The sequence below is a fragment of the Pedobacter polaris genome, assembly GCF_005116505.1.
In the GTDB taxonomy this organism is placed as follows: domain Bacteria; phylum Bacteroidota; class Bacteroidia; order Sphingobacteriales; family Sphingobacteriaceae; genus Pedobacter; species Pedobacter polaris.
This window is the reverse complement of record NZ_SWBR01000003.1, coordinates 230,685-346,027: the sequence shown is the minus strand read 5'-3', so window position 1 is coordinate 346,027 and position 115,343 is coordinate 230,685. Positions and strand designations below refer to the sequence as shown.

General features: G+C 34.6%; 97 protein-coding genes, 1 tRNA gene and 1 pseudogene (2 of these 99 cut by a window edge). 43 read left to right on the top strand and 56 right to left on the bottom strand.

Annotated features, from left to right (window positions below):
* The 7 genes and pseudogenes from FA048_RS13525 to FA048_RS13490 form a co-directional block, all read left to right on the top strand.
* Positions 1-533: the 3' portion of a class I SAM-dependent methyltransferase gene (locus FA048_RS13525; protein ID WP_136841880.1), read on the top strand. Its footprint begins 94 nt before the window's first position; the window shows 533 of its 627 coding nt (coding positions 95-627); its start codon lies off the left edge, out of view; it ends in the stop codon at positions 531-533.
* Positions 534-642: 109 nt separating this feature from the next.
* The gene (locus FA048_RS13520; RefSeq protein ID WP_136841878.1) at positions 643-1,794 is read left to right on the top strand and encodes a glycosyltransferase family 4 protein; all 1,152 of its coding nucleotides are present in this window, start codon (positions 643-645) and stop codon (positions 1,792-1,794) included.
* Positions 1,781-3,238: an exosortase Y-associated Wzy-like protein gene (locus FA048_RS13515; RefSeq protein ID WP_394347493.1), complete on the top strand. Its 1,458-nt coding sequence runs from the start codon at positions 1,781-1,783 to the stop codon at positions 3,236-3,238. Before FA048_RS13520 ends, FA048_RS13515 begins: the two co-directional genes overlap by 14 nt.
* Positions 3,201-4,364, top strand: a complete 1,164-nt coding sequence (locus FA048_RS13510) for an XrtY-associated glycosyltransferase XYAG1 (protein WP_136841874.1) — start codon at positions 3,201-3,203, stop codon at positions 4,362-4,364. Before FA048_RS13515 ends, FA048_RS13510 begins: the two co-directional genes overlap by 38 nt.
* Complete coding sequence (locus tag FA048_RS13505; RefSeq protein ID WP_136841872.1) at positions 4,364-4,987, top strand: class I SAM-dependent methyltransferase; 624 nt, start codon at positions 4,364-4,366, stop codon at positions 4,985-4,987. The genes FA048_RS13510 and FA048_RS13505 overlap by 1 nt, the downstream gene beginning before the upstream one ends.
* Positions 4,987-6,490 (top strand): annotated as a pseudogene (xrtY, locus tag FA048_RS20190) (exosortase Y). The gene FA048_RS13505 and the pseudogene xrtY overlap by 1 nt, the downstream one beginning before the upstream one ends.
* Positions 6,468-7,022 (top strand): WcaF family extracellular polysaccharide biosynthesis acetyltransferase, encoded by a 555-nt coding sequence (locus tag FA048_RS13490; RefSeq protein WP_136841866.1) that lies wholly within the window; start codon positions 6,468-6,470, stop codon positions 7,020-7,022. Before xrtY ends, FA048_RS13490 begins: the two are co-directional and overlap by 23 nt.
* Positions 7,023-7,069: 47 nt before the next feature.
* Here FA048_RS13490 and obgE read toward each other — a convergent pair whose 3' ends face one another.
* The 5 genes from obgE to FA048_RS13465 form a co-directional block, all read right to left on the bottom strand.
* Entirely contained in the window at positions 7,070-8,074 is a 1,005-nt protein-coding gene (obgE, locus tag FA048_RS13485) for a GTPase ObgE (RefSeq protein WP_136841864.1), read from the bottom strand.
* Between the two features lie 70 nt (positions 8,075-8,144).
* Positions 8,145-8,714: an adenylate kinase gene (locus FA048_RS13480; protein WP_136841862.1), complete on the bottom strand. Its 570-nt coding sequence runs from the start codon at positions 8,712-8,714 to the stop codon at positions 8,145-8,147.
* 60 nt (positions 8,715-8,774) lie between these two features.
* Positions 8,775-8,851 (bottom strand) — tRNA-Arg (locus FA048_RS13475).
* 112 nt (positions 8,852-8,963) lie between these two features.
* On the bottom strand, positions 8,964-9,428 hold the full coding sequence (locus FA048_RS13470) for a redoxin domain-containing protein (protein WP_136841860.1): 465 nt from the start codon (positions 9,426-9,428) through the stop codon (positions 8,964-8,966).
* A gap of 77 nt (positions 9,429-9,505) precedes the next feature.
* Positions 9,506-10,426: an SDR family oxidoreductase gene (locus tag FA048_RS13465; protein WP_136841858.1), complete on the bottom strand. Its 921-nt coding sequence runs from the start codon at positions 10,424-10,426 to the stop codon at positions 9,506-9,508.
* A 96-nt stretch (positions 10,427-10,522) separates the two neighbouring features.
* Between FA048_RS13465 and FA048_RS13460 the strand changes: the two genes are divergently transcribed.
* From FA048_RS13460 to FA048_RS13380, 17 genes are all read left to right on the top strand, one after another.
* Complete coding sequence (locus FA048_RS13460) at positions 10,523-11,110, top strand: hypothetical protein (RefSeq protein WP_136841856.1); 588 nt, start codon at positions 10,523-10,525, stop codon at positions 11,108-11,110.
* Positions 11,111-11,316: 206 nt separating this feature from the next.
* The gene (gene atpD / locus FA048_RS13455) at positions 11,317-12,819 is read left to right on the top strand and encodes a F0F1 ATP synthase subunit beta (RefSeq protein ID WP_136841854.1); all 1,503 of its coding nucleotides are present in this window, start codon (positions 11,317-11,319) and stop codon (positions 12,817-12,819) included.
* Positions 12,820-12,901: 82 nt separating this feature from the next.
* A complete protein-coding gene (atpC, locus tag FA048_RS13450) occupies positions 12,902-13,150 on the top strand; it encodes an ATP synthase F1 subunit epsilon (RefSeq protein WP_136841852.1) in 249 nt (82 codons plus the stop codon).
* A gap of 898 nt (positions 13,151-14,048) precedes the next feature.
* Entirely contained in the window at positions 14,049-14,939 is an 891-nt protein-coding gene (locus FA048_RS13445) for a branched-chain amino acid transaminase (RefSeq protein ID WP_136841850.1), read from the top strand.
* A gap of 311 nt (positions 14,940-15,250) precedes the next feature.
* Positions 15,251-16,933: a dihydroxy-acid dehydratase gene (gene ilvD / locus FA048_RS13440; RefSeq protein WP_205943486.1), complete on the top strand. Its 1,683-nt coding sequence runs from the start codon at positions 15,251-15,253 to the stop codon at positions 16,931-16,933.
* Positions 16,934-16,937: 4 nt separating this feature from the next.
* Positions 16,938-18,677, top strand: a complete 1,740-nt coding sequence (gene ilvB / locus FA048_RS13435) for a biosynthetic-type acetolactate synthase large subunit (RefSeq protein ID WP_136841848.1) — start codon at positions 16,938-16,940, stop codon at positions 18,675-18,677.
* Positions 18,678-18,725: 48 nt separating this feature from the next.
* Complete coding sequence (ilvN, locus tag FA048_RS13430; protein WP_136841846.1) at positions 18,726-19,328, top strand: acetolactate synthase small subunit; 603 nt, start codon at positions 18,726-18,728, stop codon at positions 19,326-19,328.
* 336 nt (positions 19,329-19,664) lie between these two features.
* Positions 19,665-21,146 (top strand): ketol-acid reductoisomerase, encoded by a 1,482-nt coding sequence (gene ilvC, locus FA048_RS13425; RefSeq protein ID WP_136841844.1) that lies wholly within the window; start codon positions 19,665-19,667, stop codon positions 21,144-21,146.
* A gap of 85 nt (positions 21,147-21,231) precedes the next feature.
* Positions 21,232-21,993: a class I SAM-dependent methyltransferase gene (locus FA048_RS13420; RefSeq protein ID WP_136841842.1), complete on the top strand. Its 762-nt coding sequence runs from the start codon at positions 21,232-21,234 to the stop codon at positions 21,991-21,993.
* 11 nt (positions 21,994-22,004) lie between these two features.
* Positions 22,005-23,480, top strand: a complete 1,476-nt coding sequence (locus FA048_RS13415; RefSeq protein WP_205943485.1) for an ATP-binding cassette domain-containing protein — start codon at positions 22,005-22,007, stop codon at positions 23,478-23,480.
* A 28-nt stretch (positions 23,481-23,508) separates the two neighbouring features.
* Positions 23,509-24,678: a 2-isopropylmalate synthase gene (locus FA048_RS13410; protein ID WP_136841839.1), complete on the top strand. Its 1,170-nt coding sequence runs from the start codon at positions 23,509-23,511 to the stop codon at positions 24,676-24,678.
* A gap of 23 nt (positions 24,679-24,701) precedes the next feature.
* Positions 24,702-26,099, top strand: coding sequence for a 3-isopropylmalate dehydratase large subunit (leuC, locus tag FA048_RS13405; RefSeq protein ID WP_136841837.1), 1,398 nt, complete (start codon positions 24,702-24,704; stop codon positions 26,097-26,099).
* A gap of 109 nt (positions 26,100-26,208) precedes the next feature.
* The gene (leuD, locus tag FA048_RS13400; RefSeq protein WP_136841835.1) at positions 26,209-26,805 is read left to right on the top strand and encodes a 3-isopropylmalate dehydratase small subunit; all 597 of its coding nucleotides are present in this window, start codon (positions 26,209-26,211) and stop codon (positions 26,803-26,805) included.
* Between the two features lie 56 nt (positions 26,806-26,861).
* Positions 26,862-28,379, top strand: a complete 1,518-nt coding sequence (locus tag FA048_RS13395) for an alpha-isopropylmalate synthase regulatory domain-containing protein (RefSeq protein ID WP_136841832.1) — start codon at positions 26,862-26,864, stop codon at positions 28,377-28,379.
* Positions 28,380-28,397: 18 nt separating this feature from the next.
* A complete protein-coding gene (gene leuB, locus FA048_RS13390) occupies positions 28,398-29,456 on the top strand; it encodes a 3-isopropylmalate dehydrogenase (protein WP_136841830.1) in 1,059 nt (352 codons plus the stop codon).
* Positions 29,457-29,566: 110 nt separating this feature from the next.
* Positions 29,567-30,811, top strand: a complete 1,245-nt coding sequence (gene ilvA, locus FA048_RS13385) for a threonine ammonia-lyase IlvA (RefSeq protein WP_136841828.1) — start codon at positions 29,567-29,569, stop codon at positions 30,809-30,811.
* Positions 30,812-30,995: 184 nt separating this feature from the next.
* Complete coding sequence (locus FA048_RS13380; protein ID WP_136841826.1) at positions 30,996-31,388, top strand: hypothetical protein; 393 nt, start codon at positions 30,996-30,998, stop codon at positions 31,386-31,388.
* 10 nt (positions 31,389-31,398) lie between these two features.
* Here FA048_RS13380 and FA048_RS13375 read toward each other — a convergent pair whose 3' ends face one another.
* The 16 genes from FA048_RS13375 to hemA all read right to left on the bottom strand — a co-directional run bounded on the left by FA048_RS13375 (position 31,399) and on the right by hemA (position 47,102).
* The gene (locus FA048_RS13375) at positions 31,399-32,391 is read right to left on the bottom strand and encodes an ABC transporter ATP-binding protein (RefSeq protein WP_136841823.1); all 993 of its coding nucleotides are present in this window, start codon (positions 32,389-32,391) and stop codon (positions 31,399-31,401) included.
* Positions 32,392-32,666: 275 nt separating this feature from the next.
* The gene (locus FA048_RS13370) at positions 32,667-33,467 is read right to left on the bottom strand and encodes an outer membrane beta-barrel protein (RefSeq protein ID WP_136841821.1); all 801 of its coding nucleotides are present in this window, start codon (positions 33,465-33,467) and stop codon (positions 32,667-32,669) included.
* A gap of 124 nt (positions 33,468-33,591) precedes the next feature.
* Positions 33,592-34,341: a hypothetical protein gene (locus FA048_RS13365; RefSeq protein WP_136841819.1), complete on the bottom strand. Its 750-nt coding sequence runs from the start codon at positions 34,339-34,341 to the stop codon at positions 33,592-33,594.
* Positions 34,316-34,885, bottom strand: a complete 570-nt coding sequence (locus FA048_RS13360) for an RNA polymerase sigma factor (RefSeq protein ID WP_136841817.1) — start codon at positions 34,883-34,885, stop codon at positions 34,316-34,318. Before FA048_RS13360 ends, FA048_RS13365 begins: the two co-directional genes overlap by 26 nt.
* Before the next feature lie 375 nt (positions 34,886-35,260).
* The gene (locus tag FA048_RS13355; protein ID WP_136841815.1) at positions 35,261-36,388 is read right to left on the bottom strand and encodes a hypothetical protein; all 1,128 of its coding nucleotides are present in this window, start codon (positions 36,386-36,388) and stop codon (positions 35,261-35,263) included.
* A gap of 143 nt (positions 36,389-36,531) precedes the next feature.
* Complete coding sequence (locus FA048_RS13350) at positions 36,532-37,077, bottom strand: CopD family protein (protein ID WP_136841813.1); 546 nt, start codon at positions 37,075-37,077, stop codon at positions 36,532-36,534.
* Positions 37,077-37,823, bottom strand: a complete 747-nt coding sequence (locus FA048_RS13345) for a toxin (protein WP_136841811.1) — start codon at positions 37,821-37,823, stop codon at positions 37,077-37,079. Before FA048_RS13345 ends, FA048_RS13350 begins: the two co-directional genes overlap by 1 nt.
* On the bottom strand, positions 37,823-38,056 hold the full coding sequence (locus tag FA048_RS13340) for a hypothetical protein (protein WP_136841809.1): 234 nt from the start codon (positions 38,054-38,056) through the stop codon (positions 37,823-37,825). Before FA048_RS13340 ends, FA048_RS13345 begins: the two co-directional genes overlap by 1 nt.
* Positions 38,057-38,100: 44 nt before the next feature.
* Positions 38,101-39,126 (bottom strand): uroporphyrinogen decarboxylase, encoded by a 1,026-nt coding sequence (hemE, locus tag FA048_RS13335; RefSeq protein WP_136841806.1) that lies wholly within the window; start codon positions 39,124-39,126, stop codon positions 38,101-38,103.
* A 6-nt stretch (positions 39,127-39,132) separates the two neighbouring features.
* Entirely contained in the window at positions 39,133-39,651 is a 519-nt protein-coding gene (locus FA048_RS13330; RefSeq protein ID WP_136841804.1) for a hypothetical protein, read from the bottom strand.
* Positions 39,651-40,358 (bottom strand): response regulator transcription factor, encoded by a 708-nt coding sequence (locus FA048_RS13325; protein WP_136841802.1) that lies wholly within the window; start codon positions 40,356-40,358, stop codon positions 39,651-39,653. The genes FA048_RS13330 and FA048_RS13325 overlap by 1 nt, the downstream gene beginning before the upstream one ends.
* Before the next feature lies 1 nt (position 40,359).
* A complete protein-coding gene (locus FA048_RS13320) occupies positions 40,360-41,226 on the bottom strand; it encodes a sensor histidine kinase (protein WP_136841800.1) in 867 nt (288 codons plus the stop codon).
* Positions 41,227-41,301: 75 nt separating this feature from the next.
* Complete coding sequence (hemL, locus tag FA048_RS13315) at positions 41,302-42,672, bottom strand: glutamate-1-semialdehyde 2,1-aminomutase (RefSeq protein ID WP_136841798.1); 1,371 nt, start codon at positions 42,670-42,672, stop codon at positions 41,302-41,304.
* 99 nt (positions 42,673-42,771) lie between these two features.
* The gene (gene hemB, locus FA048_RS13310; RefSeq protein WP_136842440.1) at positions 42,772-43,737 is read right to left on the bottom strand and encodes a porphobilinogen synthase; all 966 of its coding nucleotides are present in this window, start codon (positions 43,735-43,737) and stop codon (positions 42,772-42,774) included.
* Between the two features lie 415 nt (positions 43,738-44,152).
* The gene (hemC, locus tag FA048_RS13305; RefSeq protein ID WP_136841796.1) at positions 44,153-45,724 is read right to left on the bottom strand and encodes a hydroxymethylbilane synthase; all 1,572 of its coding nucleotides are present in this window, start codon (positions 45,722-45,724) and stop codon (positions 44,153-44,155) included.
* A 151-nt stretch (positions 45,725-45,875) separates the two neighbouring features.
* Positions 45,876-47,102, bottom strand: a complete 1,227-nt coding sequence (gene hemA, locus FA048_RS13300) for a glutamyl-tRNA reductase (protein ID WP_136841794.1) — start codon at positions 47,100-47,102, stop codon at positions 45,876-45,878.
* Positions 47,103-47,286: 184 nt separating this feature from the next.
* On the opposite strand from hemA, the gene FA048_RS13295 reads away from it, so the two are divergent.
* The 3 genes from FA048_RS13295 to FA048_RS13285 are packed head-to-tail and all read left to right on the top strand — an operon-like array spanning position 47,287 to position 49,071.
* Positions 47,287-47,685, top strand: coding sequence for a DoxX family protein (locus tag FA048_RS13295; RefSeq protein ID WP_136841791.1), 399 nt, complete (start codon positions 47,287-47,289; stop codon positions 47,683-47,685).
* 7 nt (positions 47,686-47,692) lie between these two features.
* A complete protein-coding gene (locus FA048_RS13290; RefSeq protein WP_136841789.1) occupies positions 47,693-48,520 on the top strand; it encodes an alpha/beta hydrolase family protein in 828 nt (275 codons plus the stop codon).
* 23 nt (positions 48,521-48,543) lie between these two features.
* Positions 48,544-49,071 carry a GNAT family N-acetyltransferase gene (locus FA048_RS13285; protein WP_136841787.1) on the top strand — a complete coding sequence of 176 codons (528 nt, stop codon included), beginning with the start codon at positions 48,544-48,546 and terminating at the stop codon, positions 49,069-49,071.
* Between the two features lie 5 nt (positions 49,072-49,076).
* On the opposite strand, the gene FA048_RS13280 is transcribed toward FA048_RS13285, so the two are convergent.
* Positions 49,077-50,480, bottom strand: coding sequence for a sensor histidine kinase (locus FA048_RS13280; RefSeq protein WP_136841785.1), 1,404 nt, complete (start codon positions 50,478-50,480; stop codon positions 49,077-49,079).
* A 159-nt stretch (positions 50,481-50,639) separates the two neighbouring features.
* Between FA048_RS13280 and FA048_RS13275 the strand changes: the two genes are divergently transcribed.
* The gene (locus tag FA048_RS13275; protein ID WP_136841783.1) at positions 50,640-50,972 is read left to right on the top strand and encodes a cupin domain-containing protein; all 333 of its coding nucleotides are present in this window, start codon (positions 50,640-50,642) and stop codon (positions 50,970-50,972) included.
* A gap of 93 nt (positions 50,973-51,065) precedes the next feature.
* Positions 51,066-51,488 carry a secondary thiamine-phosphate synthase enzyme YjbQ gene (locus FA048_RS13270; protein WP_136841781.1) on the top strand — a complete coding sequence of 141 codons (423 nt, stop codon included), beginning with the start codon at positions 51,066-51,068 and terminating at the stop codon, positions 51,486-51,488.
* An 83-nt stretch (positions 51,489-51,571) separates the two neighbouring features.
* Here FA048_RS13270 and ispG read toward each other — a convergent pair whose 3' ends face one another.
* The 5 genes from ispG to FA048_RS13245 form a co-directional block, all read right to left on the bottom strand.
* On the bottom strand, positions 51,572-53,557 hold the full coding sequence (gene ispG / locus FA048_RS13265) for a (E)-4-hydroxy-3-methylbut-2-enyl-diphosphate synthase (RefSeq protein WP_136841779.1): 1,986 nt from the start codon (positions 53,555-53,557) through the stop codon (positions 51,572-51,574).
* A 135-nt stretch (positions 53,558-53,692) separates the two neighbouring features.
* A complete protein-coding gene (locus FA048_RS13260) occupies positions 53,693-54,295 on the bottom strand; it encodes an RDD family protein (protein ID WP_136841777.1) in 603 nt (200 codons plus the stop codon).
* A 109-nt stretch (positions 54,296-54,404) separates the two neighbouring features.
* Positions 54,405-55,367, bottom strand: a complete 963-nt coding sequence (locus tag FA048_RS13255; RefSeq protein WP_136841775.1) for a LiaF transmembrane domain-containing protein — start codon at positions 55,365-55,367, stop codon at positions 54,405-54,407.
* Between the two features lie 39 nt (positions 55,368-55,406).
* Positions 55,407-56,054 carry a PspC domain-containing protein gene (locus FA048_RS13250; protein ID WP_136841773.1) on the bottom strand — a complete coding sequence of 216 codons (648 nt, stop codon included), beginning with the start codon at positions 56,052-56,054 and terminating at the stop codon, positions 55,407-55,409.
* A 23-nt stretch (positions 56,055-56,077) separates the two neighbouring features.
* Positions 56,078-56,767 carry an SDR family oxidoreductase gene (locus FA048_RS13245; protein ID WP_136841771.1) on the bottom strand — a complete coding sequence of 230 codons (690 nt, stop codon included), beginning with the start codon at positions 56,765-56,767 and terminating at the stop codon, positions 56,078-56,080.
* 145 nt (positions 56,768-56,912) lie between these two features.
* Here FA048_RS13245 and FA048_RS13240 point away from each other — a divergent pair, with 145 nt between their 5' ends.
* Genes FA048_RS13240 through FA048_RS13230 form a run of 3 tightly spaced genes read left to right on the top strand, consistent with a single transcriptional unit; the run spans position 56,913 to position 59,295 of the window.
* On the top strand, positions 56,913-57,647 hold the full coding sequence (locus FA048_RS13240; RefSeq protein ID WP_136841768.1) for an MlaE family ABC transporter permease: 735 nt from the start codon (positions 56,913-56,915) through the stop codon (positions 57,645-57,647).
* A complete protein-coding gene (locus FA048_RS13235) occupies positions 57,644-58,396 on the top strand; it encodes an ABC transporter ATP-binding protein (RefSeq protein WP_136841766.1) in 753 nt (250 codons plus the stop codon). Before FA048_RS13240 ends, FA048_RS13235 begins: the two co-directional genes overlap by 4 nt.
* 17 nt (positions 58,397-58,413) lie before the next feature.
* A complete protein-coding gene (locus FA048_RS13230; protein ID WP_136841764.1) occupies positions 58,414-59,295 on the top strand; it encodes a class I SAM-dependent methyltransferase in 882 nt (293 codons plus the stop codon).
* 119 nt (positions 59,296-59,414) lie between these two features.
* Here the strand turns inward: FA048_RS13230 and FA048_RS13225 are convergent, their stop codons facing one another.
* Positions 59,415-60,491 carry an HmuY family protein gene (locus tag FA048_RS13225; protein WP_136841762.1) on the bottom strand — a complete coding sequence of 359 codons (1,077 nt, stop codon included), beginning with the start codon at positions 60,489-60,491 and terminating at the stop codon, positions 59,415-59,417.
* 47 nt (positions 60,492-60,538) lie between these two features.
* Entirely contained in the window at positions 60,539-62,845 is a 2,307-nt protein-coding gene (locus FA048_RS13220) for a TonB-dependent receptor (RefSeq protein WP_136841761.1), read from the bottom strand.
* A 286-nt stretch (positions 62,846-63,131) separates the two neighbouring features.
* Here FA048_RS13220 and FA048_RS13215 point away from each other — a divergent pair, with 286 nt between their 5' ends.
* Positions 63,132-64,166 (top strand): hypothetical protein, encoded by a 1,035-nt coding sequence (locus FA048_RS13215; RefSeq protein ID WP_136841759.1) that lies wholly within the window; start codon positions 63,132-63,134, stop codon positions 64,164-64,166.
* A gap of 80 nt (positions 64,167-64,246) precedes the next feature.
* Positions 64,247-65,665: a tetratricopeptide repeat protein gene (locus FA048_RS13210; RefSeq protein WP_136841757.1), complete on the top strand. Its 1,419-nt coding sequence runs from the start codon at positions 64,247-64,249 to the stop codon at positions 65,663-65,665.
* A gap of 22 nt (positions 65,666-65,687) precedes the next feature.
* On the opposite strand, the gene FA048_RS13205 is transcribed toward FA048_RS13210, so the two are convergent.
* From FA048_RS13205 to FA048_RS13190, 4 genes are all read right to left on the bottom strand, one after another.
* On the bottom strand, positions 65,688-66,776 hold the full coding sequence (locus FA048_RS13205; protein WP_136841756.1) for an acyl-CoA dehydrogenase family protein: 1,089 nt from the start codon (positions 66,774-66,776) through the stop codon (positions 65,688-65,690).
* Positions 66,777-66,780: 4 nt separating this feature from the next.
* Positions 66,781-67,407: a nicotinamide riboside transporter PnuC gene (gene pnuC / locus FA048_RS13200; protein WP_317130523.1), complete on the bottom strand. Its 627-nt coding sequence runs from the start codon at positions 67,405-67,407 to the stop codon at positions 66,781-66,783.
* A 504-nt stretch (positions 67,408-67,911) separates the two neighbouring features.
* Positions 67,912-70,887 carry a DNA gyrase/topoisomerase IV subunit A gene (locus tag FA048_RS13195; protein ID WP_136841754.1) on the bottom strand — a complete coding sequence of 992 codons (2,976 nt, stop codon included), beginning with the start codon at positions 70,885-70,887 and terminating at the stop codon, positions 67,912-67,914.
* Between the two features lie 430 nt (positions 70,888-71,317).
* Positions 71,318-71,806 (bottom strand): cytidine deaminase, encoded by a 489-nt coding sequence (locus FA048_RS13190; protein WP_136841752.1) that lies wholly within the window; start codon positions 71,804-71,806, stop codon positions 71,318-71,320.
* 153 nt (positions 71,807-71,959) lie between these two features.
* On the opposite strand from FA048_RS13190, the gene FA048_RS13185 reads away from it, so the two are divergent.
* Genes FA048_RS13185 through FA048_RS13175 form a run of 3 tightly spaced genes read left to right on the top strand, consistent with a single transcriptional unit; the run spans position 71,960 to position 80,250 of the window.
* On the top strand, positions 71,960-76,945 hold the full coding sequence (locus tag FA048_RS13185) for a translocation/assembly module TamB (protein ID WP_136841751.1): 4,986 nt from the start codon (positions 71,960-71,962) through the stop codon (positions 76,943-76,945).
* Positions 76,929-79,247: a translocation and assembly module lipoprotein TamL gene (gene tamL, locus FA048_RS13180; protein WP_136841749.1), complete on the top strand. Its 2,319-nt coding sequence runs from the start codon at positions 76,929-76,931 to the stop codon at positions 79,245-79,247. The genes FA048_RS13185 and tamL overlap by 17 nt, the downstream gene beginning before the upstream one ends.
* Before the next feature lie 4 nt (positions 79,248-79,251).
* Positions 79,252-80,250, top strand: coding sequence for a YihY/virulence factor BrkB family protein (locus FA048_RS13175; RefSeq protein WP_136841747.1), 999 nt, complete (start codon positions 79,252-79,254; stop codon positions 80,248-80,250).
* On the opposite strand, the gene FA048_RS13170 is transcribed toward FA048_RS13175, so the two are convergent.
* Both FA048_RS13170 and FA048_RS13165 read right to left on the bottom strand, forming a co-directional pair.
* Positions 80,247-82,394: an ATP-binding protein gene (locus FA048_RS13170; protein ID WP_136841745.1), complete on the bottom strand. Its 2,148-nt coding sequence runs from the start codon at positions 82,392-82,394 to the stop codon at positions 80,247-80,249. The genes FA048_RS13175 and FA048_RS13170 overlap by 4 nt on opposite strands.
* A 121-nt stretch (positions 82,395-82,515) precedes the next feature.
* A complete protein-coding gene (locus FA048_RS13165; RefSeq protein ID WP_136841744.1) occupies positions 82,516-84,405 on the bottom strand; it encodes a DNA topoisomerase IV subunit B in 1,890 nt (629 codons plus the stop codon).
* Between the two features lie 302 nt (positions 84,406-84,707).
* Between FA048_RS13165 and FA048_RS13160 the strand changes: the two genes are divergently transcribed.
* The 5 genes from FA048_RS13160 to FA048_RS13140 all read left to right on the top strand — a co-directional run bounded on the left by FA048_RS13160 (position 84,708) and on the right by FA048_RS13140 (position 90,994).
* On the top strand, positions 84,708-86,060 hold the full coding sequence (locus FA048_RS13160; RefSeq protein ID WP_136841742.1) for an APC family permease: 1,353 nt from the start codon (positions 84,708-84,710) through the stop codon (positions 86,058-86,060).
* The gene (locus FA048_RS13155) at positions 86,060-87,220 is read left to right on the top strand and encodes a trans-sulfuration enzyme family protein (protein WP_136841740.1); all 1,161 of its coding nucleotides are present in this window, start codon (positions 86,060-86,062) and stop codon (positions 87,218-87,220) included. Before FA048_RS13160 ends, FA048_RS13155 begins: the two co-directional genes overlap by 1 nt.
* A complete protein-coding gene (locus tag FA048_RS13150; protein WP_136841738.1) occupies positions 87,221-88,564 on the top strand; it encodes an MFS transporter in 1,344 nt (447 codons plus the stop codon).
* 98 nt (positions 88,565-88,662) lie between these two features.
* Entirely contained in the window at positions 88,663-88,851 is a 189-nt protein-coding gene (locus FA048_RS13145; protein WP_136841736.1) for a hypothetical protein, read from the top strand.
* A 787-nt stretch (positions 88,852-89,638) separates the two neighbouring features.
* Positions 89,639-90,994 (top strand): DEAD/DEAH box helicase, encoded by a 1,356-nt coding sequence (locus FA048_RS13140; RefSeq protein WP_136841734.1) that lies wholly within the window; start codon positions 89,639-89,641, stop codon positions 90,992-90,994.
* Positions 90,995-91,264: 270 nt separating this feature from the next.
* On the opposite strand, the gene FA048_RS13135 is transcribed toward FA048_RS13140, so the two are convergent.
* From FA048_RS13135 to FA048_RS13090, 10 genes are all read right to left on the bottom strand, one after another.
* Positions 91,265-92,431, bottom strand: a complete 1,167-nt coding sequence (locus FA048_RS13135) for an SAM-dependent methyltransferase (RefSeq protein WP_225872541.1) — start codon at positions 92,429-92,431, stop codon at positions 91,265-91,267.
* Between the two features lie 80 nt (positions 92,432-92,511).
* Complete coding sequence (locus FA048_RS13130; RefSeq protein ID WP_136841731.1) at positions 92,512-93,360, bottom strand: DUF1365 domain-containing protein; 849 nt, start codon at positions 93,358-93,360, stop codon at positions 92,512-92,514.
* A gap of 107 nt (positions 93,361-93,467) precedes the next feature.
* Positions 93,468-94,712, bottom strand: a complete 1,245-nt coding sequence (locus FA048_RS13125; protein ID WP_136841729.1) for an NAD(P)/FAD-dependent oxidoreductase — start codon at positions 94,710-94,712, stop codon at positions 93,468-93,470.
* Between the two features lie 78 nt (positions 94,713-94,790).
* Positions 94,791-95,819, bottom strand: coding sequence for an SAM-dependent methyltransferase (locus FA048_RS13120; RefSeq protein WP_136841728.1), 1,029 nt, complete (start codon positions 95,817-95,819; stop codon positions 94,791-94,793).
* Between the two features lie 81 nt (positions 95,820-95,900).
* Entirely contained in the window at positions 95,901-96,695 is a 795-nt protein-coding gene (locus FA048_RS13115) for a DUF1295 domain-containing protein (RefSeq protein WP_136841726.1), read from the bottom strand.
* A 50-nt stretch (positions 96,696-96,745) separates the two neighbouring features.
* On the bottom strand, positions 96,746-97,075 hold the full coding sequence (locus FA048_RS13110) for a DUF1475 family protein (RefSeq protein ID WP_136841724.1): 330 nt from the start codon (positions 97,073-97,075) through the stop codon (positions 96,746-96,748).
* 219 nt (positions 97,076-97,294) lie between these two features.
* A complete protein-coding gene (locus FA048_RS13105) occupies positions 97,295-98,023 on the bottom strand; it encodes an acyl-CoA desaturase (protein ID WP_136841723.1) in 729 nt (242 codons plus the stop codon).
* A 132-nt stretch (positions 98,024-98,155) separates the two neighbouring features.
* The gene (locus FA048_RS13100) at positions 98,156-98,653 is read right to left on the bottom strand and encodes a cupin domain-containing protein (protein ID WP_136841721.1); all 498 of its coding nucleotides are present in this window, start codon (positions 98,651-98,653) and stop codon (positions 98,156-98,158) included.
* A 137-nt stretch (positions 98,654-98,790) separates the two neighbouring features.
* The gene (locus tag FA048_RS13095; protein WP_136841720.1) at positions 98,791-99,345 is read right to left on the bottom strand and encodes a hypothetical protein; all 555 of its coding nucleotides are present in this window, start codon (positions 99,343-99,345) and stop codon (positions 98,791-98,793) included.
* Positions 99,346-99,531: 186 nt separating this feature from the next.
* Entirely contained in the window at positions 99,532-100,377 is an 846-nt protein-coding gene (locus FA048_RS13090) for a metallophosphoesterase family protein (protein ID WP_136841718.1), read from the bottom strand.
* Between the two features lie 360 nt (positions 100,378-100,737).
* Between FA048_RS13090 and FA048_RS13085 the strand changes: the two genes are divergently transcribed.
* Complete coding sequence (locus FA048_RS13085; protein WP_136841716.1) at positions 100,738-101,109, top strand: RNA recognition motif domain-containing protein; 372 nt, start codon at positions 100,738-100,740, stop codon at positions 101,107-101,109.
* A 23-nt stretch (positions 101,110-101,132) separates the two neighbouring features.
* Here FA048_RS13085 and FA048_RS13080 read toward each other — a convergent pair whose 3' ends face one another.
* The 11 genes from FA048_RS13080 to kdpB form a co-directional block, all read right to left on the bottom strand.
* Entirely contained in the window at positions 101,133-101,861 is a 729-nt protein-coding gene (locus tag FA048_RS13080) for an esterase family protein (RefSeq protein WP_136841714.1), read from the bottom strand.
* A gap of 65 nt (positions 101,862-101,926) precedes the next feature.
* Entirely contained in the window at positions 101,927-102,535 is a 609-nt protein-coding gene (locus FA048_RS13075) for a GDSL-type esterase/lipase family protein (protein WP_136841712.1), read from the bottom strand.
* Positions 102,536-102,845: 310 nt separating this feature from the next.
* Positions 102,846-103,652 carry a hypothetical protein gene (locus FA048_RS13070; protein WP_136841710.1) on the bottom strand — a complete coding sequence of 269 codons (807 nt, stop codon included), beginning with the start codon at positions 103,650-103,652 and terminating at the stop codon, positions 102,846-102,848.
* An 11-nt stretch (positions 103,653-103,663) separates the two neighbouring features.
* On the bottom strand, positions 103,664-106,996 hold the full coding sequence (locus FA048_RS13065) for a TonB-dependent receptor (RefSeq protein ID WP_136841709.1): 3,333 nt from the start codon (positions 106,994-106,996) through the stop codon (positions 103,664-103,666).
* A 151-nt stretch (positions 106,997-107,147) separates the two neighbouring features.
* Entirely contained in the window at positions 107,148-108,116 is a 969-nt protein-coding gene (locus FA048_RS13060) for a FecR family protein (protein ID WP_136841707.1), read from the bottom strand.
* 58 nt (positions 108,117-108,174) lie between these two features.
* Positions 108,175-108,792 carry a sigma-70 family RNA polymerase sigma factor gene (locus FA048_RS13055; RefSeq protein ID WP_136841705.1) on the bottom strand — a complete coding sequence of 206 codons (618 nt, stop codon included), beginning with the start codon at positions 108,790-108,792 and terminating at the stop codon, positions 108,175-108,177.
* Between the two features lie 234 nt (positions 108,793-109,026).
* The gene (locus FA048_RS13050; RefSeq protein WP_136841703.1) at positions 109,027-110,775 is read right to left on the bottom strand and encodes a HAMP domain-containing sensor histidine kinase; all 1,749 of its coding nucleotides are present in this window, start codon (positions 110,773-110,775) and stop codon (positions 109,027-109,029) included.
* 37 nt (positions 110,776-110,812) lie between these two features.
* Positions 110,813-111,940, bottom strand: a complete 1,128-nt coding sequence (locus FA048_RS13045; protein ID WP_136841701.1) for a sensor protein KdpD — start codon at positions 111,938-111,940, stop codon at positions 110,813-110,815.
* Positions 111,941-111,981: 41 nt separating this feature from the next.
* Positions 111,982-113,052, bottom strand: coding sequence for a porin (locus FA048_RS13040; protein ID WP_136841699.1), 1,071 nt, complete (start codon positions 113,050-113,052; stop codon positions 111,982-111,984).
* A 97-nt stretch (positions 113,053-113,149) separates the two neighbouring features.
* Positions 113,150-113,713 carry a K(+)-transporting ATPase subunit C gene (locus FA048_RS13035; protein ID WP_136841696.1) on the bottom strand — a complete coding sequence of 188 codons (564 nt, stop codon included), beginning with the start codon at positions 113,711-113,713 and terminating at the stop codon, positions 113,150-113,152.
* Positions 113,714-113,817: 104 nt separating this feature from the next.
* A protein-coding gene (gene kdpB, locus FA048_RS13030; RefSeq protein ID WP_136841694.1) for a potassium-transporting ATPase subunit KdpB crosses the window boundary here: on the bottom strand, positions 113,818-115,343 show its 3' portion. Its footprint extends 505 nt past the window's final position; the window shows 1,526 of its 2,031 coding nt (coding positions 506-2,031); the start codon falls outside the window, past its right edge; it ends in the stop codon at positions 113,818-113,820.

Genomic DNA, 115,343 nt, shown 5'->3' with positions numbered 1-115,343 from the left:
CTATTTTAGGAAAACTCTATGTTAAAAATGAGCAAAGATTCCCTAAAAATGTAAGTTACGGAGATATTATAACTGGCTTACCCGAGAAAGAAGACAGTTGTGATGGGATTTATTGTTCTCATGTTCTTGAACATTTAGCTTACCAAGATTTAAAAACAGCTTTAAAAAACACTTATAAACTGTTAAAAACCAATGGAATTTTTAGATGCGTAGTACCTGATTTAAAAAAACTTGCAGAAAAGTACCTCAAGAACTATAATGTTATAAATGATCCAGCCTCAGAGTTTATGAGAGCAACTGGGTTAGGCATAGAAAATAGAAATACCAGTCTAATGGGAATACTGAAAGAAATCTCTGGAAATTCTAAACATCTATGGATGTGGGATGAAAAATCGCTTATAAATGAGTTGACTAATGCTGGTTTTACAAATTGTAGAAGATGTGAGTTTAACGATAGTGAGGATAAAAACTTTATAGCAGTAGAGCAAGATGACAGGTTTGTTGATGCAGTTGCAATAGAATGCAGAAAGTGAAATCAATAAATTGCTTAAATAATGCTAAAAACACTTGTGCATTTCGTATTCAATATGATACCTTACTTCATCAATTTAAAAATCTTAATGTTGAGAATATTTAGCCCTAATGACTAAAAAACTAGCAATCATTAGTACTCATCCTATTCAATATTATGCGCCAGTATTTCAATTGCTAGCCAAAAAAATGAATATTAAAGTATTTTATACTGCAGGAAATCAACATCTAAATAAATTTGACCATGGTTTTAAGAAAAAAATTGAATGGGATATCCCCCTATTGAGTGATTATGATTATGAGTTTTTAGATAATAAAGCCAAAGATAAAGGTAGCCACCATTTTAAAGGAATTATCAATCCAGATGCCATAGCCAAAATTAATGCCTATCAGCCAGATGCTATTTTAATTTATGGTTGGAGCTACGTTAGTCATTTAAAAATTATGCGCCATTTTAAAGGGAAAATCCCTGTCTATTTTAGAGGCGATTCAATGTTGTTAGACCAAAGTGTCAGCTTTAAAAACTTATTAAAAGGTATATTACTTAAATGGGTATATCAACAAATTGATACTGCATTTTATGTAGGCACAGCCAATAAAGCATATTTTAAAAAATATGGTTTAGGTGAAAATCAGTTAGTATTTGCACCTCATGCCATAGATAATGCTCGTTTCTCTACAAATAAAGACAATGAATCGATTAAAATCAGAGAAAGGCTCAACATCAATAAAGACGATATCTTGATATTGTTTGCTGGCAAATTAGAGCCTAAAAAAGATCCAGAATTATTATTGGAAGCTTTTAAAAATTTAACAAAAAGTAATGTTCATTTGCTTTTTGTTGGAAATGGAATTTTGGAAGAAATTTTAAAATCAAAAGTGATTAACCAAAAATTAACACACATACATTTCATGGATTTCCAAAATCAAACCGCTATGCCTGCAGTTTATCAAGCTTGTGATTTATTTTGTTTACCTTCTAAAGGACCTGGGGAAACTTGGGGATTAGCAGTAAATGAGGCAATGGCTGCTGGTAAAGCAGTATTGACTTCTGATAAAGTTGGTTGCTACTTAGATTTAGTAAATGAAGATAATGGCTCGACTTTTAAAAATCAAGATTTATCAGATTTGACACAAAAATTAATAGCTTTAACAAAAGATAAAGCAACCTTAAAAACCAAAGGTATAAATGCCTTCAATCACATTCAAGACTGGAGTTTTGAACAGCAAGTAAATGCAGTTTACAAATATGTTAACAGATAATATTCAAAACCAGTCCAGGCAAAAAGTATTAATATTGATATATATCCCTTGGATATTATCTATAATTGTTCAAATAGACCCAGTTATTTCGTTTTTTGTAGCATGGTTAGGGTCATTCTTTATTTTTTACTGGACGTTACTTTCTAAGGTTCGGTTTATCTCTTTAGATTTATCATTAACGAAGCAAATAATGCGCCCAATTGTACTTATTCAATTGATATTTGCCGGTTTTATGTGCTGCACTTCTATTTTTTACTTTATGGACCATATGGGTTATGAATATTTTAATAAAGTAAGCCGGCAGCCGTTTAAAGTAAATGAAGGAACTTATATTATTGCCAAATGTCAACGTATGGCAGTATTAGCACATGCTGCATTAGTAACAGGAATAATTTTACAAATCAAACAGTTTCCAGTTATTAGGCATAAATTAAATCTTAATCTAGATTTCTTTCTAATCTGGCTATGTGTATTTTGTTATAGTTTCGGAGTATTGGCCTCTCGCATACCGAGTATCTATCAATTCTCTTTTGGATTAATTAACGTTTCAATTACCTGTAGTGCCTTTGTATTTGTTAGGGGCGTTGTTCAAAAAAAAAGAGGGTATATGATATTTGGAGGTGGTTTATTTGCTTTTAACTTTTTAGCCTCAACGTTAACTGGTTACAAAGAAAGTATCATTATTAACATCATTATTATTAGTTTTTTGCTTTATCCTTATTATAGAAAAACTATTTTAACCTTAGCAATACCTACAATTTATATTCTATTATATATACTACCAACTTTTGCGAATATAATACGGTCTCAATCATGGAACGGTGAAAAATCAGCAACAGAAGCAAGAACAGAAGCATTTAATGCCTTAATAGCAAATGATGAACCAGCGATTGATGAAACTAATTGGGGGTTTTTAACCAACCGCTTAAGTGAAATTAATATGTTTACTAGATTTGTAGAGCATATCCCAGCAGAAAGGGATTATTATGGTTTTGAAATCCTCAAGAACTCCATCTTAGCTATTATCCCAAGATCGCTTTGGCCAAATAAATTTGTGACCGAAACAGTATCTATGCAACGTGTATATGAAGCTGGTGTGGCCAATAGGATTTCTACTGTTTCAGCCAAAACTAGACCAGTGGTTGATGGTTATGTAAGTGCAGGCTTTATAGGAGTATTTATTTCCATTTTCTTGTATGGTTATATAACTCAATGGATTTGCAATAAAGCAGAAGATTTATTTGGGGGCTATGAATTAGGTTGTATTGTAATATTCAATGCTATCTTTCAAAATTTATGGCGAGGTAATAATTTCGAATTCTTGCTTAACAATATATTCTATGGCTATTTATCCATGTTTGCCATTTTTTGGGTATTAAAAAAATCAAATACAATAATAGAATTACATGCGAATAAAAATACTGCAGATAACAGCAGCTTATAAACCGGCTCACATTTACGGTGGACCAACCATGTCTGTAGCTAAATTATGTGAAGTATTGACTGAAAATGAAGTTGAGCTTGAAGTTCTAACAACTACTGCCAACGGTAAAACCGAATTAAATGTTGCTACAAATAAACCTCAAAAAGTTGATGGTGTAACTGTTACCTATTTTAAAAGGTTAACTAAAGATCATACACACTTTTCACCAAGTCTTTTAAAAAAATTAAGGCACCTCATTTTACAAGGTCAAAACCAGAGTAAATTAGTAATACACATTCACGCCTGGTGGAATTTGATTTCAATTTTTAGTTGCCAAATAGCCAAATGGTATAATATTCCAGTTGTTTTATCACCTCGAGGAATGTTAACAAACTATACTTTGGGCAATAGAAATGCAAGTATTAAATCCATTATTCATTCTTTAATGGGTAAAAAGCTATTAGCATATTGCCATATACATGCAACTAGCGGAAAAGAAAAGCAAGATATATTGCAATTTATAAATCCAAAAAGTATTACAGTCATTCCAAATCTTGTAGAACTTTCAAAAAACGATAAATATGAATTTGTTCAATCGTTAGAGCAAGAAAGCGTTTTTAAACTTATTTTTTTATCTAGGATTGAAGAGAAAAAAGGTTTAGAATTATTGCTTGAGGCTTTAGCTGGATTGCAGTTTGATTGGACATTAACTATAGCTGGTTCTGGAGAAGAGAACTATATTGCTGAGCTAAAGAACAAAGTCGAAAGTTTAAACCTTAATAACCAAATAAATTGGGTTGGTCAGATTAACAATAGTGATAAATTTAAATTATTAGCAGAGCATCATTTAATGGTATTATCTTCATACAATGAAAATTTTGCGAATGTTGTAGTAGAAAGTTTAAGTGTTGGCACAGCTGTTTTACTCTCAAACCAAGTTGGTTTAGCTGATTACGTAACTAAAAATGATTTTGGTTGGGTCACTGATTTAACAAGTAAAAGTATTCAGACGAATATAGAAAATGCTTATAAGGATAAGAATAAGCGAGTAGAGATTCGTAAAATAGCACCTAAAATTGTAAAAAATGACTTTAGCTCAGAAGAGTTAATTCATCAATATATTTCATTTTATCAACAAGTAAATTAATGTCTGTATATAAAGATTTTGGTTTTCAACATGCCAACGCATCTCATGCTCACCAATATTTAGATCAACCCATACTAAATTTATTAGGTGCTCATAAAAATCAAAAAATACTTGATTTAGGGTGCGGAAATGGAGCTTTAGTAAAACTCCTATTAGCAAAAGGATTTGATGCCTATGGTACAGACGCTTCAGAGAAAGGCATACAAATTGCTTCAGAATCATTTCCTGACCGTTTTGCACTACAGGATCTTTCTAAAGATGAGCTTCCAGAAAAACTAGCACATCTAAATTTTAACACCATTATTTCTACTGAGGTAATAGAACACTTATATGATCCAAGAAAATTTGCGTTGTTTTGTAAAAACATCTTGTTAAAAAATGGTGGTGGAGAATTGATTTTAAGTACACCCTATCATGGCTATTTAAAAAACTTAATTATATCAGTAATGGGTAATTGGGACAAACATGTAAATCCATTATTTGATGGGGGTCATATTAAATTTTGGTCTAAAAACACAATAACCCAATTGTTAGAAGAACAAGGATTTACAATAACTGATTTTATAGGCTGTGGAAGGATGCCTTATATTTGGAAATCTATGGTAATTAAAGCCAAAATATAATGACAGATTTTAGTTTTATCATTTTAACTTTTAATGAAGAACAACATTTACCTAGGTTACTCAAATCTATTGAAGGTTTAAATGCACCAATTTATATTTTGGATTCTGGAAGTACTGATGATACTTTAAAAATTGCCCAAGAATATAAAGCGGAAGTTAAAATTCATGCTTTTGAAAATCACCCCAAACAATGGGATTTTGCCCTACAAAATTTTGATATTAAAACTCCTTGGATTATTGGATTAGATGCCGATCAAATTGTAACTCCTGAACTTTTTTTACAATTGCAAACTTTTAAAAACGAAAACTTTTTAAATGTAAATGGCATCTATTTCAATCGAAAGAACTTCTTTAAAGGTAAATGGATTAAATATGGTGGATTTTATCCTAAATATTTGCTAAAAATGTTTAGAACCGATATTGGATATTCAGACCTGAATGAGAATATGGACCATAGGTTCATTGTTGCTGAAAAAACAATTATCTGGAAAAAAGGGCATATATTAGAAGAGAACCTAAAAGAGAATAGAATAAGTTTTTGGATAGATAAGCATAATAAATACAGTGATTTAATAGCTCAAGAAGAAGTAGAAAGGTTAAATAACCTACGTGGCCAAACTATTAAACCAAAATTTTTTGGTAGTCCAGATGAACGTAATGCTTCTTTAAAAAGATTATGGTGGAAATTGCCTTTGGGCTTAAGGCCTTTTCTGTATTTAAGCTATCGTTTAATTTATAAGCTTGGCATATTCGACGGTTCAACTGGTATTTTATTTCATTTTTTACAAGGGTTTTGGTTTAGATTGATGGTTGATGTAAAAATCAAAGAAATTATAAAATCAAAAGACGTAAATTCGCCTAAAAATTAACACTCATCCCGTAAGAATGGAACAACCTGTAAACGATAAAAAAAAGGCAAATAAAGCTGCAATAATTTTCATTGTTAAGCTGCTATTTTTTTATTTCCTCTTTAGTCAAGGTAATCTCTTTATGAATAGTGTAATGAGTGAAGGAGGAAGATTTTACAACTCGTTTGTTGCCACCCATTTTGATTATATACAAGGTTTAAAAACAACACTAATTGTTCCAGCTGTTTGGTTAATAAAGCTTTTTGGATTTTATGCCATTTATAATGAAATGGATATACTTGTAATTAGTGGCCCACATCTACGAATTAATTATGCTTGTTTAGGATTAGGTGTGATGTCTTTTTTAGCAGCCTTCGCAATTGCTTTTCCAGCAAAAACTAAAGCTAAAATCAAGCTCTTAATTTTTGGCCTTATTTTAATTTACTTGCTAAATATGTTTAGAATTGTGGCATTAGGAGTTCTCTTAGGTTTCTTTAATTCTCAAAGAAATAATTTTACTTACCATCACGAGGTATTTAATATTATTGTTTACATTATTATATTTTTGGTCCTATATTATTGGATAAAAAAGAATACCAATCCTATTGTTAAACAAGTGATAGATTCTAAAGTTGAAAAATCAAACAAAACTTAAAAAAGACTTTGATAAAAAAGAGTTTAATGTAGGAGCGTCTTTTTTTAAGGTATTTTGCTGGTATTTAGTTAGTATGTTATTTTTCCGTTCAGGATTAATACCAATAAGCTCAGTACTTGTTTTTATATTAAGGTTATTTGGAGCAAAAATTGGAAAAGAGGTAAGGATTAAGCCATATATCTATATCCATTATCCTTGGAAATTAACTATAGGCGATTATTCTTGGTTAGCAGAATGTAGAATAGAGAATTTAGCTGAAGTTACAATTGGGCAAAATGTATGCATCTCTCAAAAAGCAATGCTTTTAACAGGTAATCATAACTTTAAAAAAATTGGATTTGATTTGATTACAAAACCAATTTTTTTAGAAGATGGGGCTTGGATTGGCGCTAAGGCAATTGTTTGTCCTGGTGTAACCGTTGCCTCTCATGCCGTATTAACCGTTGGATCTGTAGCTACAAAAAATTTAGCTGCCTATACTATTTATCAAGGTAACCCTGCAGTAAAGATTAAAGATAGAATTATTGATTAATCAGTTTACTATTAATTGGTTATCTACCAATAATTCTAAACTCCCCTTTAGGGATTGGGGGTATTAATTGCCATCCATAACATATCTTTCAATTCTGTTATCCCTTGTTGGGCAACCGATGAGATAAAAATGGATGGAATAGTAGGTAAGTCTTTTTTCATTTCTGCTTTTAATTCCTCATCAAGCATGTCTGATTTTGTAATTGCCAATAAATGTGGCTTTTGCATCAACTCTGGATTATATTCCTGTAATTCATTCAGCAAAATTTCATACTCTTCTTTAATCGTCCTACTTGTATCTGCTGGCACCATAAAAAGTAAAACAGAATTACGTTCAATATGACGTAAAAATCTAAACCCTAATCCTTTTCCTTTTGATGCACCTTCAATAATTCCAGGAATATCTGCCATTACAAAAGATTTTCCATTACGGTAAGAAACAATGCCTAAATTAGGCACTAAGGTTGTAAAAGGATAATCAGCAATCTCAGGTTTAGCAGCTGATAATACAGAAAGCAATGTTGATTTTCCAGCATTTGGAAAACCCACCAATCCTACATCGGCTAACACCTTTAATTCTAAAACCATCCACTCCTCTTTACCAGATTCACCTGGTTGAGCAAAACGCGGAGTTTGTAAAGTTGGTGTCTTGAAATGCCAATTACCTAATCCACCCCTTCCACCTGGAGTTAATATCTTGGTTTCTCCATCTTCGGTAATCTCGAATAAGATCTCACCAGTTTCTGCATCTCTGGCAATTGTACCCAACGGAACTTCTAAAATTTCGTCCTTACCGGTCTTTCCTGTTTTCTGACTACTTCCACCACTTAAACCATCTTCGGCAATAATATGCTTACGATATTTTAAATGAAGTAAAGTCCAAAATTGTGAATTTCCTTTTAGGATTACATGGCCACCTCTTCCTCCATCACCCCCATCTGGGCCACCTGTCGACGTTAGCTTATCACGATGCAAATGAGCAGAACCTGCACCCCCTTTGCCAGAACGGCAACATATCTTTACGTAATCTACAAAATTTGATCCCTGTGACATAACAACTATTTAAAACAAAAAAGCGGGAAGAACTGAAAATCTTTCCCGCTATCTGTTATTTTTTTATAATTTAATATTTATCAATAACGGCGCATAAGCCATTAAAAATATCTTCAATATTACCTATACCATTAATTTTGGTCAGCTTTTTTTGCTCATCGTAGTAAGGTAATACAAGTATGATCTTATTGAAATACTCATCAATACGTTTTTGAGATTTCTCTGCTTGATCATCTAACCTACCTGTTTCTTTTTGACGCAAAGCAACACGTTTAACTAGCTCGTCCTTATCAACATCAAGTGCTATCACACCATCAATTCTACTTCCTTTTCCTTCTAAAAACTTATCTAACTCTACAGCCTGAGGAATGGTTCTAGGAAAACCATCAAATACAAATCCTTTTGCATTCGGATTTTTATCAATTTCTTCCTCTAACATATCAATAGTAATCTTATCAGGAACTAATTCTCCTTCTGCAATAAGTTTACTTACTTTTTTTCCTAAAGCAGTTTGATTTTTAATATGTGCTCTAAAGAGATCTCCTGTAGATATATGCACTAACTGATATTTGTTAATCAGTTTTTCAGATTGGGTGCCTTTGCCTGCACCTGGAGGGCCAAAGAGAACTAAATTCAGCATTAAGGTTGTCTTTAAAAGTTAAAAGCCTTACCGCCTGTTGGCAGCAAGGCTCTTCAATGTTGGTGCACTTGTAGGGATTCGAACCCCAAACCTTCTCATCCGTAGTGAGATGCTCTATCCAATTGAGCTACAAATGCATTATCCGTATGGTTAACGGATTGCAAAAGTAACGCTTGAAATTCACTTTAGCAATTTTTTTATCGAATTAATTAGATTAGCTAATTACGCACTTAGCTAATTAGCTAATTCTTAGCTGCTAACTACTTTCTTAATTGCTTCAAAATCCGGCAAATCACCTGCATTTTCTAACACTTCTGCATAAATAACCGCTCCCTCTTCATTAACAACAAAGGCAGCTCTTTTAGAAACTCCTTTCAAATTAAATACAAATTCATCATAAAAAGCACCATAAGCCTGAGATGCTTCTTTATTAAAATCTGATAATAATGGGAATTGATAAGACTGATCTTCTTTAAATTTTGCTAATGTAAAAGGCGAATCTACCGATACACCAACAACAGCTGCATTCATTCCTTCATAATAACCAAAGCTATCTCTCATTGTACATAATTGGGTGGTACATGTTCCTGTAAAGGCCATGGGAAAAAAGTGTACTACTAATTTCTTTCCCTTGTAATCATTTAATGAAACCTCTTTAAGTTCTGAACTGAATAATTTAAAATCTGGAGCTTTATCTCCTACTTGTAATGACATATTTTAATTTGTTAATGTTTACTACTTTATTGGTCACTGAGCTACTGTTCTTTAATATTTTACAGTTAGCTAAATAACTAATGAACTGATTGATTTCTTTCTTTGATTTGTTTGTCCAAAATCTCTAACCCTTCTTCAAAGCTATGTGGATGATAATTTAATTCGGTCATGGCTTTGTCTAAAATAAAACCTGTTCTTTTAGGGCGTTTAGCAGTTTGATTTAAAGTTTCTGCGCTAATTTCGTTAATCAGACTTTTATCTAATTTCCAAAAATCTGCTACACGAGCTACTAACTCAGCAATGCTCATCATATCCTTACCAGAAGCATTATAAACTCCATGTGCATCGTGTTTAACAGCAAGCAAGCAAATATCAGCTAAATCTTCTGCCAAAGTAGGCATGCGCCATTGATCATTTACTATATTTAATGGGTTTCCTTTCTCCAGTGCTCCTTTTGCCCAAAGAACAATGTTGCTTCTACTCATATCACTTACAATACCATATACTATTATAGTACGCAAAATAGCCCATTTAGCACTAGAATTTTTAATCAATTCCTCAGCCTTCAATTTCGTTTCTCCGTAATAACTCAATGGGTTTGGTGCCGCCAATTCATCATAAGGACCTTTTTTCCCATCAAATATAAAATCGGTAGATAAGTGCACCAATTGAATATTGTGCTCTTCGCTAAGTGAGATCAAGGTAGCTACCGCTTCTACATTTAGTGCATAAGCAAGTTCTTTTTCATCTTCACAGGTATCTACATTAGTCATTGCTGCTGTATGAATAATTGCATCAGGTTTATACTGCTCAATTACCGCTTTAACTTCTGCAGGATTTAAAATATCCATTTCTGCATACTGATAACCTTCTTTAACGGGATAGCGGTTTTCTCCTTTTGAAGTAGCCACTAAATTTACACCCCCATCTTTTAAAACTTTTTCAGTTAATTTTTGCCCCAAAAGCCCATTACTACCTGTTACTAATACTGTTTTCATTTTTATTTATTCCTATATGTTGTAATCGCTTAAATGTAATATATTTGTTTCGCATCCTCCCTATTGTTAATCGATAGTATTTAATTAACAATTAAAATGAAAAACAAACTAACAAAAATTTATTTAAACAAAAACTTATTACCATTTCTATTTTTAAGTCTAGTCTTAATTAGCTTTAGTGCAGCTGCACAGCAAATGAAAAAGAATTCTATATATATAGAATTAGGTGGTAACGGTATTTTATACTCTGCTAATTATGATAGAATTATCCCAATTTCGACTCATTTTAAGCTAGCCCCAAGAGTAGGTTTTGAGTTCATACCAAGAAATAAGAAAGATGCCCCTACTTACGGAAAGTGGTCCTTTCCTCTAGAACTAAATATTCTTTATAGCAAAAAAACCGAAAGTAAGAATTTTTTTGAGGGGGGCATTGGTTTATCGTTGTTCAACCTTGTTTCCAATTATAAATTAAATAGTAATAATGAAATCATAGATACTGAGGTGAAAACCGCCAAAGTAACTGTGCTTAGATTAGGCTTTCGTCATCAAAAACCAGAAGGTGGTTTAATGTATCGTGCTGGGCTCCTAGTAAAATTATCTCAGGATGATTATTCGAAAAGCCGTGTTGGGGATGATTTATTTTACAAACTTTGGCCAGGATTTAGCGTAGGTTATAGTTTTTAGTTAAAATTTAAAGTGATAAATAAGGCATAGAATGATGAATTTTACGCCGCATTTATTATAGAGATGACAATATCAAAAAACTGTGGAAAAACTTTTAATTTATATATAAAATTTTAACAGAAAACTCTTAGCTTTGCAGACCGAAATACAAGCGTTGAAAAACGCCTTTAACATTTTGATTTTTATAATTTTATCAAAAACAATATATGCCTAACATTGGAAAAATAGCGCAGATCATAGGACCGGTAGTTGACGTAAGTTTTGCTAACGATGCTCATTTACCTAAAATTTTCTCTGCATTAGAGATTACTAAAGAAAACGGACAGAAGATCGTTCTTGAAGTTCAGCAACACCTTGGTGAAGACCGTGTACGTGCCATTGCGATGGATTCTACAGATGGTTTGGTACGTGGTATGGAAGCACTAGATACTGGTGCACCGATCAAAATGCCGGTTGGAGATCAAATTAAAGGCCGTTTATTCAATGTAGTTGGTGAAGCTATTGATGGTATTACTCCAGTTGATAAAACTGGTGGTCGTCCAATTCACAATGCTCCTCCTCGTTTCGAAGATCTATCTACTGAAACTGAAGTACTTTTTACTGGTATTAAAGTTATCGATTTATTAGAACCTTATGCAAAAGGTGGTAAAATTGGTTTGTTCGGTGGTGCTGGTGTGGGTAAAACGGTATTGATCATGGAGTTGGTAAACAACATCGCTAAAGCTTATGCTGGTTTATCAGTATTCGCTGGTGTAGGTGAGCGTACTCGTGAGGGTAACGATTTATTGCGTGAGTTTATCGAATCAGGTGTAATTAACTATGGTGATGAATTCTTACACTCAATGGAAAAAGGTGGATGGGATTTAAAATCTGTTGATACAGAAAAATTAAAAGAATCTAAAGCAACATTGGTATTCGGTCAGATGAACGAACCTCCTGGTGCACGTGCTCGTGTAGCATTATCAGGATTAACAGTTGCAGAATATTTCCGTGATGGTGATGGCGAAGGCGCTGGAAAAGATATCCTTTTCTTCGTTGATAACATCTTCCGTTTCACTCAAGCAGGTTCTGAGGTTTCGGCATTATTAGGTCGTATGCCATCTGCGGTAGGTTACCAACCAACATTGGCAACTGAGATGGGTTTAATGCAAGAACGTATTACTTCAACTAAACGTGGCTCAATTACTTCAGTACAAGCTGTATATGTACCTGCAGATGATTTAACTGACCCTGCACCGGCTACAACTTTTGCCCACTTAGATGCAACAACAGTACTTTCTCGTAAAATCGCTGAGCTAGGTATTTATCCAGCAGTAGATCCACTAGATTCTACTTCTCGTATCCTTTCTCCTGCTGTTTTAGGCGATGAGCATTACAACACAGCTCAACGTGTGAAAGAAACTTTACAGCGTTATAAAGAATTACAAGATATCATTGCGATTTTAGGTATGGATGAATTATCTGAAGAAGATAAATTAGTAGTATCAAGAGCTCGTCGTGTTCAACGTTTCTTATCTCAACCTTTCCACGTAGCTGAGCAATTTACAGGCTTAAAAGGTGTATTGGTTGACATTAAAGATACCATTAAAGGATTTAACATGATCATGGATGGTGAAGTTGATGAATATCCAGAAGCTGCATTTAACTTAGTTGGTAGCATTGAAGAAGCTATCGAAAAAGGTAAAAAATTATTAGCAGAATCAAACTAATACGTTGTACGTAATAAGTTATACGTTATAAGTCAAGGTGGAAACACTTAAAACTTAAAACGTAAAACGTAAAACTTTAAAAATGACTTTAGAAATATTAACTCCAGATAAAAAAGTTTTCGAAGGGGAAGTAACGGCAGTTACAGTTCCAGGAACTTTAGGTTCTTTTCAAATTTTGAAAGACCACGCTCCTATTATCTCTACTTTAGAAGATGGTCCTGTAATTATTAAGGGAAACAGCAACGGCGAAGAGATCTTTAATATTAAAGGCGGCGTTGTAGAAGTTCTGGATAATAAAATAATTGTATTAGCAGAAGCTGTAGTAGCTTAAGCTTTTATAAAAACACTTTAAGAGCCTTCTCGAAATATCGGGAAGGCTTTTTTGTTATTTAACCTCGGAGCGGCGACAGCAATCTCATTTATAATATTTAGCTTTTAAACCATATAAGAAATATAAGTGCGTTTAAGAGCAAGCTCTAGCAAACTATCTCCTATATTTTCTTAAATTCCTTATGGTGAATCTCAATATTTGAAAAGCATTTCATTATTTCATATTAGAGTCACTCCTGCTTTTACCTATAGCCCTTATAAAAATTCGGGGCTGCCAGCTCAATCAGGTTTATTTTACAACCTGCTGTGCAACTATTACGGGTTCCTTGCACAAGCCTAAGTTAACTAGCCCTGACAGGAACGAACACAAAGCGAAGCGACGTAAAGTGGATGGCAGGACTAACTATAATAGTTGCAGAAATTTGCGCTTCAAAACAGAAAACTTTGAACAGTTTTTTCATCACTATTCCAATTTTACGCCGAAAATCGTCAAATTATAATGCAAGCATAATAAACAGACCGAATACCGATTCCATATTTAGTCTACATCTTACCGCTGTCTTGCCTGAATATACCCGTAATAACAATATTATATTTTGCAAACCAAGTTAAATCGGAATTAAATTTTTTTTGATTTATTTTACAATAAGCCTTGCTAGTTTCTGAACTAAAAACTAAATTGGTTTTTATAAAACAATGACAATGTACAACCCAATTAATTTTAGTTTAAGTAACACAAATAGAGTGGTTTCACGACCAACTTTATTAGTCATTCTTATTGCTATTATTATTCTGCTACTAAGTAAGCAGCAAGGGTCGCTATAAAATGAATTAATACTCAAATATACCAAAGCGTCCCTTACAAAAAAGGGACGCTTTTTTTAAATAAAGAAATTAAAATGCAATACTACGATTCACAAACGGTAATCTATTTAAACGGCCAGTTCGTAAAAGCCGCTGATGCAAAAACAGATTTGTATGGCCAATCTTTACATTATGGATTAGCTGCATTTGAAGGCATTAGGGCTTATAAAACGCATAATGCAACTAGAATATTTAAAATCGCAGCACATTTTGAAAGGCTAAAAAAGTCTTGTGAGTTGGTTGGTATGCCATATCCATGGGACAATAAAGAATTGATCAAGAAAACCTACCGCTTATTGGAAAAAAACAATTTGAAGGATGCATATATCCGTCCTATCGTTTATAGCGACCCTAACATGACTTTAATTGCTCCAAGTAAAGTTAATATTATGATCTGTGCTTGGGAATGGGGCGCCTATCTTGGAGATAAACAATTAAAAGTATGCATTTCACCTTTTCAAAGGCCAAATCCAAAATCAACTTTTGTTGAGGCAAAAATTAGCGGACATTATGTAAACTCAATTTTAGCAACAACTGACGCTAAGAAAAGAGGATTTGATGAAGCTTTACTCTTAGACATGAATGAAAATATAGCAGAGGGTTCTGGAGCAAATATTTTTATTGAAAAAGACGGAAAATTATATACTCCGGCTTTAGGGAATATCTTGGCAGGAATTACTCGTGCAACAGTAATAGAGCTCTGCAAAATGTTAGATGTAGAAATTATAGAAAAAAATATTAGTGTTGCCGAATTGAAAAATGCTGATAGTGCTTTCTTTTGTGGAACTGCAGCCGAAATCATTGGTATCCATACTATTGATGAAGTAGTTTACCGACAAAGATGGGGCGATAGCATTGGCTACATTATACAAAGGGCATACAAAAACCTTGTACTAGAGAAGGTAAATTATGAAGTGATAATTTAGTTGGTTAACTAAATTATCAACCGATACTTACAAACTAAATTGAAAAAGTATCGCGGCAATTATAGTAAAGAAATAGACAATATTTGTTCTTTGTTTTTTTTAATTAGTTAGTATGTTTGTAATTCAGTCATCGACATGAATCTATATACAAACATTATTAGCAACATTATTATTGTCATTTCTAAAAATAGAGGTGGAAATCGTTGCGTATAATATAAAAATATACAATATCGAAACCGCCTCCCTAACGAGGCGGTTTTTTTTTGCCTCAAATTAAATAATTGATACGACCGAATACAGATAAAGAAACAATGAACGAAATCAACAAATACAGTAAAACATTTACACAAGACCCAACGCAACCAGCAGCGCAAGCCATGTTGTATGGAATTGGATTAACTGATAGTGATATGCAAAAAGCTCAGGTTGGTATTGCCAGTATGGGTTATGATGGCAACACTTGTAACATGCACTTGAACGATTTGGCTCAAGTGGTTAAGACTGGTGTTTGGAAAAATGATTTAGTGGGTTTGATTTTTAACACCATTGGCGTTAGTGATGGAATGAGTAATGGCACCGATGGTATGCGTTACTCTTTAGTAAGCCGTGATGTAATTGCAGATAGTATTGAAACCATTTGTGGCGGTCAATACTATGATGGGATAATCTCTATCCCTGGGTGCGATAAAAATATGCCAGGTGCAATTATGGCTATGGCTCGTTTAGATCGTCCATCTATTATGATATACGGTGGAACGATTGCCCCAGGACATTACAAAGGTGAGGAATTAAATATTGTTTCTGCTTTTGAAGCATTGGGCCAAAAAATCTGTGGTAATCTTTCTGAGGAAGACTATCAGGGCATCATCAAACATACTTGCCCTGGTGCTGGTGCCTGTGGTGGTATGTACACTGCAAATACCATGGCATCAGCAATTGAGGCTTTGGGTATGAGTTTGCCATATTCTTCTTCAAATCCTGCAATAAGTGATGATAAAAAACAAGAGTGTTTAGATGCTGGAAAGTATATTAGAATATTATTAGAAAAAGATATCAAACCATCTGATATTATGACAAGAAAAGCATTTGAAAATGCAATTCGTTCAATTATCATTTTAGGTGGGAGTACTAATGCTGTATTGCACTTTATTGCAATGGGTAAAGCAATTGGCATAGAAATTACGCAAGATGATTTCCAAAAAATGAGTGATATAACTCCTGTGCTTGCTGATTTTAAACCAAGTGGAAAATACTTGATGCAGGATTTACATCAATATGGAGGTATCCCTGCAGTATTAAAATATTTGTTAAATGAGGGTTTACTACATGGAGATTGTTTAACTGTAACCGGAAAAACTGTAGCTGAAAATTTAGCTGATGTGAAATCGATTATCGATTATGACCAAAAAATAATTCAAAAATTAAGCGAGCCAATTAAAGCAACTGGTCACTTGCAAATTTTGTACGGAAACTTAGCTGAAAAAGGGTCAGTTGCCAAAATCTCTGGTAAAGAGGGCGAAAAATTTGAAGGACCAGCACGTGTATTTGATGGGGAACATGATTTAATTGCAGGAATTTCTAGTGGTCGCGTTCAGCCTGGTGATGTAATTGTTATTAAAAACTCTGGACCGGTTGGTGCACCAGGTATGCCTGAAATGTTAAAGCCAACATCAGCAATTATTGGTGCTGGTTTAGGAAAATCAGTCGCCTTAATTACCGATGGCCGTTTTTCTGGAGGCACACACGGTTTTGTGGTTGGCCACATTACACCAGAATCTTATAAAGGTGGTTTAATTGGATTGGTTGAAGATGAAGACCGCATTCTAATCGACGCAGTGAATAACATCATTAGCTTACAAGTTAGCGAAGAAGTTATCGCAGAACGAAGAAAAAAATATGTTCAGCCTGCATTAAAAGTTACAAAAGGGGTTTTATATAAATATGCTAAAACAGTATCAGATGCAGCCAGTGGTTGTGTAACTGATGAATATTAAAACTATGGAAACATTACAAAAAGAAGTAACAAGTACGCCAGAGACTAAAACATTTATAGAAGTTACAGGTTCTGTAGCGTTATTAGAAGGATTAATTGCAGAAGGAACCGATGTCATTTTTGGATATCCGGGTGGTGCAATTATGCCAATTTATGATGCGATTTATGATTATAAAGATAAATTACAACACATTTTAGTTCGCCATGAGCAAGGTGGTATTCACGCTGGACAAGGGTATGCCCGTAGTTCTGGAAAAGTGGGTGTGGTATTCGCAACCAGTGGACCAGGTGCTACAAATTTAGTAACCGGACTTGCAGATGCACAAATAGATAGCACACCATTGGTTTGTATCACTGGTCAAGTTTTTGCTCATCTTTTAGGTACTGATGCTTTTCAAGAAACGGATGTAATTAATATCACTACACCTGTTACCAAATGGAATTATCAGGTTACTGATGCTAAAGAAATTCCGAGTGTATTGGCGAAAGCATTTTACATTGCTCGTACCGGCAGACCGGGGCCTGTATTAATTGATATTACAAAAAATGCACAAATGCAGTTATTCAATTATGAGGGATATGTACCATGCAATCATATCCGTAGCTATAGACCAAAACCAAATATCCGTAAAGAATACATTGTAGAGGCTGCCAAGCTAATTAATGAAGCTAAAAAACCATTTATCTTATTTGGTCAAGGTGTTTTATTAGGCAAAGCCGAAAAAGAATTTAAAGCATTTGTAGAAAAAAGTGGCATTCCAGCAGCCTGGACAATCTTAGGTGCTGGTGCAATTCCAACAGACCATGAGTTAAACGTAGGCATGTTGGGTATGCATGGTAACTATGGGCCTAATGTTTTAACTAACGAATGTGATGTTTTAATTGCTATCGGGATGCGTTTTGATGACCGTGTAACGGGTCGTTTAGATAAATATGCAAAACAAGCAAAATTGGTTCATTTAGATATTGACCCTGCTGAAATTGATAAAAATGTAAAATCAACTGTTCCAGTTTGGGGAGATTGTAAAGATACTTTACCTCTTTTAACTGAGCTAGTTGATGAGAAAAAACATACAGATTGGCTTGCTAAATTTAGAGAATATACCAAAGCTGAAGTTGATGCTGTTATTCACAAAGAACTAAATCCAACTAGTGGTGAATTAACCATGGGTGAAGTAATTAACCAATTGAATATCTTAACCAAAGGTGAAGCGATCATTGTAAGTGATGTTGGTCAGCACCAAATGGTGGCTTGTCGTTACGCTAAATTCAATAATACGCGTAGCAATATAACCAGTGGTGGTTTAGGTACAATGGGCTTTGGCTTACCTGCTGCAATTGGCGCTAAATATGGAGCACCAGACAAAACGGTTGTAGCTGTTATTGGTGATGGAGGTTTCCAGATGACATTACAGGAATTGGGTACCATCATGCAATTTGGAGCTGATGTTAAAATCATGATTTTAAATAATCGCTTCTTAGGAATGGTTCGTCAATGGCAAGAGTTGTTTAACCAAAAACGCTATTCTTTTGTAGACATCACTAGCCCTGATTTTGTGAAATTGGCAGAGTCATATTACATCGCTGGCAAAAGAGTTTCAGAACGCGATGATTTAGTTAGTTCATTAAACGAGATGCTTAACCACAAAGGTTCTTATTTATTAGAAGTGATGGTTACCAAAGAAAATAATGTATTCCCAATGGTACCACAGGGATGTAGTGTAAGTGAAATTAGATTGAAATAACCCCCCAACCCCCTGAAGGGGGAGTTTATAAAATAAAAAATTGTTGCTATGAGTACAGAACATAATAAACAAGAATTTACAATAACCGTTTATACCGAAAACCAAATCGGATTATTGAATCGGATTGCGATTATTTTTTCAAGGAGAAAAATCAATATAGAAAGTTTAAATGTCTCTCCTTCTGAGATTGAACACATTCATCGCTTCAATATCCTTATTCATGAAGCGGAAGATGTAGTAAGAAAGCTTGCCCGCCAAATTGAAAAACAGATAGAGGTATTAAAAGTATACTATAACACCAATGAAGATATCATTTGGCAAGAAATGGCACTTTATAAAGTTCCTACAGAAGAAATTGCTGAAAAAGTACTGGTAGAACGCTTGCTTCGTGAGCATGGTGCACGTGTAGTTGTAATTAGAAAGGACTATACTGTTTTTGAAACTACTGGACACAGAGAGGAAACCGATAAATTGATTGAGGTTTTACAGCCTCATGGATTAATTGAATTTGTACGTAGTGCAAGAGTTGCAATCATTAAAGATAGCGAAGGTTTTAATGCTAAACTTAGAGAGTTTGAACGTGAAGAACCAGGTCAGGATGTGATTGAAAATGAATATCTGGACAAAGGAGAGAAGGTTTTTACAATGTAAGTAAGCTCAAAGCAAAAAGACTAAAGCGAAATACAGAGTTTGAAGCACAGACGTAGGAGAAAGAAGAAAGCGGAAAGGCTAAAGCAAAATGCATTGTTTGAAACACAGACCGCTGTAAAATAAACCCGATAGCAGTGAATCCCGATTTTTCTTCGGGAGTAACGAATAGCGGGACTGCAGCAGATAAAAGCTACTGACTTTCATTTTCTGATAAGAGAAAAGAACAAGGATAAAAGAATAAAGACATATATAATGAGGTTCGACGAGTCCTTCGACAGGCTCAGGATGACAAACAATAATAAAAATCAATCAACCAAAATATAACATAAAAAAACAATGGCAAATTATTTTAACACACTACCTCTAAGAGAAAAATTAAACCAGTTAGGCGTATGCGACTTTATGGACAGTTCTGAATTTTTGGACGGTGTGAACGCATTAAAAGGTAAAAAGTTGGTTATTGTAGGCTGTGGTGCACAAGGCTTAAACCAAGGTTTAAATTTAAGAGATAGTGGTTTAGATGTAAGCTACACCTTACGTAAGGAAGCAATTGAAGCTAAAAGAGATTCTTGGAAAAATGCAACTGAGAACAACTTCAAAGTAGGTACTTACGAAGAATTAATTCCGACTGCTGATGTGGTGATTAACTTAACTCCTGATAAACAACACACTGCTGTAGTTAGTGCAATTATGCCTTTAATGAAAGAAGGTGCTACTTTGTCTTATTCTCACGGTTTTAACATTGTTGAAGAAGGAACGCAAATACGTAAAGATTTAACTGTTATTATGGTTGCTCCAAAGTGCCCAGGTAGTGAAGTTAGAGCTGAATATGTAAGAGGCTTTGGAGTACCAACATTAATTGCTGTTCACCCAGAAAATGACCCACAGGGAAAAGGATTGGCACAAGCGAAAGCTTATTGTGTGGGTACTGGTGGTCACAAAGCTGGTGTTTTAAAATCATCTTTTGTTGCCGAAGTAAAATCTGACTTAATGGGTGAGCAAACCATTCTTTGTGGTTTGTTGCAAACTGGCTCTATTTTATCTTTTGATAAAATGGTAGAAAAAGGAATTGATGCTGGTTATGCTTCTAAATTGGTTCAATATGGTGTTGAGGTAATTACTGAGGCCTTAAAACAAGGTGGCATTACTGCAATGATGGACAGATTGAGCAATGTTGCAAAAATCAAAGCTTTTGAGATTTCAGAAGAATTGAAAGATATCATGCGTCCATTATTCCAAAAACATCAAGATGATATCATGAGTGGCGAATTTAGTCGTACAATGATGGAAGATTGGGCAAATGGCGATAGAAATTTATTAAAATGGAGAGCTGAAACTGGCGAAACTGCTTTCGAAAAAACACCTGCTGGTGATGTAAAAATTGGTGAGCAAGAATATTTCGATAACTATACTTTAATGGTTGCTTTTGTTCGCGCTGGTGTTGAGTTAGCTTTTGAAACCATGGTTGATGCTGGTATTAAACCAGAATCTGCTTACTACGAATCATTACACGAAACACCGCTTATTGCAAATACCATTGCTCGTAAAAAGCTGTTCGAAATGAACCGTGTAATCTCTGATACTGCCGAATATGGTTGTTATTTATTTGACCAAGCTTGTAAGCCATTATTAGGCGACTTTATGAAAAAAGTGGATACTGATTTAGTTGGTAAAAACTTTAATGAAGGTAAAGATGGTGCGGTTGATAACAGAACGCTGATTGAAGTTAACGAAGCGATTCGTTCTCATCAAGTAGAGCAAATTGGTGCTACTTTGCGTAAAGCAATGACTGCAATGAAAGCGATTAAAACAGCCTAACGCCCACCCCTAAAAGGGGGCTTTGGATGTTAGAAAATATAATTATAAACTTTTAAATTCCCCCTTTAGGGGGTTAGGGTGCAATATGCCAGAAATAGTTTGGGATAGTAATTTATACGATAAGCAACATCACTTTGTATCTGACTACGGTGCAGATGCCTTGCAATGGCTTGCACCTAAACCAGGTGAAGATATCTTAGATTTAGGATGTGGCACTGGACAATTAGCTGCACAAATTGCAGCAAGTGGAGCTGAGGTTTTTGGCATTGATGCTTCTCCAGAAATGATTGCGGTAGCAAAAGCAAATCACGCTGAAATTGGTTTCGAAATAATTGATGCTACCAAATTACCATATAATGAAATATTTGATGCAGTTTTTAGCAATGCTACTTTCCATTGGATAGAAGATCAAGATGCATTAATTAGTGGAATTTATAAAAGTTTAAAAACCAACGGAAGATTAGTTGCAGAATTTGGAGGCAAAGGAAATATAAAAAGCATTACCGATGCCATTCTAATTGCTTCAAAAAACTTAGGATTAAATGAAAAATTAATTAACAATTTTTGGTTTTTCCCTTCTATTGCCAACTTTTCAACTCTTTTAGAAAAACACGGTTTTGAAGTTGAACAAGCCTGGTTATTTGATAGACCAACAAATTTATATGGCGAAAATGGAATGTATGATTGGATTAATCAATTTGCACCACACGCTTTTAAAAATTTAACCACTGATGAAGCAGAAGCCATTAAGGACTTAGCGGTACAAATATTAAAACCAACTCATTATAAGAACGGTCAATGGATAGCAGATTATAAACGTTTAAGAATTAAAGCTTATAAAAATTAGGAACCAACTTGATGAAAAAACCCGTCGTCCATATCACCAATTTTAATTTAAAGTTTCAGGATAAATATGTATTAAAGGATTTGTGCTGGACGATTAATATTGGTGAAAACTGGTTACTTTCGGGCGAAAGTGGCAACGGAAAAACTTCATTAGTTAAGGCCATTGCTAATTTAATTCCAAATTATGGCACTGTAGAAATAAACTTCAATCCGGCAAGCCATTTAGCTGGCGTGGTTCACTATGTAGCCAATTGGTATCAATTTAAAGACTTAGAAGGACAGTCTAATTTCTATTATCAGCAGCGTTACAATAAACAAGTTGCTTCTACAACCAACTCGGTAGGTAGCGAACTAAGGCATTTTGGGCAACAAAACCAACTTAAGCCTGATACGTTAAATCCGATATTGGCAGCCTTAGATTTTGAGAATTTATTGGCAGCTACTTTAATTGAGTTATCAAGCGGAGAGCATAAAAAACTACAATTAATTAAGGCTATTTGGTTAAAACCACAATTACTAATTTTAGACCTTCCTTATAATGGACTTGATTCGGCTTCTAGAAGAAATTTAAACTTATTATTAGATCATTTAGTTGAGGATGGAACTCAGTTAATTTTGATTTCTAATGAAACAGAAATGCCATCAAGCATCAATCGTTTTGCAAAAATTGAAAGCGGGAAATTGGTTGAAACCGCAGAGATGCAACATTTAGCCGATTTATTTACTGAGGTTGAAAAACCTTTGCCTGCATTTTTTGGGAAAAAACAATGGCCTTCAGTAAAATCACATCTCATTAAAATGATTGATGTAAATGTGAGTTACGGCGATAAAAAAGTGTTAAAAAATATCAATTGGGAAGTTAAAGCTGGTGAAAAATGGGCTCTTCAAGGACCAAATGGTTCTGGTAAATCTACCCTATTGAGCTTAATCTGTGCGGATCATCCTCAGGCATTTGCCAATAACTTTTATTTATTTGGCAACTTACGTGGTAGTGGTGAAAGCATTTGGGAAATCAAAGAACGGATTGGACTAATTTCACCTGAGTTACATTGGTATTTTGATCCCTCAGCTACAGTTTGGCAAAGCATTGTTTCTGGCTTTTACGACAGCTCTGGCCTATTTTGCGAACCTGGTTATACCAAAAGATTACAAGCCGATGAATTGATTTATTTTTTTGGCTTAGATGACTATAAAAACACCTTAATGAGTCAGCTTCCATTAGGAAAGCAAAGATTGGCTTTATTAGGCAGAACAATTATTAAAAATCCCGAATTACTAATTCTGGATGAGCCTTGTCAAGGTTTAGACCAACAACAAACCTTTCACTTTAACAAATTGATAGATGAGTTATGTAAAAATGGAACTACTTTAATTTATGTAGGCCATTTCGAATCTCAACTTCCTGATTGTATAGAAAAAAGAATTGTATTGGAAAATGGCGAAGTACAAGCGATAGAAAATATTTTAGAAACGGTTAGCAATGCTTAACTGTTCATAATTATTAACATTAAAAATTATGTTACACGATCCGAACAAAGTTTATGTATTTGACACCACCTTGCGTGATGGAGAACAAGTCCCTGGTTGTCAATTAACAACCCCTGAGAAAATTGAAATTGCCAAAGAGCTTGAAGCACTGGGCGTGGATATTATTGAGGCTGGTTTTCCGATTTCTAGTCCAGGTGATTTTCAAAGCGTAGTGGAATTGTCTAAAGCAGTTTCGCAACCTATCATCTGCGCACTAACTCGTGCTAATAAAGGTGACATCGATTCGGCAGTAGCTGCACTACAATATGCAAAAAGACCAAGAATCCATACTGGAATTGGATCTTCAGACATGCACATTAAACATAAATTTAACAGCACTCGTGAAGAAATCTTACAGAGAGCAGTTGATGCTGTAAAGTATGCTAAACAATTTGTAGAAGATATTGAGTTCTATGCTGAAGATGCGGGTCGAGCAGACATTAATTTTTTGGCACAAATGGTTGAAGCTGTAATTGCTGCAGGCGCTACCGTAGTGAATATACCTGATACCAATGGTTATTGCTTGCCAGATCAATACGGACAAAAGATCAAATTTTTGAAAGATAATGTTCAAAACATCGATCAAGCAATCATATCAGTGCATTGCCATAATGACCTTGGCTTGGCTACTGCCAATTCAATTGCTGGTCTGCAAAATGGAGCTCGCCAAATTGAAGGTACAATTAATGGGATAGGTGAGCGTGCTGGTAATACTTCCATTGAAGAAGTAGTAATGATTTTAAAAACGCATCAAAACCTTGGATTGAACACGAACATCAATACCAAAAACTTCTATGAAATAAGCCGAATGGTAAGTTCGCAAATGCGGATGCCTGTACAGCCAAATAAAGCAATTGTAGGAAGCAATGCTTTTGCACATAGTTCTGGTATTCACCAAGATGGATTTTTAAAAAATCGTGAAAACTATGAAATTATTCGTCCAGAAGATGTGGGTTTTCCTGATGCAACCATTGTACTTACTGCTAGAAGTGGAAGACATGCATTAAAATTCCATTTGGAACGGTTAGGTCATAATTTGAGCAAAGATGAATTAGCTAATGCTTATCATCATTTTTTAACCATTGCGGACCGTAAATTAGATATTAATGATGAAGATCTCAGCTTAATGATGAGAGAATTATCGAGTGTGGCACGTTAAGCAAACAAAATAAACTATATAAAATGAGCAAGACATTATTTGATAAAGTGTGGGATGCACATGTGGTGCGTCAAATTGAAGGAGGACCTGATGTACTTTTTATTGACCGTCATCTTATTCACGAAGTAACAAGTCCAGTTGCTTTTTTAGGGTTAAAAAGCAGAGGAATAAAAGTATTATATCCAGAACGTACATTTGCTACGGCTGATCATAATACACCAACAATTAATCAACATTTACCTGTTTCTGATCCGCTTTCTGCAAATCAATTAGCAGCACTAGAATCAAATTCAAACGAATATGGCATTAGTCACTGGGGATTAGGTCATCAAAAAAATGGCATTGTACACGTGGTAGGTCCAGAATATGGTATTACCCAACCAGGTTCAACCATTGTTTGTGGTGATTCGCATACCTCAACCCATGGTGCTTTTGGGGCTATTGCATTTGGTATTGGAACTTCTGAAGTTGAGATGGTTTTGGCTACCCAGTGCATCATGCAGCCAAAAGCAAAGAAAATGCGTATCAACGTGAATGGAAAATTAGGCCTTGGCGTTACACCTAAGGATGTAGCCTTGTTCATTATTTCTAAGCTCACTACATCTGGTGCTACCGGATATTTTGTAGAATATGCTGGTGATGTTTTTGAAAACATGACCATGGAAGGAAGAATGACAGTTTGTAACCTTAGTATCGAAATGGGTGCTCGTGGTGGAATGATTGCTCCAGATGAAACAACTATCAACTATGTAAAAGGACGTGAGTTTAGTCCAAAAGGTGAAGCTTGGGAAAAAGCACTAGCTTACTATAAAACCTTAAAAACAGATGAAGGTGCAGTATTCGATAAAGAATTAACCTTTGAAGGTGCTTCAATTGAACCAATGATTACCTACGGAACCAACCCAGGTATGGGAATTGGGATTTCACAAGATATTCCTGATGCTGAAAATGTTGAAGGGGGCGTAGCTACTTATGCCAAATCATTGGGTTATATGGGTTTTTCTGAAGGAGAATCAATGATTGGCAAAAAAGTAGACTATGTGTTTGTTGGAAGTTGTACCAATGGTCGTATAGAAGATTTTAGGGCATTTGCATCTATTGTAAAAGGAAAGCATAAAGCTGATAATGTAACCGCTTGGCTAGTTCCGGGATCACATATTGTGGAGAGCCAAATCAAAGAAGAAGGCCTATTGGATATTTTTACTGAAGCTGGTTTTACTTTACGTCAACCTGGTTGTTCGGCATGTTTAGCAATGAACGATGATAAAATCCCAGCAGGAAAATATGCTGTAAGTACTTCAAACCGAAATTTTGAAGGCAGGCAAGGTCCTGGATCTAGAACATTATTGGCTAGTCCACTTGTTGCCGCTGCTGCTGCTGTAACTGGAGTAGTTACCGATCCAAGAACACTTTTAAAGTAGTTGTGAGTTACGGGTTGTGAGTTGAAGATCTGGATGCATATTGCAAGGGACTAATACTAACAACCATTACTAATGAACTATTGAACCAATGAACTATTAAATTATAAAAATGGCTTACGATAAATTTAACGTCTTAAGAAGTACAGCAGTGCCTCTTTCGATAGAAAACATAGATACCGATCAGTTAATTCCAGCTCGCTTTTTAAAAGCAACAGAAAGAGTTGGCTTTGGCGATAACTTATTTCGTGATTGGAGATATAATCCAGATAATACCCCTAAAGAAGATTTTGTATTAAACAATCCTATTTACAGTGGAAAAATTCTAGTTGGAGGCAAGAATTTCGGTTCTGGTTCATCAAGGGAACATGCTGCTTGGGCAGTATATGATTATGGTTTTAGGTGTGTAGTATCTAGTTTTTTTGCAGATATCTTTAAAAATAACTGTTTAAACATTGGTGTGTTACCAGTACAAGTGAGTGCCGAATTTGCTGACAAAATCTTTACCACAATTTTAGCAAATCCTAATACAGAACTAGAAGTGGATTTAGAAGCACAAACCATCTCAATTTCAGGAACTGATGAAAAGGAATCATTTGATATTAGTCCGTACAAAAAACATAATATGTTAAACGGATTTGATGACATCGATTATCTCCAAAGTATCAAAACAGAAATTGAAGACTTTGCAACTAAACTTCCATTTTAGGAAACCAGAATTGACAACTTAAACATCCTAAAAACCTATATCAGGAAACAGCCTCAATGGAAAAAAGAAAAATAGAAATCATGGATACTACACTTCGAGATGGAGAACAAACATCTGGAGTATCGTTTTCCATTTCCGAAAAGTTAACGATTAGTCAACTACTCATCGAGGAATTACATGTAGATCGCGTAGAAGTAGCCTCTGCACGTGTATCTGATGGCGAGTTTCAAGCCGTTAAGACAATTACAGATTGGGCAAAAGCAAATGGACATATCAATCGCATTGAAGTTCTTTCTTTTGTTGATAATGGTGTTTCTATCGATTGGATGATTAATGCTGGTGTAAAGGTTCAAAATTTACTAACCAAAGGCTCATTAAATCACCTCACCTACCAACTTAAAAAAACGCCTGAGCAACACTTTGCCGAAATTAAACATGTAATTGATCTAGCAGCTACTAATGGCATTGCTACCAATGTATATTTAGAAGATTGGAGCAATGGTATGCGTAATTCTCCTGAATACGTTATTCAGTTTCTAGATTTTTTAGTTACCCAAAAAATTGAGCGTATTTTATTACCTGATACACTGGGAATTTTAACTCCTACAGAAACTACTCAATTTATCAGTCGTCTGTTAAAGAAATACCCAACCACTCATTTTGATTTCCATGCACACAATGATTATGATTTAGGTACAGCAAATGTATTAGAAGCAGTAAAAGTAGGCATACATGGTTTACATCTCACTGTAAATGGAATGGGTGAAAGAGCGGGCAATGCAGCTTTAGCAAGTGTAATTGCGGTAATTAAGGATTTTGCACCTGAGGTTGATGTTAGTGTAAAAGAATCATCAATTTATAAGGTAAGCAAACTGGTAGAAACATTCTCTGGCGTTAGAATTCCAACTAACAAACCTGTTGTGGGCGACAATGTATTTACCCAAACAGCAGGAATTCATGCTGATGGTGACAACAAGAATAACCTTTATTTCAACGATTTGCTTCCAGAACGCTTTGGAAGGAAAAGACAATATGCTTTAGGCAAAACATCAGGAAAAGCAAACATAGAAAAGAATCTTTTAGAATTGGGTTTAAGACTGAACGATGAAGATTTGAAAAAAGTAACCCAGAGAGTGATTGAACTTGGTGATAGAAAAGAAACCGTAACCAAAGAAGATCTCCCTTATATTATTTCCGATGTACTCGACAGCAGTTTATATGAAGAAAAAGTAAAAGTTGACTCTTATGTATTAACCAATTCAATGGGTTTAAGACCCTCTGCAACCATTGCAGTAACAATTGAAGGTGAGCAATTTGAAGAAAATGCCCAAGGTGACGGGCAATATGATGCTTTTATGGTTGCCTTAACAAAGGTGTATGGTAAGAACCAGCGGACTTTGCCTAAGTTAATTGACTATGCTGTAAGAATAGCACCAGGTAGTAATTCAGATGCTTTATGCGAAACAATTATCACTTGGGAAATACCATCTAAAATTTTTATTACAAGAGGACTAGACTCAGATCAAACTGTTTCAGCCATCAAGGCTACCCAAAAAATGCTGAACATTATTTAAAAATAAAATTAACTATATATGAAATTTAATATTGCGCTTTTAGCAGGAGATGGAATCGGGCCAGAAGTTATAGATCAGGCCGTAAAAGTATCAAATGCAATAGCAAAGAAATTTAATCACGAAATTGTATGGACTGCAGCAATAACCGGAGCTGCAGCAATAGATGAAGTTGGTGAACCTTATCCTGATGCTACCCACGAAATCTGTATGGCAGCTGATGCTGTACTTTTTGGAGCAATTGGTCACCCACGTTTTGACAATGACCCAAAAGCCACCATTCGTCCTGAACAAGGACTATTAAAAATGCGCCAAAAATTAGGCTTATTTGCCAATGTTCGTCCAACTTTTACTTTTCCATCATTAATTGATAACTCTCCGTTAAAAAGAGAGCGAATTGAGGGAACAGATTTAATTATCTTAAGGGAATTAACAGGTGGGATTTACTTTGGTGAAAGGGGAAGAAAAGACAATGGAAATACCGCTTTTGATACCTGTACTTACACACGTGCCGAAATTCAGCGTTTAGCGAAGTTAGGCTTTGAAATGGCAATGACCAGAAGCAAAAAACTTTGTTGTGTAGATAAAGCTAATGTGCTTGAGACGTCGCGTTTATGGAGAGAAACTGTACAGGATATGGAAAAAGACTATCCAGAAGTTACTGTAAGTTATGAATTTGTTGATGCAGTTGCAATGCGTTTGGTACAATGGCCAAATTCTTATGATGTATTGATAACTGAAAATCTTTTTGGTGATATTTTAACTGATGAAGCTTCAGTAATTTCAGGTTCTATGGGTCTAATGCCATCTTCATCTATTGGTGTACATACGTCACTTTTCGAACCTATCCATGGATCATACCCACAAGCTGCAGGAAAAGACATTGCTAATCCATTGGCCACTGTTTTATCAGCAGCAATGATGTTTGAGGATGCTTTTGGATTAAAGGAAGAAGCCGAACTGATTAGAGCTGTTGTAAACAAATCGTTAGCAGAAGGTATTGTTACCGAAGATTTATCTGGAACAAATAAAGCTTACAAAACCTCTGAGGTTGGCGATTGGTTAGCTAAAAATATATAAACTTACAAAGTTCAGAAAATTGTAAGTTTGTAATGATAAAGACTGTTCATTAAGATTAATTGCTTTTTTAGCAGCAAACTTATTGAACAGCCTTTCTAATTTTTAAAATAATGCCAAACAAGTACAACTTTGATTTTTTAGCAGCAGTAGAACGTATTAAAAATGTTGTTAAGCGCACACCGCTTCAGTATAATGCTAGACTTTCTGAAAAATACGAATGTCAAGTATATTTGAAACGTGAAGACCTGCAGATTGTAAGATCTTACAAATTACGTGGTGCCTATAACATGATGAGTCAAATTCCTGCTGATCAAATTCAAAATGGAATTGTATGTGCAAGTGCTGGTAATCATGCTCAAGGCGTTGCTTATTCCTGCAAAGAATTAAAAATTAAAGGCACCATTTTCATGCCCGAAATTACACCTAAGCAAAAAATAAGTCAGACTACTTTATTTGGGAATGGTTGGATAAATATTGTTTTGGTTGGTGATACTTTTGATGATTGCTTAGCAGAAGCTTTACGCTTTACCGCAGATAATGATATGACTTTCGTTCCACCATTTGACAATTACCATGTAATTGAAGGGCAAGGAACGGTTGGGGTAGAAATTTTAGAAGATTTACCAGATGCAGAAGTTGTAATTATGCCAATTGGTGGTGGTGGCTTAGCTTCAGGAACTGGAACATATTTAAAAGGGACAAACCCCAATATTTTATTAATTGGTGTAGAACCAGAAGGTGCTCCAAGTATGGATGCTGCTTTCAAAGCAGGTAGGCCAATAAAACTGGAACAAATCAATCGTTTTATTGATGGTGCTGCTGTTAAATCGGTAGGATTATTAACTTATCCGATATGTAGAGAGCTATTGGATGAAATTTTATTAATTCCAGAAGGAAAAGTCTGTACTACTATTTTAAAATTATATAATGAAGAAGCAATTGTAGCTGAACCTGCAGGTGCGCTGGCAGTTGCTTCATTGGATCTATGTGCAGCACAAATTAAAGGTAAAAAGGTGGTTTGCATTGTAAGCGGTGGCAATAATGATATCGAAAGAATGCAAGAGATTAAAGAGAAATCTTTACTTTTTGAAGGATTGAAACATTATTTCATCGTTCGTTTCCCTCAACGACCAGGTGCATTAAAACTATTTGTGAATGATGTTTTAGGTCCCCATGATGACATTACCCGTTTTGAATTCATTAAAAAAACAGAACGTGAAAGTGGACCAGCTTTAGTTGGAATTGAGTTAAAAGACCCTGAAGACTATAATGGTTTAGTGGAGCGGATGAAAACCTTCAAATTTGAAATTATTGAACTAAACCAAGACCAAACTTTATTTGAGTATTTGGTATAATAAGCCAAAAGATTAAAGCTGAAAGACCAAGGTTTAAAATTACTTTTAAAGATTAAAATTTTAGATAAAAGACTCACCCTAAAAGACTAATTTTTCATCTGTGCCCATTCTTTTCATCTGTGATATATAATTACAGAAAACTGGCAATAGTTTTGCATTATAAATTGCAAAACACACACACAACATGAAAAAGCTAACAATCCTATTCCTTTGCATCGCCTCACTAGGTTTGGCGTCTTGCAAAAAAGACACTATTATTAATCAGACTACACCAAACAGAACAATTATTTTCGATAGAACATCTGCATCATGGATACCAAATGCTGGTGGCGGTTTCTATGTTGATTTAATTGCTGATGAAATTGACCTTGTCAATTTAAAAGACGAAGGCGTACTTGTTTATATTGCTACAGATGGTGTAAATGCAACAGGATATTACCAATTACCTAATGCTGTATCTAACTTTGATTACGAAATTTACGAAGGCCGAATAAGAATATTTTACGATGGAACAACGCGTCCAAGTACATTAACACGTATAAAAGTTGTTTTAATTGCAGCGGAAAACGTAACCTAAGTATAGAGGTTTAAAACGCTAAAAAACGACCAATGTTCGCTTGAACGTGGTCGTTTTTTTTATGCTCGCCACTATTAAGTTGTAAAGCTCTAATGGTAACTCCATTCCTTTCTAGTAAAAGTTCGTCGTAGAAACCTTTGTAATAAACCTCTTTTACTTCAAACCTTCTGCTATTCCAAGTACTTTTTAGCTCTACCCATTCTGGATAAAAAACTACATGTTGTTTTTGGGTTTTAAGTCCCAATTTATTTGCTTGTACAGCATCTAAAACAACCGCATTACCTAATATTTGTGCAGTATAAAGAGCTGATGGATTTTGATAAATAGTTTCTGGTTTATCGTTTTGTAAAAGTATCCCTTGCTTAAGAATTAGCAATTGATCAGCAAGGAATAAACCGTCTGTTGGGTCGTGAGAAACTAAAATAATGGTTAAACCAGTTTCTTTTGCCAAGCGTTTGATGTCTGCACGCAATTGGTTTTTCAGTAAATAATCAACCTGACTAAAAGGTTCATCCAACAATAAAACCTTCGTATCACTAATTAAGGCTTTTGCAATCGCCACGCGCTGCTGTTCACCCCCGCTTAATTCTATTATTTTTTTATCCTTTAGCTTGGTAATGTGCAAGTGTTCCATCATTTCCATGGTTTTCTCTTGCTTCGCTTTAATATCGGTATTAGACAACATTGAAGCAATATTATCGTAAACCTTGGCATAAATATTCAATGAAAAATCTTGGGTAACCATTTTCATTTCGGTATTACCAGGAATGAGTTGTTCATCTGGTCCTTTTACCCTCTGGTTATTTAATAAAACTTCACCTTCATCTGGCTTTAACAACCCATAAATACATTTTAGCAGGGTCGATTTACCACTGCCGCTTTCGCCAATTATGGCAACAATATCTCCTCTTTTAATAGAAAAACTAATGTTAGAGATACCAGACACTTGTGTTTCTTGGTATTGTTTTGTTAAATTAGTTACAGTGATTATTTGTTCGTTCACATGGTAAAGATAAAGCTTAAAGCTGAAAGAATAAAGGTGAAAGCTTATAGACTAAAGCAGAAAGTTGAAAACAAAAGGTTTCTAGCTAACATTCTTCGGTCTCAGCGAATCTGCGAGAAAAACTAGCCATAAAATTAGAAGTTGTCCAACAAAAAAATCCTACAAACTTTCGTCTGCAGGATTGGGTTTTATTTGTGTGTGTTTGGTTTATTGGTTCATTAGCTCACTAAGTTTCGAACAAAATCTTTCTGACTTTCGGACCTCGGACTTTCGGATTAATTTAATCCAAAAGTTAAACCGAATGCCATATTTTTTAATCCTTTTTGAGGTGCGCTATCGAACATATCGCTTGCATAATATTTAGCAAATAAAGCTATCCCATTAGTCCCTACTCTTACAGTACCGCCGTAACGGAAAGGAGCAAAATTATAATCATCTTTAACTTTCACCTTTCCATGCTCATCACTTATTTGTTTAACTTTTCCATTTAATAAGAAAGCAATTTCTGGTCCGGCAACTAGGTACCAACGTCTTCCTTTATGGCTTTCCTTGGTTCTCAACTCAAAGTTTAAAGGAACATGTACATAACTGCTAGAAAAACGGTTCTTGCTATACAAAATTTCAGGAGTTTCTGTAGTATAAGTTAAAGTCGGACTATTTTTCACCATTGTAATGTTGTTTTTCAATCGAATTAAAGTCCAGTCGAAACCACCTGCTATATAGATTTTAAAGTTAGGGTTAAATCTATAGCCCATTTGCAAAATATCAAATGAAACATGGCTTGTTTTTCCAGCTTTATAATCTAAAAAATCATTCGTTGGTGATAAAGAGAAGCTTCCGTTATCGATTAATTTAGAGAAACCGATATCTAAACGGGTAAAGGTTATTCCTCCTACAAAACGACCTTTATTAGGATCAATTCTACCACTACTGTCTTTTTTACCTATTGATATGTTTACACCATAGTTGATATCTTTGTTTTTGCGTTTAACGCTATCTTGTTGTGCACCTGCACTTAAAGCTACCAGAAAGGTAAGTCCGCTTACCAAAACTGTTGTTAATATTGAGTTTTTCATTGTGTGTTTGTTTGGTTTTTAATGGTAATGAAGCTTGCACGGGTTATTATTATCATTGAATATATGCAAACCCGTGCAGGTCATTTGTGTGTGTATGTTTGTTTGGTTTATGTGTTTCTTAATCTTATTTATTCTTTTTGTTAAATTTCAAAAAGCCAATGTTTATTCCAATTATCGATGAGTTATCATCATCATCTGTATTAAATCTTACTAACTTTTTATCTCTTTTATCTACTTTGTCTACCACAAAGTTTATCAAGTCTCCCACATTTCTAATCCCTTTTTTCTCAGTAACAATCTCTTCTGCTGCAGAGGTTTCTATACCTGTTTGTTGAGTTTCTACCCTTGCAATTACAATTGGATTTTCTACCTCAGTTTCCTTTATCGGAGCAACATTTAGAAGTTTAACTTCTGCTTGTTTAATAGGTAGACGATTGCTAGCAAGCATCGGTTGCACGGGCTCTTGTATATTTTTTAAATTATTTTCAGGAGCTCTATTTTCACGTGTTACAGTTAGAGTTTTAGCTTCTGAGCTTGCTATTCTATCTGTATTACTAACAGTTTCTGTAATAGGTAAAGTAGTAGAAACTACATCATTAACTACTTCTTGCTCAATTGGTTTAACCAAAACTGCTGTTGCTTCAGCTCCACGCAATTTAATTTTCTCTGTTTTCTGAAAAACCAACATCGCAGTAATTGCAATTGCTACACTTGCAGCTGCCATCCAATAAATCGGAATAACACGTTTGCGTTTAGGTTCTAGCTGTTGTTCTATATTAGCCCATAAATTTGCAGATGGTTCAATTTCCGCATCCACGAATTTGTCTTTAAATAATTTATCGAATTCTTTATCCGGCATGTGTTGCATATCCAAAGCCCTCCATTTTAATAATTTCTTGTTGCAATATTGCTCTCGCCCTACTTAATTGAGATTTACTGGCACCTTCTGAGATACCTAATGTTTCTGCAATTTCTTTGTGCGAATAACCTTCTATAATGTACATGTTAAATACCATGCGATAACCGTCCGCTAGTTTCTGTATTACCTTCATTAAATCTTGCATGCCTAAGCTGCTAAAATCAAATCCTTGTGATGGTTGCTCGTAAGCATCTTCAATTGGCACAATACTTAAAGAGCGTAAATTCTTTCTGTAACTTTCAATTGCGGTATTAACCATTATTCTTCTTATCCAACCTTCAAAAGAGCCATCGCCACGGTATTCCTTAACTTTCTGGAAAATTTTAACGTATCCCATTTGTAATACATCTTCAGCTTCCATACGGTCTTTGGCGTAGCGCATACAAACGGCCAACATTTTCGATGCAGTTTGCTTATATAGCATTTCTTGCATCTTCCTGTCGCCAGCTTTGCAGCCTTTCATCAAGTCATCAATCGTATATGTTTTAGTCACCTTCATTTGTTGTTTGTATAGGGTAGATGAACCCTAGAAGTAAAAGGTTGCAAGCAGTTGCAAATAAATTTCTAAAAAAAGATTTCACAGATAGCAAAGTACAAACATTAAGGTACTAAGATATATTAAGACTAATGGTCCTTTATTTCTTAATGTTTGAAAACGAATGTTAGCATTTTATAGATACTGTAGTCCCGCTTTCAGCTTTGGTCTTTTCGCTTTCAGCTCAAGAGCTACCGCTTCAATCAGGTTTATTTAACAAAGGGCTGTTTTTCATAGGATGGATTGCTGGCCTTGCAAACTTACGAAGTTCTCCATCGCACAGCTCTTTGAAACTTCGTAAATTGGCTCTTTCAGACTTTCGGACTTTTCTGACTCCTTCTACTTCCTTTTAAAAATTCTAAAACTCTCTTTGTAAGTTATAAATAAAGAGTGGTTAAATTGAAAATCAGCATCTGGAGTTCCTAGGTCAAAATGTGGTTCAAAACGAACATCTAAATACAAATTAGGGATCAACTGTTTTTGATAAACATATCTAACTGCCAAAATGCTTCTGCTGTTTTGTTTAAAGCCTTCATTATATAAAGTTTCTGAAACCGATTGATACAATGGCATTCCCTTAATAGTTAAAAAATTATTCCCTTTCCAGTAAGAAGCCACTAAGCTACCCCACCTAGTGTTCATACCAGCGTTTAGCCACAAGCCAAAACCGCCTTGGTATGCCCTAACTTTTGTTGGTGAAAAATCTTTATAAACAGCAACGTAATTATCGGTAAATATTTCTTTCACATCGTAACCAATTGTTTTGTGCAGTTTAAAGCCTGCAGCGCCATTAAATAAAGTGCTTAAAGGAATATCTTTCAATACATCAATTTGCCCACCTTGATGGTAAGCTAAAAACTGAGCGGGTATTGACAGTTTCCAGTTCTCATTTTTCAGTAAAAAAGTTTCAGTACTTAGTCCTCCAACAATCTCTTCCTTTGCAGCCTCGCCCTTGTAAATCATTTTTTGCCAGGCAATCCAACTATCTAATTTGAATTTCTCTTTATCAACCAGTAATTGGGTTCCGTATTCTATTGGTGTTGTAATCTTTCTTTCGAAATTATAAATTGGTTCTATGTAATTGTGTTGAATATTTCCTTCTAGGCTACCAAAAATAAGGGTAAGATCTTTCTTATGGTATTTTAAGCTAAATAAAGGTTTGGCATCATAAATACCTTCATTTCCAAAATCCTTACGCAAATAAGCACCTGCTGTAATAGCCAAATTCGGGTTGGCATAATAAACCAATTGTGGCTCTAGCTGTGTACCATACAAAGTGTAACCATCGTGAAATTTATTCGAGTATTCGTAATTTCTAACGTAATTGAAATTGTAGAAATTAAAATGTAATTCTTTGTCTAAACTATCAGCAGGGCGAATGCGATTAAAGATTGCTTCATTGTTGAATTGAGCTTTAGTAGTTACAGAAAGCAAAAAGAGGAAGGCTATAAGTAGATTTTTTTTCATTTAATTTATTTTAAGATTGTCAGTCTGAGTTTCTATTATCATTCTGAGTGCAACGAAGAATCTCATTTAGAAATATTAATTCAACTGTGAGATTCCTCCAAAGTCGGAATGACAAAAATATCTGGAATAAAAATTAGTTACTCTTACTTTTTCTCTCTATATCTTTTGTAAATCTTCACAGCCATCATGATAATTGCAGAAAATACAATCAATCCTAATAAACCATAAATCCAGTTTACTGCACTTTTTAGCATTACCGTAAATACAATGGCAACCAATAAGATCGTGGCAACTTCATTCCATAAACGCAACTGATTACTAGAATACTTAAATATTCCATTTCTCAATTGCTTCATTATATTTTGACAAATGAAATGGTAAACGAGTAATAGCCCAACAAAACCAAGTTTAACCCACATCCAACTTTGAGTAACTAAGAAATCGAAGTGGGTGTAATACATTAACGCACCAGCTAAAACCGTTAAACACATCGCCGGTATGGTAATGATATTCCACAAACGACCTTCAATTTTAGTGAATTCCTTTTGAAGAATGTTCTTTTCTAATTCTGGTCTATCGTTAGCTTCAGTATGGTAAATGAATAAACGAACACCATAAAACAATCCAGCCATCCAACTTACTACAAAGATGATGTGAACCGCTAAAAAGTATTGATAGTAATCGTTCATTATTTAATCTTTTCTAAAATATAATTGTCAACCCAACTAGGGATATTTAACTGTTCAAATTCTACAAAACCATTTTTTATACTTCCTAAAAACTTATGCTTTATTCCAGAATTGTCCCAAAGATAGGTTTCATCAACCTTTTTTACCATATCCATTAGTAATCCCATTGTTAAGAAGTATCTTTTCTCAACTTTTTCGCCTTCCACGGAGTGCCCACCTTTTTTAATTCTGTCTTTTACACGTTCCAAATTCATTATTGGTGTTTCAGTTCCTATAAAATATAAATAGACTTTATAATTATTCGATTTTGCTAAGTCTATTAATTCAAGTTTTGAAGGGTGTGAGAATACAGTTTCAAAAGAGAATGATTTTTTGCTGGCGATTAATTGATGTCTGATGAAATCAGCTATAATAGCAAAATGATATGAATTAAATAAAGTATTGACTTGTTGATTTCTCGTAACAATTACATTCTCTATAATTTCTAAATTCCAGGTATCTGAGTTGAATGATGCTTTTTTATAAAGGCCACTTGCCAAATAAAATTGATTAAATTCATTTTCCGCACAGGAAATATCAAAATCAGATAAATTTATGAAGTTGCTCTTTTTATAAGCTTCTTCTAAATAATCTGCATTTACAAATAGCTTTGTTGAGAAATAGATAGATTTTATGGAATCAAATAAAGTAGTTTTACCAGAACCATTGGGACCTGCAAAAATCCTTAATTTTGGTTGTTTGGGCATTAAAACAATTTAATTCTTTTATGAGATAAACGTTTTTTCTTAAATATGCCTCCCGCTATTTTAACAATTTTACCATCGTTAAAAGTTCTATAAACACCGTCTTCCTTAACCTCTGTTCTGCCTAAATTCAAGGCATCGACAATGCGAATTACATCTTCCATTTTCTTGTTAATGGCTTTTATAACTTGTTGTATCGGAAGTTTATCCTCGTCATTTAGAGATTTAACTGTCATAAAATTTCTTATTAGATATAGCTAATATACTAAAATGAGTTCAATTAATATCTAAATTCCTTTACAACCTCAATTGCATATTTTACATTATCAAAAGGAATATCAGGCATAATACCGTGACCTAAGTTAAAGATAAAACCTTCTGTTCCACGCATTCTTTCAAATAGTTGATGAATGTGTTTCTTAATTACAGGTTGGTCAGCATATAAAATATGTGGATCTAAATTCCCTTGAACAGCAATTCCGGCAGGCAATGCATTTTTAATGTTTAACAAATCTGCATTCCAATCTACCGAAATTACATCAGGTTTTGCTTCTGCCATAATTGGTGCAAAAACAGAACTTCCTTTACAAAAAGAAATTACCGGAACATTTGTTCTATTTAAACCAGCAATAATTTGTTGGTTATATTGATGAGAAAATTCTTGGTAATCGTTCCAAGATAAAGCCAGGGCCCAGCTATCAAATAATTGAACAGCATTAACACCAGCCGCAATTTGTAAGTTCAAGTAATCCGTAGTTACCTTCGCAATTTTAGCCAATAAACGGTGTGCTAATTCTGGATGATTGTGCATTAACAACTTGGTTAACTTAAAATCTTTACTAGAACCACCCTCAACCAAGTAACTCATTACCGTAAAAGGTGCTCCAGCAAAACCGATTAAAGGAATACTACCATCCAAGCGTTGTTGAATTACTTTAATTGCATCGGCTACATATTGCAACCTATCTACAACATCAACTTCTAACTTATCGATATCAGCAGCGGTACGAACAGGATTAGCGAATTTTGGTCCAACACCCTGAGTAAAACTTAAATCGCCACCCATTGCTTCGCCAGTTACTAAAATATCGCAAAATAAAATTGCCGCATCAATGCCTAACAAATCAACCGGCAACATGGTAACGTCTGCAGCAATCTCTGGGTTTTTGCACATTTCTAAAAACGAATATTTGTTTTTAATTTCCCAATATTGTGGCATAAATCGACCCGCTTGGCGCATCATCCATACTGGTGGTCTTTCTGTAGCTTTTGAATTTGCAGCGTCTAAAAATAAGTTATTCTCCATCTTGTATTAGGCCAAATTATTGGCTTCTTTCTCTATAATTTTTATAATTTCTTTAGCTCTTGATGTTGTTGCCAACTCTTTGGCTTTTTCTATATATGCTTTTGCTCTTTCGCCATCCTTTTTACGCAGGGCGAGATTGGCCAAATGAATCATTACAAACGCTTTATCATTTTGCCCACCCAAGGGGAAACGGCTAGCAATTTGAAAGTGAAACTCTGCAGTTTCAAAATCTTCTCGTTGCAAAGCGATATTTGCTCTCATAAACTCGTAATATCCACGGCGGTTTTTTGCTAGTCGATCTGGGTTTACAACTTCATTTAATATTTGTTCTGCCTTATCATAATTTGCATCCTTAAAATGTTTCGATGCCAATAACACCGAACTGTGTTTAAAGTGACTCCATAAAATAAAGGCAAAGAGAAAGCCGGCTATAGCAGCCAGCTGGTATTGATTGAAATATAAACTTACCAATGCAGAAAGGGCAAAAGTTGCCATTAAAGCATATCTACTCCAAGTATTGTACATTAATTTGCGCTATCTGTAAATTTATAACCTACACCTCTAATCGAGTGAAAGAACACTGGATTTTTTTGATCAGGTTCAAAATATTTACGGAACGTTAAAATAAAGTTGTCAATTGTTCTTGTTGAAGGATATACATCGTAATTCCAAACTGTTTCAAGGATTTGTTCTCTAGAAACTGCTTCGTTCTTACGCTCAATTAATAATTTCAACAACATTGTTTCTTTTTTAGTTAAAGGCACAACGGTTCCGTCATCTTGTTTCAATTCAAAAGAGTTAAAATAAATTGTCTTATCGCCAATTTTATAAGAGTTTAATTCTTTTAAGTCATCTGCTTTTAAGCTACGTTTCACCAAAATTCCAACACGTAGAATTAATTCTTCCAAGTTGAAAGGTTTTACCAAATAATCATCAGCTCCTTTTTTAAGACCCATTACACGGTCTTCGCTAGTATTCTTAGCCGTTAAAAACAAAATGGGAACTTCAGTATTCTCTAAACGAATAGTTTCACAAACCTGGAAACCATCCATTTCTGGCAACATTACATCTAAAATGATAAGGTTGAAACGTTCTTCCTTAAAAATTTTTAATGCAGTTTTACCGTCTTTAACAGCATGAACTTTATAACCCTCTAATTCGAGGTTTAATTTGATGGCATCTAATAAATGATCTTCATCTTCTACCAATAGTATTCTTAATTTCTGTGGCATATTAGTTAAATGTTACTTCAAAAATTGCACCTTGCGGTGTGTTATCTTTAACGCTAATATCAGCGTCGTGGTTTTGTAATACCTCTTTAACAATAAACAAGCCAAGTCCAGTACCTTTAGATTTGCGTACATTTTCATCGCCAACGCGGTAAAATTTATCGAAAATAAGCATTTTTTCACCATCCGGAATGCCGGGACCTTTATCAGAAACCGTTAAAAACGGCTTACCGTCATTTTGACAGAGGCTTACTGCAATTTCGGCACAAGGGCCAGAATATTTAACGGCGTTTTCTACCAAATTTGTAACAACCGATGATAAAGCAAATTTATCTCCTACTACCTTAATATTATTGTCAATTTTAGTATTGATTAACTGTTGGTTACCGCAAGAATGAACTTGCAATCTGTCTGTAATTTTAGTAACCAATTCAGAGAAATCAAATTCTTCTTTTGGAAATGAATAGGTCCGACTTTCAATCTTGGTAGCCAGTAGCATGTTCTCTACCAAATCATCCAATCGCTCAATATCTTTTAATGAATTATTAAGTAGAGAAGTTTGTAATTGTTTATCTAAATCTCTCTTCACAATGGTTTGTAAAGAAAGTTTAATTGCAGCCAAAGGCGATTTCAATTCATGTGTAACTGACAGTAAGAAATTTTGTTGTTGTTCATGCAGTTTATCTTCCTTTTTAATAGAAGCGTGAATAAAATAAGCACCAATGCAAAGTAAAAACAAGAAAACAGAACCCTCTCCCATCACCATCGCCATGCGCTGAGGTTGCAATTGGATTACAACGGTTCCCCACCAAAACATTTCTAGCAATGCGTAAAGTAATAGGAAATAAAATATGAGCAGTGACTTTTTCATTATATGTTTTTTTGTCATCCTGAGCTCGTCGAAGGACTTTTCAATTACATTTCGACAGGCTCAATGTGACAATTATTATTTCTTACTAAAAACTAAATCCAATGCATCAAAAATAGCTCTTTTTGCTTTCTCTAGTTCTATTTTAGTGTGTGCTGCAGAAACAAATCCAACTTCATAACCAGATGGCCCTAAATAAATCCCTCTGTTTAGCAATTCACGATGCATTAGTTTAAATTTCTCCATACTTGCAGGATCAATATCTTCTGCGGTTTTGATATCTTTATCGGTAAAAGCAAACCAAAAAATAGAACCAACCGTAAACACTTTGAACTTATAATTTCTTGCCGTTGCAAAACGCTGAATGCTATCTACAAACTCTTTGGTTTTTTGGTTTAAATCTTTGTAAAAACTTGATTTTAAAAGTTCAGTTAAAGTTGCAATTCCCGCAGCCATTGCAACCGGATTGCCAGATAAAGTTCCTGCTTGATAAACACCACCATCAGGTGAAATATGGCTCATTATTTCTGCAGAAGCTCCATACATCCCAACAGGCAAACCACCACCAATAATTTTTCCGTAAGTTACAATATCAGGCTTGATGCCGTAATAAGCAGCTGCTCCTTCAAAACCTACCCTAAAACCAGTAATTACTTCATCAAAAATTAACAAAGCCTTATTTTCCGTACAAACATTTCTTAAAAATTCAATGTAAGCTTTGTCTTGCATTAGCAAACCATTATTTGCCGGAATGCCTTCTATAATTACCGCAGCAACTTGATCTTTAAATTGCTCGAAAGCTTTAATAATTGCATTTGTATCATTTAAAGGAATAACAATTGTTTCTTCGGCAAAAGATTTAGGTACACCTGCTGAAGAGGTTTCTCCAAAAGTTACCAATCCAGAACCTGCTTTTACCAAAAGCGAGTCACTATGACCATGGTAGCAGCCTTCAAATTTGATGATTTTATCTTTTCCAGTATAACCACGAGCTAACCTAATAGCCGACATTACAGCCTCTGTTCCAGAACTTGTAAAGCGGATTTTTTCTACATAACTGTTATTCTTAATAATCAGCTCTGCCAATTCATTTTCTAATGCAGTTGGTGCGCCAAAGCTCATTCCGCTTTGCATTACTTCGATTACCTTCTCTCTTATTTTAGCATTGTTATGACCTAAAATTAATGGCCCCCAACTTGCACAAAAATCTATAAATTGATTTCCATCAGCATCCCAAATGTAACAGCCATCTCCTTTTTGAATAAACAATGGCGTACCATAAACAGATTTGAAAGCCCTAACTGGAGAATTTACTCCACCAGGAAAATAGGTTTTCGATTTCGCGTACAATTCTGCCGATTTCTCACGACTAATATCAGGTTTGCTTCCTGTATTTACCGGCATCTCCTCTTCGTTTCCCGAGAATATCTTTTTTAACTGTTCTAACATTTTTTTTAAGCTAAAAGCTGAAAGACCAAAGTTAAAAGCTCAAGACTAGGCGTTAAAACAAGCGCTTTAGTCTTTCTCCTTTAAGTTTTAAGCTTCCTCTTACATCCAATTATTCTCTACTATATCTCTAATATGGTAAGTGGTTATGATACTAGCTCCTGCTCTGGCAAAGGCATGCATCGTTTCCATTACTACTTTTTGTTCATCTATCCAACCTCTTTGTGCTGCTGCTTTAATCATCGAGTACTCTCCCGAAACATTATAACAAGCAATTGGCAGGTCACTGTTTTGCTTCAATTTACTAATAATATCTAAATAAGCTAAAGCTGGTTTAACCATTAAAACATCTGCACCTTCACTTTCATCTAGCAATGCTTCTCTTACTGCTTCAGTTCCATTCCTGAAATCCATTTGGTAAGCTTTTCTATCACCTTTATTTGGCGCACAATCTGCCGCTTCTCTAAACGGACCGTAATAGGCCGAAGCAAATTTGGTGGCGTGGCTCATTATTGCCGTGTTTACAAAACCACCCCCATCTAATTTATGTCTAATTGCAGCAACACGACCATCCATCATATCTGAAGGTGCTAACATGTCAGCACCAGCTTCTGCATGATTTAACGCCATTTTTGCAATTAAGTCTACTGATAAATCATTTTGGATATAATCATCTTTCATAATGCCGCAATGACCGTGAGCTGTATAAGAACAAACGCAAACATCAGTTACTACATATAAATCGTCGCCAAAATTTTTCTTTAATTCTCTAACTGCAACCGGCACTAAAGAATGTGGATTGTAAGCAGATTTTGCATCCTCACTTTTCTCATCTCCAACACCGAACAACATAATTTTATTCACACCCAACTTTAATCCTTTTTCTACGTCTTTTAATAACGTATCTGTAGAAAAATGGTTTACACCTGGCATTGCATCAATTGCTTTTGTAACCCCAGTTCCTGGCACAACAAAGTATGGATAAATAAACATATCCTTCGACAATCGCGTTTCTGCAATTAGTTCTCTAACAACTGGATTTTTTCTTAACCTACGGGGTCTAATCATGTTATTGGTTACAAGTTGTTGGTTACATGTTATGGGCATCGAGCCCTGATCTATTTATTATATTATTATGCATCACGACTTATAACCCATAACTCGTAACCCATAACTCTAAATTAAACTGCAAACCTATTTATTTTATAATTTAGTATGATAACCTAAATATCATTTTTTAGAAAAGTGATAATGGTTCTTTTGTTAATGTAGTCATGCTATTCGTTTCAATCTTTTTTGTCCTTCGACTTCGCTCAGGATGACAAAAATATTTTCACTACTATCAGGTTTATCTAACAAAGTTCCTGTTCTAGAACTTCCTTTTCTAATATATAGCTTTAAGATCGTTTCGTCGTTCCTCCTCGCAATGACGACATACAGATAACTTCGCTTTAGTCTTTCAGCTTTCTCCTTTAAGCTTTAATTATATTCCAAAAACAGCTTCTGCTAGTCCAATTTCATCCGGAGAATAAGGCAAAGTGTATTTCACGCCCATTTCTTCAAACTTTTTACCTGTTGAATTACCAATGGCAATAACTTTTTGTTCGGGATCTAGTAAATTATCAGCAAAATAAGCATCAACATTAGATGGACTTGTGAAGATTAAAACTTCAGCGGTAGTACCATCAATATCATCAGCTACTACGGTTTCATAAATTGGCAGGTCTACAATTTTTGTGTCTATCCCTAATGATTTTTGAATGCTTAATAAAGAATCCTGGGCTCTTGGAAATAGTACGGTTTGTCCACCAACTATTTTTGCAAATTCCTCCGCTACTTCTACAATATCTCCACTTTCGCCAACAAAATCTGCCAAGTGACCGAATTTTCTCAAAGTATCTTCAGAGCCGCGACCAACTACACCAAACTTTACCTTTTTAGCCAAAAGCGGGTTTAATTTAAAGAAATATTCAACTCCGTTTCTACTGCTAAAAAATATCCAATCGATGTTTTTTAAATAAAAAGGATCTAAAATATTTACAATTGGGAATGTACGAATTAACGAACGCCCATCTATTTCTATATCATGTTTAGCTAAAGCTTTTCTAAAGTAACTATGTTCTCCGATTTCTCGGGATATGAAAACCTTAGTTGGCATTTTTCTTTCTTTATCAAACCCAGCAACAATTTTCTCCGCTAAACCTTCAGTAGTTTCTGATCTTAAAAATAAGCGGTCAGGAAAATCTTCATCAGTTTCTGCTTTAGAAGTCCAAACTTCGAAAAAACCATTTTCTTTTTTACAGTAGCAACCTAACGGCATATGACAACCGCCTTCAAACAGGTTTAACACTTTACGTTCAACAGCAATTTCTTCGGCTGTTGCCGCATTGTGTATCTGTTGCAAAGCGTTAAACAATTCAGTATCACTTTCACGAATTTGAATAGCTAAGGCACCTTGCGCTGGTGCCGGAACCAATTCTGTTGTATCTACAACTTCTACATGAAACTCACTTAAATCTATATTTAACCTATTTACACCAGCTTTTGCTAATAAAATAGCGTCGTAATTTTCATCGCGTAATTTTTGAATACGCGTTGGCACATTCCCACGCAAATCTTCGATATTCAAATCAGAACGCAAAGCCAATAACTGCGCTTTACGTCTATTAGATGAAGTACCAACCATTGCTCCTTTTTTTAAGGATAATTTTTGGCTTACATCTACACAATCTTTTAAAATCAGTAATAATTCTGCAGGATCTTCACGCTCAGTAACTGCTGCAATGATTAATCCTGCTGGGTTTGTAGTTGGTAAATCTTTGTGAGAGTGCACAGCAATATCGATTGTACCAGCTAAAAGCTCTTCTTCTAACTCTTTAGTAAAGAAACCCTTCCCTTCTAATTTATCAAGTCTAAGATTTAATATTTTATCGCCCTGCGTTTTAATGATTTTTAATTCTGCATCTATTCCAATGCTTGCCAATCTATCTTTTGTATTGTTAGCTTGCCATAATGCCAAATCGCTGCCGCGTGTACCGATTATTATTTTCTTCACCTTATGCTTAGTTTTCTGCTAAATTAATAAAATTTTGAAAGGGTTATATGCTTTGAGTTCTTTTAACCGCAAAGACGCCAAGAGCGCAAAGTAGATTGGGAAATTGATTTGATTGTTGTCTCAAATCTCATATCTCAATACGCAAATCTATTTAGCTATTTTTTACTAGAATTTCTTTTGCCATTACCATTGGTATGGTAATGCATTTTTTTTCCATGTAATCCATAACTCTTTCCAAAACCGCTCTTGAGTTATCATCCATTGTATTTATCTCATCTGCAAAAACAGTAGTGATAGCCTTATGTTTGATATCCTTAATTTTTTGGGGCACATCACTCATTGCAATTTCGATTTTGCGTTGGCGTAAAACAGAATCAAATTCTTTGATATTTGCATCTATAATGTGTTCTGCACTTATCAACTCATCATAACGTTCTTGGATATTTTTTCGAGCAATTTCTTTTAAAGATTCTACTTCAATATAGTGGAATGGGAAGTTTTTAACTACTTCCGGTGCTACATCATTAGGAATTGCTAAATCTACAATTACTTTTTTGCCAGTATCTCCGTTTAATAATTTAATATAAATTTCTTCGGTTATAATTGGCTGCGTTGCACCAGTACAAGTTATAATTACATCAAAACCTTGATTGTAATTTTCTAATTCAAAAAGTGGATAGGCTGTTCCGTTTAGATCCTTGGCTAAATTTTCTGCATTTTCTACTGTTCTATTAAAGATAGAAAAGTTAGAATATTTATGCTTTTTAAGGTATTGAGCAATATTTTTGTTGGTTTCACCGGCACCAATAATCAATAATCGAGAATTAGCACATACATTTAATTCACGCAGTTTGCGATAGGCCAAAGAAACAATTGAAACTGGGTTTTTTGAGATATTAGTATGTGTATAAACTTCTTTTGCTGTTTTAACCACACGATTCATAATCATTCTCATGTAATCGCCAGTAAAGCCAGCCACTCTACAAGCCTCGTAAGCTTTACGCACTTGAGCTAAAATTTCTTTTTCACCAACTACTAAACTTTCCAAAGAACAAGAGGTGCGCAATAAATGATTAAATGCTTGCGTTTTTTCATATACGGATACATTTTCAATAAACTGTTCCATATATTCCTCAGGTAAACCCATATCTAATACGTGTAAGAAACGACTAATAAAAGTTTTATCAATTTCTGTTGCAACAGTAAATACAAACTCTACTCGGTTACAAGTACCGATGTAAAATATTTCTTTAATGTTTAGTTCTGATTGGATATTTCTCAACCTATCATCCAGCGTATGCTCACATATTACTAATTTCCCTAAAGCTTTTAGGTCAATCTGCTTATGTGTAAATGCAATAATCTTTAAATATTCCAAAATGGTTATAGCCTGTTAATTTTAGCGTAACAAAAGTAAATACGCAAACTCGTATATCTGTCATTACGCTGTAATTTACCCTAATTTAGAAAGATTTTAAATTAAAAAACGCCCTCATTATATGGATTGGGTGTTCACTTAAATTACTTGATAAAAGGCTGACAAAATTTGGTTAATTTAGGATATGAACCTGTGGCAAAAAATAGCTTTATGGCTAATGATTATCTTTTATTTTGGTGCTGGAGTTAATCATTTCATCAAACCTTCTCCTTATTTAACCATAATACCACCTTATTTACCCTATCCAAAAATGTTAAATTACATCGCAGGGTTTTTCGAAATTACTTTTGCCCTATTACTTTTTTCTGTGAAAGCAAGGAAGTACGCTTGTTGGGGAATCATATTAATGTTGATCGTATTTTTGTCATCACATATTATTATGATTCAAAAAGCAAATGATGCTCCATTTTTGTTAGGTAATTGGACCATTACCCCTTTTATAGCTTGGCTAAGAATACCTTTTCAGGTTATCTTCGTTTTTTGGGCGTATTGGTGTTCAAGAATGAAGTTTAATTTAATTTAAGAATTATATGATTACTGTAGAAAAACATACCATTAAAGGAGGTAATGATTTACCAATTTTAATGGACCTTACATTTAACGAAACTCAAAAAAATGCACCATTAGTTATCTTTATTCATGGATTTAAAGGCTTTAAAGATTGGGGAGCGCATCACTTAGTAGCTCGATATTTTGCCCAAAATGGCTACCGATACTTAAAATTTAATTTATCGCATAGCGGAGTAACGATAGAAAAACCAAATGATGTGACAGATCTAGAAACTTTTGCGGCTAATACTGTTTCTAAGGAAATGTTAGATGTTGACTTGGTTATAAATTATGCCCTACAAAACCTAAATGTTACCAAAGTTTTTCTAATTGGTCATAGCCGTGGTGGTGGATTAAGCATTTTACAAGCCGCAAATAACCCGTATGTTAAAGGGTTAATTACCTGGAGTGCGATCTCTTCATTTAACAGTCTTTGGAAAAAAGGGCAGGAAAAAGATTGGAAAAAGGAAGGGAAAATCTATGTGGAAAATGCTCGAACCAAAGAGAAAATGCCTTTGAATGTTACATTATTAGAAGATTTTGAAACAAACAAAAATCAATTAGACATTTTAGCTAGCGCAAAGCGGATAAATATTCCATGGTTAATTGTACAGGGTGATGATGATGTAAATGTACCTTTTGAAACTGCACAAAAGCTAGCAGACGCAAATCCAAATAGTAGATTGGTAAAAGTTGAAGGCGCCAATCATGTGTATGGTGCATCACATCCTTATGAAAAAGAGACTATTCCAGCTCAGTTGTTTCAGGTTTGCGAGAAAAGTTTGGTATTTTTAAATGAGATTTATTGAGATTCTATTAGCATATTTATCAAATGCAATTCTATTTAGAGAGCGAACGACTAATTTTAAGAGCACTAAGAACTGAAGATGTAAATGGAATGTTTGAACTCAATTCAAATCCTGAAGTTCAAAAATATGTTGGCAATCAGCCGATTACAACTCTAGCCCAAGCGAAAGAAAATATAGAATTTATTCAAAAACAATACTTAGAAAATGGTGTGGGCCGTTTAGCAGTTATAGAAAAAGAAAGCGGGGAATTTTTAGGTTGGGGTGGACTAAAATTAATAATTGAGGAGATGAATGGTCATCAAAATTTCTACGAACTGGGCTATCGTTTTCTACCCAAGCATTGGGGTAAAGGTTTTGCAACAGATGTGGTTAAGATTAGTATTAAATATGCTTTTGAACTATTAAAGTTAGATGTGATTTATGCCATAACCGATATTAGGAATGGTGCTTCAAAACATATTTTGGAGAAGGTAGGATTTAAATTTATTGAGATATTTGACTACAAAGGGCAACCACACAATTGGTTAATGCTTCAAAACCCAAGCTTATAAATTACTTAATCAAACTTAGGTAGCGTAATCGTAAACTTACTTCCCTCTCCCAATGTGGAATCTAAATGAATGGTTCCACCTAGTTTCTCTACAGACTGTTTGATAATGTATAAACCTAAACCAGTACCTCTCTTACCAGAATCAAGTATAAAAAACATTTCAAAAACTTTTTGGTGAAACTCTTTAGAAATACCTATTCCATTATCTTCAATATCCAATATCACATGTTCATTGTAATTTCTCACTTTTACATTAATATATCTATGCTCTTTTTTTGAGTCGCTGTATTTAAAAGCATTTGAGATAAGGTTATTGATTATAATTTTAACAAATACGATATCACTATAAATTTCCAAAGAATTTTCAGTTATATCAATCGTGGTTTCAATCCCTTTATAATTAATATGATTCTCATTTAAAGCAAAAGCATCCTCTATAATGGTTTTTAAATTGATAAGTTTAGATTGTGGGGTTAGATTTCTTCTTTGCAATAAAGCAATGACATCTTTAATAAATACATCTTGTTTATCTAATAGCCTGTCCATTAAATGAATATTCTCTTTCATTACATCTAAATCTGTTTCTAACGAAGCTAATTTAACTAGGCCTTGCAATGAGGTTAATGGTGCTCTTAAATCATGAGAAAGGCTATAAACAAAGGTATCTAGCTCTAAATTTAAATCAGAAACCTTATCATAACTCACTTTCAATTCACTTTTAGATTTATATAACTTAGCAATTACTAGCATTAAATACGCTGATAAACTCCCAACAATTAAAATTGTAACTAGTGCATTTACCCAATTTAATAAATTTTCGATTTTCCTTGCCATGCTACTCAGCGTTTTAGAAAAATCTGTTTCCAATTCTGTTAGCTTAATGTTAGATATAGAAATTTTTAATGAAAGTTGTTGTTTTAAGGTTGGATTGATTGACTTATTATCTACACTAGATTTAAAAGCATTGGCAGTTTTCTTGATATCAATTAGTATCAGTTCAGATTTACTCCAAAGCTCAACAGCTTTTTTAAAATCTGGCACCTCTCTAAAGTTCTTAAACAACCAAATAATATTACCTATATCAGCGGGATGTATTTTTCCGTTAATAAAATGATCATATACAATAGAATCTGCCTCATTGTTTACCATGGCATGTCGGGCTTTATTATCACTATCTGGAACCCTCAACGATTCGTGATACTTTTCCCAATAAGATGGCTTTTGTGTACTTAAATAATAAGTTAAATTTAAGAGGGCATCTTTCTGGCCCTTAGAGTAAGCAGATTCTCCGTTGATATAAGATCTAACTCCAGACTTGATTTTTGACGAATAAAAATTAAATAGGATAAGAATTAGCGAAGCGACTGACACCAATACTATTACTAATCTACTTCGCGCTTTAAAAGTCATCCTCAAAATTTATTGAAGCTAACAAATTTCCTTCATTATTTACTTTTAATTAAAAAAATTAACTTAAAAGAACATTTCAAAAATAGCAACGAAATCTCTTCATACATTTATAGTTCGCTTTTATAAAAATCTATACTTTTGTTGTCTAATTTAGATCTTATGAACGAAGAGATTTTCCGTCAATTTGCCGATATTAAAGTTAAAGAAATGAGTCCAGGTTTCTTTTCTAAACTTATTCATACCGATAACAATACCATTAATTTTATTGATATTAAAGCTGGGAGCGATTCTCCTATTCACAGTCACCCTCACCACCAGTGTGCTTTTGTTTTAAAAGGTCAGTTTGAGATGACAGTTGGCGACGAAACTCAGATTTTAGATACTGGCAAGTTTGTTTTAATTCCTGGCAATGTGCCACATGGTGGAAGAGCAGTAACTGATTGTACATTGTTGGATATTTTTAGTCCGGGAAGAGAAGATTTTAAATATTAATCACTTTTGCCATCCTGAGTTTGTCGAAGGATTTCTTTGTAAACTTACCCTTCACATGCTTCGCGTTGCTCTGCATGACAATTGATAATAATTATGCAAATGTTTCAAAAAACAATAAGCTTAAAAGCGAGAAGTAGAGGTTTTCATTTAATCACAGCTGAAATCTTACAGGCTATTCCAGAAATCAAGGATTTAAAAATTGGCATGCTCCAAGTTTTTATTCAACATACTTCTGCTTCGTTAACCATTAATGAAAATGCCGACCCAACCGTTAGAAAAGATTTTGAAATGTGGTTTAATAAAGCTGTTCCTGAAAACGACCCTGATTACAAACACGATTATGAAGGCTCTGATGATATGCCTGCACATATTAAATCAGCATTATTAGACACGTCAGTAATGATTCCTATTCGCAATGGCGAATTGGCATTAGGCACTTGGCAAGGAATTTATTTATGCGAGCACCGCAATTATGGTGGCAATAGAAATGTAGTGATTACAGCTTGGGGCATGTAAATTTTAAGTGGTAAGTTCTACGTTATAAGTTTTTTAAAGTGCTTTTAGTGATATGACCTCACGTATAACTTACAACTTATTACCTACAACTTTGTTTCAACCCAATTTCCGTCTTCTCTAATAATTTCGATGAGTTCATCCAATGCCGATGGGGTATTTACGTTCTTCTTCACTACTTCTTTACCTCTATATAAAGTAATTTTCCCAGGTCCAGTACCTACATAGCCATAATCGGCATCAGCCATTTCTCCAGGGCCATTTACAATACAACCCATAATGGCAATTTTAATACCTTTTAAGTGATCTGTTTTAGAACGAATATATTGTGTGGTTTCTTGCAGATCGAATAAAGTTCTTCCACAACTTGGACAAGAAATGTATTCTGTTTTAGAAATACGAGTTCTTGTAGCCTGTAAAATCCCAAAACTTGTAGAGTTTACTAAGGATAGATTTATTGCTTCTGGGGCATGAATCCATACACCATCTCCAAAACCATCAGTTAATAAAGCACCAAGGTCACTAGCAGCATATAACATTAACTGATCTGCATCAACATTGTTGTAAGTCCTTCTAATAATTACTGGAACTTGAATGTTTTGCTGTTGCAAAGCAACGAAAAATGCTCTTTGCTGTTGCATTCCGAGATTTTGAGCAGTTTCGAGGATGACTACAGTGGTATTATTAAATTGTTGAATAGTTGAGTTCCTGAATTGTTCTGCATTGATACTTACAAAGTTCAACAATTCATCTTTTTGCACTGCATTGTTAAACTCTTCTTCACTTAATAGCGGATAACAATTATGTTTATCTTTTAAATTTAGCCAAGTATGGTAATTATACAATTGTTTTAAATTACCTGGAAAAGAGAAAGAAGGCAATTCATCTCCTAAGTAAACCAAATCACAAGCTTGGTCTGATAGGTTGTATTTATCTAATCCGGCACTGTAATTATAGCCTAAAGCACTTAAAAAATAAGGGTCTTTTAGGTTTTGTTTGGTCACGTCTATCAAAACAACTGGATGGAAATGGCCTCCAATTTGCTGAACAGGAGTTGTGATGCGGCGAGTGTATTGATAAGGAGAGTAGGTAAGTCCTTCGATAGGCTCAGGATGACAAACGATAACAGTACTTTCAGCTTCCAGCTTTTCGCTTTGAGCTTTTCTCTCGTACCTATCTGCTAAAGCTCTTGCAACTGGTGCTTCAAATTCTGGATCTTCTGTTAAAGAAACACGAATGGTATCTCCTAAACCATCAGCTAGTAAAGTTCCGATGCCAACAGCAGATTTAATACGGCCATCTTCTCCATCTCCTGCTTCGGTAACACCTAAGTGCAGAGGATAATTCATTCCTTCTTTCACCATCATTTCTACCAATAAACGATAGGCTTGCACCATTACTTGTGTATTACTAGCTTTCATAGAAATACATAAGTTATAATAGTTCAAGTCTTCGCACATGCGGATAAATTCCATTGCAGACTCAACCATTCCTCTTGGTGTATCTCCATAATGGCTCATGATTCTATCTGAAAGCGAACCATGATTGGTACCAATTCTCATTGCTGTACCGTACTCTTTGCAAATTTTAACTAGTGGGGTAAACTTTTTATAAATCCTTTCTAGCTCAGCCTGGTAGGCATCAGTTGTGTATGCTAAGCTTTCGAACTTCTTTTTATCTGCATAATTACCAGGATTAACTCGAACTTTTTCTACAATTCGAGCCGCTGATTCGGCAGCATTAGGCGTAAAATGAATATCTGCAATTAATGGAACATCATAACCACGAGCATGTAGCTCTCTTTTGATATTTGCTAAATTTTCGGCTTCCTTTATACTTGGTGCAGTAATTCGTACGTATTCGCAGCCAGATTCTACCATCCTAATCGTTTGTTCTACTGTTGCCAAAGTATTCATGGTATCTGTAGTTGTCATAGATTGAATGCGAATAGGATTTAAACCTCCCATTGGGATATTTCCAATCTTAACTTCACGGGTTAAAAATCTAGAATATTGGGTTAAACTATTACAATAACCACCTTCTAATTGGTATGGTTTAATTATGTCTTGCATGCAACGCAAAGATAGAGTAAATGTTCAAATGTTATATTGTTGGATTGTTAAATTGTTGTTGAAAATTGCAGTCTTTTATGTTCTTAAAACAGTATAGTTAATTACTCATTAGTAGCGAGGCTAAACCTACAAGTGTTATATCAATCTTTGTTTAGTTACTAAAGTATTGGCCAGGGCATCATGTAAACATTGCTGCTTTTTATTTAAAAAACTATAAAAATAACCTAAAAACAGTGGAAGGGTCGAAAGTATTTTAGCCATGTTTCTGGCAAAAGACACACTTAAAGAAATACGGTTACCGAGCATATCACCTACTTTAATATCTAACAAACGTTTTCCGATGGTTGCTTGCTTAATAGAGGCTTCAGCAATTGTAGAATAAATCATTTTAGCAATTGGTACCAAAAATAAAAAGAATAATGCAGTGCCAATTCTAAATAGCTTTTGGTCTATAAATATGTATGCTAAAAGCACAATGACTACATACGCTATCATTAACAAGAAGTAATCTATCACAGATGCCATTAAGCGTTGATCAAATGAAGCAAAATACTGAGGGGCAGTTTGTTGAAAACTAAATCCTAGCAACTCCCTTAATTCAGCAATTTCATGTGCCTCTTTGTAATCATCCATCCTCGGTTTACGAATAAATGTCCCAGGCTTAATGTTTAGATTTTTAAGTTCGGCTAAACTATATGGCCCCTCTGGTTTACCATTTATAACTACTGTGTATTCCATTAAATTTGAGAATTGTTGAGGAAATTGGCTTAAAACAAAAAGATGTATATTAGCTAAACACTAATATACATCTTTTATTTTTTGAATGCTTACTGACTTTTTTCGGTCATTAATATCTATCTACTTCAAAGCTGCTAATTCCACCTTCAAAATTAATGAAAATTTTATTCGCTGCCGATTGATAGTTTGGTGTTTCATACACACCTTCACTAATCTTTGTAAAACCTGTAAAGTCTTTTGTAGATAAGCCTGTTTTTGTTTTAATTCTACATCCAGAACCTTCAGGAATATGAACTTTTATTTCTGCTACACCGGTTTTAACAGTCACATCAGCAATTGGCAATAAGCTTCCTATTTTAATATCTAACTCAGCTGCACCACCATCAAAATTTAATGTTCTAACTTTATAATCTGTTAAATCAAATTTTACTTGCCCAGCTCCCATTTTTAAGTTCATTTCCCAAATTGGATTGGTATTTAAATGTACATCAACATCATTACCATTTCCAAATGACCAATTCTTATTTTTATTCTGCATTTTAAAAGTCAGCGTATTCACACTGTCTGAAGTAGTTTTTGTTAGAGAGAAGTTTCCATTTCTTCTTTTAACATCAGCCAAAAACAAACTATCAGTATTTCCTTTTAGTTCAAAAGAGGTTCCTCCACCAGAAAGATTTAAGATTGTTTTTTTAGCTGCATCTGTGGCTAGATAAGGCTCGGAGAAATTTAATTTACTGTAACTATTGCTATCGTTGTCATTATCATAGTCATCATCGTCTATATCAATATGATGTTTTACACCATTGCTCCACCAATACTTACTTGTGGGTTTTTCTTGCCCCTTTACAAAAAGAATAGACAAAGCGACAACCAATATACCTAATGAAATGATGTTTCCGGTTTGCGAATTATTTCTATTAAATAAAATATTTACACCTAATATAATTAAAAATATTGGCCAAAAATCCCATACATTACGCCAATAGAAAGTGATAATATCAAAATTATCTAACAATAGTACACCACCAATAAACAAAAGTAGCACACCCCATATTATTCTGTCAAATTTCATTGCTTTAAGTTTTAAATTAATACTAATTTGTGGTTCTAATTAAGGATTTGGTGTTGCCGAATCTTTATCTTCTGTAATTATAGGTTCTTCTTTAACAGGGCTTTCAGTCTGCGTTTTTTGCGCTTCTTCTGTTGTTTTCTTAAAATTATCCCACTCTGTTTTTCTTTGGTTTCTAAAAATTAAGCTAATACCAATTGCTACAAGAGCTAATGGCCATAATTTGTATATTTTCCAAATGCTAAACCAGTATGGAAGGATATCTAATTGCCTTAGTAAAAAGTAAATACCTAGCACCAATAAAATTAATCCACCAATGGTTCGGCCTGTGTCACTGCTCTTAGGTTTTTGGAAATTATTCATATCATTTGGCGTGTTAAAATCTGTATTTGGTGTATTCCATTTTGTTTCTTCAGTGTTTTGTGGATTATTAAATGGGCCGTTAAAAGTTGCATTCTGCTTTTCAAAATGCTCATTGAATTTTTTAAATTTTGCCATAGGATCATTATTTAATGGAGCAACAATCCACATTACAATATAAACAAGTAAACCTGCACCAGCTAAAAACAAGGTAGACAATACAAACAATAGCCTTACTATTGTAATATCTACTTGCATGTATTCTGCCAACCCAGATGCAACACCAGCTACAACTTTGTCGTGTTCGTTTCTATGTAATCTCTTTTCCATGACTATCTCCTCCTATTTATTGTTTAAAAATTTAAAGGCTTCAAAATGATCTCATCAACGTTTACACCACTGCTTAAAGTTAAAATGGAGTATAAAGAATTGGCAATATCTTCTGGTTGTACAAACTTGTCTGGGTTAATTTCTGTTCCTTCCCATGAAGCTGTTAATGTAGAACCTGGCAAAATTGCCGTAACCTTAACGTTGTATTGAGCTAATTCTTTCCGCAATACATTATTAAGACTTAGCATCGCTGTTTTTGTTACACAGTAACTGCTAGCATTCTCAATTGTTTCTAAACTAGCCACAGAACAGATGTTAAATATATGTCCATTGCGTTGCGAACGCATCATTTTACCAAAATATTTAGACAGGTAATAGGTGGCATTGACGTTTACCATGCCTTGATATTCAAAGTTTTTATCTTCTTCATCAAGTATACTTCCAGGCATGAAAACTCCTGCATTATTAATTAAAACATCAACATTATTAAATGAACTTTTTACTTCATTGCAGAAATTGTAGATCTCATCTTTATTTCCCATATCTGCCTTTAAGGCAATTACCTTAACATTATACTGTGCTAATTCGTCCTTTAGTAACTGCAAATCAGTTTCAGTTCTTGCACAAACTGCTAAATTGTATCCTTTAATTGCTAATTTTAAAGCAATTGCTTTTCCAATACCTTTGGTTGCACCAGTTATTATTGCATTCATAACTTAATAAGATGTTTTATTTAGCACAAAAAAGGGTATTAATATCGGGAAACAATAATATTTTTTAATAAACACACAAAGCCAGAACATTTTTTATTGTTTCTTTGTATAATATTGTAATTACTTTAAAGCTAATTTATATTAAATGAACTTTACCAATTTTGGCAAGTATATACTGCTATTAAAAGCAGCGTTCAGAAGACCCGAAAAAACTAAAATATATTTAAAAGCCATTTTTCAACAGATGGATTTTATTGGTATTGGCTCTTTAGGGTTAATTAGCATTATCTCTACTTTTATTGGTGCGGTAATGACTTTACAAATTGCTTTCCAGTTGGTTAGTGATTTAATCCCTAAAACAATCATTGGTTCTGTAAATCGTGACTCGAGTATTTTAGAGTTAAGTCCTACGATTAGCGCTATTGTTTTGGCTGGTAAAATTGGTTCTGCTATTTCATCAGAAATTGGTACCATGAGGGTAACCGAACAAATTGATGCTTTAGAAATTATGGGTATCAATGCGCCAGGCTATTTAATCTTACCTAAAATTTTGGCAGGTATTACCATGGTTCCAGTATTGGTTATTATCTCAATGGTATTAAGCATTGGTGGTGGTTATTTGGGTGGAACACTTTCTGGAGCAGTTTCTGCAGCCGAATATATGCAGGGCATTACAACGGATTTTAATCCATATACTATTGTTGTAGCATTGGTAAAAGCATTTGTTTTTGGCTTTATCATTACCTCTGTACCAGCTTACGAAGGTTTTTACGTTAAAGGTGGTGCTTTAGAAGTTGCTCAAGCAAGTACAAGAGCAGTTGTTGTAAGCTGTATTAGTATTTTAGCGTGCGATTACATTGTAACCCAATTATTATTATGATCGAGATTAAAGACATCCACAAATCATTTGGTGATAATGAGGTTTTAAAAGGCATTTCTGGTACATTTAAAGAAGGAGTTACCAATTTAATTATTGGTGGTTCTGGTTCTGGCAAAACCACTCTTTTAAAATGTATGATTGGTTTGCACCAACCTGAAGAAGGATCCGTATTATATGATGGAAGAGAGTTTACGCAATTAAATTTTGAAGAGCGAATTGAAATAAGAAAAGAAATTGGAATGTTATTCCAAGGTTCTGCATTGTTCGATTCGATGACAGTTGAGGAGAATATCATGTTTCCTTTAAACATGTTTACCGAGCAAACTAGGGAAGAAAAGTTAGATCGTGTAAATTTTTGTCTAGAGCGCGTTAACCTAGAAGGAAAAAACAAATTATATCCTGCAGAGCTTTCTGGAGGGATGAAAAAACGTGTGGGTATTGCTCGTGCTATCGCAATGAACCCAAAATATCTTTTCTGTGATGAGCCGAACTCTGGTTTAGACCCCAAAACTTCCATCGTAATTGATGAGTTAATTAAGGAATTAACGGAAGAATATAATACAACAACCATCGTGGTTACTCATGATATGAACTCTGTAATGGGTATTGGAGATTATATTATTTTTTTACACGAAGGAAAAAAATTCTGGGAGGGTTCTAACAAAGAAATTTCTAAAACAGATATAGAAGAATTGAATGATTTTGTATTTGCCAGCCGCTTTATGAAAGCAGCTAAAGGCAAACTTTAATATTTACTACACCATTTATGATAAGCCTCTTAACTCCAACACACTGGAAAGATTACGAATTATTAGATTGCGGAGATTTCGAAAAACTAGAACGCTTTGGCAATTTAGTGTTATCTCGTCCGGAACCACAAGCTGTTTGGAAAAAGACCTTATCACCGCAAGAGTGGAAGAAAAAAACCCATATTAATTTTAAAGGTCGTTCTGCAACTAGTGGCGAATGGCTAAAAGCTGATAAAAATGTGCCAGACCGCTGGAACGTAAATTATAAGAATGACGACATTAGCATCAATTTACGTTTAGGTTTAACATCATTTAAACATGTTGGCGTTTTTCCGGAGCAAGCTGTAAACTGGGATTATATTTCATCATCAATTAAAAAATTTAAAACACCTATTCCGAAAGTACTTAATCTTTTTGCTTATACAGGAGCGGCGTCTTTAGTTGCAAAAGCTGCAGGAGCTGATACTACTCACGTAGATTCGATTAAACAAGTGGTAAACTGGGCTAATGAAAATCAGGAATTATCTAACTTAAAAGATATACGCTGGGTTGTAGAAGATGCTTTGAAATTCGTGAAAAGAGAGTTGAAGCGTGGTAAAAAATACAATGGCATTATCTTAGATCCACCTGCATTTGGACACGGCCCTAATGGAGAAAAATGGAAATTAGAAGACCATATTCAAGAAATGATGCACGATGTAGTACAATTACTGGACGAAGAAGAACATTTTTTAATTTTAAATACGTACTCCTTGGGTTTCTCTTCAGTTATTGTAGAAAACCTAATTAAAACATCTTTTCCTCAAGTTAAAAATTTAGAAACTGGTGAGCTTTATCTACAGGCCACTTCTGGTATTAAATTGCCTTTAGGAGTTTTTGGTAAGTTTAGAACCCCCTAGCCCCCTAAAGGCGGAACATACAAATTGGTATAACAAGTCTCCTTTAGTGGATTCAAGATATAGGAAAGGCTTCCGAATCCTCGAAAGCCTAGCTCCTAAACAAAACATAACCAAATATATTATCCTTTTTTAATCAATTTATACTCGATAACTGGTTTACCTCTTTCGCCGCCATCTCCTGTAATATAGCTTACAAATTTTAACTTATATACATTACCTGAACTGTCTTTTATCACATAGAATAAATCTGTTTTCACACCACCTCCGGCACCAGTAAAATCAGGTGAAGTTCTCCACTTAGAACCAATTACATCTCTTTCATTTAAGAAAGTTAATGAAGCAATATCACTTTCTGCAAATGCAGCATAAGTTTTAGTAGTTGTTGAGACTTGTGCAGCGCTAACACCAGCTAAGGTATTTATAGAAATAAAATCTTGATACCAATAAGGATTAGACTCTAAATTTGCAGCAACAGATTTATAGGTACTGTAACTCCAATTTAAATCCCATTCATCCTTTTTTGGTTCAGCATTTACTATAGCTCCATCGTTATTATTTCCAAGCGAAACAAATGTTAAGTTATAGTCAGCACTTTTAGAAATATTTACAGTTTTAAAAGTTGTCTCTTGGATTTTCGCATATTGTAGCGTATAGCCAGTAGTACCATTTCTTAATATTCGTATTTTATATAGATTTGGTTCTATAAACAAACCGTTGACAGATAAAATGTAGACTTTATTTTCATCAGCTGTAGCAGATATGCTAGCTATTGCTGTACGGTTTAGGCTACCGTTGTAATTATCAACTAAGCTAACTGCATTTGCTAAGGTTGATGATTGCAAATTTATATTATAAACCAATGTGGTTTTAGCATCGTCTAAAGTCACAGCATTAATATCTGTTTTATTAACTACTGCAGCTAAAGTCTGGAATGACTGATTTAACATTACTTTAAAATCTGCACCAGAATAGAAGCCTAAAGCCCAAGATTTTCTATCTACTTTGGTTGTTTTATCTTTACTTAAATCTGTATACACAACATTTGTATAGTTAGATTCAGCTGTTTTACCTTCTAAAGTTAATGTGCTACCATCAGATGGTGGTACAACAATTACTGGTTCATCTTTACTTTTTTTACATGCTGTAAATGTTAGAGCTAACAATGCAACCGCTACGAATGAGTTAAGTTTATTCATTTTTTATTAATTTAATATGTGTTTAAATGTATTTTAAGGATTTGGGATTAATTTTTATTCCAGTTAAATAATAAGCCTAGCACATACGAGCGACCGTAACTGTATGGAACGCTTGCGCCACCGCTACTATGTGCGCCACCGCTAGAAGTTGAAGTATTTGTTAATTGCGTTACATCAAATAGATTTTTAACACCTGCATTGATGGTAAAATATTTACAAACGTTTTTATTAAGCATTAAATCTGCCCAGCTAAAAGCACCAATTTTTACCACTCTAGCTGTTTGCACACCATCTACCGTAGCCAATTGGTAGCCAGGTCTATTGCCTGTGTATTTATAGAATAAGCTTACGCTACCATTAATTTTAGGGAAATTATAAATTACATTTCCGTTGATTTCTGGTGCCCACATGAACTCTGGTACATCTAGTGCTACTTCATTTATCAAGAGATTATTATACCTACCGATGTAAGAAACACCAAGACTTGCTTGTAAATTTTTAAGGATGAAAGTATTATCTAGTGTACCACCAATGGTTTTATATCTAGAAACATTGATTAATGTGGTAATGGATGAGTTTGTTGGGTCCATACCGTAGTCAATTCTATTGGTAAAGAGGTTATAAAAGCCTGTTGCTGTACTTCTAAACTGCATATCATCTTTTTGTATGCCTGCCCAAACCAATGATGTATTGAAACTATGAGATTGTTCTGCTTTTAGATTTTCGTTCCCTCTAATCGAGTGACTGGCATCAAAGAAATCATAATACAATTCTCTTAAAGCTGGTGCTCTAAAACCACGAGCATAAGATAAACGCAAGTCGAAATTTTTTGTTAATCCGAATTTGGTATTTAAGGAAGGAATAACTGCTGGTGCATCGTAAACAGAGTTTTTAATAAACCTCACACCTGGACGAATGTTAATGCTTTCTGTCGGTCTAATTTCTGATGAAGCAAAAAATGCATAATCGTTAATGACAGGCGTACCTTTAATTCTTTGTCCACTTGCAGCATCTCTGTTATATTCAAAGCCAGGTTGAATAGAAATCATTTTATTGGCAAAGTATTGTACAGTTATCCTCGCACTTGTACCATTGAATTTGGCAACATCTTGTTCTCCTGCATCTGTTGTAAGTTGTTCTGTATTTGTAGTATAATCATGAATTACAGAACGCGTAGCTCTTTGTAAGTCTGTATATCCAGCAACTACTGTAAGTTCTACTTGCTTAGAAAACCTATATTCCGATTGAATTTGGTGCGTATAACGTTTTGTAGTGTAGGTTTGTAATTTGCCTTTATAATTATTTGGATTAATACCTAGTCTGGTATCAATTGTTTCTTTTAAACCATCTAAACGGTACCAAATGTTAAAATTATTGTTTCTATAACCAATTTTAGTGTTTCCTAAAAATTGTTCTTTTGGCTTCCATCTATTGGTAATGGCATTTACTTCATCTAGTGTAGCTGTTTTTTCTGCTAAATTCCATCCCCCAAACGCATTGTGGCTAAAACCAGCTAACGCACTCCAACCTTTATTTTGCCAGCTTACGCCTATGTTCTGATTGTGTAATCCAGCACCACTTAAAGCTTCGTATTCATTTCCAGCAGTTTCTTCTTGCACTCTAGCAGAAATATTTAATAATGATTTACCAGCATTTTTGGTAATGATATTAATTACTCCGGCAAGTGCATCTGTACCGTAAACTACAGAAACTGGCCCCTCAACAATCTCTATTCTTTCAACTGTATTAATATCTATCTGGTTTAAGCTTTCTCTGCTATCAGAACGATCTACCATTGGTACGCCATCTAAAAGGATTTTGATGTTTCTACCACTCATCCCCATCAATTCAACATCTGTTGTACCTAATGTTAAATCGTTATTAAAACGAAAACCCAATTCAGTGTTTAGTACCTGTTGCACATTGGTTGCCGCTCTAAGTCTAATTTTTTCTGCGCTTATGGTTCGCACATTATAAACAGAGTTTTTGATAGATTGCGGCCCATATTGTGCTGTAACCACCACTTCTTTTAGTTCGTAAGCTTTTTCTTTTAGCGTAATTGTAAGTATTACTAACTGGTTAGCATTAACTTCAATATTTTGTTCTAACGAAGAAATACCAGATTTTATAATTAATTGTTTGTTGCCAGCTGTTGATGGTATTTTAAATGACCCATCGTTTTGAGTATAGGCAATATATTTCGAATCTTTAATTGTAACGAGCAATCCTGAAGCAGGTAAACCTTCTACTGTTAATACCTTACCTGTTATAATTAATGTTTTATTTTGCTGTTGCGCGAAAGTGCTTTTGAATAAGAGTAAAAGAAAAATAGAGAGTAAATATGTTTTCACCATTTTGTTATTTAGAATGATTTCAAATAATAACGCAATGATAAAGTTTATTTAGACTAATTACAAATAATATTTAAAATAAACTTTAAACACTTGTATAGCGGTTTTTTATAGTACGAAGAATTCTTGAATAGTAGTGTATATAAAGTTTAAGAATACATTTGGATACCAATTCCCACTTATTTTATATCAAATGTTAATGTGTGGATAATTATAATACAAGGCTGTGATGAAATGATGTATTTTTGCAAAACTGGAATTTTAACTAAAAACTAATCATATCTATCCCATGAAAATAACAAAAATTGTAGGTGGTCTATTAATAGGAATAGCCACAATAAGCACTTTTGCTTATTGTACTTCTGATGCTAAAAAACCTGGATCAAAAACTGCTTCAAATGATACAACTAAAGTTGAAGAAGATAACTTACGTGCTCCAGTAGATACAGCAAAATACGATCAATTAGTAAAAAAATTAGCTAATGGCGATACTACAGGCAAGTGGCCGGTAAAAAATCAACCTTACCCAATTGATGGTGCAATTTTACCCTTTAAACGCATTGTTGTTTATTATGGAAACTTGCATTCTAAAAAAATGGGTGCTTTAGGCGAGTATGCCCCAAAAGAAATGTGGTCTCGTTTAAATAAAGAAATTAAACGTTGGGAAAAAGTGGATCCTTCTACCCCTGTACAAGCTGGCTTGCACTACATTGCTGCAGTTGCAAGTGGTACACCTGGAAAAGATGGTAAGTACATTAATAGAATGGGAAACAAACAGATTGATTCTGTATTAAAAATTGCAAAGATGCGACCTAATACCATTGTATTTTTAGATTTACAAGTAGCATTGAGTAATATCAAAGCAGAACTTCCTCACATTCAAAAATATTTGGAAATGCCTAATGTACATTTAGGTATTGACCCAGAATTCTCTATGAAAGATGGCTCATTGCCAGGCAAAAAAATAGGGACTTATGACGCTGCAGATTTAAATTATGTAACTGGTTATTTAGCAGACATTGTTAAGAAACATAATTTAACACCTAAGGTATTTGTGGTACACCGTTTCACTAAAAAAATGGTTACAAATTACAAAAGCATCAAGTTAAGACCAGAAGTACAAATTGTTATGCATATGGATGGCTGGGGCGAACCTGATTTAAAATTAGGTACTTATCGTCATTTTATTTATGGAGAACCTGTTCAATTTACTGGTTTCAAAATTTTCTATAAAAACGATTTGAAAAAAGAACCAAAACGTTTAATGACACCAGAAGAGTTAATGAAATTAAAACCAATTCCTAGTTATATTCAATACCAATAATTAGGTTTATAAATATTTTTAAGTCCTCATTCGATTAATTTGAATGGGGATTTTTTATATTAGAGAAATATCTACATCAAATGAAAATCATTCTAAATTTAACATTCCTAATTCTTCTCCCTTTTGCTGCTATTTCTCAAAGTTTAAGTGATGCCAAAACTTATCAAAAGGCAATTGAACTTGCTCAAGAGAGACAAAAACCACTTTTATTAATCATTAATGTTAAACCATCAGACGAAATGGCGGCCAAAATAAAGCCAAATCAAGCTATTAAAGAAGATGATGTGATAAATAAGATGAAAGCAAATTTTATTGTCTTTGAGGCTAACTTTGCTGATACAGTGATGAGAAAAATAATTTCGACTTATAAAATCACTAATTTCCCTTCATTTCTATTTATGCATACTAATCAAGATCTTTTTTATAAAGATTTCGGTTATTCATCTGATAAATCTAAGTATTTAACGATGATGGATAAAGCCTTATTAATGAGTAAGGAGGAATCGATGACTACATTAGCAAAAGCTCATGAAGCAAATAAAACAGATATCCAAATACTTAAACAGTTAATTAACCTAAGGAAGAAAAATGGAATTACTGACAATTCTGAATTAATTGAAGATTATGTAAATATGTTAAAAGTTGGCGATTTTAATGATTATGAAACAGTGTTATTTATTCTTGAAGCTGGGCCACAATTAGATGGAAATGCTTACAAATTTAGCCGAACTAATCTAGCAATTTTTAATAAGATCTATCAGCAAGAACCATTAGATAAACGTGTAGCAATTAATAATGCGATTATAATGAATAGTTATAATGCTGCTGTAAAAGAAAAAAACATAAATAAGGCATACCAAGTTGCAAATTTTGTTAGAGGCACTTGGAATTCAAACCGAGACAAAGGTGAAAAAGCTTTTGAGACAAGAATGTTGGCCTATTACAATGCCGTAAGAGACACTACTTCATACTTTAGAAGTGCCATAAGTTTTTACGACAGGCATTATATGAAATTGAGTGCGGATTCTATAAAAAAACTAGATAAAAAGAATAAGGCTGAAGATTTAGAAAAGATGAGAAGGCAAATGCCAGATAATTCAAATCGAAAAATGGCGTCTAAAGAAAAAATCGATAGTCTTTTAAGGTTAAACCCAACACAGAAAGTTACCCGTACAGAGATGACTTTCACTGCAGTTACGGCCACAAATCAATATTCCAATGAACTAAATAACATCGCTTATAAATTCTATCAAACGGGAACTAAAAATATTAATCATCTTTCTAAAGCAATGATTTGGAGTAAACGGGCTATAGAATTAGATCCTAAATCAAGTTATTATGATACATTAGCACATATTTATTATGCTATGGGTATATATAACGAAGCATTGGTTACTCAAAAAATAGCGATGGATTTAGCAAAAAAGGAAAATGTAAATGCTGATTATGTCCTCAGAGCAGGCCAAGCATATGAAAAAATGAAAAATAAAACACTTTAGCAAAAATTCTAATACTAAAGAGTTAATCCTCAAATGTTAAAAGTGAGTGTTGACTTGCGGTATGTATATCACGCCAAACCCTATTAATTTCTGATTCCTTTTTTGCCGCTTCTAATCCACAATAAGGGAAAAGCGTATCTGTAATTCTTCTGCTTGTATGGGCTAACTTCCTACTTACTAAACTTACTTCTTTCAGCAAATCTTCTTTAATGCTTTTTTCATTTATCAAACTACTCCATGATAAATCAAAGGCTTCATAAAATACGTTACGAACTTGTTCAAATTCTGCCTTACATTGCTTAAATTCTGCATCAAAATAAAGCATTTGATTTTCCTTGTAACGTTTTATCCCTGTTCTGCCATAAAACAATTCTTCTGTTAATTGTAAAAAATGCTTAGCCATGCCAGCGCTATTTACAGCTAATGTAGTTTCTGCCAATTGTAAAAATGGATAGTCGAATCCAGGGATATCAACCTTTATCTCTTTATTGATCTGAAAAGTTCTGTTTAATGGTACATGCAAATCTTTTGCCTCAAAAGCATGACTACCAGTAGCGATTAAACCAAAGTAAGACCAACCGGGTAAAATATTGATTTCATCCTTAAATAAAATGAAAGAGCTAATGAGTTGTTCACCGTCAGTTGATAGAACCGGAGAACCATCTGCATTTTCTAGCTTGCAGTTTGCTGTAAAAATAGTTGCATGTAACGCACCACTAGCATAATTCCAATGTCCATTTAAAACATATCCATTATCAGTTTTAATAGCAGTTCCCCCTACTGCGCCACTGCCTGCAAAGCAAACTTCTCTATTGGCAAAAACTTCTTTAGCTAATTCTGGATCTAAAAACCCTGCAAACCAACCAGCTCCACTACAAAGTGTAACTGTCCAACCTAAACTCCCATCTAAATAAGCCAACTCTTCTAATAATCTTAATATTTCTGGAAGTATTTTAGCGGGTCCGCCATAAACTTCTGGCACATATAATTTAAACCATTGCTCTTTAATTGCTATTTCTATTACCTCTGGATGCAATTGACCAAGTGTTTCTGCAATACCTGCATATGCTAAAATCTTGTTTTTATCTACTAATTTCAATAGTTCTTCCATCCGTTTAATTAGCTAATACCAATTTTCTTTTTTGTTCTATTTTTTTCCATTCTATAAAGCCAAAAATTGCAACAATAAATAGTATTGTGGTTAATACTGCAAACATAGCGAGCTTTTTATGGATTAATAATGGAATAGCAAACAGATTTGAAATATTCAAAAATATCCAGTTTTCTATTTTACGCTTTGCCAAAAGCCACATTCCTGCCCATGCAGTTGAGGATACGAAAGCATCCCATATTGGCACATCAGAATCAGTAAAATATTTTAAAACTATATACAATATCAAAAAACCTATAGTAGAAATAAGCACAGCAATTGTAATTTCTTTATTTGTGCACCATGAAACTTGGATTTGTACTTCTAACTTTCGTTTTTTCCATAAAAGCCAACCGTAAATACTCATTACCAAATAATACATGCTCAAAAGTGTTTCTGCATATAATTTCACTTTAAGCAATAAAAACATAGATAGTAAAATAGATATGATACCAGTTGGATAAAGCCAAATATTATTCTTCTTGGCGAGTAATACTTCCGAAATCCCAAACCCTACAGCAATCCACTCGATTAAGGAAGTTTTTACAATTTGTTGCTGAAACAGCATAAACCATTCTTGAAAATTCATCATTTACAATGCAGTCTGTTAAGACAATTAAAAAATTAATAAAAGCTGTTACAGGGCGAAACAGCATTGTAAACTCAACCTCTCCCTACGCTGGCATTATCCAGATCAGGTACATTTAAAGGGCTGGAAGGTTTAGGGCTTAGGGTTTCCCCTCTACCTTCTTACCTTTTACCTTCTACCTTTAAAATGGGTATAATCTCAGCTAGCTTTTACAATTTGAGTTTGCTAAAAGCCAGCACCCCTTGAGTGATGCAAATATAGATTTAAAAAGATTAAAACAAACTGTTATTTACCACATAGGCACATATTGTTTTAAATGGCTTAAGCGAAAAATAAATAATGTTACTATTGTGATGATTGGTGGTAATACCAACAATAGAGGGTATATGTTATAATTAATGGTTGGTGAGCCACCAACCAAGGAGCTGAAAGGATTTTTTTGAACGGACAATATTTACCACATAGGCACATAGCTATGTTTTCTATGTATCTATGTGGTTAAAAGGTTTAGAAAAAGCCTAATTGACCTTTATCGTCAATTTTAATATCATCTGGATTGGTAATTTCAAAGTCTACTTTTTTTACAGGTTTTGGTTCTTCCTGTTTGGTATCAGGCTTTGGTTCTTCTTCCTTTGATTTCACAACCTCCACCTTCTTCTTGACCTCAGGTTTGGGCTCTACTTTTGGTGTTTCTGACTTAAACACTGGCTTTTTCTTCGGAGTCTCTTGTATCGGCTTTTCTACGTGCGTTACCTTAATCTCAGGCAATTCTGCTTCTTCTACTATTTCAGGAATGATTTCTTCAATCGTCATTTCTTGCACAATTTCAGTTGATTCGGTTGCTTCGTTTTCATCAGCTGTAGCATTGTCTTCAGTAAAACTTTCCTGCTCACCATCAACTTCTGCAACAGTTGGTTCAACATCATCTACTATTATTGGCTCAACTAATTCTATACCAATCTCAGGCTCTGCATTTACCAAAACAACTTGTTTAACTTCGTGTGGAGAAAGTCTATTGCCATTGGCTTTTAACCCCTTTACATCAATTAATCCAGCTAATTCTACTGTTAAAGTTTCGGGTGTTTTCGATTTACCTTTCTCTACATCAATTTGCAATGTTGCATCTGGCTTTCCAGTTATAAAGATCATTTTAGATCCTTGTTCTTCACTAATGATACTTACCTCTTTTCCAGCAGGTTGTAGTTCGAATACAAATCTTTTTACGAAATAATTTTTGGCTTTGGTATCAAAATGTACCAATCCATAAACTTTCTCAGGATCGAATTTTTGCATGAGTACAATGCCTGGATCAAAGTGATTACTTAAATCGAACGAAGTTAACTCATACCAACCTGCGGCATTAACCTGCAAAATCTTATCATCCCCATCAAATTCGCCTAAGTATTTCCCTCTACCATCAACATTTAAACGTTTCAATAATTCATCGTACCAAATCTTTAGTCCTGATAAGGTAGAAACACCTTTAGTTTTTAGTAAAACCTTTTTAATAGGATATTTAGATACTATGTTTCCCTGTGAAGCACGACCTTTAATTGCAGTTTCAGCAAAATCTACGTCGAACTGCAATTTCTTTAATTTAGAATGGGGTTTAAGCTGAATATTAATAATTTCTGCCTCGCCATTAGGATTTGCTGTGAAATATAAAGTTTTAGAGCCTTTGCTTCCTTTAGTTAAATCATATTCCTTATCTCGAGTTACACCCAAAACTGCAAAACGTTTAATATAATTTGTACCACTCGCTCCGTCTTTATAAATCATATTATAAACCGTACGCTCATCTCCTTTTTTAAATACTTGTGCATGAATGATGCCTTTACCTACAAAAGTCTTATCTGCAACTTTAGAGACGATGCATTTTCCATCTTCACGAAATACAATGATTTCATCTATATCAGAACAATCAGCTACAAATTCGTCTTTCTTTAAGCCAGTACCAATAAAACCATCTTCACGGTTCATGTACAATTTTACATTTGCTAAAGCAACTTTACTTGCCTCTACCTTATCGAATAAACGTATTTCTGTTTTTCGTTCTCTACCCTTACCATATTTGTCTTTCAGTTTCTGATACCAAGCAATTGCATAATCTGTTAAATGACGTAAATGACCTTTAACTACTTTAATCTCATCTTCTAAAGCTTTCATTTGTTCATCAGCCTTTTTCACATCAAAACGAGTAATGCTACTCATTGGCTTATCGATTAGCTTTTTGAAATCTTCAGGTAAAATTTCTCTATATAACGACGGCTTAAAAGGATCAAACAACAAATTCAACACAGTAACCACTCCTTCAAAATCAGCAGAATTCTCGTACTCAGGATTTTTGTACATCCCTTCCTGAATGAAAATCTTTAACAGTGAACTAAAGAAAATTCGCTCTTGCAACTCGTGCAAACGGATTTCTAATTCACGTTTAAGTAAGAATTTAGTGTGTTTTGTATTTTGCTCTAAAATATCATTTACGGTTAAAAAATGAGGTTTATCATCTTTAATGATACATGTATTTGGAGAAATGGAAACCTCACAAGCTGTAAACGCATACAAAGCATCGATAGTAACATCAGGTGAGATACCTGGTGCCAGCTGAATTACAATTTCTACATTAGCCGCAGTATTGTCTTCAATTTTTTTGATTTTAATTTTGCCCTTGTCGTTGGCAGCCAAAATACTATCAATTACAGAACCAGTAGTTGTGCTATATGGAACTTCGGTAATGACCAAAGTTTTTTTATCTTTTTCGGTAATTTTTGCCCTAACTCTAATTCTACCACCACGCATCCCTTCATTGTAGTTAGAGAAATCAGCCATTCCTCCAGTAAAGAAATCTGGTAAAATATTACTTCTATTTCCCTTTAAAATTTCAATAGAAGCATCAATCAATTCTATAAAATTGTGTGGCATTACTTTGGTAGCTAAACCAACGGCAATACCCTCTGCTCCTTGCGCCAAAAGCAATGGAAACTTAACTGGTAAAGTAACCGGTTCGCTGTTTCTCCCATCATAACTTAATTGCCAAATTGTCGTATCGGCATTAAAAACAACATCATTGGCAAATTTTGATAATCGAGCTTCGATGTAACGAGGTGCCGCTGCACTATCTCCCGTAATCGGATCGCCCCAGTTTCCTTGGCAATCAATTAGTAAATCTTTTTGGCCTATCTGTACCATCGCATCGCCAATAGAGGCATCTCCATGCGGATGGTATTTCATGGTATTCCCAATTACGTTTGCGGCTTTATTAAAACGCCCATCATCCATTTCTTTTAGCGAATGCATAATACGGCGCTGCACAGGTTTTAAACCATCGTGTATATGAGGCACCGCCCTATCCAGAATTACATAAGAAGCATAATCGAGAAACCAATTTTCATAAAGTCCGTTAATTGGGATAACTGAATGTTTATTTTCCGGATTATCCGGTAAGGCATCTTCGTTTAAATTGTTGTCTAATTCTTCACTCATTCGCTATAAAAGTATTTGGGATGCGTAAATATAAGGCTTGCATTTAGAATTTTGGAGAGAAGTTTTTAACAGGGTGTTGAGAGGTAAGAATAGATGCAAAATGAACACATAAGAGCTATACATAAATAAGATTTGAAAAGCAATTTAAGTGATTTCTACCAAATAAAAGTTTGTCATTCAGAGCGAAGCGAAGAATCTATATAATCTAATCTATCAGATTCCTCCAAAGTCGGACTGACAAACCATTTTTTAACCATCTAAAATATCAAAGCACAGCTAAGCATTTTCACACTAAAAAAATTATTTGTGCTATAATCTAGCTATTAGATTCCTCGTTCCCCGGAATGACAAACGAAGGATAGACATATGGTTTATGAATAGATAACTTTTAGGTTTTCTAAAATGTCTTAGATGGTGAATTTTAGTGACCTTATTTTTCCAACCTATCTTCTACAAATGCAAAAGGCAATAAATTCTTAACGCTTTTTATTTTTAGAATTTGCCCATCAATGCAATAGAATAAAACTTCAATCGGTGTCTTTTGTCTTTTCTCTACTTCAATCATTACCTGCAAACAGCCGCCACACGAAGTAATTGGGTTTACTATTTTAAAATTGTCTGTTTGTGCAGTAATCGCCATTGTTTTAACAACAGCATTTGGATAATTTGAGCCAATATTGAATAAGGCAACTCTTTCAGCGCAAAGACCTGATGGATAAGCTAAATTTTCTTGGTTGCTCCCTAATACAATTTGATCATCGGCTAAAAGAATAGCTGTTCCTACTTTAAATTTAGAATATGGGGAAAATGATGAAACCAATGCCTCTTTCGCCTTTGCACATAACATTTTATCAGTTCCTGAAAGCTCTTCTATACTATTAAAAGTCTCGTAGCTGATGGTGAAATTTTGTGTGTTCATAGATTTGTTTCCACAAATTATTTGCGGGATATAAACGTAAGCTATTTTTTCTTTAAATTCTAAAGAACTTTTTTAATCACTATTTGTTTAAAATTTAATAGTAATTGGCATAATATTAGTGTAAAAAGGTTTACCATCTCAAATTTATCTCGATTGAAGAAGTATTTACGTAAAGGTTTAAAAATTTTCCTATGGACAATCGCTAGCATTATCTTGTTGGTTGTTCTCATTGCGCTTTCGTTAAATATCCCTGCCGTACAAAACTTTGTGAAGGATAGGGCTATTACCTACCTTAAAAACAAGACCAAAACCGAAGTTAGATTAGAAAGTATTAAAATCGCCCTGCCAAAAGATGTGGTGCTTAATAAGTTTTATATTGAAGATAGAAAAGGTGATACATTATTATATGCAGAAAAACTACAGGTTGACATTAGCTTATTTAAGCTTTTAAAAAACACCGTTGAAATAAACAGCATTGAACTAAAAAACGTACGTGCAAACGTAAAACGTATTAATCCAGACACTGCTTTTAATTTTTCTTTCTTAGTTGATGCCTTTATGACTGAAGAAAAAAAAGATCCAGAAAAAGATACCACTTCTGCCCCTTTAAAATTTAGAATCGATAAAGTTTTATTCACAGACATTGGCATTACTTACAGGGATGATGTAGCAGGTAACGATGTGAAATTATATCTTGGTGAATTTAAATCGAAGATTAAAGATTTTGATTTAGTTAAACAAAATTACGTTATCAAAGAATTAAGTTTAAAAAACACTAATCTTAATTATCTTCAGCAAAAACCTTTAACGCATTTGGTACAACATATTACCAATAGTGTAGACAGCACACAAAAATCAACTGGAAAACTACCAACTATAGCAATTCAGGATTTTTCATTTAGCAATGTAAAAATAAATTATGATGACCAATTGTCAACAACAAAAGCAATTGCAAACATTAATGATTTAGGCTTAGTTAATTTAAAGGTAGATTTAACAAATGGCAAGTATAATGCTGATGAAGCGAGATTAAATAAATCTAAAATTTTATTTGCTTTTAAACCTGCGCCTAGCAACAACTTAAAAAAAGTAAAAGATACAGTTGTTGTGGAAGCATCCCCCCTAGCTTTATTTTTAAAGAAAGTTGATTTTAATGACAATGAGGTACAGTTTGACAATTTAGCAGCAAAACCAGCAAAAGGATTAGATTTTAATCACCTTAACATTACCAATTTTAATTTAGGTGCTGGGAATTTAAATTTCGCTAATGGGGGCATAACTGTTAAGGTAAACAATGGTTCGTTAAAAGATAAAAGTGGTTTCGTTTTAAATCAATTACAAGGCGATGCAACTTATACCAACAAACAAATTAAGCTGGCTAATTTCCTCCTAAAAACTCCAAATACCAGTATTGATAATGCAACTGAGTTAAACTTTACCTCATTAGAGGATTTAACGAAACATCCTGAAAGGGTTAAAATGAGTTTGAATTTTAAAAATACAACCATTGGTTTAAAAGATGCAGTTTTTTTCAGTGATGCTATCCCGGCAAATTATAGAAATGAAAAAATTAAATTAAATGCCAATGTTAATGGCTACTTAAACAATTTAAATATTACCCAATTACAGTTAAGTGGGTTAAAAAATACCCAAATTGACATTAGTGGAAGGGCAAAAGGTTTACCTGATATCAATAAAACTTATCTTGATTTAAACATTAAAAGACTACACCTTACCAAAAGTGATATTTTAGTTGTGGTTCCTAAAAAATCACTCCCTCCTACTATTGAATTACCGAATGTAGTTAACGCCAAGGGAACCTTTAAAGGCTCGATGACCGATTTTAGCACTAATCTAAACATACAAACGGACATGGGAGGAGCGGTAATTGTTGCAAACATGAAAGGGCCTAAAGGGAAAGAAAGTTATAAAGCGAACATCAGCTTAAACAATTTTAATGTTGGCAGATTATTAAAACAACAAGCCACCTTAGGCAGAGTTACCGTAAAAGCTGATGTAATTGGAACAGGTTTGGATCCAAAAAAAATCAACGCAAAATTTAATGCCACAGTTTTAAGCGCAACTTATAACAAATACAATTACCGCAATTTAAAGATGAGTGGCACTTATGCCAAACAATTGCTAAATGTAAAAGGTAGTATGCCTGATAGTAATGCCAATTTCAATTTAGATGCACAGATTAATTTAGCTAGAAAATATCCTGCTGTTAAAGCTAATGTAAACTTAAAACAAGTTGACCTGCAAAAATTGAATTTTAGTGCAACAGAATTTAAAGTTGCAGGAAATATTAAAGCAAACATTACCACTGCTGATGTGGATTATTTAAATGGCGATATTTTCGCAACCGGTTTACAAGTTGTAAAAGAGGGCAGAAGATTTAATGTAGATACTGTTCAAATTGTTGCACATTCATCTGCCACAGCTAATAGTTTATCGTTAAAATCAGAATTATTAAGTGCAAAAATTGATGGGCAATATCAGTTAAGTAAAATCGGAAATGCCATCATTAATCAAATTAATAAATATTATCAATTTGGTGAGGTTACATCCATTCCAGATCAGCGTTTTAGATTTGATATCAATGTTTATAACCCTAAATTTTTGAAAGATTTTGTTCCACAATTAACAACTTTTGTTCCATCAAGAATAAATGGATTAATTGATACAAAAAAAGATAGCTTGATTATGAATGCCTCTTTTCCAAAAGTGGTGTATGAAGATTATAATGTGGATAGCATTCGCCTTGCAGTAAATAATAACAACCAAAAGTTAAATTACAATTTAACAATTAAAAGTATTCAAAGCCCATCTATAGTATTATTTAATTCAGAAATTTCAGGCAATGCAGCTAATAATCAATTAGATTTAAATATTTTCCTTAGAGATAGACAGAGGAAAGATAAATATGTAATTGGTGGCATTTTCAAATCTTATAAAAAAGACTTTAGGTTTAACCTTGACCCTAATAAACTGCTATTAGATTATCAAAAATGGAGTATTCCCTCAGCAAACTATATTCAATTTGGCAAATCAGGAATATTGGCAAATGAGTTTAATTTAAGTCAAGGTTCACAATTATTAAGCATCAACAGCATTAACAACACACCAAATTCTCCAATGCGTGTAGAGTTTAAAGACTTTCAGATAGAAACCATCACAAAATTTGCAGAAACTGATACTTCAATGGTTGGTGGAACTATTAATGGATTGGTTAATGTAAAAGACATAGTAGGCAACCCTAAGTTTGAAGCCAATCTAAATATCAGCAAATTGCGTTATCAAAAAGATGATCTTGGTGATTTAAGTTTATTGGTAAACAACAATACCGCCAACGCTTTTCAGGTTGATGCAAGATTAAAAGGAGTTCACGAATTACGTGCAAGTGGTTTTTATTATACAGCTCCACAAAGTGCATTAGATTTAGTTGTAAATATTGATAAGATAGATCTTAAAGAAATAGAAAGTGTTAGTTTAGGTCAAATTAGGCAAGGAAAAGGAACAATAACTGGCCAATTTAATGTTAAGGGCGAATTGACAGCACCAAAAATTTTAGGCTCACTTAAATTTAATGATGCTGGATTTAATGTTGCTTATATCAATTCTTATTTCACTATGCCAACTCAAGAAATAGCATTTAATAATGAAGGTATAAGATTTGATGACTTTACAATAATTGACTCGTTAGGACAAAAGGCAATTATTGATGGCAATATTTATACTACTGACTTTAAAAATGTAAGGTTTGGATTAGATATTACCACTAATAATTTTAGAGCAATTAATTCTACTGCTGCTGATAATGACATGATTTATGGTACTGTTTATTTAACCAGCAACATTAAAGTTCGTGGAGATTTAAATCAGCCTGATGTAAATATGAGACTTAATGTTAATAAAGGAACTAAATTCTTTTATGCCTTGCCCATCAGCGACCCATCTGTTATTGACCAAGAAGGAATTGTACAATTTATAGATGCAGATGCACCACCTTTTAATGGTCAAAAAGCTTTAAAAACTGATAGCGTAAGTAAATCACCTTTAAAAGGAGTTAATCTAGTTGCTGCAATAACAATTGATCCAGAAGCTGAATTAAACGTAGTTGTTGATCCACAGAATGGCGATAACTTGAATATAAAAGGTGATGCCAATTTAAATGCAACTATAGACCGCAGCGGAAAAATAAGTTTAACTGGTAGGTATGAAGTTATAGAAGGCTCTTATAGTTTAACAGTTGCTCCGTTAGGTAAAAGACCATTTAAAATTGTTAAGGGAAGTACTATAATTTGGACTGGAGAGCCAACTGCTGCAACTGTTGATTTAACGGCTTTATATGAAGTTAATGCTGCACCAATTGATTTAATTAATGAACCAGATAACATTAGAGCAAAAACCAAATTGCCCTTTCAAGTTTATTTGTATATGAAAGATGAATTGTTAAAGCCAACTATTTCTTTCAAAATTGATTTACCAGAAAATGAACGTGGCGCATTAGAAGGAATAGTTTATACCAAATTACAAAATGTAAATAGAGATGAAAATGAGTTGAATAAACAAGTATTTGCTTTGCTTGCTTTGAATAGGTTTATTGCTAACAATCCTTTCCAAAGTTTGGTTGGTGGTGGCGGTGGTGCATCCACCTGGGCTCGCTCAAGCGTAAGTAAATTGTTAACTGAACAGTTGAATAATTTAGCGTCTGATTTAATTCAAGGTGTTGATTTAAACTTTGGCGTAAACTCATCTGAAGATTATTCGACTGGTTCATTAGAACAAAAAACAGATTTAGAAGTTGGCTTATCTAAAAAATTATTAAATGATAGATTAACCATAACAGTTGGTAGTTCATTTGGATTAGAGGGGCCAAAAACTCCTGGGCAAAGTTCATCAGCTATCGCAGGTAATGTAAATATAGATTATATGCTTTCTGCTGATGGCAGGTACAGGTTAAGGTTTTATAGACGTAACCAAAACGAAGGTATTGTTGATGGTCAGATTATTGAAACTGGTGTTGGTTTTACATTAGTGGTAGATTACAATAAATTTAAAGAGATTTTCCAAAAGAGATCAAAGAGATTAAGAAATCAAATAGAACAGAAACCAAAAAATGAAACAACTAATTAAATCTACAATAATTTTAATGGCTTGTTTGGTTTTGGCTAGCTGTAGTACAACCAGACGACTTAAACCTGGGCAATATTTATATACGGGAGCCGATGTTATTATCAATCCTGATTCTAGTAAAAGAATAGCTGACCAAAAAGAGGTTAAAACCTCGCTAGAAAATAAAACTCGTCCCAGGCCTAACAAATCGCTATTGGGTATTAAATGGAAATTATTACTGTATAATCTTGCTCCCGATACCGTTAAACCAAAAGGAATAGGAAATTGGTTGAAGAATAAAGTAGGAGAAAAACCTGTATTAATGAGCGAAGTAAAGATAAAATACAATAATGATGTTTTAAAAAGTTACTTAATTAGCCAAGGTTATTTGCAAGCAGATGTTACGGGAGATACAGTAATTAAAGGCAAAAAAGGAAAAGCAATTTATACTGCAACCACAGGCGACAGATATAAAATCAATAGTGTAACCTTTCCTAAAGACACGGGAACTCTAACTAACAATATCAACAAAAACAAAGATAAGACATTATTAAAAGTTGGTAATTTTTATGATTTAGATACTTACAAAAATGAACGGATTAGGATAGATAATGATTTAAAAGAGAGTGGTTATTTCTATTTCAGTCCAGATTATTTGATATTACAAGTTGATAGCACGATTGGCAAAAATTTGGTAGACATTACATTGAAAGTAAAAAACACATCTCCAGATGCTGCGCTAAAACCATATACGATAAAAAATATAAATATCTATCCAAATTACAATTTGCGAAGAGATAGTTTATTAAGAAATTTGCACCCACAGCCATATCACGATTTTAATATTTACGATGATAGAAATACATTTAAACCAAAACTTTTTGACAGGCTGGTTTTCTTTAAAAAGGGCGAAAATTATAATAGAAAAGACCATAACCAATCCTTAAATAGGATGGTAAATGTTGGTGCTTTTAGAGATGTAAGAGTAGAGTTTTTACCAATTGATAGTTTTAAGAACAATCAGCTTAACTTAAATATTTTCCTTACCCCATTAAAGAAAAATTCATTGAGTTTTTCAGTTACCGGAACAAATAAATCAAGTAATTTCATAGGTTCTGAAGTGAAAATAACCCAAACTACACGAAATCTATTTAGAGGCGCTGAGCAATTAGATATTAGTGCAAGTGGCGGTTTCGAAACGCAATATAGTGGATTAGCGAAAGGGCAAAACTCACTATCCCTTACATTAGAAGGCAAATTAACCTTTCCCCAATTCATTGTTCCATTTTACAAACCAAGTGCTACCAATGCATTTATTCCTAAAACCGTAGCCTCACTTTCTTACCAATTATTAAATAGAGGTTCACAATATTCATTAAATGCTTTTAAAGCAGAATTTGGTTACAACTGGAAAGAAAATATTAGAAAAGAGCATACTTTTAATCCAATATCGGTTAACTATGTACAAGCAAGTTTCCCTGATACCGCAACAAAAGACAGCCTTTTTAATGCAAACCCTATATTACGTAGCTCACTTGAAAATCAATTCATCATCGGTAGCAATTATAATTTCACCTTCACTAATCAAATGGAAGATTACAGAAGAAATAACATCTATTTTAATGGAGGCATAGAAACAGGAGGAAATTTATGGGGTTTATTTGTTCAAAAAGATAACTTGGGTAGAAGGGGATTATTTAATACCTCATTAACTCAATTTGTAAGACTTGAGGCAGATTTAAGAGATTATTACAAGGTAAATAGAAATGTAACCTGGGCTAGCAGGCTTAACTTGGGTTATGGTTATGCATACGGCAACAGCACTACATTACCTTTTGTTCGGCAGTTTTTTGCTGGCGGAAGTAATGACATTAGAGCGTTTAGAGCTAGAACATTAGGCCCAGGGACTTATAAAGTACCCGACAATCAAACTTTCTCAGATCAAGGCGGAGATATTAAAATGATGCTGAATACAGAACTCAGGTTTAAAATTGTAAGTGTTTTATATGGTGCATTATTTGTTGATGCAGGAAATATTTGGTTGAGAAAAGAAGATACAGGCATACCAGGAACTACAAATACGGGCAGGCCAGGTTCTGGTTTTAAGTTGAGTAGAGCGCTAAGTGAATTGGCTGTTGGCACTGGAGCCGGTTTAAGAATAGATGCTCAAATATTTGTAATTCGTTTAGATGGAGCTTTTCCAATTAGAAAACCATACCTTCCTAGCGGACAACGTTGGGTGCTAAATGAAGTTGATTTTGGTAGCAAAACTTGGCGCAGAGAGAATTTTATTTTAAACATCGGTATTGGTTATCCGTTTTAATAGTATGATTAGGTTATTAAAAAAAGTAAAAAATGTAGCAATAATTACTTATCACTTATTTATAGCTGCTGGAAAAGGGTTTATGGAAGATAGGGTAATGAAGTTAAGTGCATCACTGGCTTATTATACTATATTTTCACTTACACCATTGATTATCATTATTATCTCTGCTGCTAGCCTCTTCTTAGGAGATAATATGGATCCCAACACCAAATTGTTTGGAGAAATTAGTGAGATGATTGGTATAGATGCAGCAAACCAATTGAGAGGCTTTGTTGAAAATGCAAATCTCTCTGGCAAAAGCACAATGGGTTTAGTTGTAGGAATTGCTACATTACTTATAGGTTCTACTGCTATATTTATTGAAATTCAAGATAGTATTAATCAAATTTGGAAAGTAAAAGCCGTTCCTAAAAGGGGCTGGAAAAAGCTAATCACAAACCGCTTATTGTCATTTTCATTAATTGCATCATTAGGGTTTTTGCTTCTAGTTTCTCTTGTTATAAACAGTGTTGTAGTAGGAATTGGCAATAAACTAGAAATTTATGCCGCTAGAATTGGCATTGAACAAATCTCAGGTTTTTTTATGTTGATTGTAACAAATGTTCTAACATTAGCCGTGGTTACAGCCATATTCGCTATTATTTTCAAGGTTTTACCTGATGTAATTTTGAAATGGAAACCTGCATTAATTGGAGCTTTATTTACCGCTTTGATGTTTAGTTTGGGTAAGTATGTCATAGGTATTTATATCGAGAAAGGTAATCCTGGCTCTGCATTTGGCGCTGCAAGTTCAATAATCGTAATATTAGTTTGGATCTATTATACATCCATCATTTTATACTTTGGTGCAGAATTTACTCAAGCATATGCTGAGAAGTTTGAAAATGGAATTAGTCCTTCAAAATACGCAGTTCACTTAAAAACAATTGTTGTAGAAAAGAAAGTAGAAGTTCTGCCTCCACAACATCCAGAGGACACAGTAAATTGTCCAGAAGTTTAATCTTTTTTCAAGTATTTGGCTATTTTATCTATTAAATCTTTTTCTGAGAATGGTTTCAATACTAAATCATCAATACCAGATTCTATATATTTTTTACGGTCTTCTTCTAAAACATTTGCTGTTACACCTAAAATCGGAACAATAGATTTCTCTTTGTCATTATAAGACCTTATTAATCGAGTAAGTTCTATGCCACCCATCTCTGGCATTTGTATGTCAGTTAAGATTAAATCATAGTTATCGATTTTAAATAGCTCAAAAGCTTCCCTACCATCATAAGCTGCCTTTGTAACCATTTTATATTTTTTGAGTACAGTTTGTGCCAATAGAATATTCATTTTATTATCATCTGCTAATAAAATATGTTTACCCTCAACTCCATTGGCATTAATACTAACTACAGTCTCATTTTTTAAAGCATCATTAGTTATACAAGTATCATAAGGAATTTCAAAACCGAATATTGAACCTTTACCTATTTCACTTGTAACACCGATTTGTCCGCCTTGAAGCTCAACAATTTTCTTACAAATGGCTAAACCAAGGCCTGTACCTTTCTGTGTAATTTTAGTAGAGGAATGATAAACCTGAGCAAACTCATCAAAAATCATATCAATATCTTCGGCTTTAATTCCAATTCCGGTATCAATAATTTGAATTTTTAGTACACTTTGCTTTTTAGAATTTTGTATTACATCAGCCTTTAATGTAACTGAGCCTTTAGCTGTAAACTTAATTGCATTACTTAATAAGTTCAGCATTACTTGCTTTAAACGAAGAGAATCTCCAGAAAAACAGAAATCCCTTTTAAAAGAAATATCACTCTTAAACTCAATTCCTTTTTTGGTAGCCTGAATTTTAATACTGTTAAATACTTCTGTTATAGCATCAAACGGGGCAAAAGAAAACTTATCAAAAGAAACTTTTCCGGTTTCATATTTAGAAAAATCAAGTATATCATTTACAACATCTAACAACATAATAGAAGAACTTCTAATTGCACTTACTTGCTCCAGCTGTTGCGCATCTAATTTTCCTTGGCTTAATTGCTCAGAAAATCCAACTACTGAATTTAGTGGTGTTCTAATTTCATGGCTCATGTTCGCCAAAAATCTACTCTTAGAAACTGCATACTGAGAGATCTTCTGACTATGATTAACTAAATCGTTCTCATTTTTAAATATTTTCCATAAGTTATATAATATAGCAACAACTAATAAAATAAGCAGTCCTATGCTGAGCATAAAGATTTTATCGATACTGTTAATAGTTTTATCGATATCACCTTTTAACTCACTCCTATTTTGTTTTGCGAACGATATCTCTTTGTTTTTATAGCGCTGCAGTAGTGAAACAATTTCAGTTATAATTCTATTATTAAGTTGCAGGATAACAATTTCATTTTTCTTGAGCATATTATTTGCCGCATATAAATTGCGGAAATAATTATTCATGTTTTTAAGTTGGAGTTTATTAAACTTTTTACTTTGCAGTGAAGTATCTAATTTAATTTCTGTCCTTATATATCTTTTGGTCGAATTATCTGCTGATGGTTTGCTTTTACGTTTAAGTGCATCTCCCAATCTACCAATTAGGTTTTTTTCTTTTTGAGCTAGTGGCAATGATTTTATGGTATCAATGGTAACCATTGTTTTAAACTGTTTATAGGTAAGCTCATTGCTATCTTCATATTTCACCTTATTTCCATTTGTGTCTACATTATTAGATAAGTTAATCAAACTATCTGTTAGCTGTCTTAACCTTAAATAGAGTTCTGTTCGTACTCTTTTTTGATTAACTAACCCACTAAGATTTTTGGGCTTATTCTTTTCAGCCGAAGTTTTGAGATTATTTAAGATTCCTGAAACAAAATTAATATCGCTAGCAAATTTTTGAATGTATGCTTTTTGCCCAGTTACAGCATATAACCTGCAATTATTATCAGCGTTATAAAGTACAACAATACAAGAATCTATCAACAGATAATCCTCTTTCAGCGCCGTAAGTTGTTCGATATTATGTGCAAGGTGTTGCCCCTTATTGTTTCTAATGTAAAAGAAAATTGCACATAAAAATAATGCTAAGATTAAAAAAACTACAAGACCATAGCGAGTTGACGAGTTTTTTTCGGATGAAATTGGCATAGAAATTCGTTAATAAAAAATTAATTAAGCCAAAAAATAACTTTAATGGCGATTTTTAATAACAAATAGGGATATGCAATTATACGTTAAAAAATTATTCTTTTAAGTAAAATTCAATTTTTTAAGCAACCTCTAAATCTTCTGTGTTTGCCAGATTTCTTTCTTTTTCTTCTTCTTTAACTTCGTCTTTTTCTATTCTTAAATTTTTAATAATATGCTGCTGTCTTTCTGGTGTATTTTTACCCATGTAGTACTCTAACAGCTTCTTAATGGTTTGTTCTTTTAAAATAACAGGATCCAATCTAATATCCTTACCAATAAATAATCCAAACTCATCTGGAGAGATTTCTCCTAAACCTTTAAATCTTGTAATTTCCGGTTTGCCTCCTAATTTGTCAATGGCATCTCTTCGTTCATCCTCACTGTAACAATAAATGGTTTCTTTTTTATTGCGTACCCTAAATAAAGGCGTTTGCAAAATGTAAACATGCCCTGCTTTTACCAAATCTGGAAAAAATTGCAAAAAGAAAGTCATCATTAACAAACGGATATGCATACCGTCTACATCAGCATCTGTTGCAATTACAATATTATTATAATGTAAGCCTTCTAAACCATCCTCTATATTTAATGCATGTTGTAAAAGATTAAATTCTTCATTCTCATACACTACTTTTTTAGTCAGTTCATAGCAATTTAAAGGCTTACCTTTTAAACTAAACACAGCTTGGCAGTCTACATCTCTACTTTTTGTAATAGAGCCAGATGCAGAATCACCTTCAGTAATAAACAGTGTAGTTTCGTATCTTTTTTCGTGAGTAGTATTAAAATGAACCTTACAATCTCTTAATTTTTTATTGTGAAGTGATGCCTTTTTTGCTCTATCGTTAGCTAGTTTTTTAATACCTGCTATATCTTTTCGTTCTCTTTCAGACTGGATTATTCTTTTTAAAATTGCATCTGCAACATCTGCATGTTTATGTAAATAATCATCTAATTCTTTTTTTACAAAATCGTTAACAAAACCTCTGACAGATTGTCCTTCTGGAGCAATTTTTTCTGAACCTAATTTAGTTTTTGTTTGCGATTCGAAAACAGGCTCTTGTACACGAATGGCAACAGCGGCAATAATAGAGGCTCTTACATCATTGGCATCAAATTCCTTTTTATAAAACTCACGAATGGTTTTCACTACCGCTTCTCTAAATGCGGCCTGGTGTGTTCCTCCTTGCGTGGTATATTGTCCATTTACGAATGAATGGTAATCTTCTCCATATTGCTGCCCGTGTGTCATTGCTAACTCAATATCATGTCCCTTTAAATGAATTATTGGGTAGCGAATTTCTTCTGGTTTGTTTTGCTTTGATAATAAATCATATAAACCACGCTCCGAGAAATATTTTTGGTTATTGAAATTGATAACTAAGCCGGTATTCAGGAACACGTAGTTCCAAATCATACTTTCTACAAAATCTGGAATGTAATGGTAGTTTCTAAAAATGGTTTCATCGGGATAGAAAGTTATCGCGGTTCCATTGCGTTGCGTAGTTTCAATTTCTGGGTGTTCTAAAGTAATTAGACCTTTACTAAATTCTACCTTTTTTGTTTTACCATCTCTATAACTTTGTACCACAAATGAGGTAGATAATGCATTTACAGCTTTTGTACCTACGCCATTCATTCCAACTGATTTTTGGAAAGCATTACTATCATACTTACCACCTGTATTCATTTTCGAAACGCAATCAATCACTTTACCCAAAGGGATACCGCGGCCATAATCACGAATATTTACTTTTTGGTCGCTTAAGGTTATATCGATAGTTTTTCCAGCACCCATCATGAACTCATCAATAGAGTTATCCATAATTTCTTTTAGGAGCACATAAATACCATCGTCTTGTGCAGAACCATCTCCAAGTTTCCCAATATACATCCCTGGTCGGCGGCGAATGTGTTCCTGCCAATCAAGTGACTTAATACTATCTTCGTTATAAATCGGTTCTGCCATAATTGTTGCGTTAACATTTTGTCATTCAGAGCGCAGCGAAGAATCTATTAAGAGGGCCTTCGTTCCTCAGGATAACAAAATCAAAGTTTATAGATTGCTTCATTGTTTCACTGCTCGCAATGACGAACAATGGGTACGGTAAACAACTCAGCATTACAAATTTAATCTAATCTCTGTTCAAATCAATTACAAAGTTTCCACAAATGAACATTTCCAATTTATGCCACAAGCTAGTTACTCTTAGTTAAGGCTTTTGACTAAAGACTAAAAAACTGTATCTTCCAAAATCAATTTTAAGCACAATGCCAGAAAAAAAACAACTCTCTCTTTTCGACCTTGCAATGATTGTTGTGAGCTTGGTTATTGGAATGGGAATTTTTAGAACTCCTGTTAACGTAGCGAATAAAGCACAAATTCCAGAATTATTCTTTTTAGCATGGGGCGTTGGTGGCTTCGTGGCTTTATGCGGTGCATTAACCTATGCCGAAATAGGCTCTCGCTATCCCGTTACTGGTGGATATTATAAAATTTTCTCTGTTTGTTACCACCCTTCTATTGCATTTGCAATCAATTGTATCATTATAGTTTCCAATGCAGCCTCGGTTGCTGGGGTTTCCTTAATTGGAGCAGAATATTTAAGTAAGGTGATACTAAGTCCTGAAATGCAAACAGCTGAATACCGAATTGTTATTGCAGCTATAAGTATTATCATATTTTACCTCATTAATCTTTTAGGCTTAAAAACCAGCTCTAAAACACAGAATGTGCTTACCATGATTAAAATTGTAATGGTTCTCACCTTAATTTGCGCTGTGTTTTTTGGGGAACAAACCTCCAGTATTACTCCAATTTTTAATAGTACATCTGGTTTGCCTGCTACATGGAGTGATTATGGAAAAGCCCTTGGCCTATGCTTAATTGCTGTTTCATTCAGTTTTGGCGGCTATCAACAAACTATCAATTTTGGTGGAGAGGCCAAAGAAGCCAAAAAAGTTATTCCTCGTTCTATCATTATTGGATTGGGTATCATCATCACCTTGTACATGGCTATAAACTATGCCTATGTGAGAGTGATTGGCTTTGAACAACTAAAAACCGCAGAAAGCATTGCCGCTATTTTAGCAGGTAAAATTTTTGGCCCTGCTGGTTTTACGGTTCTTTCTGTATTAATTTTCTTTTCTGTTTTAGGGTACGTAAACGTGAATTTGTTAAGTAATCCACGAGCAATGTATGCCATGGGCGAAGAGAAAGCCTTACCAAGTATTTTTACTAAAAAAACCAAAAAAAATGATGTAATGATTGTGAGTTTAACAGTATTTACCATTATTGCAATCCTAACTTTATTTTATGCTCAAACCTTTGATAAGATTTTGAATTATACCATATTTCTGGACAGCATCGGAATGGCTTTTTCTGCAGCAGCTATTTTCTATTTACGTAAAACAACAGCACACTTAGATAAAAGCACTATTTATACTATGAAATTTTACCCGGTTATGCCTATAATTTTTATCGCAGCGTATTTATTTGTAACCGTTAGTATTTATAGTGACGACCCCAGTGCTGCTACAAATGGTTTAATTATATTTTTAGGGTTTGTAGTTATTTACTTCATTTCTAGATTTTTCAATAATAGAAAAGTAAAAACTAACTAATGGATTTATCATACATATTAAATGAATTAGGCGAAGAACGCGAAAACTATTTTAATGCAATTGCTCCGCCGATTATTCAAACTAGCAATTTTAAATTTAATACTGTTGAGGATTTTAGGGCGGCATTGGCTGATGAATATAAGGGTAATTTATATTCAAGAGGATTTAACCCAACTATAGATATTTTAAGAAAAAAATTAGCTGCATTAGATGGAGCTGAAGATGCTTTGGTTTTTAGCAGTGGAATTGCAGCAATTACAGTTCCGATTTTAGCACTATTGCAAAGTGGAGATGAAGTAGTATGCGTCGAAAATCCTTACAGTTGGACTATTAAATTATTTAAAGAATTTTTACCCAAATACGGGGTAACAACAACTTTTATAGATGGTACAGATTTAAGTCAGTTCGAAAAGGCAATTACCAATAAAACAAAGTTAATTTATCTCGAATCGCCAAATACCTTTAGTTTCGATGTGCAAGATTTAGAAGCTGTAGCTAAAATTGCTAAAGGAAAAGGTATTTTAACAATGATTGATAATAGTTATTGCTCTCCTCTTTATCAGCAACCAATTGCGTATGGAATTGATTTAGTAGCGCAATCTGCCACCAAATATTTGGCCGGTCATAGTGATGTGGTCGCCGGTGTTTTAACAGGAAAGAAAGATTTACTAGAAAAAATTTTCAACAAAGAATATTTGAATATCGGTGCAGCATTAGCTCCTCAAAATGCATGGCTTTTATTACGTGGATTAAGAACATTACCAATTAGACTAGAAAAGATTAGCGAAACTGCTGATAAAGTAATCGCTTATTTAAATTCACATTCTAAAATAGAGAAAGTTTTACATCCCTTTAGCAAAGACAACAAAGATTTAGTTCTTGCCAAAAAACAAATGAAAAAGTGTGGGGGATTATTCAGCATTGTTTTAAAAGATTCAAAACTAACCAAAATTGAAACTTTTTGCAATGGTTTAAAGCATATTTTAATGGCAGTTTCTTGGGGTGGTTATGAAAGTTTAATTATTCCAGCATGTGCGGGAATTAGCAAAACCGATTTCGATGCAGCCAATAATAGGCACGTGTTGATAAGAATTTATGTAGGATTGGAAGAAGCTGAGTATATTATCGCTGATTTAGAACAAGCCCTCTCAAAAATTTAAATGCCACTACAAACGCTACCTTTTAAAAAACAAATTGCTTATTGCGCCGGGATGATGGGTTGGAGTATCATGACCAATCTTATTATCGTGATGTTACCTTATTTTTATTTACCTCCGAGTAATTCAGGATTAGTTCCTTTAGTGCCGCAATTATTGGTTTTTGGCGCATTCAATATTCTTTCATTAATTGCAGCTTCGGGCAGGTTATTTGATGCGGCTTATGATCCATTAATTGCTTCGGTGAGTGATAGCAGTACAAATCCAAAGGGCAGACGTTTTCCTATTATGCGCTGGGCAATTTTACCTGCGGTAGTATGTTGTAGTTTAGTTTTCTACCCCATAGTTAAGGGTGAAAGTTTAAATAATGCATGGTGGTTAACTATTGTATTGGCAGGATTTTTTATTTCAGTTACTACTTATATTATTCCTTATAATGCTTTGTTGGCAGAATTAACACATACACCTGAAGAAAAGGTAAAGCTTTCTACTTTTCAACAAGTTGGTTTTGTTTTAGGGATGATTTTAGGTGCGCTTTGCAATAACTTTGCTGATTTAATTCAAACAGTTTTTCACGTTACAGAGCGTTTTCATGCTTTGCAATATACCATTTGGGGATTAAGCATTTTCTCTGGTTTGGTAATGATTTTGCCAATCGCTTTTATTAAAGAAAGGGATTATGTAGATAGTAAGCCAACTCATATTCCACTATTACCCGCAATTAAAAATACTTTTAGAAACGCCAATTTTAAATATTATTTGATTTCTGATTTTACTTATTATACTGCTTTGAGCTTGATGAGTAGCGGTTTATTATACTTCGTTACGGTTTTATTGGGTTTACCAGATTCTGATGGCGGTAAATTTATGGGGTTGATGGTTGTTTTATCTTTAGTTTTTTATCCGTTTATAAATGTTAGCGCTAAAAAGTTTGGAAAAAAACCACTCGTACTTTTAGCGTTTGGCATTTTGAGTTTAATATTTGTTACCATTTTCTTTTTAGGCAAATTACCTTTTGAACCTGCAAATCAGATGTATCTATTGGTAATTTTTGCATCGTTTCCATTAGCCGCTTTAGGAATTCTACCAAATGCTATCTTGGCAGACATTGCTCAAAAAGACACTATAGAAACAGGCGAAAATCATGAAGGAATGTTTTTTGCTGTAAAATACCTTTTCGTAAAACTTGGCCAGACGTTGGGTATAGCCATTTTTGCTATGCTTACGGTTTATGGTAAAGACCCAGGAAACGATTACGGTTTGAGGCTAAATGGTGTAGTTGGTTTTGCATTGTGCTTATTAGCTCTTTTGTTTTTTACGAGGTTTAAGGAGGTTAGGGAGAAGTGAGATATGAGATTGGTCCATAATAAAAACTTGAAATGACAAAAAATAATTATTATAGATTAGCGAGCATTTTATTGTTGATAACTAGTTTATTATCTTGTATGGAAACTAAAGAAAAAGTTGCTTTTAAATTATTTAATGAAGGGGTAAAATATTCTCTTGATGCGGGAGATGAATTTGAAAAAGGAAAAATTGAACCTGCATTTGAACTTAATAAAAATGCGATTGATAAATTTCTAGAAACTTACAAAACAGATAGCACTCATCAATTGGTTAAAAGTGCTTTATGACATAGTTATTATCTACAAAAAGATTATGAAAATGGAATAAAATGGTATGAGCTGGCAAACAAATTAGATGGTCCTTTTGCTGTAAATTATAGAGAACTAGGTTTATGCAAAATAAATTTAGGGGATATCAAAGATGGGGCATCAGATTTAGAAAAGTCTTTCCAATTAGACAAAAGCAAAGAAAATAAAGAAATAACACTCTTAGACCTAAAGGACATTGGAGAGTTAGCCTTTAGATATGGAGAAGATTATGAGAAAGAAGGAGAAAAAGAAAAAGGCTTAGGTTATAAAAAATTTGCTATTGGTGTTTTATGGGTTGCAAGTAATTTTGATACTACAAATCTCGAAATAAAAAATAGGATAGCAGAATATGCTGGAAATATTGGCGATTTAAATACAGTGAAAAAATTTAAGACTAAGTAGTATTTTCTCATTACCACGTCCTTCTTCCTTTGTTCTATAAACCTGACTTAGCGAAAATACTTTTACCAATCCCCCTTTAGGGAATCTAGGGGTAAAAGATTGTAGCGAGGGTAGGACTGTAATTGCCGAAAAGCACTGACATTAGTTTTCCAGTTATCAATTTTCAGTTTACAGTTTTCAGTTTTTGAATTTAACTACAGGAGATTGCTTCGTCGTGCCTCCTCGCAAAGACGAATTGTTTAAATAATTTACTTACCTTTATGCCGAAGCAGAATTTCTTTATCATTTAAAGCAACTCGCAAGTTAGTCCTCCCAGCAATGATTGTTCTAGCTTCTTCGACATTTTACACTTAAAAATTATACTTTGTTATTTTCAGAATTAAACCTCATAGCCCCTATTTTAAAGGCGCTTGAAACCGAAGGTTATACACAACCTACACCAATACAAGAGCAATCTATACCTTCAATTTTACAAAAACGCGATCTATTAGGCTGTGCTCAAACTGGTACTGGTAAAACCGCAGCATTTGCTATACCAATGTTGCAATTGTTAGATAAACCACATACAAATACAAAAGGGCCTAAACCAATTAGAGCCTTAATTTTAACTCCAACAAGAGAATTAGCCATTCAGATTGAAGAAAGCTTTAAGGCTTATGGCCGTAACTTACCTTTAAAACATTTGGTAATTTTTGGTGGTGTTGGACAAAAATCACAAACTGATGCCCTGCATAGAGGTGTTGATATTTTAGTGGCAACTCCTGGTCGTTTATTAGATTTAATGAACCAAGGTTTTGTAAACCTACGCGAAATTGAAATTTTTGTATTGGATGAAGCAGACCGTATGTTAGATATGGGCTTTATTCATGATGTGAAAAAAGTAATCGCTAAATTACCTGCTAAAAGACAAACTTTGTTTTTCTCGGCTACAATGCCTACAGAAATTCAGAAGTTATCTAGCACCATTTTAACAAACCCTGTAAAAGTTGAGGTTACTCCGATTTCTTCTACAGCAGAAAAAATTCAGCAAGCAGTTTATTTTGTTGAGAAAAATGACAAAAGAAGCTTATTGGCTCACTTATTAAAAGACAAAGCAATTGAAACCGTTTTGGTATTTACACGTACTAAACATGGTGCAGATAAAGTGGTTAAGGATTTGATAAAAATCAATATTAAAGCCGAAGCTATTCATGGAAATAAATCACAAAATGCTCGTCAGAGGGCATTAACCAATTTTAAAGCTCGTACAACTCGTGTTTTAGTAGCTACTGACATTGCTGCTCGCGGTATTGATGTAGATGAATTGGCACACGTAATTAATTATGAGTTACCAAACATTCCTGAAACTTACGTACATAGAATTGGTAGAACTGGAAGAGCTGGACTAAGCGGCATTGCCTACTCATTTTGCGATGGCGAAGAGAAAGAATTTTTAGACGATATTGAGAAATTGATTGGGATAAAAGTTCCTGTAAATGAAGATCATCCTTATGCGATGAGCTGGCAAAGCCTACTATCGGCTGCTGCTGATGCAAAAGGTAAGGGAAAGAAAAAAGGGAACCAACGTGAGCCTCGTGAACGTGAGCCAAATTTAAGTGGCGCGAAAAAGAAACCTCATCAAGGTGGTGGAAAACCTAACCATACTGGTAGTACTGCTGGTGCAAACGCTGGTGGTGGTAACCGTAGGTTTAGTGGCGGTGGTAATAGAAGAAGAGATTAGTTAACTGTCATATTGAGCCTTTCGAAACGCTCATCAAATGTCCTTAGACAAGCTACCGATATAAAATCGGCACACGTCAGGATGACAAAACTTTAAATAAAAAATGGTTCGTAGTAATACGGACCATTTTTGTTTCTAGTTTTTGATAAAATATTGGTTTTAGTTCTGAAATTGGGTTTTAGTAGAGATTTATAATCTCTACTTTAATTCCTAAGGATTTAAAATTCTTAGCCAAAAATACCGGATTGCAGATCCGAACTAACTAATATATTATCTCTCCGTATTATTTGGCCTAGTGTAAACCATTTGCATCACATTGATATTTCGCATTTCAAAAGCTGCTTCGCAATAGTTTAAGTAGTAATTCCACTTACGAATAAAATGTTCATCGAAACCTAAAGCTTCTACTTCATTTAGTTTATTGTTAAATTCGATAAACCATAGCTTTAAAGTTCTAGCATAATCTAAGCCCAAATCTTTTAAATCTACTAATGTTAATTCGCTGCTATTGTTTATAGCTTTATTGATTACCGCAACAGATGGTAATAAAGAACCTGGGAAGATATGTTTTTGTATCCAATCTACGCCAGTACGTAAACTTTCATATCTACTATCTGGACTTGTGATTACTTGAAAAGCTAAAATCCCGTGAGGTTTTAAAACCTCAGCACATTTAGTAAAATAAGTTTCTAAATAATTATGTCCAACTGCCTCTAACATTTCTATTGAAACAATTTTATCAAATTGTCCTTCAATGTTTCTATAGTCTTTAATGATGATTTCGATTTTGTCTGATAATCCTGCAGCTGCAACTCGCTCTTGTCCGAGTTTTTGTTGCTCTTTTGAAATGGTTACTGTAGTTACCCTACAACCATAATTTTTAGCCATAAAAATAGCATTTGCACCCCAACCACTTCCAATTTCTAAAACGTGGTCAGTAGCTTTTAACTTTAATTGCTCACAAAGGCGACGGTATTTTTCATCTTGTGCTTCGGCTAATGTTAAATCTGGTGTTTTAAAATAAGCAGCAGAATAGGTCATTGATTGGTCTAAGAAAGTTGCAAAGAAATCATTGTTTAAATCGTAGTGTTCTGCAATGTTCTTCTGTGATCCTGTAATGCTATTTGAACGATTATTATGGTAAATTCTATTGAACCATTTAAATAAATTTAATCCTAAAGATTTCACTTTACTTCCAGAAACTAAGGGTGCATTATCGATATTCAGGATAATCCATTTAATTAAATTGGTAATACTATCTGTTTCCCAAAGACCATTAACATAAGCTTCACCAAAACCAATATCTCCATATAAAATCACACACTTAAAAAAACCTACATTTTTAACTTCCAAATTAGCTCTGTATTTTGAAGTTGGATTACCTATTTGCAAATTTTCTCCACTAGGCAAAGTCAAGGTCAAAAAGCCTTTGTTCATTTTACAAAGTGCATTTATAACTATATTTTCATAAAAGCTTGATTTCAATTTTGTTAGAGAGAGAGATGACATATTTACTACTAATTGTTTTTATAAGGTTTATATACGTCTTTTTGTAAATGTTGGTTTGCCGCTTTTGGATGATAGTTTATTTTCTTTAACCATAATTTAAATGCTTGCCAATGAATTAGACCCATCACTCTTAAGGGTATCATAGGAATAGCAAAGAAATAGCGCAACATATTTGCATTTGATAATGCTTTTTGCTCTCCTTTTAAAGTGCTGATAAAAAATCGCTCCCCATCTTTATCATAATCATCAATCTTAATTTCCAATTTTTCTGTCGGAATTACAAGGTTAAAATCGAAAAAACTGTCTAGATCTATAAATGGAGATACATAGAAGTGTTTTTGAGTTCTCTGCCTGAAAGTATTTCCATCCAATTCATCCTTACCAAAAAAGAACATTTTCATTTCATGGTAAGTATTACTAATCTCAACCACTGCGCAAAGCGGAAAATTATTTTCATCAAAACAGAAATAAAAAGAAACAGGGTTGAAGTTATACCCAAGTACAGATAAATTAGTGAGCAACTTGATTTTACCATTGCCAATCTCCACATTGTGAGATTTTAAGTAAGTTGTGATTTGCTGTTTTATTGAGTTTTGAATTGTGGGTTTTGAGATTTGAGAAGTTAGAGTTTTAGTCTTTCCACTTCCAGTTTTCCGTTCTAACTCTATATGGTCTTTATCTCTAAAACTGAATAAATTAAACTTGTTATAACTGAACCAACGAAGTTTTTTATCTAGAGTTTCCAACTCATCTAAATCGATATAGAACATATATACATTGTACCAGAAACTGTGCTTCTTAGGTGCTAACCTATGATGCATTACTTTGGCGGAATATATGAATGAAGTTATGTTCATTTTTTTGTCTAGTCGTCATTGCGAGTGCAGTGAAGCAATCTTTCTTGCTAAATAGATTGTTTCGTCATTCTTCTCCGATAAATCGGAGCAAGCTCTGCAATTACGCATTACAGTAATTTACATAAATTCACCGCACTTTTATATGCATCTTCATGAAATCCATATTTAAAATAGCTACCACAGTAATAAACTGGCCCAGTTTCATTTAGTTTATATAATTCTTCTTGTGCTTGCATTGCCGGCACATCAAACAAGGGATGTTCATATGCAATTTCCCTAATTATTTTGCTCTTATTAAGCGTAGCTGAGGGATTGATGGATACAAAATAGTCAACCTTATCTGAAACACCTTGTAATTTGTTCATCCAGTAAATGGTACTTGGCACCAAAACATCACCTTGCTTTTCTACCCTGTAATTCCAACTGCTCCAAGCTAATTTTTTCTTTGGCATTTGATTTTTATCTGTATGCAGAATAGCTGTATTAGGTTGGTATTTAAATTTGGAAAGCAATTGTTCTTCGTCTTCAGTTTTATGCTTTACAATTTGATAGGCTTGATTGGCATGGGTTGCAATGATCACTTTGTCAAATTCTAATTCCACTCCTTGTGAAGTTGTTACTAAAACTTTGTTACTTTCCAATCGCAAAACACTTACAATTTCGGTATTGATCCTAATCTGATTTCTAAACGGCTCTATCAATTTTTCACGGTAAGCCTGACTTCCATTATGCAATGTAAACCATTGATGTTGTGTATCCAATCCTAAAAAACCATGATTTTTAAAGAAACGAATTAAAGATACTGCCGGAAAATCTAAAATTTGTTCCATTGGGGTTGACCAAACTGCAGAGCTCATAGGAATGAGGTATTTCCAAACCATATCTTTGGCATAACCGAACTCCTTAACATATTGACCGAGAGAATAATTCGCATATTTTGGGTCATCTAAAATGGCTACACTTTCTTTGTTGAAACGATTAATCTGCATCAACATTTTTAAAAAAGAAGGGTTAAAAATATTCCGTTTTTGCGCAAAAAGATGTTTCATACTTGAGCCCGAATACTCTAATCCACTAGGCAAGTATTGCACACTAAAAGACATATCAGTTTTTTTAACTGGGGCATCGATTTCTTTAAACAATTCACACAAATTTGGATAAGTCTGATAGTTAAAAACCATAAAACCCGTGTCTATATAAACAGGTTTTCCATCTTCTTCAACAGTAGCCGTATTTGTATGTCCTCCAATGTAATTGAGCTCTTCAAAAAGTGTAATATCGTATTTCTTGTGGAGGAAATGTCCACAACCCATTCCTGCTATTCCAGTTCCTATTATTGCTAACTTCAACATATATTTATTTAAAGTTTGTCATTCTGAGGAAGGAAGAATCTCTTAATAAGATTCCTCGTAAACTCGGAATGACAAAAACTACTTCTTTTCAAAAAGATAGTGACAAACCATCCACTCGTTGCCTTTATTGTAATTGAATAATTCGGCACAAGACATATAGAACAAACGCCAATAAACCCACCATTTTACAGCTTGCCCATTGCCATAGGTATTCTCTAAAATTGGCATAATTTCTTTCTTATGCTTATCCATATTGCTTAACCAAGCTTCAGAAGTTTTACCATAGTTAGTTCCATTTACCACCCAATGATTAGTGATTTTTAAATCGTCGTTAAAGTAGAAAAATAAATGGTTTGAGGGCATTATTCCGCCAGTAAAAAAGTATTTACTCATCCAATCACTTTCATCAATAACCTCATATTTATAGGCTAAAGTTTTATGTGTAAAAATATGAACAAATAATTTTCCCTCAGATTTTAAAAATGATGAAACTTTGGCCAACAATAGTTTATAGTTACGCATGTGCTCAAACATTTCTACTGATACTACTCGATCAAAAATATCTGCAATAGTGAAATTATTCATATCTGCTGTCAAAACAGTTAGGTTTTCTATGCCTCTTTGTTTTGCAGTTTCATCTATAAAAATCTTTTGTGTAGCAGAATTAGAAACAACTGTAAACCTACTTTCTGGAAATTTTGCCGACATATATAGCGACAATGAACCCCAGCCACATCCTAATTCTAAAACATTTTGTCCGCTTTGTAAATCAGCTCTTTTACAAGTCAGAGCCAACATATCATCCTCAGCAGTATCAATGTTTTTTACACCCGGTTTCCAATATCCACTGCTATATTTTAAGTTTTTACCTAGACAAAATTGGAAAAACTCAGTTGGCAATTCATAATGCTGCTCATTGGCATCTTTAGTGTTTACAGCAATTGGAGATACTTTCAGTTCATTAACCAAAGTGATAAATTTTCGCTGTTGTAGTTCTTCATCACCTACGGTTTCATCTGTTATGCGTTGTTTTAGCAGTTTTCTAATCCCAGCTCTTAAAATTGGATCTGGAAGTTTATCGTTTTCTATCAATTTATCGTACCACATATGGAATTTTACTTGTGAGTTCGAGCTGCGAATTCTGTAGTTGGATATACAACTTGACGCATAACCTTTAACTCGTAACCTTTAACCTTTTTTCCACCATGGAAAAAAAGCATTTGTTGTTTCTTGATATCTTTTATAAGCTACAGGCTTGCTGCGTAAGTTTTGTTCTTCGTTATTAGGCACACCTGTAACCTTTAGTAATAAATATAAAATTATAGCAGGGCTGATGATTGCCAAAACGCCCCAAGGAGTCGCTAATGCGAAAATGAAATACGACATCCATGTTAACCACTCGAAGAAATAATTAGGATGACGACTGTAGTACCACAATCCGGTATCACAAACTTTGCCTTTATTTTTTGTATCTTTTTTAAATACTGCCAATTGATGATCCGCAATCATTTCTCCAAAAAAAGAAATTACCCAAATACCTAAACCAATATATTCTAAAATAGAAATCTCAGTATTTGGATTGGCCATGATGATAAAAAACGGAATAGCTAATAACACATTTGATATGGCTTGAAACTGAAAGAAAAAGAAAAAATTTCTATCGGCTTTGTTTCCCCATTCTTTTCTTAACTGCACATATCTACCTTCTTCCTCATCTAAATGACCAATAACACGTTGCCAAAGATGAAGTCCTAATCTTAGTTCTGCGATTAAAAACATACTACTAATTAAAATTTTACGCGTCTCAAATCCTTCCGACAGTAAAAAAGTGATAACCGTAATTACAGGGAAATTGAGCGCCCAAAAGACATCAACAACACCAGCATTTTTGATTTTTTTCGCCCAAATCCAAACCAAAAACATAATGATACAACAAGCAATTAATGAGAGGAGTGCAATGAAAAGTAGATGTTTGTAATCCATTTTAAAGTATAAAGTATTTAGTATCGAGTATCAAGATAAACAACCTTAGCCTACCTATTGCCAACCAATTCTTTAACACCTTCTCCTGGTTTAAGTTTGAATAGTTTAATCAACACATAAGCACAAGTTGCAATGCTCCCTAAACATACGAATAAAATTACCCAAACGATTTTAAGAAATATAGATTTCTCCTTGTAAAACATCCACAGAGTGATGATAAAAATGTTAGCGTAAAAATCCCAAAGTGTAGCTCTCATCCAAGGAATTGAGCCTAAAAAATCCCATTCTTTAAACAAGGAATTTTCTAAGCTTGTACTAATAACTATATAAGTTACCCAAACTAAAAGGGTAGAAAAAATGACTTTTAAGGTTGTAATCATATCTTTTTTTTGAAAAGCAATGGTAGTGCTACTATTTATGTTAGTCCTGCTTTTTGGTACAAGTCCCGATGAAAAATCGGGAGCTTTCCCCTCCAATCAGGTTTAGCTAACTATCTTATTGCAATAAACGAAAAAAGAGTAAGCGGAGTTTTTAGAAAACAAAAAAGGTTGATGAAACACCAACCTTTTTAATATCCTATTCAGAAGAGAATGCTGAGTTTATACTTTTCTAATTCTAATGATATGCATCCAATGTAAAACCTTCATTACTGGGTAAGTTGGATCAAACTCCCACCACTTAGATGAGAATTTTGGGCTATTTGGTTTTTTATGGTGGTTATTTTGAAACAATTCTCCCATTAGTAAGAAATCCCATGGTAAAGAGTTTTTGCTATGGTCGTCATTATCATGATTTGAATAACCATATTTATGACCACACCAATTAACAATTGCACCATGTAATGGACCCATTAAAAAGTGAATCGGCAATAATAAAAACATCCACCAATATTCAGCAAATGCAATATAGAAACCAATATAAAATAAACCACAAGTAATTCTCCAAATCCATGAATCGCCAATTCTATCTACTAATGGCCACTCTGGATAGTTGCCTCTAAAAGCAGGCTCTGGCTCTATTTTATATTTTAAATAGTCCATATACATATTTTTGGTAGCAATCATCATCCCAAAAACATCCTTAAAAAAATGTGGTGAATGTGGGTCTTTTTCCGTGTCGCTGTAAGCATGGTGCATCCTATGCAAAATAGCGTAAGCTCTTGGATTTAAGAAAGATGAGCCTTGAGAAATAAGTAAAATTAGATAAAAGAATTTTTCCCAGAAGGGCTCCATTTTAAACATTTTATGCGATGAATACCTGTGCAGAAAAAATGTTTGACTAAATAGCGATAAAAACCAATGGGCAATAAAGAAGATTAAAATGATCATGTATTAGGAAGTGTGTGCTTTATAAACGAATTTTAGAGTGATTAGGTTTTAATCCGTTACAAAATAAAGTGTGTAATTAAGAAATCTGTCTATTTACTGACAAACAGATTTCTAGTAAGTGAAGGTTAACAATTATCTACCGAAATCGTCTTGAACACGAACAATGTCGCTTTCATCAGAAGGGTTTTCTGCATCAGTATGTTGCCAAATTTCAGCTACAACTCCCCAATCATTTAAACCAATTAAACGATGACGTTCACCTTGTTGTAATTTGATTTGATTGGTTGGATGATATTCTTTTAACTCTCCTTCTTCGTCTGTTTGGCTAGTTTTAATACCAACTGTACCAGAAACTACTTGCCAAATTTCTGCTCTGCGGTGATGATACTGCCAAGATAAGCGAGTATTTGGGGCTACAATTAAAATCTTCGGACTTAATTTACCACCAATTTTTAGACTATCAACATCTAAACCATCAAAATAAGTATCTGCAAATTGTTGTGCTTGCGCTTCATCTATTACAAAAAAACCACCCCATGGACGAGTTTCATCACGGTTTACAATGTTAAAACCTTCTATATTTAAGCGCTGAGCTACGGTATCGAATATTTCTGTTTTTTTAGTTTCCATATTTTTACTGATCAAGGTCATCAACAATTTGTTTAATTATTGTTTGTTGATTATCCTTAACTTTTACGGTGTAAAAATAAGGGTTACAAATTAAAAAAGCCCTTTCGGGCTTTATATTTTTACAAGAAATCTTTAAATTATTTTATCTCACTCACCACAATGTCTGTAGTTAAGCCTACTGATTGTAAGATAATAGGGAAAGCTGCATTATTTAATATCCATAGCTCCATTTTACCATCTTCACTAACTACATGTGTAGCATCTACTTCTTTACCACCTAATTTCATTGGGCTTGAATCTGACGCTTTAATTTTAAAATTAATTCCACTGTAAGGGAATGCTTTTTTATCAATTAAAGATTTGTATGCCGTTTTAGAAATTATTCCAAAAGTTTCTTCATCTGATAATTTTGTAGCCCCTGAAGCTGGTTGGGTAGGCACATAAACTTTACTACCGCTTTCTAAAGATTTTGCGGTCATTTCAAAAGTTCCCTCGCCATAACCATTAACAGCCCATGCAATAGAAACTGGACCTGACATACTTTTTATAGTTAATAATAGAGGATATGCCTGGCCTTCAACATAAGCACTACAATGTAATACAGTACCTACTTTAATCTCTGGTAAGATTTTTTGAGCATACACTGCTATTGAAAAAATAAAGGCAATTAACGTAAAGATGATTTTTTTCATTTTGGGAAAATTATTTGACTTGAAGGTAAAATATTATTTCTTTAATCTAAAATATTTAATTTAACGAAATGGATACTCATTTTAAATCGTTCAATATTTATGAATTATCTATTAATTTGGAGAACCGATTAACCATTACTGTTCTCTCTTCCAATCACTCACCACAACATTTCAACTTGGAACATCCTAGAACTTTGTCTGATTGAGAAGCGGATTACCACTAGCATTTACTTGAAAGGTGCTAATACTGTCAGCTTGATCTATTTCTACAATTCGATAGCCACGATAGCCTGTACCCCAGTTTCCACCAATATGGGCATCAAAAAAATGTGGTAGTTTTCCTGTATAGAATACAGAGTCTAAGCTATGGTCATGCCCATGAAACACAGCTTTTACATTTGTATAACTGTGCAAAAGTTTAATTGTTTCGGCGCATTCAACAAAAGGGTTTTCAGGCACCCACAAATGCGGCGGGATATGCAATACTACAAATACAGTTTTCAATTTACTGACCTTTTCTAGCTCCCTTTTCATAAATAAATTGTCAGGGCAAAGATAGGTTCCCTTACTATTTGAAGTATTTGCCAGCACAAAACCAACGCCATTTTTTTCAAAAGAATAATTGTCTTCATAACCAAAAACCGATTTCCATAAGGCGGTGTCAGCATGATCATGATTACCCGGCAATGCATAAAATGGAACTTTTAGCTGATCATAATAATCTTTTTTCACTTCTTGCAAAAGTTCTGGTCTATCATGCACTAAATCGCCGTTGATGATCACAAAATCCAAAGGGTTAGAATCATGTGCCTGATTGAGCCATTGTACCATTTCTTTATGAAATTTTTTATACTCGGTCCCAGGCTGCCCATAGTGACCATCAGATACTAGTGCAAAACGCAGTTTCTTCTTTTCTTTGTTATCTTTATTATTGAGTTCTGATGTAGTTTCAACCGCTCTTGATATCGAATTGAGGCCTACTAAAGCTAAACCTGCAATACTTCCCTTAATAAAAAAACGTCTATCTGCCATGTAAAAAATGATTTAGATATACAATGATAGCTCAAAAACAACAATCAAATATAAACGTTAGATTAATTTTAAGTAAATACTCAGATGGATTTCTGGGCATTTTTATGTTTTTTGTGTCTGCATTAATTAAGTAAACCTAGCTCATCTATTTCGCCATTAGCTAATTTGAAGGTATTTAACTTAGGGTTAAATCTTTCCTATACTATTTGGTTCAAAACAGAAAACAGGCAATGAATGAGATTGCGTTTTATAAAAAAGGCCTCCGAAACCTATTTAATTTAACCTAAACATAATATTTCGTTAAAAATAGATCGGCTTTTAAGCTGTTTCTTCGTATTGCAATTCACATTATCATTTTCCATGGTTAAGGTATTTATCGCAGGATTTCCTCTTCACTTCCAAGAAATAGAACTAGTTCAGTTGATTGCCATTTATGGTGAGGTTGTGACTATTAAGATTGTGCGGGATAGACAGACCCAAAAAACCAAGGGTTATGCTTTTATTGAAATGGCAGATTCTGAATCAGCTGAGAATGCCATAGCAGCACTGAGTGGCACCAAAATAGGTGATCGAGAACTAATATTAAACAAGGTTCCTGAAAAAGAGGCACCTTCTCCATCGCCAATCAGCAGACAATTTCATCAAAAATCAGTAAATAACAAGCCGATAGCTAAAAAGAAACGTCCACGTAAGCATGGTCACAAACCAGTAAACCAAGCCCTATCTTCTTAATTAAAATTTGCATTTGTTATTGCTCAAAAATAGATAGGTGCCATCCGTTTCCAATCAGCAGCCCTATGCGCATTGCCTTCCCAGATATGCAACTGGCTAGGAAGTTCCTTTTCGCTAAGTAGTCTTTTAAATTCGATATTGCCCTGAAGAAAAGGATCCTCACGACCAACCGCAAGCACCACTTCCAAATCTTGAAGCTCTGAGAGCAGGTAACCATCTGCAAGATTTGGCACAAACTGTAAGGGCATACTGAAATACACAGCCTCATTATGATGCCCATCTAAAAGATCTCTAAAGTCACCAAAATTTCTGGTTAAATCATACCTCCCACTTAGCCCAACTGCTCTTCGGAAAAGCCAAGGATATTTCATTGCAATATTAACTGCATGGTAAGCTCCCATGCTACAGCCTGCCGTTTGAATAAACCCACCATCGTTTACCTTATAAATCAGTTGCACCACCTCATTGACCAGATAACCTTCATACTGCTGGTGTCTCGCAATCCGAACTTCCGGATGTTCATCTCTATTATAGAAACTTTCTGCATCAACACTATCTACACAGAAAAGCTGAAGAGATCCTGATTCAATCTGCTCTCGTAGCGCATCTACCACACCCCAATTCTCATAGTCATAGAACCTGGCCATTCTGGTAGGAAAAAAGAGTACTGCCTTTCCACTATGACCAAAGACTAACAGTTCCATATCACGTTGAAGACTATTGCTGAACCATTTATGGTATTCCCTTTTCATAAGATAGAAACTTTGCCGAAATATAGAAGAAGCTTATTACCTTGAGATTAACACAAGATGATATTTTATACTACGGCAGGAAAAGCTTCGGCTAAAGCATCTCCTATCAACTGGCGCCAAAGTACATAGCCCGTAGTGCTAAGATGTAATCCGTCATCGGCATACATTTCCTGAAATGGCAACCCATTTCTATCTAACATGCCTTTAAAAAGATTAATAAATCTCCAATTTGTATCACACCTGATGATCTCGCTCTCGATAAGGTTATTGGTATACTTAAACTGTTCGGCCATATGCCACCGGGCTGGACTAGGTTTGAGCGAAACAAAATAACAAGGAATATCACCAAAACGCAGACTACACTTGGCCATCAGCTGCTGAAAAAAAATCAGGATCTCTTCTGGGTGTCTCCCGTCTCCAAGGTCATTATCACCAGCATATACCACCAGCGCCTTTGGAGCAAAACCATTCATAAGACGATCGAAGAACCAAACACAACTCGCTAAGGTAGAACCACCAAAACCGAGATTAACCACTCTGCGTGGCAAGAAATCCTCCTCTAGGTTATCCCATAACCTGATGGTTGAACTGCCATAGAAAAGCACATCAGCCACATGCCCCAACTTGGCACACTTAGATTCAACAGACCTTACTTCTTCTTCGTACCAATACATAACATAGCTATAAAAATAAGTATGATTTTTCTTTCCAACCTTAAATTAAGGTTAAATCTAATATAACACTGGAACTAAAACCTAATTTAAGCGACATACGAAAACAAAATTACTAACTAACAAAAGGCGGATGCTATAGCACCCGCCTCTTTAATGCCATTCTTAAGTTTATAAGATGGCGAAACAACTTGGTTTATCCTCTTTAATGAAAAAGCTATGTAAGGTCATTAACTTCATATAGATAACCTTGGTATCTGCTATCCTTTTGCAATATAGATGCTTTGTACCTTGCCGGTTTTCTTCTTAATTATTAGTATTGAACTAAATCATTAACCTCAAAGTAATAGGCCTTGAGTGAGTTTATTTTTCCCTGTATATGCATACTTTGTGTTTTTCCTTGAGATGTCCATTGATCTGGGATTTCCATCTGAATAGCGCTTTCATAAGCATTATTATTGATTACATACTTTTTTGTTTTAGAATTTTTGAGTGAAATGACTGGATAAAAATCAGTACCCGCTTGCGTAGGATTTAGTGTAGGTGGTGGTTTAAGCGTATAGTACGGCGTCCATTTGCCTGGTTTTACACCTGTGGCAATGGGGAGGCTTGTAACGTTAACAATCACCAATTGATTATTTGCATCAAAATAATACTCCAATATATCTGTAGCAATATCTATTGCTTCCAATCCTTTAGGTGCATCAAAATAGAAATTAACTAAATAGTCATTACCCTGTGCAGTAGGATATTCATATTTATCAGACAATTTTACGCCATCGTAAAAAAATTTGGGTACTACGTTATCAGCGTCTTTGATGCTGAATTTTTGTTCGTACACTAATTCTTTTGTGCGTTTATTTTTAAACTGCATTAACAATTCATCATTTGTAAAAGCAAGCTCTGGTTTTGCATATCCAAGTGTAACTTTGCCATAGCAATCCCGAATTTTATTCCCATCAAAATATTGTTCAAGGGTATCGCCAACTACATATCCTCTCATGTCAAAAGGTTTCAGTGCTTTCACATTCTTCACTACAATTTCGCCTTCCTTTTCACAACTAGCCAACAGTAATAGGGAACAAAGAACCAATAGGTAATGTATTTTATATATTTTCATTATTTGGATAATTAAAGGTTATAGGTAAGGGATAAACTAAATGTGGTACCTAAGTAGCGGGTTGAACTTTGTCTGTCGCCAACTTGTCTATTGGTTGCTGGATCTACATATCCTTCTTCAAATTTTTCTGTGAAGCCGAATTTATATTTGAACCTATCCTGCCATTCTTCCCCAACTCCATCGGGTATGATGTCGAAAGTACTTCCGTCATTTATAAAGTGCCTAAAAGGGGCATTCAGTAGGTTACTCATGTTTAGTTTCGATTCCATTTTGCCTTTTAGGAATTTGTAGCTGATCTGTGCATCAAACTGAGAACGTGGTCTTTCATATTCTACCAAATTTGGTTGACTGGCTGTAATAAAAGTTTTATAGCCTGCATGATTATAGGTTAAGTTAAGCCCTAGTTTTTTACCCACATATTGCAACCCTGCGTTGTAAAGCAAGGGTACCTGACCATAAAGGGCACGAGGGTGTTTGATGTAAGTATAATATAGCGAGTCTGTGTTATCTGCCAATACCTTAACTTGGAGTTCTCTTGCTCTCACTGTTGATTTTTGGAGCGTTAGGTTACCACTCAAGTACACATTGGCCAAGAAAGGTACTTTATCAGCAATAAAACCGAGGCTTTTACGTAGCTCAAATTCCCATCCTTTTACTTTTGCCCAATCAGAGTTAGTGATGTTGATATAACCCACTCCATTATTTTCCCTGTCTAAACGGTAAAATTCTGCCGGCTTGTCTAAATATTTATAGAAATAGCCTACTGATAATAATTCCCCAGCTCCTGGAAACAACTCTATCTTAGCATCATAATTATCTATAATGGTACTCGATACACCACTGCTTTTTACTTGTGAACCATAATCAGGATCGAAACGAGAGAATCTAGAATTTTCCATCATACCTGGCCTTACTGCCGATTTAGCATAAGAGGCTCTTATATTCAGTTCTTTAACAGGGCTATAGGTAATATTGGCAGATGGCATAACACGCCAATCTTTTTCTTCAGCAAATATCAATCTGCTATTTTTATCTCCTAATATACTAGCAGCGTTCACTACTGTATCCAACTTGTAATAATCAGATCTTAAACCATAAACTATTCTCAAATTAGAAAACAACTTATGGTCCATCATTACAAAACCACCTTTATTGGCACTTTCAGCCTCAAATTTATTTAAGGAATAATTAGCTGGAAAATAGAATAAGTTACTTCCTGGTCCACTCATATCCATGTAATTTCCCCATTGTTGGATTGGAATTTGGGCTATGGGTATGGTTGATTTGGAGCCGATACTAATTGGTAATATTCCCCAGTTATATTCGGCATGTTTTTTCAGGTAGTTTACGCCAGTTTTAAACGTATGTGAGGTGCTACCAATTTTAAAATCATAAGATACATTAAGAATTGCATCAAAATTTTGCTCTCTAAAAGTATATTGATCACGATGTACAGCGCCAAAACCTGGATCTGAATAACTATTTGGCACATAAAAAGAAAATGGAGCCATGTTGCCAATTTCGCGAGTGTTAATCGATGCTGATACGGCATCTTTTTCTATCGACTTCAAAACGGTTCTTGCTGCACTCCATTCTATTTTTACTTTTCCAATTTTATGTGTGCTACTCAATTTGTTTTGCAACAGGTCGGTAAATTTAGGGCGATCATCTTCTGCTGTACCTGCAAACTTCATGTCGCTGTCGTTTTTAGGGCTTTCATGGCTCCAACCTGTAATCCTGCTAAACCTATTGTCAAAAATACGAGTGTACAGGTTATAGGTATTGATTTGATGACTTGGCGTTTTAAAACCGCCATTTACAAGTAAAGCCATCGTAGTGTTAAAACCGTATATATTTCCTGTATTAACATCGGTTGGGTCATCGCCCCTAGCTGGTTGTTGGCTCCAATCTCCTCTACGCATGCTAGCAATTTCATCGTTAGATTGGGTATTACGATAGCTTGCCGATGCTACAAATCCAATTCTTTTTCTACTTGTACTATCTAGCGCATAAGATCTGCCTATACTAACCTGGTAGTTTTGAGAAGGCATAGCCTTAAAAATTCTGGTGCCCAATCTTTCCGTTCCGCCAATTCTTTTATTCTGCTCGCCAACTTGAGCGGCCTTTATTTTGTTTTGTGCATCTGGTAACCTAGGATCAAACCCACCAAGATTAAATATTCCTTCAGGAAAATGATTTCTCTCGCCATCATCAAAACCAAAATAATCATACTTTCCTCTGCCATAACCCATAAAATCTTTTCCAGTAGTGATTGAGTTAAAAGAAGTTCCTGCACTAAAAGACAGAAAATTTTCATTAGGCACCGATTTAGTAGTAATCTGTATCAATCCACCTGCAAACCCATAAGGCATATCTGCAGTCATAGACTTGGCCACAACTATATTCTCTACCAAATTTGTAGGGATCAGGTTAAATTCAAAATCTCGTTGTTGCACACTAGTACTAGGCAATGTACTTCCGTTTAAAAGTGAAACGTTATAGCGTTCAGCAATACCACGTACCACAACCCTTCTGTTATCGGTTGTGCTTACTCCAGTAATCCGTTTTAAGGTTTCACCAACATGCTTGTCTGGAGTAGCACTAATTTGCTCGGCAGAAATTCCATCTGAAAGGTTGGAGGTGTTTTGTTGCAGTTTATATAGACTTGCTATAGATGCCTTTTTATAACTAGAAGTAACAACAACTTCTTTCAAGCCACTGGAAGCTATTTTTAAAGCAATATTCAATGAAGTATTTTGATTTTCCGTAACAACTACAGCGGTAACACGTTGAGTTTGAAAGGAAATATAGCTAAACTCTAGTGTGTAGGTGCCTGGCTGAAGTTTAATGCTATAGCTTCCATCTGGATCACTTTGCACTACTGCTCCTGTTTCTATGATCTTAATGGATGCACCTGGCAGTGCCCCGCCCATCTCATCTGTTATCTTTCCAGAAATACGACCTGGCTTAGGTGGCACTGGCAATTCACTAATCGCGATTAAGCTACCAAGTTGGGTAAATTTTAAACGTTTAATAGAACTTAATTCCTTTAGCACATCTGCTAAAGATCTTTCTTTGATTAAGAACGCATCTAGTTTCTTATCACCAATCTGTTTAGCAAAGGTAAAAGTGAAACTTGTTTGGTGTTCGATATTTTTAAGCAGTTCAGCAAGAGTGTTATTTTTTAAGGCGAGAGTTACCTTAACCTTATTGATATCCTGTGACTTTACCTCGGCCGCCATTAATACCCCTGTAAGAGTTATGGAGACTATCGTTACCAAAAAGGCAAATCTTGTCATGGCTAAAAGCAGTTTAATTACATTAATTTTTGTAGAATTGTGCATGGTTTTTTAAATGGTTTATTGTCCTTGAAAAATGATGGATCAGAAAAACTTATTTGAGCGGGAGTGTTCCAGCACTTTCGCTCTTTTTTTCTGATATAATAGCTATTGTGTTACATAGGCTAGTCCTCCTTATTAATTAATTCCTTTGTTTTTACCAAACTGTAATCTCATTTCCGTTAATGCTATAGTGGAATCCTCCTGCAATGCTCATTGCTTTCATTACTATTGAAATATTTTGATTGCTTGTGGTTAAGCTAATCTGCTTTTGGCTTATCGATGTATTTTTGAAGAAAAATTTAACCTGATAATGGCGTTGAAGTCGCCTTGTAATATTTGCTAGCGTTTCATTTTCGAAAACAAACTTTCCTCTATCCCATGAACCAATGTCCGCTATTTCCCTTTTAGATTTATTGATTGTGCCACCCGCATTATGATAAATCAGCTCTTCACCCGGAAGAAGCAGATAGGCTGTGCCTTTGCTATCATTTTTAGACGTAACACCAACCATTCCTGTAGCTACAGCCACAGCAATCTCCTTGTCTTCTTTATAAGCACTAATATTAAATGATGTACCTAACACTTGTACATTTAACCTTTCAGTGTGTACTTTGAAAGGTTTTTTTGTATTGTGGGCAATGTCGAAAAATGCTTCTCCAACCAGATAAACTTCCCGTGTTTGGTCATTAAAGTTTGTTGGATATTGTAAGCGACTTTGGGTATTCAGTGTAATCTTAGACCCATCCGTAAGGGTAATGGTTTTCATTTCGCCTACCTTTGTAACAATCTGCTTAAAGGCCACTTCCTCCAACTGTTTACCACGCTTATTAATTGTATAAAATATGCTACTCAGTGCTACTGCGATGAACAGACTTGCTGCAATTGTTTTTAGCCATAATGGTAAACGAACTACCTTTGGTTGAGGAGCTAAAACTGGAAAGAAACGATTTTTAAGATCGGACTTTGAAAGTTCGGATTTAGCCTCTAGCTGTGCTGCGCTTAGCTGTTCGCCCATCACTTCTAACTGAACAAGCCAACGGGCAATCAGTGTTTTTTCTTCTTCGGTTACCAGCCCCTGCTGATATCTTTGAAAAAGTTCGGTAAGTTGTTTTCTTTCCTGCATACACTAGTAATAAGCAGTACTTGGGCGAAAGGCCCAGAAATTAATTGTTAACTTTTGGTTACCTTATTGTTAACCAGATTAAAGCTAACAATTCTAAAGCCGACAAAGATGGATCTGAAACCGCCCTTCTGATACGGTTAAGCGCAATATTGATCTGGTTTTTTACGGTTTTTGGTGAAATTTCAAGCTTTTCGGCAATCTCAGCAATTGTATGCTCGTTGTTGCGGCTTAGCAAAAAAACCTCTCGCATCTTATCGGGCATTTCGGCTATGGTTCGGTTAATAACCTCCATTACTGCCTCATATTGTAAGTCCACCTCACGAATTTCCATTTCGTCCATATAAGGTGTGGTGGTATGCTGTTGTTGTAGGAAATCGACAAAATTTCGAAAATGTTTTTCCTTAAACCCCCTAGTTCTGAAATAGCCTGAGAGCTTAAACCAAAGTCTATTTTTCAAATAGTTTTGCAATGGATTAGAAATCGAGAAAGTAGCCCTCTTTTCCCAAAGTTCTATGAACATTTCTTGAAGCAAATCATAAGCTTCATCTTGGTCTCCAATTTTTTTTGCAGCCAAAAGAAATAACTGCTGATAATAGCGGCGATGAAGCTCTTCAAAGGCGGCATAATCAGAATCTCTGATTAAACCTAAAAGATCTTGTTCGCCTATATGTTTCATTTCACGCTGTTATTTGCGGGCAAAGATAAGGCGTCGATGTTAATTTGCCGTTAACAACAACTAAGTGGCATGTTTATAAAAATGCGTTTATTATAACCCTAAAACGTTCTCAGCTTTCTATTATCAATCAATTGGTCAACCATTAGTTAGAAAACAATGAGCCATCTTAGAAAGAGTAGTGAATACTTAGCGCACTTATTTTTGATTGAACCAATTTTGCTCAATCATATATGACTAAGCAGTTGGTAAGGTAAAACAAAATCTGCTTCCCTCTCCTAAAGCACTTTCCACCCAGATTTTCCCTTGTTCGGCCTCTATAAAATCTTTAGAAATGGCAAGCCCCAATCCTGAACCCGACTTATTCTGACCATCTGTTGGCACTTGAAAGTACCGATCAAAGAGTCGTTTCTGATATTTTTCCTCTATTCCCTTACCAAAATCTCTGACCGAAAATTCGATAAAACCCTGCTTTGAAACTACTTCGATCACCACTTTGGATTTCTCCGAGCTATACCTTAGCGCATTGGAAAGAAAATTAACAAGTACCCATGCCGTCTTCTGGATATCAACATTTACTTCGGGAAGGTTGGCCTCACACTTGAGCTCCAGCACAATCAATTTTTGCTCGGCCTGAAACTTCACAGCTTCTACAGCAAACTGAACGATTTCCTGTGGTCTTGTGAGCGCAAAGTTAAGTTTAAGGTTACCGCTTTCCACCTGTGAAAGATCCAAAAGCTCACTTGTAATTTTCAATAGCCTATCGCTGTCATCTTGGATATGTTCCAAAAGCTCTAGTTGTTCTCCGTTCATCTCACCAACCCTGATGTCTTTTAACAGCTTCAAGCTCATCTTAATGGAAGAAAGAGGGGTTTTGAGTTCATGGGACACCGTGGCAATGAAATTTGTCTTCGCCTGGTCAAGCTCCTTGAACTGGGTCACATTTTTTAAGACATATACATTCCCTGCCGACCTGCTCGAAGAAGAGATGGCCTGATTGTCATCGGTTTCGATATTAGGCACTATGATTTCCCTGCTTTCCAGCTGGAAGAAGGATTCACGTTCATCGGCATAGATCTTCAGTGTTCTGTTATCGCCCTGCGGCTGAATTATATTCTTCAACAGTTCATTTTTCTGCATTAGCTCGCTGACATTCTGGCCTATAGTGGTTTGTTCATCAACACCGATAAGCTTAGCTGCTAATTGATTCAGAAACAGTACTTCACCTTTTTCATTCACCCCTATAATTGCGTCCTGCATTTGAGCGATGATCGCTTCAATTCTGGATTTTTCGCTTTTGAGCTTGGAAAGATTGCTGTTTTCCCATTCGTGCAGCTTTTTCGCCATCGAATTAAAGGAACTTGCAAGCTCTGTGAACTCATCATTATTGTTAAAATGTAACCGTTGCAGGTAGTTTCCATTTCCCACTTGCCGGATTGCCTGACTAAACTCGGACAATGGATTGGCTACAAACCCTGGAAAGTTGATCACAAAGGTGAAAAGTACTATAAAACAGAAAGATGCAGCTACGGCAATAGAGGTTTCAGCACGTGAATACTCTCTGTTGGCCGATTCGTTTTTATCGCTGATAGCCCTCATATTTACAGTCTCAATATCACTAAGTGCAAACCTTATCTCTCTTTCCGCAGCCTTGATAGCATCGAAAGAACTAGCAATTTTTAACCTTTTATAACCCTCTACTACACGCTCGACAGCGGCTTTCTCTCCAGGCTCTGTGATATTGTTATTTTCAAACTCAAGGTTCCGCTCAAAAATCTGAGCATTCGCTCTTGAAAAGGGATAGTCACCACCATCAAGTACATTCCGCATCTGCGCAACAAACTCAATGGATTTGTAGTTATCCTTCAGGATCAGTTTAGCCTTGGAAGAGATTGAGTTAAGAAAAAAAAGGGCGATAAGCCCAAAGCCAAGTACAATGACAAACAGAAATCCGAATCCTGCACGCAATTTGGTCTTGATTTTCATGGTTTTATATTTTAGTAGTAAAATTAGTTTAATGAGTTTAAGATAAAATGACCATATCGATCTCCTTGGCCGCCAAGTTTCGCAACAGCTGGTTAAAGATTGCCGTTCGCAGGATCACCTGAAAAATATTAAGGTGTGGCTTGCCAATACAGATCGTGGTAATCTCCCGTTCTGCCGCCATATCCATGATCGCTTGGGTAATGTTATTGCTCTTCACTTTTACCACTTCTGCTCCAAGTTCTGTTGCTAGCTTGAAGTGGTTGATCAAATGGCGCTGTTTGTCGAGCTTGATCTTGTCCAAACTCTCGCTGTCACTTTGTACATAGAGCACAATCCACGGCGAATGATAATAAGAGGCCAACCTAGCCGTTTTTCTAATTACCACCCCAGCTGTTGCCGCATTGGAAGAAATACAAGCTAAAAATTTCTCAGGCCTTAATTTTACCGATTTTGGGATTTCAAAATGGATCTTCCGTTCTACTTGATGCACTACCTCTTTTAGTGCCAGCTCTCTCAATTGAAGAATTTTCTCTGATTTAAAAAAATTACCCAATGCCTGCTCGATCTTGCTTTTATCATAAATCTTTCCTTCCCTGAGCCTAGTCAACAATTCATCTGCCGTTAGGTCGATATTTACAATCTCATCAGCAATTTCCAGGATTTTATCGGGAATGCGTTCAGTAATGGTAATCCCAGTAATCCGTTGCACGTCTTCATTGATGCTTTCCAAATGCTGGATATTCACCGCTGAAACTACACTAATGCCAGCTTCAAGTATATCATAAACGTCCTGCCAGCGCTTGGTGTTCTTTGAACCCTCTGCATTGGTGTGCGCAAGTTCGTCTACGATCACAATTTCTGGATGGCGGTTGATGATTGCCTGAACATCCATTTCCTCCAGAGATTTCGCTCTGTAAAAAATGCTTTTTCTAGGGATCATGGGAAGTCCGGCCACCAAAGCTTCGGTTTCATTACGTTTATGGGTTTCTACATAGCCGATACAAACATCAATTCCATCACGCAGTAGGGCATGTGCTTCTTGAAGCATCCGATAGGTTTTACCCACACCAGGGCTCATACCGATATAGATTTTCAGCTTGCCTCTTCTGGATTTTTTCACTAAATCAAGAAACTTTTGGACCGATTCTTCTTTGTTTTCCTCCATCAACTTTCTTACCTACTTTATGAAATTAATTGTTTTATTGTTTAAAACGAAACTGCGATACTTGCGGTTAGCGTTGCGTTATGGTTTACTAAACCTAAATTCCTGGTAAACACTTTGTCCTTACTATCATATACTTTGCCTTCTAACCTTAGTACCGCATTACTAATTGGTGAATAATCAAGGTTCAAAGAGTAGCCCATTGTTTCAAAACCATTCTCGGTTCCTGTTGCGATAAAGATGCCATCCCTATCCTCATAATATTCTGCCCTTGCAGCAATAGCGAATTTTGGATCGAACTTGTATTGCGCAATCAATACTGGAGAAATAATTTCGTTCTTTGCCGATTGTCCTTTTACCTTTTGTTGGGTGGCATAGTCAAATCCGGCGGTTAAACCGAATTCATCTGTCAACTGTGCTACTGCATAAAAATTATGATAAAATCTTGTTACACGAACAGCGTTTGCACCTTCTGTTCCAAGGTAGTTACTATAGTTTAAAGTTAATTTTTCAGTAGGTTTATAAGTCAACTGAACTCCCCCTGCAGGTTTACTATTGCCATCTAAACGATTGATTCGTTGCCATCCGTTCAAGTAAAGGAGTGTTGCTGTAAACTGTCCTTTTGGGGAAACATAAGTTACCTTTGCTCCCGATTCGTAATAGGGTGTATTTTCTGAAGAAATATTCCTTGTTAACACCCAGCAGTCCTTTGAGATTGCGCTTTCAAAACCGATATGAGAAGAGAAAATACCAGCATCTACCCAGATGTTCTGCTTTTCGCTCAACCTGATCCCAGCGTTGGCCTCAAATATATTCTTAAGTACCCCCGGTTCTGCTGCAAGGTTGGCATTGGTATAGGTACCAGCCATCAGTGCTATATTTGCTCTGATCTTACCGCTATCATAAGCGGCTTTGATAAATCCAAGGTTCAGATTTATCTCATTGTGCCTGTTATGTGAATATACAAAACCAGGTCTGTTGTTATTTGATGGTTCGTTGAAATCGTATCCATAGTAGGTTTCAAGGTAACCCGTTACTTTTAGCTTAGGTGCTTCTTGGGCATTTACATAAATGGATGTGGTTAATGCTAGTGCTGTAACTAGTAGTTTTTTCATACTATTCTTTTTATTACTTGTTAGTACCTTTTATTTTTGATTTATTATTGTTGGGCAGACCCATAATTACCTCCCTGCCCAAGAGATAAAGGATTGCTTATTTAATTTCATCAAGTGCAATATTCAGTTTCAATACGTTTACCGAACTTGGACCGAACATTCCAAGGAAAGGGCCCTGCGTATTTTTTATAACCAGTTCGGCAATCTTGCGTTCGTCGATTTTACGAATAGCTGCTATTCTTTTGATTTGGATGATAGCGCCCTGCTCAGAAATATTTGGATCAAGGCCACTTCCCGATGCGGTTACCATATCTGCTGGGATATCTGATCGTTTTATGGTAGGATTATATTTTAACAAGGTGTCGATACGATTTGAAACCCCTTTCAAATAATCCTCATTAGACGGGCCTTTATTTGAACCTGCCGAACCTGCAGCATTGTAGCCAACGGCAGATGGGCGACCCCAGAAATATTCTGGCTTAGTAAACGACTGCCCCAATAAGGCATATCCTACTACTTTTCCATTTTTGGTGATCTTTTCTCCTCCACCTTTTCCAGCAGATAATTTTCCAGCTAGTGCGATACTGAGCGGATATAGAACGCATAACAATACAATTAATACCAATGTTAGGCGGATGGATTGAATGATATATTTTTTCATTTTTTTAAAGTTTTTGTCATCCTGACGTGTGCCGATTTTATATCGGTAGCCTGTTGAAGGATTTAAGATTGCGTTTCGACAAGCTCAACGTGACAGATTAATATTTATACAAATAGCCCCACTACTAAATCAATAAGTTTGATACCAATAAAAGGAGCTACCACGCCACCTATGCCATAGATGAAAAGGTTTCTTCTTAGCAGTGCTGTAGCGCCAATAGGTTTGTAGGCAACACCTTTTAGTGCCAATGGTATCAGTATTGGAATGATGATTGCGTTGAAGATAACTGCAGACATGATTGCGCTTTCTGGACTATTTAATCCCATGATATTCAGGCTCTGCAACGCAGGAATTGATGCAATGAACAATGCCGGAACAATGGCGAAATATTTTGCCACATCATTAGCAATCGAGAATGTAGTTAGTGTACCACGGGTGATTAAAAGTTGTTTCCCGATTTCCACAATCTCGATAAGCTTGGTAGGATCATTATCTAAATCAACCATGTTACCAGCTTCTTTTGCTGCCTGTGTTCCGCTGTTCATCGCTACCCCAACATCTGCTTGTGCCAAAGCTGGGGCATCGTTTGTTCCATCGCCCATCATCGCAACCAGTTTACCAAGCGCCTGTTCATCCTTGATGTAGTTCATCTTATCCTCCGGTTTGGCCTCGGCGATAAAATCATCTACTCCAGCCTTTTCTGCAATATATTTGGCGGTTAAAGGATTATCTCCCGTAACCATTACTGTTTTTACACCCATTTTGCGCAGGCGTTCAAAACGTTCACTTATGCCAGGTTTAATGATATCTTGTAGTTCGATCACGCCAAGAGCTTCTTCGTTTTCAGACACTACCAATGGGGTTCCACCGTTAGAAGCAATCTGTTTCACTTGATCTTCTATATCCGTTGGGAAAGTATGCCCAGCGTTAATCACGATGTTTCGGATCGAATCAAAAGCTCCTTTGCGAATCCTTCTTCCGTCTGATGTATTGATTCCGCTTGAACGGGTCTCCGCAGTAAATTTGATAAATTCTGCTCCAACAGGTGCAATTTCGAGTACGGTACGTCCATCTGCCTTGGCCAGTTCAATGATCGATTTTCCCTCCGGTGTTTCATCAGATAAAGAACTCAATACGCATGCATCTGTAAACTTTTTGATGATCACCCCAGCAGTTGGGTAGAAGTTGGTAGCCTTACGGTTACCGATGGTAATCGTTCCGGTTTTATCAAGCAGCAATACATCTATATCTCCAGCTGTTTCTACAGCCTTACCAGATTTTGTAATCACATTGGCTCTTAATGCCCTGTCCATTCCTGCAATACCAATAGCCGATAGCAAACCGCCAATGGTTGTAGGGATGAGGCATACAAAAAGAGAAATCAACGCTGCAATTGTGATCGGCGTATTTGCATAATCTGCAAATGGTTTTAAGGTTACGCATACAATAATGAATACCAATGTAAAACTGGCCAAAAGAATGGTTAAGGCAATCTCGTTAGGTGTTTTTTGACGAGAAGCACCTTCTACAAGGGCAATCATCTTATCCAAAAAGCTCTCACCTGGCTCGGTAGTAACCTTTACCTTTATCTGATCTGAAAGCACTTTTGTACCCCCAGTAACTGATGATT

Excerpts from the sequence above, each read along its gene's own strand:
- ilvB (WP_136841848.1), top strand. The coding sequence starts at position 16,938 with ATGGAAACATTACAAAAAGAAGTAACAAGTACGCCAGAGACTAAAACA.
- FA048_RS13465 (WP_136841858.1), bottom strand. The coding sequence starts at position 10,426 with ATGAAAACAGTATTAGTAACAGGTAGTAATGGGCTTTTGGGGCAAAAA.
- FA048_RS13110 (WP_136841724.1), bottom strand. The coding sequence starts at position 97,075 with ATGATTACAACCTTAAAAGTCATTTTTTCTACCCTTTTAGTTTGGGTA.
- FA048_RS13380 (WP_136841826.1), top strand. The coding sequence starts at position 30,996 with ATGAAAAAGCTAACAATCCTATTCCTTTGCATCGCCTCACTAGGTTTG.
- FA048_RS13210 (WP_136841757.1), top strand. The coding sequence starts at position 64,247 with ATGAAAATCATTCTAAATTTAACATTCCTAATTCTTCTCCCTTTTGCT.
- FA048_RS13160 (WP_136841742.1), top strand. The coding sequence starts at position 84,708 with ATGCCAGAAAAAAAACAACTCTCTCTTTTCGACCTTGCAATGATTGTT.
- FA048_RS13240 (WP_136841768.1), top strand. The coding sequence starts at position 56,913 with ATGAACTTTACCAATTTTGGCAAGTATATACTGCTATTAAAAGCAGCG.
- FA048_RS13270 (WP_136841781.1), top strand. The coding sequence starts at position 51,066 with ATGCAAATGTTTCAAAAAACAATAAGCTTAAAAGCGAGAAGTAGAGGT.
- FA048_RS13070 (WP_136841710.1), bottom strand. The coding sequence starts at position 103,652 with ATGAAAATATATAAAATACATTACCTATTGGTTCTTTGTTCCCTATTA.
- FA048_RS13410 (WP_136841839.1), top strand. The coding sequence starts at position 23,509 with ATGTTACACGATCCGAACAAAGTTTATGTATTTGACACCACCTTGCGT.
- FA048_RS13295 (WP_136841791.1), top strand. The coding sequence starts at position 47,287 with ATGAACCTGTGGCAAAAAATAGCTTTATGGCTAATGATTATCTTTTAT.
- FA048_RS13155 (WP_136841740.1), top strand. The coding sequence starts at position 86,060 with ATGGATTTATCATACATATTAAATGAATTAGGCGAAGAACGCGAAAAC.
- FA048_RS13120 (WP_136841728.1), bottom strand. The coding sequence starts at position 95,819 with ATGTGGTACGATAAATTGATAGAAAACGATAAACTTCCAGATCCAATT.
- FA048_RS13040 (WP_136841699.1), bottom strand. The coding sequence starts at position 113,052 with ATGAAAAAACTACTAGTTACAGCACTAGCATTAACCACATCCATTTAT.
- tamL (WP_136841749.1), top strand. The coding sequence starts at position 76,929 with ATGAAACAACTAATTAAATCTACAATAATTTTAATGGCTTGTTTGGTT.
- FA048_RS13135 (WP_225872541.1), bottom strand. The coding sequence starts at position 92,431 with ATGAACAAAGGCTTTTTGACCTTGACTTTGCCTAGTGGAGAAAATTTG.
- ilvC (WP_136841844.1), top strand. The coding sequence starts at position 19,665 with ATGGCAAATTATTTTAACACACTACCTCTAAGAGAAAAATTAAACCAG.
- FA048_RS13510 (WP_136841874.1), top strand. The coding sequence starts at position 3,201 with ATGCGAATAAAAATACTGCAGATAACAGCAGCTTATAAACCGGCTCAC.
- FA048_RS13190 (WP_136841752.1), bottom strand. The coding sequence starts at position 71,806 with ATGAACACACAAAATTTCACCATCAGCTACGAGACTTTTAATAGTATA.
- FA048_RS13460 (WP_136841856.1), top strand. The coding sequence starts at position 10,523 with ATGAAAAACAAACTAACAAAAATTTATTTAAACAAAAACTTATTACCA.
- FA048_RS13055 (WP_136841705.1), bottom strand. The coding sequence starts at position 108,792 with ATGAAACATATAGGCGAACAAGATCTTTTAGGTTTAATCAGAGATTCT.
- FA048_RS13095 (WP_136841720.1), bottom strand. The coding sequence starts at position 99,345 with ATGAAAAAAATCATCTTTACGTTAATTGCCTTTATTTTTTCAATAGCA.
- FA048_RS13515 (WP_394347493.1), top strand. The coding sequence starts at position 1,781 with ATGTTAACAGATAATATTCAAAACCAGTCCAGGCAAAAAGTATTAATA.
- FA048_RS13090 (WP_136841718.1), bottom strand. The coding sequence starts at position 100,377 with ATGGCAGATAGACGTTTTTTTATTAAGGGAAGTATTGCAGGTTTAGCT.
- FA048_RS13275 (WP_136841783.1), top strand. The coding sequence starts at position 50,640 with ATGAACGAAGAGATTTTCCGTCAATTTGCCGATATTAAAGTTAAAGAA.
- FA048_RS13370 (WP_136841821.1), bottom strand. The coding sequence starts at position 33,467 with ATGAAAAACTCAATATTAACAACAGTTTTGGTAAGCGGACTTACCTTT.
- FA048_RS13220 (WP_136841761.1), bottom strand. The coding sequence starts at position 62,845 with ATGGTGAAAACATATTTACTCTCTATTTTTCTTTTACTCTTATTCAAA.
- FA048_RS13145 (WP_136841736.1), top strand. The coding sequence starts at position 88,663 with ATGGAAACTAAAGAAAAAGTTGCTTTTAAATTATTTAATGAAGGGGTA.
- FA048_RS13115 (WP_136841726.1), bottom strand. The coding sequence starts at position 96,695 with ATGGATTACAAACATCTACTTTTCATTGCACTCCTCTCATTAATTGCT.
- FA048_RS13280 (WP_136841785.1), bottom strand. The coding sequence starts at position 50,480 with ATGACTTTTAAAGCGCGAAGTAGATTAGTAATAGTATTGGTGTCAGTC.
- atpC (WP_136841852.1), top strand. The coding sequence starts at position 12,902 with ATGACTTTAGAAATATTAACTCCAGATAAAAAAGTTTTCGAAGGGGAA.
- hemE (WP_136841806.1), bottom strand. The coding sequence starts at position 39,126 with ATGGAGAATAACTTATTTTTAGACGCTGCAAATTCAAAAGCTACAGAA.
- FA048_RS13085 (WP_136841716.1), top strand. The coding sequence starts at position 100,738 with ATGGTTAAGGTATTTATCGCAGGATTTCCTCTTCACTTCCAAGAAATA.
- FA048_RS13445 (WP_136841850.1), top strand. The coding sequence starts at position 14,049 with ATGCAATACTACGATTCACAAACGGTAATCTATTTAAACGGCCAGTTC.
- FA048_RS13355 (WP_136841815.1), bottom strand. The coding sequence starts at position 36,388 with ATGAAAAAAAATCTACTTATAGCCTTCCTCTTTTTGCTTTCTGTAACT.
- ilvA (WP_136841828.1), top strand. The coding sequence starts at position 29,567 with ATGCCAAACAAGTACAACTTTGATTTTTTAGCAGCAGTAGAACGTATT.
- FA048_RS13360 (WP_136841817.1), bottom strand. The coding sequence starts at position 34,885 with ATGAAGGTGACTAAAACATATACGATTGATGACTTGATGAAAGGCTGC.
- FA048_RS13470 (WP_136841860.1), bottom strand. The coding sequence starts at position 9,428 with ATGTCATTACAAGTAGGAGATAAAGCTCCAGATTTTAAATTATTCAGT.
- FA048_RS13330 (WP_136841804.1), bottom strand. The coding sequence starts at position 39,651 with ATGTACAATACTTGGAGTAGATATGCTTTAATGGCAACTTTTGCCCTT.
- FA048_RS13250 (WP_136841773.1), bottom strand. The coding sequence starts at position 56,054 with ATGGAAAAGAGATTACATAGAAACGAACACGACAAAGTTGTAGCTGGT.
- FA048_RS13050 (WP_136841703.1), bottom strand. The coding sequence starts at position 110,775 with ATGAAAATCAAGACCAAATTGCGTGCAGGATTCGGATTTCTGTTTGTC.
- FA048_RS13195 (WP_136841754.1), bottom strand. The coding sequence starts at position 70,887 with ATGAGTGAAGAATTAGACAACAATTTAAACGAAGATGCCTTACCGGAT.
- FA048_RS13415 (WP_205943485.1), top strand. The coding sequence starts at position 22,005 with ATGAAAAAACCCGTCGTCCATATCACCAATTTTAATTTAAAGTTTCAG.
- FA048_RS13290 (WP_136841789.1), top strand. The coding sequence starts at position 47,693 with ATGATTACTGTAGAAAAACATACCATTAAAGGAGGTAATGATTTACCA.
- hemB (WP_136842440.1), bottom strand. The coding sequence starts at position 43,737 with ATGATTAGACCCCGTAGGTTAAGAAAAAATCCAGTTGTTAGAGAACTA.
- FA048_RS13520 (WP_136841878.1), top strand. The coding sequence starts at position 643 with ATGACTAAAAAACTAGCAATCATTAGTACTCATCCTATTCAATATTAT.
- FA048_RS13205 (WP_136841756.1), bottom strand. The coding sequence starts at position 66,776 with ATGGAAGAACTATTGAAATTAGTAGATAAAAACAAGATTTTAGCATAT.
- FA048_RS13035 (WP_136841696.1), bottom strand. The coding sequence starts at position 113,713 with ATGAAAAAATATATCATTCAATCCATCCGCCTAACATTGGTATTAATT.
- FA048_RS13245 (WP_136841771.1), bottom strand. The coding sequence starts at position 56,767 with ATGAATGCAATAATAACTGGTGCAACCAAAGGTATTGGAAAAGCAATT.
- ilvD (WP_205943486.1), top strand. The coding sequence starts at position 15,251 with ATGAACGAAATCAACAAATACAGTAAAACATTTACACAAGACCCAACG.
- FA048_RS13325 (WP_136841802.1), bottom strand. The coding sequence starts at position 40,358 with ATGCCACAGAAATTAAGAATACTATTGGTAGAAGATGAAGATCATTTA.
- obgE (WP_136841864.1), bottom strand. The coding sequence starts at position 8,074 with ATGTCACAGGGATCAAATTTTGTAGATTACGTAAAGATATGTTGCCGT.
- atpD (WP_136841854.1), top strand. The coding sequence starts at position 11,317 with ATGCCTAACATTGGAAAAATAGCGCAGATCATAGGACCGGTAGTTGAC.
- FA048_RS13075 (WP_136841712.1), bottom strand. The coding sequence starts at position 102,535 with ATGTATTGGTACGAAGAAGAAGTAAGGTCTGTTGAATCTAAGTGTGCC.
- FA048_RS13165 (WP_136841744.1), bottom strand. The coding sequence starts at position 84,405 with ATGGCAGAACCGATTTATAACGAAGATAGTATTAAGTCACTTGATTGG.
- FA048_RS13395 (WP_136841832.1), top strand. The coding sequence starts at position 26,862 with ATGGAAAAAAGAAAAATAGAAATCATGGATACTACACTTCGAGATGGA.
- FA048_RS13065 (WP_136841709.1), bottom strand. The coding sequence starts at position 106,996 with ATGCACAATTCTACAAAAATTAATGTAATTAAACTGCTTTTAGCCATG.
- FA048_RS13060 (WP_136841707.1), bottom strand. The coding sequence starts at position 108,116 with ATGCAGGAAAGAAAACAACTTACCGAACTTTTTCAAAGATATCAGCAG.
- FA048_RS13420 (WP_136841842.1), top strand. The coding sequence starts at position 21,232 with ATGCCAGAAATAGTTTGGGATAGTAATTTATACGATAAGCAACATCAC.
- FA048_RS13230 (WP_136841764.1), top strand. The coding sequence starts at position 58,414 with ATGATAAGCCTCTTAACTCCAACACACTGGAAAGATTACGAATTATTA.
- FA048_RS13125 (WP_136841729.1), bottom strand. The coding sequence starts at position 94,712 with ATGTTGAAGTTAGCAATAATAGGAACTGGAATAGCAGGAATGGGTTGT.
- leuD (WP_136841835.1), top strand. The coding sequence starts at position 26,209 with ATGGCTTACGATAAATTTAACGTCTTAAGAAGTACAGCAGTGCCTCTT.
- FA048_RS13255 (WP_136841775.1), bottom strand. The coding sequence starts at position 55,367 with ATGAAATTTGACAGAATAATATGGGGTGTGCTACTTTTGTTTATTGGT.
- FA048_RS13215 (WP_136841759.1), top strand. The coding sequence starts at position 63,132 with ATGAAAATAACAAAAATTGTAGGTGGTCTATTAATAGGAATAGCCACA.
- FA048_RS13175 (WP_136841747.1), top strand. The coding sequence starts at position 79,252 with ATGATTAGGTTATTAAAAAAAGTAAAAAATGTAGCAATAATTACTTAT.
- FA048_RS13100 (WP_136841721.1), bottom strand. The coding sequence starts at position 98,653 with ATGGAAACTAAAAAAACAGAAATATTCGATACCGTAGCTCAGCGCTTA.
- FA048_RS13285 (WP_136841787.1), top strand. The coding sequence starts at position 48,544 with ATGCAATTCTATTTAGAGAGCGAACGACTAATTTTAAGAGCACTAAGA.
- FA048_RS13480 (WP_136841862.1), bottom strand. The coding sequence starts at position 8,714 with ATGCTGAATTTAGTTCTCTTTGGCCCTCCAGGTGCAGGCAAAGGCACC.
- FA048_RS13350 (WP_136841813.1), bottom strand. The coding sequence starts at position 37,077 with ATGAACGATTACTATCAATACTTTTTAGCGGTTCACATCATCTTTGTA.
- FA048_RS13170 (WP_136841745.1), bottom strand. The coding sequence starts at position 82,394 with ATGCCAATTTCATCCGAAAAAAACTCGTCAACTCGCTATGGTCTTGTA.
- pnuC (WP_317130523.1), bottom strand. The coding sequence starts at position 67,407 with ATGATGAATTTTCAAGAATGGTTTATGCTGTTTCAGCAACAAATTGTA.
- FA048_RS13225 (WP_136841762.1), bottom strand. The coding sequence starts at position 60,491 with ATGAATAAACTTAACTCATTCGTAGCGGTTGCATTGTTAGCTCTAACA.
- FA048_RS13345 (WP_136841811.1), bottom strand. The coding sequence starts at position 37,823 with ATGCCCAAACAACCAAAATTAAGGATTTTTGCAGGTCCCAATGGTTCT.
- FA048_RS13150 (WP_136841738.1), top strand. The coding sequence starts at position 87,221 with ATGCCACTACAAACGCTACCTTTTAAAAAACAAATTGCTTATTGCGCC.
- leuC (WP_136841837.1), top strand. The coding sequence starts at position 24,702 with ATGAGCAAGACATTATTTGATAAAGTGTGGGATGCACATGTGGTGCGT.
- ilvN (WP_136841846.1), top strand. The coding sequence starts at position 18,726 with ATGAGTACAGAACATAATAAACAAGAATTTACAATAACCGTTTATACC.
- FA048_RS13320 (WP_136841800.1), bottom strand. The coding sequence starts at position 41,226 with ATGAAAAAGTCACTGCTCATATTTTATTTCCTATTACTTTACGCATTG.
- FA048_RS13105 (WP_136841723.1), bottom strand. The coding sequence starts at position 98,023 with ATGATCATTTTAATCTTCTTTATTGCCCATTGGTTTTTATCGCTATTT.
- ispG (WP_136841779.1), bottom strand. The coding sequence starts at position 53,557 with ATGCAAGACATAATTAAACCATACCAATTAGAAGGTGGTTATTGTAAT.
- leuB (WP_136841830.1), top strand. The coding sequence starts at position 28,398 with ATGAAATTTAATATTGCGCTTTTAGCAGGAGATGGAATCGGGCCAGAA.
- FA048_RS13505 (WP_136841872.1), top strand. The coding sequence starts at position 4,364 with ATGTCTGTATATAAAGATTTTGGTTTTCAACATGCCAACGCATCTCAT.
- FA048_RS13130 (WP_136841731.1), bottom strand. The coding sequence starts at position 93,360 with ATGAACATAACTTCATTCATATATTCCGCCAAAGTAATGCATCATAGG.
- FA048_RS13260 (WP_136841777.1), bottom strand. The coding sequence starts at position 54,295 with ATGGAATACACAGTAGTTATAAATGGTAAACCAGAGGGGCCATATAGT.
- FA048_RS13080 (WP_136841714.1), bottom strand. The coding sequence starts at position 101,861 with ATGAAAAGGGAATACCATAAATGGTTCAGCAATAGTCTTCAACGTGAT.
- FA048_RS13045 (WP_136841701.1), bottom strand. The coding sequence starts at position 111,940 with ATGGAGGAAAACAAAGAAGAATCGGTCCAAAAGTTTCTTGATTTAGTG.
- FA048_RS13235 (WP_136841766.1), top strand. The coding sequence starts at position 57,644 with ATGATCGAGATTAAAGACATCCACAAATCATTTGGTGATAATGAGGTT.
- FA048_RS13340 (WP_136841809.1), bottom strand. The coding sequence starts at position 38,056 with ATGACAGTTAAATCTCTAAATGACGAGGATAAACTTCCGATACAACAA.
- hemL (WP_136841798.1), bottom strand. The coding sequence starts at position 42,672 with ATGTTAGAACAGTTAAAAAAGATATTCTCGGGAAACGAAGAGGAGATG.